Source organism: Pseudoalteromonas sp. 2CM41L, from assembly GCF_023161905.1.
Lineage (GTDB): Bacteria > Pseudomonadota > Gammaproteobacteria > Enterobacterales > Alteromonadaceae > Pseudoalteromonas > Pseudoalteromonas atlantica.
Genome location: NZ_JALNTN010000008.1, coordinates 1 through 115,343 on the forward strand (window position 1 = coordinate 1; position 115,343 = coordinate 115,343).

Sequence of the window (115,343 nt, forward strand, 5' to 3'; positions counted from 1 at the left end):
TAGCCGAACAAATGTATCTAAAGCGTTATGCTAAAAGTACCATTAAAGCGTATTTATACTGGATAGCTTCGTTTATTCGATTTAACTCTATGAGGCACCCAACAACAATGGGAAATAATGAGGCCGAACTTATTTTGAATCACTTAGTCAACCAAAAAAAGTGGCTCCTAACACTCAAACCAAGCCTTAAATGCGTTGAGCTTATTATTTAAAGAGGTGATTCAAAAGCCACTCTTATTAGGCATTTTTAAAACAAAAAAGCACAGCCCACAAGCGCCATACTTTTTAAATCAATCTTAACCTAGTTCGGTTTACAAACGAATACCGCCGTCTATTTCAACCACGCGACCGGTGAAAAAGTCGTTTTCGATTATGTACTGTGCAGTATGGGCAATTTCGTCGCTTTCGCCTAAACGCCCTACGGGTGTTACTGCAAGCATGCGCTGTTTGGCTTCGGGTTTCATGGCGTCGGTCATAGCGGTACTTATTACACCTGGTGCAATAGCGCCTACGCGTATACCAAAGCGGCCAAGCTCTTTAGCCCACGTGGTGGTAAGTGCCACTACGCCTGCTTTTGAAGCTGCGTAGTTTGTTTGCCCAATATTACCCGCGCGCGCTACGCTCGACATATTAACTATTACGCCGCCTTTGCCTGATTCAATCATGTGCCTTGCAGCTTCGCGCCCTGCTAAAAATACGCCAGTGAGATTTACATCAATTACTGATTGAAATTGCTCAAGTGACATTTTTTTAACCACTTTGCCGTCTTTTGCTTTTATAAACATGCCGTCGCGTAAAATGCCAGCGTTGTTTATAAGCACGCCAATGTGGCCAAAATCGCTATTAATGGTATTAAATACGTTTTCTACTTCGCTCTCAACAGTTACGTTTGCGGCGTAGCCTTTAATAGTGCCAGATACACCTTCCAGCTGTGTTAGTTTCTCGCACGCTGTGTTTAATAACTCTTGCGCCATATCTATAAGTGCGATGTTAGCGCCCATAAGGGCAAATTTTTGCGCCATTGCAAAGCCTAAGCCTTGTGCGCCACCGGTTATTACTACCGTGTTATTTTTAATTTCCACGCCTTGCTCCTACTTAGAAAACAGTTTAAAAATGGCGCTAAAATCATCACTGCCCGCACCTTGGTGCTGTAGCATAGTGTATAAATTTTTAGCCATTGAACCCATTGGGGTTGAAGAATTACTTTGCTGCGCGGCTTCCATGGCAAGCCCTAAATCTTTAGCCATTAAATCGACCATAAAGCCCGGTTTGTAATCGTTACTTGCAGGGGATGTATCCATTACGCCTGGGCATGGGTTGTAAAGTTCAAGGGTCCAGTTACGGCCAGAGCTTGCAGTCATAATGTCGCTGAGTACTTTTGCATCTAGCCCATTATTAATACCCATTTGCAGGGCTTCGCTCGTACCTGCCATTAAAATACTTAACAGCATGTTGTTGCATATTTTTGCAACTTGTCCTGCGCCAATATCGCCTGCATGAAATATGTTTTTACCCATATCATTAAGCACAGGTTGTGCGGTATTAAACGCGGCTTTACTACCACCAACAATAAACGTAAGCGTGCCTGCGGTTGCTCCAGCAACACCGCCCGATACCGGTGCATCTACAAAGCTAATACCCTGCTCGCCAAGTGCGCTGCCAACCACACGGGCCGACTCTGCATCTATTGTTGAGCAATCTATCACTAAGGTGTTGTTGCTAAGCACATTAATTAAGCCGCTATCGTCGTTATTGCCTAAATAAAGTGATTTAACATGTTTGCCCGCAGGTAACATACTAATAAGTATATCGGCATTGGTTGCACATGCATTTGCATTATCAGCTGCGTGTGCGCCTTTACTTGCAAGTTCATTTAAGACCGACTGGTTTAAATCAAATGCTGTAACATTATGGCCGGCTTTAATTAAGTTAGCCGCCATTGGGCCGCCCATATTACCTAAGCCGATAAAACCAATATTGAGTTTAGTCATCGTCTTTCCTTTATGTGTGTTGGGGTGTCTAAGCCATTGAGTGGGTGATTTTCGCCAAAACGGTTAGCAAAAAAGCTCTCTATTATGGCTTGTGGTAGATCACTCAGTGTTTTGTATTGCCAATTAGGCGCGCCGTCTTTATCTATTAATAGTGCTCTTACGCCTTCTTGAAATTCACCTACTTCGCCAGCGCGTACCGACATACCCAGCTCCATTTTAAAACACGCTAGTAAGCTTTTGCCTTTACTGGCTTTTAGCTGCTCACTTACTAGCGCGCAACTTAGTGGGCAACCATGCTTAAGTGATTTTTGGGCGCGTTGCAGCCATTTATCGTCAGTAGCTAGGCCTAAAATATAATCAACTTGTTCTTGTAGCGTATTAAGTTCAGCTAATTTTTGAATGGTTGCTAAGTTAGCTTTAATATTGCCTTTGGGCATACGCGCAGATTGGTTATCTAAATCGGTTAATAATTTAGTCAAACGCTCATGATTTAAACTTGCGGTTTTGCCCCACTTAGCCGCTAAAATTTGCGCTAGCATGGCATCATATTTAGTGCTGTCGATAAAGTGATCAGCAAGCGATACAAAGCGTGCATCTTCACAATTAATAGAGGCCGATGTTAGCCCTAAAAATAGCCCCACACCTTGTGGCATTTTATGTAAAAAGTAACTACCGCCTACATCTGGGTATAAGCCTATGGTTTGCTCTGGCATAGCAATGCGCGATGTTTCGGTTACTACGCGGTGGCTAGCACCGGCCATTAGGCCTAAACCGCCCCCCATTACTATGCCGTGCCCCCATACTAAAAGTGGTTTTTCGTAGCAATGAATAAGGTAATCAAGTTTGTACTCAAGGGTAAAAAAGTCTTCCACTAAGCTTGTTGGTTTTCCTTGCGCCATTGCATGATGAAGACTCACTACATCGCCACCAGCGCAAAATGCTTTATCGCCAGCGCCTTTTAAAATAACCATTGCGATTGCATCATCGCTTTGCCAAGCGCGCAATTGCGGCTCGAGTAATTTGATCATGTCAAAATTAAGGGCGTTTAATGCTTTAGGTACGTTGAGTGTAATAACCCCAATTAAGCTGCCGTTTTCTGCACTTGCCGTTTCAAATAGCACGGGGTCGTCGGCATTATTTAATAACGTTAAATTACTCATTAGCCATTTACCCAATTTGCGCGGCGTTTTTCTAAAAAGGCATTAACGCCCTCTTGTTGATCTTGTGTATCAAACAATCCAACAAACAATTCACGCTCAAGTGGTAATATACTTGCCATTGGTTGGTGGCGGCCTTTTTGTATAAGCGTTTTACATGCAGCTACCGAGCTTGGGCTTTGCTCGCTTACTTGATTGGCAAGTTTTAACGCCGCTGCAAAGCTTTCGCCTTGTGGTACAACTTCTTCTACTAAGCCAATTTGCAGGGCTTTATCGGCTTTTAAGCGCTCGCCGCATAAAATCATTCGTTTTGCCCAGCCTTCACCTACAAGCCATGCTAAATTTTGCGTGCCACCCGCGCACGGTAACAAACCCACTTTTGCCTCTGGCAGTGCCATTTGTGCTTGCTCTTCTGCTATGCGAATATCACACGCAAGCGCTACTTCTAACCCGCCGCCCATGGCATAACCGTTAATGGCCGCAACCGACACCCCTGTAAAATTAGTCAGTGCTTCAAAGGCTTCACCAAATACACGCGACATATCAGCGGCAACGCCTTTATCGCCACTAGCAAATACGTTTAAATCGGCCCCGGCGCTAAAAAACTTCTCGCCTTCGCCAGTAAGCACTAAGGCATAAATGTTTTTGTTGTTATTAAGCTCGTTAACTTTGTTTTTTAAATCAATTAAGGTGTCTTTTGTCCAGGTATTAGCTGGTGGGTTAGACATAGTTAAAATAGCAACATGGCCTTCGGTAGTCAGTTCAATACTCGGGTTAGATTGTGACATAACTTGCTCCTTATAAAACGTCGCTTGCAGACTCGGCTAAAATACGGCGCGCTATAATTACACGCATAATTTCGTTAGTGCCTTCTAAAATTTGATGAACGCGTACATCACGTACATGGCGCTCAAGCGGGTATTCTTTTATGTAACCGTAACCACCATGTACTTGCAGTGCCTCGTTACACACAGTAAAGCCAACGTCGGTGGCAAAGCGTTTAGCCATGGCGCAATAGGTGGTTTTTTCACTATCGCCGGTATCAAGTTTAAATGCCGCCAGCCTTACCATTTGGCGTGCAGCTACAAGCTCAGTGTTCATATCTGCAATTTTAAATTGCAAAGCCTGAAACGCAGCCAGAGGCTTACCAAATTGAGTACGCTCTTTTAAGTACTCTTTTGCCGTGTTTAGCGCAGCTTGTGCAGTACCAATTGAGCATGTGGCAATATTAATACGCCCGCCATCTAGGCCTTGCATAGCAAATTTAAAGCCTTCGCCCTCTTTACCTAATAAGTTATGCGCCGGAATACGCACATCTTCAAAACTAATTAAGCGTGTTGGTTGTGCGTTCCAACCCATTTTTTCTTCTGCTTTACCGTACTCAACGCCTTGTGCGTCACCAGGAACTACAAATGCCGAAATACCCGCAGCGCCTTCGCCACCGGTACGTGCCATTACTACTAATACTTCGGTTTCGCCCGCACCCGATATAAACATTTTTGAGCCGTTAATAACGTACTCATCACCTTCAAGCACAGCTTTTGTTTTTAGTGATGCTGCATCTGAGCCTGCCCCTGGCTCTGTTAAACAATAAGAGGCAAGTAGCCCGCCCATTACTAATTGTTCTACGTATGTGTCTTTAACTGCATCTGTACCAAAACTTGCTACCATCCAGGTGGCCATATTATGAATAGTTAGCATGGCCGTTGTAGCTGTACAGCCCATCGCAAGCTGCTCAAATATAATGCTTGAATCTAAGCGTGATAAACCAAGGCCGCCGGCTTCCTCTGGCGTGTATAAACCGCAAAAACCAAGCTCGCCCGCCGCTTTAATCGTATCTTTAGGAAAAATATGCTCGCGATCCCACTTTGCTGCATGTGGAGCAAGTTCTGATTCTGCAAATTGGCGTGCAGTTTCTGCAAAGGCTTGTTGATCTTCTGATAAGTTAAAGTCCATGGTAGACCTCTTTAATTGTGTTGTTAGTGTGTCCCATTAGGGTAAATGAGTGAAGAGCGGCAAAGGCTGATGTGTGTGTTCTAGTTGCTTGTCAGCGGATTTAGCCTTTGCGCCCTTCTTTATTATTATTTTTGAGTGTGTTTATTTTAAATTAATGCTCATGTTTGGACCTGAAGCGATGTCGTCTTCAAACCAACGTGAAGTAATGGTTTTAGTTTCTGTGTAAAAACGTATACCTTGCTTACCATAGGTGTGCGTATCGCCGTAAAACGAGCCTTTCCAACCCGTAAACGAGAAAAACGGCAGCGGTACCGGAATAGGCACATTAATACCCACTTGGCCCACTTCTATTTCGTGTTGAAATTTACGAGCCGCAGCGCCACTTGAGGTAAATAACGAGGTACCGTTGCCGTACGGGCTTTCGTTAATAAGAGCAATTGCCTCATCAAGCGTATCTACAAACATACAGGCAAGCACAGGGCCAAAGATTTCTTCTTTGTATAAGTCCATGTCTTTTGTCACATCGGTAAATAGTGTTGGGCCAACCCAGTTACCTTGATCAAAGCCCTCTACTGTGTAGTTTGAGCCATCAATTAAACAGGTGGCGCCTTGCTCTTTACCGCTTGCTATAAGCGATAAAATACGCTCTTTTGCTGCTTTTGATGTTTGTGGGCCGTAGGCTGCGTCTTTGTCATCCCATACGCCTGGGCGTACGTTTTCAAAGCCTGCTTTTATTTCATCTACCCACTCACTTGCTTGGCCTACAAACACAGCCACCGAAATACCCATACAACGCTGGCCTGCAGCACCAACCGATGCGCCAACTAGGTTATTTACCACGTGCGATTTACTCGCATCTGGCATAATAACCATGTGATTTTTAGCACCCACACACGCTTGTACGCGCTTAAGGTTTTGTGTGCCTTTAGAATAAATATATGCACCTACACCACACGAACCCACAAACGAAATTGCACGTACTGCTTTGTCTTCTAGTAGGCGGTCTACTTGCGGTTTTGTACCATGAACCACTTGTAATACGCCTTTTGGTGCGCCGGCTTCAATAAATAGCTCAGCTAAACGCATTGGAGTGAGCGGGTCTTGCTCAGAGGGTTTTAAAATAAAGGTGTTACCACATACAATAGCTAGCGGAAACATCCAAAGAGGGATCATCGCCGGAAAGTTAAACGGCGTAATGCCTGCACAAACGCCAAGGGGCTGCATGTAAGAATAGGTATCGATTTTACGGGCAACGTTTTCCATTGTTTCGCCCATCATTAATGACGGTGCGTTAGCTGCTTGTTCCACTACTTCAATACCGCGCCATACATCGCCTTTTGCATCTTCAAACGTTTTACCTAGTTCGTGGCAAATAATGGTCGCAAGCTCATCGTGGTGTTCTTTTAACAGCGCCGCGTATTTCATCATAATGCGGGCACGCTCGGTAATGGGCACATCTTTCCATGTTTTAAATGTTTCTGAGGCCGAGGCAATCGCTGCATCCATTTCTGAGTCGGTAGTGCATGGAACTTGCGCAAGTACTTCTTGGTTTGCTGGGTTAATTACATCAATAAGCTCGTTTGAAGCCGACTGAACAAATTCGCCATTTATAAGTAGTGGAACTTGGTGCATGGGTAAATCCTGTTGTTAGTGTGTTCTTTTAAAAAATGGCACCGTTTTGTTATTAGTATGAGTACGGTGCATTTTAGTTGCTGTTAGTTAATTAACTGTTTTGTTAGTAAGCCTCTACAGCCATGGCTACAGCTTCGCCGCCGCCAATACATAAAGACGCAATTCCTTTTTTAAGGCCACGGTTTTTAAGCGCGTGAATAAGCGTGACTAAAATTCTCGCGCCGCTGGCACCAATTGGGTGGCCAAGAGCACACGCCCCACCGTTTACGTTTACTTTGCTCTCATCAAGTTTTAATTCGTCAATAGCAAGCATGGTAACCATGGCAAAGGCTTCGTTAATTTCCCAAAGGTCAACATCAGCGGTTGTCCAGCCTGCTTTTTCAAGCACGCTGTTCATTGCGCCCACAGGTGCTACTGTAAATTCGCTTGGTTTTTGAGAGTGCGTGCTGTGCGCTACAATTTTACAAAGCGGTGTTAAGCCTTGCTCTTTTGCTTTTGATTCGCTCATTAATATAAGTGCTGCGCCACCATCAGAAATTGACGATGAATTAGCCGCAGTGATGGTGCCGTCTTTTTTAAAGGCAGCACGCAGGCTTGGTATTTTTTCTGGGCGGGCATTACCGGGTTGCTCATCAACCGATACGGTTACATCGCCCTTGCGGGTTTTTATGGTGTGCGGCGCAATTTCGTTTTCAAAGCTGCCGTTTTCAATTGCCGCATTGGCTTTACTTAACGAGCTAAGTGCAAACTCATCCATTTGCTCACGGCCAATGCCGTACTCATCGGCAGTATCTTGTGCAAAGCAGCCCATTGCTTTGTTATCGTAAGCATCTTCTAGGCCATCGCTCATCATATGATCTTTAATTTCGCCGTGGCCCATACGCATACCGCCACGTGCTTTAGGTATAAAATACGGTGCGTTACTCATGCTTTCCATGCCACCAGCAATTGCACTACTAATTGAGCCCGCTTTAATTAAGTCGTTTGCGAGCATAGCGGCTTTTAAACCAGAGCCACATACTTTATTAATGGTGGTAGCACCCGTGCCCAGAGCAAGGCCTGCTTTTAACATTGCTTGGCGTGCTGGCGCTTGGCCAAGGCCCGCCGGCAATACACAGCCCATAATTACTTCATCTATTGCATCATTTGCTAAACCAGTTTGTGCAAGCGCACTTGCAATGGCGGTTGCGCCAAGCTCGGTAGATTGTGCATCGGTCAATGCGCCCATAAACCCGCCCATTGGCGTACGCTTTGCTGCTACAATTACCACTGATTCTAAAGTCATAATTAACTCCGTTGTATTTATATGCAAATAGTTGTTAGAATATTTGCTCTATTAATTTAGTATTCATTTATTGTTTAACACCCTTACACAATACTAACGTTTACGCTAACGTCAACTAAAAAGCGTTTAATTTTTAGTTTTAAAAGTGTAAGCATTATTTTCCAGTAACGGCGAAGTGAACAATTAATAAAAATAAACTATTGAATATTAATAATATAATTTAACATTTCACATCAACACTCCTTTATAAATAGTTTCATACCACACCAAGCTTTACCTTTACGTAAACTTCACTTATATTGGAGTTATTCGAATGAGGTAAACACAACTATGAAACCAGATAACCAAACAAACTTTGCAAGTTCTGCAAAAGCGCCAAGCAGTAACGATCAAACCTTTAGTATTAGCGATTTAGCTAAAGAGTTTGATATTACCACCCGCTCTATTCGTTTTTACGAAGACCAAGGTTTAGTAAGCCCAGAGCGCAATGGCCAAACCCGTATTTATTCAAAACGCGACAAAGTTCGCTTAAAGCTAATACTGCGTGGCAAACGCTTAGGCTTTACGCTTGCAGAAACAGGCCGTTTGTTTGAACTGTACGACGCTGATAAATCAAGCGCTAAACAGCTGGTGACTATGCTCGATTTAATAGCAGAGAAAAAAGCCGACCTTTCTCAGCAAATGGACGACATAAAAGTTGTGCTTATGGAATTAGTGACAGCGGAGCGCCGCTGCAGAGAAACACTTAATAAAATAGACGAGTAGCCTATTTTAATAATAAAAACACACTGACAACACACACAGGAATGAATCATGAGCACTATTTCACTTTATAAAGAGATGAACTTTGGCCTTGGCGAAACCGCCGATATGATCCGCGACCACGTAAATAGCTTTGCAAGCCAAGAAATTGCGCCACTGGCTGAACAAACCGATATGGACAACGCGTTTCCTAATCAGCTTTGGCCGCAAATGGGCGAAATGGGTGTACTAGGCATGACCGTATCTGAAGACTTTGGCGGTGCAGGCTTAGGCTACTTAGAGCATGTAATTGCCATGGAAGAAATTAGCCGTGCGAGTGCATCAATTGGCTTAAGCTATGGTGCGCATTCAAACTTGTGTGTAAATCAAATTAACCGTAACGGTAATCAAGCACAAAAAGAAAAATACTTACCAAAGCTTATTAGTGGTGAACACATTGGTGCCCTTGCCATGAGCGAGCCAAACGCAGGCTCTGACGTGGTATCAATGAAACTTAAAGCTGAAAAAAAAGGCGATAAATACATTTTAAATGGCAATAAAATGTGGATCACCAACGGCCCCGATGCACACACATTTGTTATTTATGCAAAAACAGATTTAGAAGCCGGCGCTAAAGGCATTACCGCATTTATTGTTGAAAAAGACTTCCCTGGTTTTTCTACCGCGCAAAAGCTAGACAAGCTTGGTATGCGTGGCTCAAACACGTGTGAACTGGTGTTTGAAAACTGCGAAGTACCAGAAGAAAACATTTTAGGTAACCTAAACGAAGGCGTTAAGGTACTAATGAGCGGCCTAGATTACGAACGTGTAGTACTTGCTGCAGGCCCGCTTGGCATAATGCAAGCCTGTATGGATATTGTTGTACCGTACATTCATGAACGTAAACAGTTCGACACCCCTATTGGCCAATTTCAGTTAATTCAAGGCAAAGTAGCCGACATGTATACACAAATGAACGCAGCGCGCTCATACGTTTATACCGTTGCAAAAGCGTGTGACCGCGGCGAAACCACCCGTAAAGATGCCGCCGGCGCCATTTTATATGCAGCTGAGCTTGCCACTAAAATGGCGCTCGATGCCATTCAAATTTTAGGGGGTAACGGCTACATAAACGAATACGCCACAGGGCGCTTACTGCGTGATGCCAAACTATACGAAATTGGTGCTGGTACATCAGAAATACGCCGCATGCTTATTGGCCGCGAACTCTTTACCGAAAGCCGTTAAGGATTAAATTATGACGATATTAAAATCGAGCGTTAATCCTCACGATCCTACTTTTGTGCAAAATCACAAAAACATGGCAGCTTTGGTTGATGATTTACATAGTAAAGTAGCCACCATAAGCTTAGGCGGCGGCGCTGCGTTAAAAGAGCGTCACGAAGGCCGAGGTAAGTTATTTGTACGCGACCGTATTAGCACTTTATTAGATGAAGGCTCACCGTTTTTAGAAATTTCGCAATTTGCAGCCTTTGGTGTGTACGAACAAGAAATTGCCTGTGCGGGTGTAGTTGCTGGTATTGGCCGTGTTAAAGGTATTGAATGCATGATCATTGCAAATGATGCCACGGTAAAAGGCGGTACATACTTTCCGCTTACCGTTAAAAAGCATTTACGCGCACAAGATATAGCCGAGCGTTGCCACTTACCGTGTATTTATTTGGTTGATTCGGGCGGTGCTAACCTGCCTGAGCAAGACGATGTATTCCCTGATAAATTACATTTTGGCCGTATTTTTTATAACCAAGCCCGTATGTCGGGTAAAGGTATTCCTCAAATTGCCGTGGTAATGGGGTTATGTACCGCAGGCGGCGCATACGTACCCGCAATGGCCGATGAAAGCATAATTGTAAAAGAGCAAGGCACTATATTTTTAGCCGGCCCGCCACTTGTAAAAGCAGCGACTGGTGAAGTAGTCAGCGCCGAAGAATTAGGCGGCGCCGATGTACATTGTAAAACATCGGGGGTGGCTGACCACTTTGCAGAAAATGACGAGCATGCGCTGTCTATTGCCCGCCAATGTATTGAGCGTATTAATTACACGCGCCCTACAGCCCCTCTTTTAGAGGATGTAAAACCGCCACGTTACGATATAAACGAGCTTTACGGCATTGTAGGCACTGACCTTAAAAAGCCGTTTGATGTGCGTGAAGTTATTGCCCGTACGGTTGATGATTCATCGTTTGATGAATTTAAACGCTACTTTGGTGAAACGCTGGTAACAGGTTTTGCCAGTATTTACGGTAACCCTGTAGGCATAGTGGCTAATAACGGCATTTTATTTAGTGAGTCGGCGCAAAAAGGCGCGCACTTTATTCAACTATGTGCACAGCGCAATATTCCTTTAGTGTTTTTACAAAATATTACCGGCTTTATGGTGGGTAAAAAATACGAAGCTGAAGGCATAGCAAAGCACGGCGCTAAAATGGTAATGGCGGTTTCGTGTGCCGATGTGCCAAAATTTACGGTACTAATTGGTGGCTCTTACGGCGCGGGTAACTATGGTATGTGTGGCCGCGCATTTGAACCCACCATGATGTGGATGTGGCCCAATGCCCGTATTTCGGTAATGGGCGGCGAGCAAGCCGCCGGAGTAATGGCACAAGTTAAGCAAGATGGCTTAGCACGTAAAGGGCATAGCATGAGCGAGCAAGAAGTTAGCGATTTTAAAAAGCCAATTATTGATCAGTACGAAGAGCAAGGCCATCCGTATTACGCAAGCGCCCGCTTGTGGGACGACGGCATTATTGACCCTGCCGATACCCGTAACGTATTAGGCCTTGCCTTAAGTGCAGCTAAAAATGCACCACAGCAAGACTCTAAGTTTGGCGTATTTAGAATGTAACCGGAGCGCAAAAATGTCAGTAACACTACAAATAACAAAATCTAATGTGGCTGTACTTGTTTTAAGCCGAGTTGAAAAACGTAACGCATTTAATAGTGAAGTAATACACGAGCTAATTCAGTGCATAGAGCATGCAAATACACTCGATATTCGCGCTTTGGTTTTAAAAACTGAAGGCAAGCACTTTTCTGCCGGTGCCGATTTAGCTTGGATGAAATCAATGGCTGATAACAACTACGCCGATAACCTAGCTGATTCAATGCAGCTCGCTAAATTAATGCAGGTATTGGCAAGCTCGCCGCATCCAACAATTTGCGCTGTGCAAGGCGCTGCTTTTGGTGGTGCACTGGGCTTAATAGCCTGTTGCGACATAGCCCTTAGTAAAGACGATGCGCAGTTTTGTTTAAGCGAAGTAAAGCTAGGGCTTATTCCTGCGGTAATTAGCCCGTATGTAATTAAAGCCATTGGTGAGCGCGCTGCGCGCCGCTACTTTTTAACTGCCGAGGTGTTTGATGCACACACAGCAAAACAACTTGGTTTGGTTCATCAGGTGACCGGTAATTTAGACTGTGCCCTTGATAACATGCTGCAAACATTAATCGATAACGGCCCAGTCGCTGTAAAAGCCGCTAAATCATTAATTAACGATGTAGCAAATAAGCCTATTAATGATGAGCTTATTGAACTCACGGCCGAACGTATTGCAAATATTCGGGTTTCGGACGAAGGCCAAGAAGGACTAAGCGCCTTTTTTGATAAACGCCCTCCCGCTTGGCAACTGTAGGACTAATTATGAACACACACACATTAAAAAAGATACTCATTGCCAACCGTGGTGAAATTGCATGCCGTATAATGCGAAGTGCAAAACAAATGGGCCTAACAATGGTCGCTGTTTACTCTGACGCCGACAAACACGCACAACATGTAAAAATGGCTGATGAGGCCTACCACATTGGCCCTGCACCAAGTAAAGACTCATACCTTGTAACAGATAAAATTTTACAGGTTGCAAAAACAAGCGGTGCCGATTGTATACACCCTGGGTACGGTTTTTTATCTGAAAACAGCGAGTTTGCTAAAGCCTGTGAAGCTAACAACATTGCGTTTATTGGCCCTCTTGCAAGCAGCATAGAAGCCATGGGCTCTAAAACCCGCGCCAAAGAAATTATGGCCGCGGCAAATGTACCATTAGTGCCAGGCTATTACGGTGAAAACCAAGATCCTGCTTTTTTACAATCTGAGGCTGAAAAAATTGGCTACCCCGTGCTCATTAAAGCGGCCTTTGGTGGTGGCGGTAAAGGCATGCGCGTTGTTGAGCAAGCCAAAGACTTTATAAGTGCGCTTGAAGGCGCACAGCGTGAAGCAATTGCGGGCTTTGGTAATGACTTAGTACTGCTTGAGCGCTATGTTAACCAGCCTCGCCATGTTGAAGTACAAGTTTTTGCCGATAACCACGGTAACTGTGTTTATTTAGGGGATCGTGATTGCTCATTACAGCGCCGTCATCAAAAAGTAATTGAAGAAGCCCCAGCGCCTGGTTTGTCTGATGAACTGCGTAAAGAAATGGGGGAAGCCGCAGTACGCTGTGCCCTTGCAATAAACTACAGAGGTGCAGGTACGGTTGAGTTTTTACTGTGTGGCGATGATTTTTTCTTTATGGAAATGAACACGCGCCTGCAAGTAGAACACCCTGTGACAGAAATGGTAACTGGTGTAGATTTAGTTAATTGGCAAATTAATATTGCCGCTGGGCAAACGCTGCCACTAACGCAATCAGACATACAACTCCAAGGCCACAGCTTTGAAGCGCGTATTTACGCGGAAGATCCAAGTAACGATTTCATTCCCTGCTCGGGCACTATTGAATCGTTAAATACTCCGCTTAACAGTGAGTTTGTAAGAATAGATACAGGTATTGCACAAGGCGATGAAATAAGCCCGTATTACGACCCTATGATTGCAAAGCTTATAGTACATGATGATAACCGAGAGCAAGCATTATCGCGTTTACGCCAAGCTCTTGAGCAATTTCACTTAGCGGGTTTTAGCACTAATATTGGCTTTTTACACAACTTAGCAAGCCACCCTACATTTGTTCAAGGTGCGCCAAGCACCCACTTTATTGCCGAGCAAGGCGATGCATTGGTAAGTATTGATAGCGCCGCGCTTGAAAAAGCACAACTAATTGCAGCCTTTGCCTACCTTGAATCGCTTGGTGCTAAAAAGACAACTCAGCAAAGCGCAAGCCCGTGGCAACAACTCAGTGGTTTTACACTTAACGCACCACAAAAATTGGATGTACCATTTACAGACTTAGCTATTAGTGCGGTTAAAACTAAAACGGGTTATGTTGTAACGCATAATGATAAGTCGTTCGATATAGCGGGCTTTGTAAACCAAAACGTATGTAATTTGTTTATTAATGGGGAAAAATTTACCGCCCATGTTTGCCACGTTGATAACAGTATTAGCGTGATGTTTGCTGCGCTGCAAATTAAGCTTGCTTTAAACACTAAACATTACATTAGCAGCCATGAAAGTGACGCCCTGCCCCTTGCGGCGCCACTTAATGGCACTGTGGTTAAGCATTTAGTTGATGTAGGCAGCACCATTACCAAAGGCGATGCCGTAGTGATTATTGAAGCCATGAAAATGGAATACACGCTCAACGCCCCGCACGATGGTATTTTACAAAGCTACTGCTTTGATGAAGGCGAATTAGTTTCGCACGGCGCTTTATTAGCAATTGTAGAAGACACCACGGCGCAGGAGGCATCGTGATGGCTGCTTTTCCAACTGAAGTTAAAATTGTTGAAGTAGGCGCGCGTGATGGCCTACAAAACGAAAAATCAGTCACTGCAGCTGATAAAATTTCATTAATAAATGCACTTAGTGACGCGGGTTTAAAAAATATTGAAGCCGGTGCTTTTGTATCGCCTAAATGGGTGCCACAAATGGCCGATTCAGCCGAGGTGATAACAGCGCTTAATTTACTCCATGTAAATTTAAGTGCGCTTACACCCAATTTAAAAGGCGCCCAAGCAGCCCATGCCGTTGGCATAAAAGAATTTGCCATATTTACCGCGGCAAGCGAATCGTTCTGTCAAAAAAATATAAATTGCAGTATTGATGAGAGTATTGAGCGTTTTAGCGACGTTATGGCATTTGCAAAAGCCAATAACATACGTGTACGCGGTTATGTAAGTTGTGTACTCGGTTGTCCTTATGAGGGAGAAATAGACCCCCATAAAGTACTTAGCGTTTCGCAAAAGCTTTTAGATTTAGGCTGCTACGAAATAAGCCTTGGCGATACCATAGGTGTTGGCACTGCAAATAAAGTTACCCAGCTTTTAACACTTTTGCTTGAACATATTGATAAATCAAAACTGGCAGTGCATTTTCATGATACCTACGGGCAAGCGCTCACAAATATTTACGCAGCGTTAAGCTTAGGTATAGCAACGGTTGATGCCGCTGTTGCAGGCCTTGGCGGCTGCCCTTATGCCAAAGGCGCGTCAGGAAATGTTGCCACCGAAGATGTGGTTTACTTACTCAATGGGCTTGGCATAGAGCATGGAATTGATTTACAAAGGTTAAGTAGCGCTGGTTGGAAAATTACACAAGCACTTGGCAAAACGCCTGTAAGCAAAGTTTCAATTGCATTAGGCAACACACAAAAATAATAGCTTAACTTGCCAAATGGCAGTTAACACAATGAGGAGAGTCTCATGGCCGGTTTTGATAAAGTGGTTTCTAGTTACGAAGCTGCAATGGCAGGGTTAAAAGACGGCGATACCGTTATTGCTGGCGGCTTTGGCTTATGCGGTATTCCTGAGGGCTTAATTAAACAAATTAAGGCAATGAACACCAAAGAGCTAACCGTGGTTTCTAACAACTGTGGTGTAGATGACTTTGGATTAGGAATTTTACTTAAAGATAAACAAATTAAAAAAGTAATTGCCTCCTACGTGGGCGAAAACGCCCTATTTGAGCAGCAATTACTAAGCGGTGAAATAGATGTAGAGCTTACCCCGCAAGGCACCTTGGCTGAAAAAATGCGTGCAGGCGGCGCGGGTATTCCTGCATTTTATACCGCTACAGGTTACGGTACGCCCGTTGCCGAGGGCAAAGATGTAAAAGAATTTGACGGTCGCCCTTATATTTTAGAAGAGTCGATCACCGGTGAGTTTGCCATTGTAAAAGCGTGGAAAGCCGACCGATACGGTAATTTAGTATTTAGGCACACTGCCATGAATTTTAACCCAATGGCCGCAACAGCAGGTAAGATTACCGTTGCCGAAGTAGAAGAAATAGTAGAGCCCGGTGAACTTGAGCCAAGCCAAATTCATACCCCAGGCATTTTTGTAAATCGCGTTATTAAAGGCGACTTTGAAAAACGCATTGAACGTGTAACAACACGAGATTAAGCAGGAGCATAGGTTATGGCATTATCACGTGAACAAGTTGCAATGCGCGTTGCACAGGAACTACAAGACGGCTTTTACGTTAATTTGGGCATAGGAATTCCGACACTCGTCGCAAACTATGTACCTGATGGTATTGAAGTTATGTTACAGTCAGAAAATGGGCTTTTAGGTATGGGTCCCTACCCAACAAAAGCCGAGCTAGACGCAGATATGATAAACGCGGGTAAAGAAACCGTGACAGCTGCCACAGGTGCAGCCATATTTAATAGTGCAGATAGTTTTGCCATGATACGGGGTGGTCATGTAGACTTAACCGTTCTGGGTGCATTTGAAGTAGACCAAAGCGGCAACATTGCCTCGTGGATGATCCCCAAAAAGCTGATAAAAGGCATGGGGGGCGCAATGGATTTAGTCGCTGGGGCAAAGAATATTATTGTTACTATGACCCATGCCAGTAAGCATGGTGATTCTAAATTATTAGAGTCGTGCACATTACCGCTAACGGGCGTTAATTGCGTTAAAAAAATAGTAACAGATTTGGCCGTACTTGAAGTTAAAGACGGCGCATTTCATTTACTCGAGCGCGCTCCGGGCGTATCGGTTGATGAAATAATTAGTAAAACAGCAGGTAAATTACTTGTTGACGGTGAAGTACCAGAAATGGTTTTTTAACGCTTTACCATGTACCGACCTCATTCCCAGTGCCAATGGCGCTGAGTTACCCAAAATCCCTCGAAAGAGGGATTTTTTTTGCCTGCCATAAACTTTTTTTCAGTTTTAATACAGTTGTAGTAAATATTATCTATAATACAAATAGCTTTTAATGTAAGCGCTTAGATTATTTGCACTAATTTGTGGATTGTCTGCACCTTTTTTGTGAACTAGTGCTATATTTAAAATTAAACTATTGATATTATTATATTAAATTATTGGTTCGATTATTGCCTATTAAAGGCGTCTTAAATTAATTAAACAATTCTGGAAAACATGCAAACTCCTATTCGAGGCCTCCGCTCTTTTTGCTTTGCAGCAAAAAGCTTAAGTTTTAAACATGCAGCTAAAGAGCTGTACTTAACGCCCTCTGCGGTAAGCCATCAGATAAAACAACTTGAAGAACAACTGGGCATTGAACTCTTTCAACGCCAAACCCGATCCATTAGTTTAACGGCTGCGGGTAAAAACTTTTTTGATGCCATTTCGCCTATTATCTATACGCTTGAAAACACCATCAACGAGTTCAGTCAATTGCAGCAAAATACTAATATAACTATTACGCTGCCTGAATTTTTTGCCAGTGAACTACTTATGCCTAAATTAAGTGAGTGGACATCTGAGCACCCTAATATAAATTTACAAATGGATACGCTCAAAACCCGTAAAGAGCTAACCCGCCACAGTGATTTATCGATTGTTTTATCCTCAAGTAAACCCACTGAGGGCCTTACTACAGAGCTATTTAATCTTGAATATATACCGGCGTGTAACGAAAAACTGTTAAAACAGTGGAAAGACGATCACTGCCAAGCATTAAACCAAGTACCATTAATCCTTCACAAAGCAAGGCCGTGGGCATGGCACCAATGGGCTGAAAAAGCGGGTATAGATGACTTTTCGCCTACGCAAATTATACAAATTGATAGTATGTTTGGGGTCGCTCGTGCAGCGCAACAGGGCATTGGCATTTCACTTATACCGCTGCCTATTAGCCAAAGCTGGTTTGATGAAAAATGGCTTTATAAATTATTTCAACAGCCCCTTACCACCAAAGATAAATACTATTTAGTACAGCATGAAGCTAATTCGCCAAATCCCGCGCTAGATTTATTTGCTAAATGGGTTGTATCTACATTTAGCAACATTCAAGGTTAGTGTTGCCTTAGTAAATGCAATTTACATTTTGGTTTAATAACGGCAATTTTAATGTGTGCAGCACGTAGCAAGTGCCAAAGCTGCACGCATTAAACTGTAAAGCTCCTTCTTTTTTACTTTCCTGAAGCTTAACAACACCGTTTAGTGATTTATTATTAATTAAATATTTTTATTTAATCATTCGTTTTTGCCCTACAAGCTAACCTATAAAAATTTATCATTTAAAATCAATAAAATAACACAACACGTTAGACTAAAGTCTATAGCTTAATTTTTTTCACTTATTGGTTTTATTTTTATCGTTTGTCTGACTTTTACGATTATTTTAAAGTTAATCCATCGCAAGCAAACAGCTAAACGTTTTTACTAATTAGACATTATTTACTGTTTTGCACCAAATAAATGCAACCTTTTTAGATGTGATAGCTCTAACAAGGTAAGAAAAGAATCTTATATTGTGTGTGTAAGATGTTGTCAGTGTGAAAAGGCAGTTCAAGTCAGGTGGTGACTTGGTTTGGACTGTTTTTTATTCCACCAACAGTACGCAGCAATAACTAAATTAGCTACTTTGTAGCAAACCAAATCTTATATTGTGTGTGTAAGATGTTGTCAGTGTGAAAAAGCAGTTCAAGTTAGGTGGTGACTTGGTTTGAACTGTTTTTTATTCCACCAGCAACACGCAGCAATAACGTAATTAGCTACTATGTAGCAAACCAAATCTTATATTGTGTGTGTAAGATGTTGTCAGTGTGAAAAAGCAGTTCAAGTTAGGTGGTGACTTGGTTTGAACTGTTTTTTATTCCACCAGCAACACGCAACAATAACGTAATTAGCTACTATGTAGCAAACCAAATCTTATATTGTGTGTGTAAGATGTTGTCAGTGTGAAAAGCGGTTCATGTGAGGTGGTGACCTTATATGGGCCGTTTTTGTTTTATAAACACAATTACCTGCCCCACCGTTTTATACCAACTCGCTTAAATTAAGTATTATTCAACTATAAAGTTATGCTTTTGTTTAAGCTCTTCAATGGCATTTTCATTGTCTTTTAAAAATACATTAAACTTTTTAACGAGCTGTGGGTGTTTAATGCTCGATAACATAAACGCTTGGTGATCAACAGGCAACTGATGCTGAAAAAACACAGGGACGGGGGTATCAAAAAACTCTTCTATATTGTATTTAAGTACATCGTGTGAAATATATATACAATCAACTCGCTCTTTATGCAGCAAATAAATCATCTCTATAACGTTATCATTTTCGAGTACTTGCAAGCCTGGCATTGAGGTTAACTTTTCAAGCCCTTGCAATGTAAAGCCACGCACTTTTGCAAGTGATTTACAATCTTCAAGTTTAATATTGTCTTTTAAGCTCGCTATGCCTGTATGTGTAACTAATGAAGGCACAGAATAATTAATATTTTGTTGATGCTGATTTTTATAACTTACTTGCCAATTAGGGTTGTCGGGGTATTTAAAGTCAACATGGTGATGCTCTATAAATTCTTTATAAAGGCGCGGAATAGGCAAAGTGTAAAATTCAAATTTAATATTTTGTTGTTTTGCAAATAGTTCCAGTAACTCTTTACTAAAACCAAAATAATCACGCTTATTAGTGCCACTGCCATCGTAATAAGGCAGGTATTCTATATTCTCTACCCCTATTACATATTTTTCGGTTGGCTGTGCTAATACAGGGCTTATAGTTATAAGCCCTGATACAAGTGCTAACGTGTTAATCAATTTGATAGTAAAATGCCGTTTATATCGTTTGGATTATTAATTTATATATCATAATCACAGTTAATTAAAGTTTAGATTTATTAAATATAAAAGAGCGAATTAATCGCTCTTATAAATTAGCTTTTGTCACGAGGTATAAACTCTAACACAGTAGCATTAATACAGTATCTATCTGTGCCTCTTGGCCCCTCACCTTTAAATAAATGCCCTAAATGTATACCTGTGCTTTTTGATTTGAGCTCTATTCGAGTCATCCCCCAGCTGGTATCTTTATGCTTAGTAACACTATTTTTAACCGGATGTTTAAACGACAGCCACCCCGTGCCCGAATTAAATCTATCGCGGGTATCAAATAATGGCTCACCACTTAATTTATCAACAAATACGCCATCGGGAGTGTTTTTAAATTCTTTATACTCTTTACAGTAAGGTCTGTCGGTGCGCTCATTAAATGCAACTTCGTAAGCATCACTATCACCTAGCTTAAAGGCGCCAAGCGCTTTGTAAAATTCGGCGGGGCTTGCATAGCCTTGACGCGCGTACACCTCTTTTCCATTTTCTAAAAACAAAATGGTGGGGGTTGCCCAAGTTGCCGATTTTATAGTTAGGCCATTAAGTTCATCTGCATGGCGAAATGTCAGTGGGATTGAACCTTTGTAATTGTTAGCGACTGTTTTTTTAAATTTTTCACAGTAAGGGCAGTATTCGCGCGAATCAAGTACCACAATCTGCTTGCCCGTGAGTAAAACACTATTGTCTATATCTGCTTTTTTAGTTTTATTAAATACCACACCCGTGGCGTGATCTGGGCAATAGCCATTTGGATTCTTTTGTAAATAATTTTGATGGTACTCCTCAGCAGATACAAACCCCTCAAGCGGTTTTATTACTGTTTTAATTGCCCCATAACCGGCTTCACTTAATAACGGCTGATACTCGGCTTTAACTTGCTCTGCAAGCTGCGCTTGCTCTTTAGTGGTAGTAAGAATAATTGATCGATACTGCGTGCCAATATCATTCCCTTGGCGATTCGATTGTGTAGGATCGTGGCTTTCAAAGTAATTTTGTAATAGCGCTTTAGAAGAAATGATATTGCTGTTGTACATCACTTGCACTACTTCAGCATAGTTGTTTTCGTCAAACCGGCGAGATTGGTCGGTGATATTTTTATAGGTTGCTTTAAAGCCGTGCCCGTCTGCATAGCCTGACTCTGCATCAATAACCCCTTCTAGTGCTTCGTAGCGCTTTTCTGCTCCCCAAAAACAGCCAGAGCCTAACACAATGGTTTTTATATGCATTGTGGCCTCTACGTTGCTGTGCTCTATTTTTTCGGTTGATAAAGCAAAGCAGCCGGCGCTAAATGTAATAGCGGCGCCTAATAAATAAACTGAGCGAGAAAATGTCATAAATACCTCTTAATACCTGCGTGTTTTAATTAAGACCCAACATCCCTTGTTTTAATTTCAGTAAATAAATACGTGCTAAATTTGAATACAGTTTGAGTCTGCATTTCTTTTTCGTTTATTTTTCTTATGGCTAGGTACTGAATAAATTGACAAAACTATGTTAGCTTTGCTGCACGTTGTATAAAAAGATTAAATTATGACTGCATTTTTACAGGTATTTACTTTAACAAATAACAGTTTGCTATTAGATGCCACACAGCATAAACAAAACAATGTGTTAGACACTCAAAAAAAAATTTGGGCACTCACTAAGCAGCTAAAGCAAAGTAACGAATTTATCGATTTAGTCCCAGGCATGAACTCTTTAACGCTTTATTTAAAATCGGCAAGTAATTTAAAAAAATGGCAAAACGCCTTGCCTGATTTATGGGACAAAGTACAAGCAACAACATTTAAAGGCACTCACCATAAAATACACACTACTTATGAAGGAGAAGATTTAGATTTAGTTGCCAAACAAACTAATTTAACACCCCAGCAAATTATTCAAATACATAGCCAAGCCACTTACCACGTTTTATTTTTAGGGTTTCAGCCCGGGTTTGCTTACCTATATGGATTAGATTCACGCTTGCATATCCCACGCAGAGACACGCCGCGTACCAAAGTACCTAAAGGAGCCGTTGCTTTAGGCGCAGAGCAAACTGCCATTTACCCCGCAGAAACACCTGGCGGTTGGCATATCATTGGCCACACAAACACGCCCCTTTTTGATAGCACACACTCAGATCCTTGCTTATTTAAACCCGGCGACACGCTATCGTTCGTTTCAATAAACACAGTGCAAGGAGCATAAAGTGATAAAAGTTCTTAAACCCGGCGTACAACTTACAATTCAAGATGGCGGGCGCTGCGGTTATCGTCATTTAGGTGTAAGCCTAGCGGGTTGTTTAGACCCTTACGCACAAATAATTGCCAATAAATTAGTGGGTAACAAAGATAATGAAGCTGTGCTTGAAGTTACGTTAGGCCTATGCGAGTTACAGTTTAAAACCGATACTGTTATTGCCCTACAAGGTGCTGATTTAAACGCTGCGCTTGATGAAACGCCCTTGTACCCTGGCTGGAGTTACCAAGTAAGAGCTAAACAAACTTTAAGCTTTGATACAGGCCGCGCTGGTTTGCGTGCCTATGTAGCCGTACAAGGTGGTATTGATGTTAAAGATATCATGGGCTCAAAATCCACCGATTTAAACGCGCTCTTTGGTGGTTTAGCAGGTAAAGCTCTTAGCGAGGGCGACATTATTCCTATTAAAACATCGCCCGTGCCAATAACGCGCTTTATACAGCGCGGCGCTATTACTCCGCCTAAACTAAAGGTGATTAGGGTACATGCAAGCCCACATGCGCAACTATTAGGTGATACGCTACTTAAACAGTTTTTTTCAACGGCGTTTAAAGTAAGCCATAACAGCAACAGAATGGGCCTTAGGCTAACAAACGAAAGTCCCCTAACTCATAGTCACTCACTTGCCTCTCTTGGTACAGGCCCGGGCTCTATTCAATTACCGCCCAGTGGTGAGCCTATTGTATTACTTAACGACGCACAAACAACCGGTGGCTACCCATTACTTGGCACGGTAATAGAGGCTGATTTACATCAATTTGCGCAATTTAGATCCGGTGACTCAATTGAATTTAAGCAAGTAACCCATGAGCAGGCTAGCTTAGCAAAACAAAAGCTTAAAGGTCACTTACATCAGCTCAGCTTGGCGCTTAAATATAGTTAACTCTAAGGTGAGATATAAACCTATTACAAGGAGCTAATAAAAGTACAAGCGGCGCTCTACTTAACTTGCAATAGGTAGGCTTAGATTGGTTAATTAAGCGCATAAAATTAAAACACGCTAACGCAAAAAATTATAATAAGGCAATTTAAGCTCTGCTTTAATTTTCGCACACACTTGGTGCATTTGTGCAGTGTGCTTTTTTGCAAACACTGCACTGAATGCCTTACTAACGCCACTTTACACACCAAAAGTGTTGTGAATATAGCCGCACCTGCGCGCAGCGCACTACTTTGGTGCGCGAACTTTTCAGTTGGTGCATAAATTATTCTTAATTAATTGTAAAAGCAGTGTGACTTGAGTAATTATTTCTGATAAAACAAGGTTTCGCAGCACAGCAAAGTTGCCCTGCTGCACACATAATAGGAATGAGGAGTTACTATGTGTTCAATTTTTGGTGTATTAGATATTAAATCTAACGCCACTCAGTTGCGTACCCAAGCAATTGAAATGTCAAAACTACTAAGGCACCGTGGCCCAGATTGGTCTGGTGTGTATTCATCTGAAAAAGCGATTTTAGTGCATGAACGCTTAGCCATTGTTGGTGTATCAAGCGGCGCACAACCATTATACAACCCTGAAAAAACAAATATTTTAGCGGTTAACGGCGAAATTTATAACCACAAAGAGCTGGCAGCAGAGTTAGAGGTTGATTTTGAGTTTCAGACTCAATCAGACTGTGAAGTTATTTTAGCGTTATACAAACAAAAAGGGCCTGAGTTTTTAGATGACTTAAATGGTATTTTTGCATTTTGTTTATACGATGAAGAAAACGATGCGTACTTAATTGGCCGCGATCATATTGGTATTATTCCGCTTTATACTGGTCACGATGAGCATGGTAATTTTTATGTTGCCTCAGAGCTTAAAGCGCTTTCACCAATTTGTAAGCACATTGAAGAGTTTCCACCAGGGCACTACCTATACAGCAAAAATGGTGAACTAACGCCTTATTATAAGCGCGATTGGGAAACCTTTGATGCAGTTAAAGATAACAGCGCACAAGCGCAAGACGTAAAAGAAGCGCTAGAAAGCGCTGTAAAACGCCAGCTAATGTGTGATGTACCGTATGGTGTATTGCTATCGGGCGGTTTAGACTCGTCGGTTATTTCGGCTATTACGCAACGTTTTGCTGCTAAACGTATTGAAGATAACGATGAAAGCGACGCATGGTGGCCTAAGCTGCATTCATTTTCTGTTGGGCTTGAGGGTTCACCTGATTTAGCCGCTGCGCAAAAAGTAGCGGATATGATTGGCACAGTACATCACCCTATTCACTTTACCATTCAAGAAGGTATTGATGCGCTTCGTGAGGTTATTTACCACATTGAAACGTACGATGTAACCACCATCCGTGCCTCAACGCCAATGTATTTAATGGCGCGCCAAATTAAAGCTATGGGTATTAAAATGGTATTATCAGGCGAAGGCGCTGATGAACTATTTGGTGGCTATTTATACTTCCATAAAGCGCCAAACGCACAAGAGTTTCATGAAGAGCTAAACCGTAAAGTGTCAAAGCTGCATATGTTTGACTGTTTACGTGCCAATAAGTCAATGGCTGCATGGGGCGTAGAAGCGCGCGTACCGTTTCTTGATAAAGAGTTTGTTGATGTGGCTATGCGTATCAACCCTGAAGCAAAAATGTGTAAAGATGACAAAATTGAAAAGCACATTTTACGCGAAGGCTTCGATGGCTACCTTCCTGAAGAAGTACTGTGGCGTCAAAAAGAGCAATTCTCAGACGGTGTTGGCTACAGCTGGATAGACACGTTAAAAGAGTTTGTAAACGAGCAAGTAAGCGACCAAGAGCTTGCTAACGCTAAGTTTAAATACCCTATTAACACGCCAGATTCTAAAGAAGCGTATTACTATCGCTCTATTTTTGAATCACACTTCCCAGGTGATGCATCGGCTAAATGTGTACCACATGGTAAGTCGGTCGCGTGTTCAACCCCTGAAGCACTTGCATGGGATGCATCATTTCAAAATAATGCTGATCCTTCAGGCCGTGCAGCTGGCGTTCACAACGACGCGTATGCAAGCAAAGGCTAAACGCGCCATTTTATCGCAACGTAGGCTACAACAGCTTAGGTTGCGATATATAAAGCACCTTTATTCAGTTCCTGTATTTTCTAGTTCACAGCATAACTTGGCCGGTTCAAGTGCGTTAATTGTTATTTATACGCAAGGGTTAAGTACGCGTGTAATGCAAAAAATTGCATCAAATTCGCAGCACCCTGCTAGCGTTTTTTTAAATGAAAATGAAATTTCTCACCGTGTATGTAACATTCGCTGGTTTAACCAAACATCTGAAATTAAGCGCTGCGGCCATGGCACCCTTGCTGCTGCAAAATGTTTATTAGCACACTTTGGTTTTTGCCCTTCACACTTTATTTCAAACGATAAAGAACGGTTTAAAATCAAGCGAGCTACAGGCCGGGTACAACTTCAGCTAGCGGCTATTAATTTAAAAAAGAGTGATGAGGTTAACAGCCTTAGTGATGTGTTTTCGCACTCTATAAAAGCTATTTACTCAACAGCTTATAAAAATGGCTATACCGTTGTACTGTTTAAAAGCATGGCTGATTTAAAGCATTTAGAGGTTAATTTTACACATTTAGTAAATGTGCATAACAATGCGGTAATTGCATTGCAAACACATAGTATTAATAAAACCAGCGCAAGCGCGTATTTTAGGTATTTTGCGCCTCAATTTGGGGTAAATGAAGATACTGCTACAGGCTCTGCCGTGTCGGTTATTGCACCACTTATTTTTAGACTATATGGTTTAAATAAAGTAACCCTTATGCAGCAGTCACCAAAAGGGGCGCTGCTAAACTATACGTTTAGCAGCAATCAGGTAGTTGTAAGTTAAGCTATTACATTGGCCTTAGTAGGCAAAGTGCAAAGTAGCTTTTCTCGTCTTGCCATGTTTGTTCAAGAGATAAATTAGCTTGAGCAGCAAGATTTTTAAACGACTCAAGCGTATATTTGTGCGAGTTTTCAGTGTGAATGCTCTCTCCCGCTACAAAGTCTATTTGCTTATCGTTAATGACCACGCTTTGATTACACTTGCTCACTAAATGCATTTCAATGCGGCTGTGCACTTCGTTAAATCGCGATTCGTGTTTAAAATTATCTAAAATAAACGTGCCATTTAATTCGTTATTTATACGCTGGAGCAAGTTTTTATTAAAGGCGGCGGTAATGCCGGCTTTGTCATCGTAAGCATCAAGTAACACTTGTCGCTCTTTTACTAAATCAATACCTATTAATACATAGCCATCAACACCGCATAAACGGTGGAAATTATTCATTATTTCAATGGCTTTTACTGGCGCAAAGTTACCCAGTGTAGAGCCTGGAAAATAAACTAAATTTGCTTGGCTGTCTAAGGCGGTGTCTTTTGTTAACTGCTTAACCATTTGGCTATGGGTAAAATCACCTAGCAATGGCGTAATGGCCAGCTCCGGAAATAACGGTGATAAATGCGCTAACGAGTAATTAAGCATCTCTGATGATATTTCAAAAGGAATAAAGGTTTTTACATTGCTCATATGGGCGAGTAAATACGCGACCTTTTTACCCGAGCCACAGCCAGGCTCAATAATTGATAGGTTCTCAGGCAGTTTATTAGCGATAGCTTTTGAGTAATCTTCTAATATGGCAAGTTCAGTGCGGGTAACATAGTACTCTTGCAATGAGGTTATTTGCTCGAATAAAGCCGCCCCTTTATCATCGTAAAAATACTTACACGGCAGCGACTTTTGCTGTTGAGCAAGTCCATGTAATACATCATTTAAAAAGTCTAGATCGGTTATTGATTGCTGATTAATTGCTGTTACTTGGCTCATAGTATGTCCTTTGCTAGTCTAATGCCGCTGCACATCCACGCTTGGTGCGGATAAAAAAAGTTACGGTAGGTCTGTCTTAAATGATCTTTTGGGGTAAACACGCATCCGCCACGCAAAACCATTTGGTTATTCATAAATTTACCATTGTATTCCCCTGCGGCTCCGCTAAAGGGTTTAAAGCCTGGGTAAGGTAAATAGGCGCTATTAGTCCACTGCCAACATGTATCGCTTAACTGCGAGATATCATCTGGGTTTTTACATACACTTGGCGTAAGCAAATCGTTGTGCTGTTGCTTAAGTGCTTGCTGCTGCGCTACATACTCCCATTCAAACTCAGTAGGTAGGCGCGCATTTACAAAATTAGCATAGGCTGCCGCTTCAAAATAACTTACATGGCTCACTGGCGCATCTAAATTTAAAGGCTGCAGTCCGTAGAGAGTAAATTCAAACCACTGCCCGTCAATATACTGCCAGTATAAAGGGTGACTAAGTTGCTCGGTGTTTATATTAGCCCAGCCATCACTTAACCAAAATGAAGGGTTTTTATACCCGCCCGCCTCTATAAATTGTAAGTACTCTCTATTAGTCACTAATCGATTAGCAAAACTAAACGCATGGATAAGGGCCTGATGTTTAGGTTGTTCGTTATCGTACGAAAAGCCGTTTTTAGCATCAGCCCCTATATTGGTTATGCTTTGGCTAAATTCGGTATATTTTAAAGTGCCTAACGAATCACTCACCTTTATTAAGTTATTTGGGGTTTGGCTGTAGGCAGGAAAGCTTGGATTAACCGAAAAATTATATTTAATATCCATTAGCATGAGCTCTTGATGTTGCTGCTCATGATTCAGCCCAAGTTCTATAATATTGCACAGTGTTTGGTTAATGCCTAATTGAAGCAGCTCGTTTAGCGCATTATCAACATAGGCTCTGTAGCGCAACACCACCTCTAAACTGGGGCGAGATAAACATCCTCTATTAGCACGCTTAAACTGCTCACCTATGCCGTTATAGTAGGAGTTAAAAAGCACCTTAAATTGTTCATCAAAGAGCGTGTAGTTAGGCAGATACTTAGCAAGTAAAAATGTTTCAAAAAACCACGTGGTGTGAGCTAAGTGCCATTTCATTGGGCTTGCATCATCCATTGCTTGTAGTTGGCAATCTTCTGCGCTGAGGTTTTTTATAAGTGTAAGACTATGTTGGCGAATTGACTGAAATTGAGCGTGTATTTTTTCAGTACTGTGCGCTTCATTCGTTTTCGTGTTTAGCATATTAAAGTTAGTCCTTTTCACTCTTTGCGATTAAATAAAGCCTACCCCAGATTTTACCTTTATGCATGTTACATAATGATTAAATCGAACCCTCTACCCATTTAAAACGTAGACTAATGTATTAACGACTAAACGAGTTTGGTGGCGCTGCTTTAATTTTAGTTTAATAACAAACTAATTTTTAACACTCACTGAATTAACAATAGCTTATCTTTTTAGTGATAAATAGCTTTTAGCGCTAAGTAATCAGGCATATATAACCAAATAGTTTTACATTTACGATTTAACTCATACACTATTAAGGGTATGATCAGCGATTAATTTAGTTAGTCCTCAAATAAGTTTTATTGTAAATAATGCAACTTACTGTGTGGCTAATTAACTTAGTGTTATGCCGGAACTCTCTGGCTTGTTAGGACAACATAAGAGGTATTCATGAGCGAAAATCATGACAAGTATAGTATTGATAATACGGACTACACCGTAGGTCAAGATAACGTGCAAAAATGGGGATTTGATATACATAATCCTGTTTTTGGTATTAGTGCCGGTTTGATTGTCATCTTTTTAGTCGCCATTCTCGTTTCGGATGCGCAAACAGCCAAAGCAACGCTTGATGGTATTAAGCTCGATATAATAAATAACTTTGATGCGTTTTTTATGTGGGCAGCAAACTTCTTTGTTATATTTTGTTTGGCATTAATTGTATCGCCCTATGGTAATATTCGTTTAGGTGGAGAAGGTGCTAAACCAACGCACTCGCGTATGTCATGGCTTGCTATGTTATTTGCCGCAGGTATGGGTATTGGGTTAATGTTTTGGGGTGTTGCTGAGCCTGTAGCTTACTTTACCGGCTGGTACGAAACCCCACTTAATGTAACCGCAAATACGCCAGAGGCTGCAAAAGTGGCAATGGGTGCAACCATGTTTCACTGGGGTCTTCACCCGTGGGCTATTTATGCCGTTGTAGCGCTCTCACTTGCGTTTTTTACTTATAATAAAGGTCTTCCTTTATCAATCCGTTCAATTTTTTATCCACTATTAGGCGACAGAGCTTGGGGCTGGCCTGGTCATATTATTGATATTCTTGCCGTACTTGCCACTTTGTTTGGCCTTGCAACCTCGTTAGGTTTAGGCGCACAGCAGGCTTCTGCAGGTATTAATCATGTATTTGGTACTGATGGCGGCGTAGGCGCACAATTATTGGTTATTATTGGCGTTACCTTACTAGCTATTATCTCAGTAGTACGCGGCATTGATGGCGGCGTAAAGGTTCTTAGTAATATAAACATGCTCATTGCATTTGCCTTACTCCTGTTTGTTGGTTTAGTTGGCTTTGCTGTGGCAATCGGTAACGTACCAAATACGGTTATGGGTTATGTTGAAAATATTATTCCACTGAGCAACCCACATGGCCGAGAAGACGAAACATGGATGCACGGTTGGACTGTATTTTACTGGGCATGGTGGATTTCGTGGTCACCGTTTGTAGGTATGTTTATTGCGCGTGTTTCTCGTGGTCGTACAATTAGAGAGTTTTTAATCGCTGTATTATTAATTCCTACTGCGGTTACTATTTTATGGATGTCTATTTACGGCGGCATTGCAATAGACCAAGTTGTTCAAGGTGTAGGTAGCTTAGGCGTAAACGGTTTAACCGATGTACCTATGGCGATGTTCCAAATGCTAGACGAACTGCCTATGTCGAGCGTGCTTTCGTTCCTAGCTGTGGTTTTAGTATTAGTGTTTTTCATTACCTCTTCTGACTCGGGTTCATTAGTTATCGACTCAATTACAGCAGGCGGTAAAGTGGATGCGCCAGTACCACAACGGATCTTTTGGGCTACGGTTGAAGGCTCTATTGCTGCTGCTCTATTATGGATTGGCGGTACAGAGGCGATTCAAGCATTACAAGCGGGTGCTGTTTCAACAGGTCTTCCGTTTACTTTAGTGTTACTACTAATGTGTGTAAGCCTATTATTAGGATTACGTACTGAGCCTCGCGCTGTTAAATAATTAGTCACTTGCCAGTAAACTAAAAAACGCCGCATAATATGCGGCGTTTTTATTGGCTAAGCTAAACTTTGGTTAATAAGTTTAAACCTGTATTGCATTCGCTAAAATTTAAAAATAAATTTAACTTAGTAATTCAGCCAGTGGCGTATCATCGCGGTAATGGTATTGCAGCTGCGCAATCAACAGCTCTGCTGTGGCTAATGCATCAGTTAGCGCATTGTGATTATGATAGGCAGGTAAAGAGTATCGACTGCGACAATCTGTGAGTCTAAGTGAGCCTACCTTTTGATTAAACAAACGCCCTATTAAGCCTTGGCGGGCGCGCAACGCTCGTTGCTCAATTTCCATGGTATCGACTAATGCAAACTGGATCCCTTCGTTAATTCTCGCAAGTAATGCATTGTTTAAAAAGTGCCGCTCTATCGCTGCATAATGCACCACCACGACTTTACCACTAAGTGCATTAAGTAGCGGCCCTAGTCGAGAGGTTAAATCGGGAGCATCATCCACTTCTGAATGCGTAATACCATGAATAACAATCGAATCCTCACTTAAGCTTTTACGAGGCTGTACTACCCAATGCTTAGCATGTGTGCAATATACTCTTTGCATTGTAAAAGGGACTAAGCCAATACTGACTATATCGTCCACCTCACTATTTAGACCGGTTGTCTCAAAATCAAGAGCCACAAACGAAATGTCTTTTATGGGCGTGTGCGTATCACCATAAGCGTGCTGATAAAACGCCTTTAAATGCTCATTTTTAGCGTTTTTAGCCAGTGTTTTATAATGAGCCTGCCAGTCAAAATACGATTGCTTAGCCATTCGTTACTTAACACCTGCATTGGCTGAGTAACTAAACTTTAAGTAGCTTTGTGCTTTTTCGAGTATGGCAAACGCCTCTTTTAAATTGCGTTGCTCAAACGGCGAAAGCAAATGCGGGTCTATGTCGTTATCGGGCTCTTCTTCTTGCTCTATTTGCCATGCTTGATGGCGAATTCGCATCATGGCAATGTATTCTAACGCGTCACGTAAATCCTGTGCTTTACCTTCAGGTAACAGTCGCGACTCAATAATATCTTCAAGGCGTTCAAACGAATTTTGCTTACGAGAGCCTATCGCCAGTGCATGCACTCTTATCACATCAGAAAGCGGTGCGGTGCCTCTGCGTTTTAAGTTCATTGAGCGCTTATGCTGGCCGTTATGTTCAAGCACAAAGCCTTTAAAAAACCCAAGTGGCGGTGTGCGGTTTCGGGCATTGGCAGCCATATTTGCTAAAAACACACGGTTTTGTTTACTTTGCTTAGCAATAAAAATTTTAAGCTCGTCGGCCCATTTTGTTTTACCCCACACCCCATCTAAATCAAAAAATATTGAGCTGTTAAGTAGGGCTTGTGGTTTAGGTAAGGCTATCCACTGTGAGAATTGATCAAACCATTGCGAGCGTGTTTTACGCCATTTTTTGAACGAGGCCATAATTTCGCCGCTGCAATAGGTATAACCACATTGCGCTAAGCCATCACACACAAAATCAGAAATATTTTGAAAGTACTCGTTGTGTTTTTCATCATCGTAATTGTCATCCAAAATAAGCGCGTTATCTTGATCTGTTACAATAAGTTGTTCATCTCGCGCCATAGAGCCTAACGCTATAAAACAGTAAGGTACTGGCGGCGGGCCATATTTTTCTTCAGCCAGTACTAATAAGCGCTGTTTAAAAGTACGCCCTATTACCGCCATTGCCGTACCAATCATATGTGAATTAGCATCTTCGTTTACCATACGTACAAATACATTGGGCAGCTGGCGCGCGTAATGTGCTAAATCTTCAATGGTTTGCTGCGCTAAAATACCGCGTACCAAGAGTAAACTACTTTGCGACTCGTACCTTAAAATATCGGATAGTGAAATAACCCCAATAGGTCGGCGCTTTTGTACCACAGGTAAGTGGTGCAAGTTGTCGCGCAGCATAGCAAGAACGGCTTCAAATACATAAGCATTTGAATCAAGCAGTACAAGATTAGTCGACATAATTTTATCTGCGGTAACATCAAGCCCTAGGCCTTCGGCTACCACTTTTGTGCGTATATCGCGGTCGGTAATAATGCCTACAATTTGCCCATCGTCTTCTTCTGGGTCGTCGCTTATTGGTTTGTCTAAATCGGTAACTAACACAGAAGAAACCGCTTCTTCTGTCATTACTTTAGCAACATCTTGTATGGTGGTTTGCGTACTTAGCGTTACCACATCGCGGTGAATGAGCGACTTAACTTTGGCGGTTGTTAAATCGTTGCTGTCGGCTTGCTCAACTAACGCTTGGCGAAGGCGTACATTGCCATCGGCTTCAAAATAATCAGCAAAGCCGTCAAACTCGTCACAAAAACGGTTAAACAGGGTAAAGTTAATACAATACACTAGGGTGTCTTCGAGTGCCTTTGCAGGAAAGCGCACTTTACGATTCATCAACAAGCCCATTTGGCCAAAAATACCGCCCACATCTAAGCGGTTATAAAGCTCGTTATTACGACGATAAATTTCTACAGAGCCACTGCGAATTATAAATAAATCAGCGATGTCTTGGCCTAACGTTAAAATATCAGTTTGCGAGCGGTAGTAAGCTACCTCAACTTGTTGCGCAAGCTCGTTTAAAGCGTTTGTCGGTAAGTCATCAAATGGCGGGTGCTGCGCTAAAAACTGCGCAATTTCAACTTGTTCGGCTTGCATTGGGGATTCCTTGTGGCCACACAAAAAGGCATGTATATGCTTAAGTGGCTATCTTAACAAACAAGTAGTGCCAATCAAGCCATAACCATGCCCAGTACACTTTTAATTTAAAAACGTTGCTGGGCATGGCTTTAAGGTTAGATTTTTTCAAGCTCTTGTGCGAGCTGCTTAGATTCATCCCCCCTTGGCGTGGTAAAGCGTGCTAAGCCTAAGTAAATTACCGGAGTAAGATAAAGCGTAAACAACACCGCAAGTGCTAATCCGCCAAACACCACCCAGCCAATTGCATTTCGGGCCTCAGCCCCTGCGCCTGTAGAGAGAATTAACGGCAATGCTCCAAGTAGAGTAGATATAAGGGTCATCGTAATTGGGCGTAAACGTACCAGCGCAGCTTGCTCGACGGCTTTTCTGACCGTTAAACCTTGATCGCGTAATTGGTCTGCAAATTCAACAAGCAAAATTGCGTTTTTAGCGATTAAGCCTATCAGCATCACTAAACCAATTTGAGAGTAAATATTTAACGACGTGCCGGTTAAATAAAGCGCTAATATGGCCGAGGTAATACCAAAGGGAACGGTTATCATAACCACAATGGCACTATTTACATTTTCAAATTGAGCAGCCAATACTAAAAATACAATTAAAAAAGCAAGTACATAAGTTACAAGTACTTCGCTAGATGTTTCTTCATACGTAAGCGCTTCGCCTTTAAACGCTAGTGCAATACCTGGCTCTAACGATTGCTCAGACACCGTTTTTATTTGCTCTACTAAAGCAGCAATGGTTAACGATTCTGGCAACTCCATACTGAGCTCTATTGAGCGGCGCTGGGCATGACGTTCAAGCTCTGCAGCCACCCCCTCTTCAGAAATATAGGCCACACTACTTAATGGTACTAAACTGCCATTACCCGCTCTGATATATAAATTAGCCAAATCACTTGGACTGTTTATGGTTTGGTTTTGCGCTTGGAGCATAATTGGCACAGACTGATCGCCAATGTTTAAATCTTCTACGTCGTCGCCATTTATTGCTGCGCGCAAGGTTATGGCAATGTCGTCTAGCGATACACCGAGCTCTTGTGCACGGCGTCTGTCTATATTTACTCTTAGTTGTGGTTGCGATGGCTGATAAGAAATACGCACAGGTGCCACCTCAGGAACGGCTTTTTCTAATGCCGCAGAAAACTGCTGAGCCGCTTTAAATATTTGCAAATAATCTTGCCCAAGCAGCGCGATTTCAACGCCTCCCCCTTGACCACGTAGATTTAAACTATTAGCCCCACCTGGGTAAGCTGGTGCTCCTGGAATATCGCCAAGTGGCTGGCGTATCTTATTAATAATTTCTTGTTGGCTAAAATGGCGCTCATCCCAATGCTTTAATGGCACAGTAATAAACACAATATTAGGGTCCCATTGGCCTACCACAGTATAAATTGACTCAATTTCGCCGCTATCGACAAACGGAAGTAAAATATCTTCCATTTTTATCGCTTGCCTATCCATAAAGTTTAGTCCTACACCATCTGGGCCACGTGCAAATATACGAATTTTTCCTCGGTCTTCTGTGGGCAAAAGCTCGCTGTCTAAACTGGCGTACAACGCCCCTGAGCCTGCTGCAACCAATAAACAGAGCGCAAATGTAAGCCATGCATGGTTAAGCACTTTATGAATTGTTTTTGTATAAATACCACCCAACCAATGGCCTAGTTTAGCAAATGGGTGAAAACCGCCCTGCTTTAACTTTAATTTGGAGGTAAGAGCAGGCACTAATGAAAGTGCCACAAAGCTTGATATAATTACCGCACCGGCAAGTACTCCACCAAACTCTCTAAATAAGCGACCGGCAGTAGAGGGTAAAAACGCAATAGGTATAAATACAGCAGCAAGTACAGCCGTGGTTGCTACAACAGCAAAAAATACCTCGCGCGTGCCTATTACAGCAGCTGCCCGACGCCCTAAACCTAGCCCCCGCTGGCGCTGAATATTTTCACTTACTACTATGGCATCATCAACAATTAAGCCTGTGGCTAATACAAGCGCCAACAAGGTTAAAATATTTATTGAAAAACCCAGTGCCCATATAAGTGCTAAAGACCCTATTAAGGCAACAGGAATAGCAAAAGCAGGCACTAAAGTGGCGCGCCAAGAGCCAATAAATACCCACAAAGTGACAACCACTAACAATACTGTAAGTAATAAAGAGTAAATTACTTCATCTACTGAGCTTCTTATAAATTGTGCGTCATCGGAGGTAAGTGTAAATTCCATTTCTGGAAAGCGTGTTTGCATACTTGTAATAAGCTTTAGCACTTCATCTGATATTTCAATTGTATTTGATTGTGCTTGTCGAATAATTTCCATACCAATAACGGGCTTACCGTTTAGCCTTACCATAGAGCGCGGATCGGCAGGGCCAAAATACACAGCTGCAATATCACTAATTCGGGTATCGCCTTGTATTATAATATCGCCAACTTGTTCTGGAGTAATAGAGGTTGCATCGGCACGTACAATAATTTGCTGATCGTTTGACTTTAAACTCCCTGCTGGCACATCAAACGGTGCTTGGCTAAGCACTTGTGCTACATCGGGCACTGTTAAATTAAAGCTACTTAGTTTTAGCGGGTCAATTCGTACTCTTAATACGCGTTCTCTATCACCGTTTAAGCGTACATCTGCGACACCCGGAATAGTTAAAAATTGCGGCGCTAAGTCAACATTTACGCGCTCGGTAAGTGCTTCAAGCGATAAATTTTCACTTGAAACAGTCAGAGATACAACTGCTTCGGCGTCGTTGTCGGCTTTAATAATAGAAACACGCTCGACTTCCTCTGGAAGGTCTCGCTCTACACGTGCAACAGACTCACGCGTTTCATTCGCGGCGTCATCTAAATTTATGCCTGGTCTAAATTCGACCACAATACGTGCATTTCCCTCTTCACTTTGTGCACGTATTGATTTAACGCCACTTACACGCGCTACTGCGCCTTCTAATTTGCTGGTTACTTCGGTATCAACGGTCTCAGGCGAGCCACCAGGAAATGGCGCCGAAACCGTAATACGTGGTCTATCTACATCAGGAAGCTCTCTTACTTCAACACCCGCAATAGCGGCAATACCTGCAATAATAATTAATAAGTTAAGCACCACAATAAGTACTGGGCGGCGAATCGCCATTGAGGGTAAGTCTTGCATCATAGGTTGCTGTTTCATACCTACTCCTGCGTATCTTGCGCGGGTAAATTAAAGCTTAGCTCTTGGCCTGCACGTAAGCGTTGTACCCCTTCAATTACTAAAGTATCGCCTTTATTTAACGGCCCAGAAACCAATAATCGCCCCGCCAAGCGCTGCTCTATTTTTACATCAACACGTGTGGCTTTTTTATCAACGCTGATCCATACATACGGGCCTGTTGCCCCCCACAGTAATGCAGCCTCAGGAACTGCAGCAAAACGCTCGCCTAACACTTCAATATGTACTCTAAAGCTCATACCAGGTAAAAATTGTTGTTTTTCATTATTTAGCCTGGCTTTAACACGTAAAGTACGAGTTTGTGGGTCTACGCGTGAGTCTAAATAGGCAATATCAGCGTTAATGGCAGTGTCTGATTTCCAAGGAAACACCGTTAAGCTGCTTTTATTACGCAGCATACTGATAGCCGACTCCGGTGCGTTAAAATTTATGTACAGGCTTGTTGTGTCATCTATTGTGGCAATGGGCGTTTGCTCGGTTATTCTATCGCCTACCTCAACATCTGTTAAACCCATAATGCCATTTATCGGCGCAATTACTTTTCTGTCTTCAAGCTCAGTTTGGGCCTGTATGAGGGTGACTTTGGCAAGTTCTACAACGGTTTTAGCATCATCAACATCGCTTTTAGGCACTGCGCCTTTGGCCTGACTTTGTTCTAATCGTTTTAGTATTCGCTGGGTGTCGGCAAGTTTAATTTTAGCCTCACCAAGCGCTGCTTTTTGCCTACGAGAATCAAGTTCGAGTAAAGTATCGCCTTTTTTTACTTTATCACCTGGCTTAAAAAAAACGCCGGTTACTCTATCGCCTACTGCGGGGTACATTACAACCGAATGAATTGCCTCTGTATTTCCTACCGCTTGCACTTGTTGTTTTGCACTTTCTAGGGCAATTTTTTGTACAACAACGTTCGCGCTCATTGCAGGAACGCTGAAAAACAGCAGCGAACTAAGCACACCGATTAAAAAGTTTTGCGATTTCAAAGTAACACCTTAATTAATTATTATTTCCATTACCTTACGAAGTCTAACAGCTGATTGATCAATAGGTAGGATAGAACGATAAATTAGCAAAACTATAAGATGAAATTAAATTGGTAATACCAATTAATTTTTGAAAAAGGCGCCTAATGACTAAGCATTTATCCAAATGCAGGCAGGGTTAAACTAAAAAGTGGCTATATAAATAAAAAAGCCCAATATAAACTGGGCTATGTAGATAATAGGTAGTTAAAGATTATTTACCGCGCTGGGCTTCTTTTTGTGCTTTTTTAGCTTCTTTACGTTGTTGTAAAACCGCTTGCGCTTCATTACCAATGTGCCCTTCACCACGTGCTTGTGCTAATTCTATTTGCTTTTGACGCTCAGCAAAACGAGCACGTTGCTCATCGGTTACATTGTCGATACAGTGATGACACGAAACACCTTCCATGTATTCTGGCTTTTGCTTTTCTTCTTCTGTAATCGGCATACGACACGCATGACATTGATCGTAAGAGCCTTTTTGTAAATCATGATTTACTGCTACACGATTATCAAAAACAAAACACTCGCCTTCCCACATTGTTTCTTCTTTTGGCACTTCTTCTAGGTATTTTAAAATACCGCCTTCAAGGTGGTAAACTTCATCAAACCCTTGCTCTTTCATGTAAGCCGTTGATTTTTCGCAGCGAATACCACCGGTACAAAACATGGCAACTTTTTTGTGTTTTTCTGGGTCTAAATTCTCTTTAGCCCACTGAGGGAACTCTCGGAAAGTTTTGGTATTAGGATCGACTGCATTTTGAAAAGTGCCAATTTCAATTTCGTAATCGTTACGTGTATCAATCAAAATCACTTCAGGGTCTGATATTAATGCATTCCACTCTTTAGGCTTAACATAGCTTCCCACTACTTTTAGTGGGTCAACCCCTTCAACGCCCATAGTAACGATTTCGTTTTTTAGCTTTACTTTAGTGCGGTAAAACGGGCATTCATCATCGAATGATTCTTTAGTCACTATGTCTTTTAGGTTTTCTTGTGTGTCTAACCACGCAAGTAAGTTATCTATTCCTTCGCGCTTAGCCGATACAGTACCGTTAATACCTTCAGCAGCAAGCAATAAAGTACCGCGTACTTCGTTTGCTTCCATCACATCTAAAAGAGGTTTACGTAGCGCTTCAAAATTTGGCAAACCTACAAATTTGTACATTGCACACACTACAAAGTGCTCGTTTGTTACATCATCTTTATGAACAGCAGTCATTTTACTTCCTATTTTGCTTTGATAGCCTTAAGTGGCGTTTACCGAATCGTAAATCCGGCGCATATGGGGCGCGTATTTTACGCTTTTTATAATTAATTGCAAAAAATAGCGCGTTAGAATGGTTTTTACTGTCGGCATAACCCTTGTGTAAGCTATAATGCGGCCATTAATTTAAGTTGCACATTGGAGAACACGACTTTGCACTTTACTGATCTTGGGATTGATACTCGCCTTGAAACACAATTAGCACATCAAGGGATCACCCAGCCCACAGATATTCAAGCACATGCAGTGCCTACCGCACTTGCAGGGCATGACATTTTTGCTCAGTCTAAAACTGGGTCGGGCAAAACATTAGCGTTTTTATTACCTGCTGTTCAGCGAGTTATGAAACAAAAAGCGCTCAGTAAACGCGATCCACGTGTCCTCATTGTTGCACCAACCCGTGAGCTTGCAACGCAAGTATTTACGCAATTGCGTTTATTAATTGCGGGCACAAACATTAAAGCTGTAAAAATACTCGGTGGCGAGAACTTTAACGATCAAATTAAAGCCCTTCGTAACGACCCGCACTTTGTTGTGGCAACCCCAGGGCGTTTGGCCGATCACATCACAAAACGCTCATTACAATTAAGTGGGTTAGAGCTATTAATTTTTGATGAAGCCGACCGTATTTTAGACTTAGGTTTTACTGAACAGCTGAAAATGATTAACGAGCAAGCTAATCACCGCTTGCGCCAAACATTGTTGTTTTCAGCGACACTAGATCACGCTCAAGTAGATGCCCTATCGCGTAATTTATTAAAAAAGCCAAAACAAATTACACTGAGCGCCGCTAACGAGCAACACAGTGATATTAAACAAACACTCTATTTAGCCGATCACCTTGATCATAAAGAAGCGTTACTTGAGCATTTTTTAAAACAAGATGATGTTGGCCAATGTATTATATTTACAGCAACCCGTGCCGATACCAGCCGTTTAAGTGAAGCATTAAATGCAAAAGGTTTTAAATCGGTGGCTTTAGCTGGCGATTTAACACAGAGCAAACGCCTTGAGATCATGGACTCGTTTAGCCGCGAAAACTTTAAAATTTTGATCACCACTGATGTCGCTTCGCGAGGATTGGACTTATTAAGTGTAACGCACGTAATCAATTTTGATTTACCAAAACACGCTGAAGAGTATGTACACCGTATAGGTCGTACAGGCCGCGCCGGATTTAAAGGTAATGCATTATCGCTAGTAGGCCCTAAAGACTGGGCAAGCTACTTAGCAATTAAGTCGTTTTTGAACGACGAGCTGGCTTTTGCAAGCGTTGATGGCCTTAAAGCTAAATTTAAAGGTATAAAAGAGAAAAAGCCAGCAACAGCCGCTGTAAAAACTAAAAAAGTTGCACAGGTCAAAAAGCCGCAAGTTAAACGCAAGGCAAAACCTAAAAAACCAGCTGCACCTATAAAAGCCCCAATGAACATTGATGGCAATTCACCAATGCGCCGTAAAAAAAAGCCTGAGCAGGAATAATTATGAGTTACCTAGGAACAACACAAACCTTATTTGTAAAAGAAGTGAGCAATGAAGGTGCTTACCTTGATGGCCACGATTTAGGGGAAGTGTTTTTACCAAAACACGAAATTAAAGATGCACTTGAAGCTGGCGATAGCATAAGCGTTTTTATCTTTTTAGATAACGCCAATTTACCTACAGCAACAGTAAAAAAACCCCATGCCCAAGTAGGTGAATACGCACTGCTTCGTGTTAAAGAAATAAATAGCATTGGCGCTTTTTTAGATTGGGGACTAGAGAAAGATGTTTTAGCTCCATTTAACGAGCAAAAACCACGTATGCAAGAAGGTCATTCTTACTTAGTTCGCTTATATTTAGATAATGCGAGCCAACGTATTTGTGCATCAAGCAACTTTAATCGCTTTTTATCAAAAGATGAGCCTAAGTACACTCATCTTCAAGAAGTTGATTTAATTGTTGCTGGTAAAACAGATATTGGCTACAAAGTGCTTATTGAAGAGTCTCACTTTGGTGTTGTGTTTTACAACATGGTATTTAAAAACTTATTTGTAGGGCAAAAGCTTAAAGGGTTTGTTCAAAAAGTACGAGAAGACGGAAAAATCGACGTTATACTTGAAAAGCCAGGCATGGGTAAAGTAAGTGAACTTGGCGATAAAATAATGGAAAAGCTTAAAAACGAAGGCGGCATACTAGCCATTGGTGATAAATCTGAGCCTGAGCTTATCAAAAAAGTATTTTCAACCAGTAAAGCTAACTACAAAAAAGCTATTGGTGGTTTATTTAAGCAAGGCTTGATAGACATAGAAGCCAAATCTATCCGCTTAAAATAGTTGTACACTTTTTATAAGCGCTAACATTATGTTGGCGCTTATAGTTAAATCTTTTCTAAATAGTTTAATTAAATGATTGTTCAAAGGTCATATAACGTTTTGATGAATAAAAAACGTTATTTAGCTATTATCGCTAATGGTACTTATATTGCCCTATTCTCTGCCCTCACCTTCGCGTAAATGAAATTTTTAAACAAAGCTAACACTAGGTTTACCCCTGAAAAATAATTAGGGAATTACTAATAGGCATTAGCCCATAATACGCTTATACGGCAACGTACATTCTGTATATTGCTTTGAATAATCAAGTATCTCAGCTTTGGTTTCCAAGCTTAGTGGCGCCAACCTAAATACTTTATTTTCACATTCACTTTGTTTGTCGTCGTGATTTGAAATGCAATCTGACGTAGTTACGTTTTGGCGCGTTAAGCGGTCTTCATTTTTATAGCATAAGTGGTGTGCGTAGCCATGCATGGTTTGCTTAAATTCAAATAAATCGACAGGGTAATTTGCGACTAAGTCAGTAATCGTCGCTACTCCATCATAAGCTTTACTAGAAAAAACATATTTATTTACTGAAAAACCTGCAACAACAATTAAAATAGATCCAAAAATTAACTTCAAAATAAACCCCTTACTGCATTCTTAGTACTAATGTAGCATAAAAATGTATTCATAAAAGGGCTTTAGCACTAAATAATTGCTTTTTGTTAACTTAAACTAGTGATTTATTAACATCAGTTAAAGTTTGTACCGGATCTGACGATTGTGTGATTGGTCTTCCAATCACTAAGTAATCGCTACCCGCTTCAATAGCTTGCTTAGGTGTCATAATGCGTTTTTGGTCACCCACATCACTACCAGCAGGGCGAATGCCTGGAGTAACTAGCTTAAACTCGCTACCTAATTGTGCTTTTAGCGCTTTCGCTTCTTGGGCAGAACATACTACGCCATCAAGCCCTGCTTCTTTTGTTAATTTAGCTAAATGAATAACTTGTTCTTGCGCTGATTTTTCAACACCCAAACGCTTTAGTTCAGCTTCGTCCATGCTGGTTAGCACTGTCACTGCTATTAATAAAGGTGCTTTATCACCAAACTTTTCAAGTGCCTGCTTTGCCTTATTCATCATTTCAAACCCACCTGATGCATGAACGTTTACCATCCAAACGCCCATATTAGCCGCTGCGGTGACCGCTTTTGCCACTGTATTAGGGATATCATGAAATTTTAAATCTAAAAATACGTCAAAGCCTAAATCGATTAACTGTTTAACGAATGCAGGGCCAAAATAAGTAAACATTTCTTTACCTACTTTTAAGCGACACGTATCTGGTGAGAGTTTTTTTACAAAATTAAGAGCCGCGTCTTGTGAATCGTAATCTAGGGCAATAAGAACTTTTTTTGTATCTTCTAAAGACATAACTATCCTAATGAATGGCAGTAAAGTTATAAATAGTTGGGGGTTATTAAAATCCGTCTAGGCCTCTACTTGGCACAATGGTTTCCCAATGTTTACAAGATGGGCAGTTCCAATAAATAGTGTGGCTTGTAAAACCACAATGTTGGCATTGAAAGTCTGGTTTTGTAGCTATATACGACGTAACTAGCTTATCAATTTCATCAAGTACTTCTTTGGTATTTGGATTTTTATCACCCATTAGCTGTAGTAAAAAGCTAAAACCTCGAATTGTAGGCTGACGTTTTAAGCTGTCGGTTAAAAAATCAAATGCCTGTTTAGTATTTCCTTGCTCTAACAGTGCTTGGCAATGTTTTATTTTTATTAGCACCCCACCTTTATCGAGCAAGTCACATAATAAATCATGAAACTGATGTGTTAAATTTAACTGCTTATAACTATGTGCAAGCTGATCAATAAACAAAGGCGCAAATAACGTAAATTGGCAAACGAGTTCACGCCAATAGTAAATTGCTTTTACGTAGTCTTCACTTGTGTACGCCGATAACCCTAATTCGTATAAAGGGCGAACCGCTTTGTAATTTAAGCTAATGGCTTTGTTCATTAATTGCGGTTTATTTTCGCTTAGAGCAGCTTCGCTGTAAAAATTAGCAATTGCTTTAAAATGCTGCTCTTTAACAAATAACTCACTGTGGGCTTCGAACATATTAATGCCCTTTTCCCACTCTCGAGTTTGCGAGTATAAAGTAATAATTGGGTCAAGTGCTTGTTCATGCCCAGCTTTAACAAGCCACACTAAATGCTCTTCTGCACCGTCTAATAAGCCGGCCATAATATAATCTTCGGCTAATTCTAGACGGCTAGCTGCGGCTTGTTGTTCATTTAAACTTGGGTGTTTTAAAAGGAGTTCATGAATTTTTATTGCGCGGTCAAGCTCACCTCTTCGGCGAAACATAGTAGCAAGGGTTGAGTAGTGGTCAACAGAGTCAGCAGCCACTTCTAATAGGTTTATTAGATGCTCTAAGCCCTGATCTTCTTCTCTGTCTAGTAAAAACTTTAAGCCTTTACTGTATTCTGAAGTGATTTGGCGATTGAGTTGATGAGCTTGGTTTTTTGCACTATTTTTGCCCATAATCCAGCCATAACCGGCAGCAACAGGCAGTAGTAAAAACAAAAGCTCAATCATGATTAGGTGTCTTTATTAGCAATAAGCTTACTATTATTTTTTTCTGGCGCTAATTGTTTTTTTAAGCGGTAATTTTGCCACTTTAATTTAGAAAACAATTTAAAGCTAATAAAACACCCTATTATTACACCCAGTATAAAGCAGATACTTATTATTACAGCGAGTGGCAAGGTATTACTGGCAATAATATAATTGATTTGTACTAATTGTGGATTTTGAGAACCCAATAAAAATGCGCAAAATAGGCATAGTACAACCAGAATAATTTTTAATACCTTAAACAAGTAACTACTCCAACTGGTTAACTAGGCAATACTCTCGTTTACGCGGTCGCGTAATTCTTTGCCTGGTTTAAAATGAGGTACATGCTTACCATCAAGCTCTACTGTATCGCCAGTCTTAGGATTACGACCTGTGCGAGGAGCGCGGTAATGCAAAGAGAAACTACCAAAACCTCTGATCTCAATACGATCTGAAGTAGATAATGAGCCGGCCATTTGTTCAAGAATTTCTTTTACTGCATTTTCAACATCTTTCACTGGAACGTGTGCGTGCTGTTCGGCAAGTGTTTCTATCAGTTCTGACTTAGTCATAGCGTTTCCTTAAAGAGAATAGTGGAAGGGCAAAACTGCCCTTCCAATTAAAAACTAATTAGTAATTAGTCTTTTTGTGCATTTGCGAAAGCAGCTGCCATTGCGTTTTCAAACACTGGCTCTTCTTTCTTAAGCTTCTCTAGTACTTCTTTCTCTTCTGCTTCGAAAAGAGCTTTAACAGATAAGCTTAAAGTGCGGTTCTTACGATCAACGCCAACGTATTTAGCTTCGATTTCGTCGCCTACAGAAGCAACAGTTGTTGCATCTTCAACGCGCTCTTGAGCGATATCAGCTACACGGATGTAACCTTCAACGCCTTCGATAAGCTCTACAGTTGCGCCTTTCGCATCAACTTCAGTCACTTTACCTTTAACAATAGCACCTTTTTTGTTTGCATCAAGGTAGTTATTGAACGGGTCAGCTTCGATTTGCTTAACACCTAGAGAGATACGTTCACGCTCTGGGTCAACTTGCAATACGATAGCAGTGATTTCGTCGCCTTTCTTGAATTCACGTACAGCTTCTTCGCCAGGCGTGTTCCAGGAAATGTCTGAAAGGTGTACAAGACCATCAATACCACCGTCAAGACCGATAAAGATACCGAAGTCAGTGATTGATTTGATCTTACCAGTAACTTGGTCGCCTTTGTTTTGTAGACGAGCAAATTCCTGCCAAGGATTAGCAATACATTGCTTAAGACCAAGAGAAATACGACGACGTTCTTCGTCGATTTCAAGAACCATAACTTCAACAGTGTCACCTAGTGAAACAACTTTTGAAGGGTGGATGTTCTTGTTAGTCCAATCCATTTCAGAAACGTGAACTAGACCTTCAACGCCTTCTTCGATTTCTACGAAGCAACCGTAATCAGTAAGGTTAGTTACACGACCAGAAAGCTTAGAACCTTCTGGGTAACGACCAGCGATAGCTGCCCATGGATCTTCGCCAAGCTGTTTAAGGCCTAGAGATACACGAGTTTTATCTTTGTCGAATTTAAGAACTTTAACTGCGATTTCGTCGCCAACATTAACGATTTCTGAAGGGTGCTTAACACGCTTCCACGCCATATCAGTGATGTGTAGTAGACCATCAACACCACCAAGGTCAACGAATGCACCGTAGTCAGTAAGGTTCTTAACGATACCTTTAACTTCTTGACCTTCAACAAGGTTAGCAAGAAGCTCTTCACGTTCTTGTGAGTTTTCAGATTCGATAACTGCACGACGTGAAACAACAACGTTGTTACGTTTTTGGTCAAGCTTGATTACTTTAAATTCAAGCTCTTTACCTTCAAGGTGAGTTGTGTCACGTACTGGACGAACATCAACAAGTGAACCAGGTAGGAAAGCACGGATTGAATCAACTTCAACTGTGAAACCGCCTTTAACTTTACCGTTGATAACACCAGTAACAGTCTCTTGCTCTTCACATGCTTTCTCAAGACGGATCCACGCTTCGTGACGCTTCGCTTTCTCACGAGAAAGGATAGTTTCACCGAAACCGTCTTCGATTGCATCTAGTGCAACATCTACTTCGTCGCCTACAGCAACTTCTAGTTCACCAGCAGCATTTTTGAACTGCTCTGCAGGGATAGCACTTTCTGATTTAAGACCAGCATCTACAAGTACAATGTTATTCTCGATAGAGATTACTGTACCTTTAACAATAGAGCCTTGCTCTGCTTCAAAACCCTTTAAGCTTTCTTCAAATAACTGCGCAAAATTTTCTGACATACGAATATACGTCTCATATATTAATACCAATAAGCAACCATGCTGCATGGGGTTGTTAAAATAGCACTGGCGTCCTGCTGGTGCATAAAATGTGTTTAGCTTCGTTTAGGAAGCTTGCCTTGTGAGATAGCAATATCTACTAAAGTTATAACTTTATCAAACACTTGCTGAGCGTTAAGCTCGCTTGTGTCTATTTCAATTGCATCATCAGCAGGAACAAGCGGCGCAACGGTGCGATTCATATCGCGCTCATCACGAGCTTGAATGTCCTGTAATAGACCACTTAGTGTAACATCAAGGCCGCGCTCATTCAACTCAACATAACGTCTGCGCGCGCGTTCTTGTGCACTAGCGGTTAAATATATTTTTAATGGTGCGTCTTGAAAAACCACGGTGCCCATATCTCGGCCATCAGCAATTAAGCCCCGTTCGGTTTTAAACGCACGCTGGCGTCGAAGTAACGCTTCACGTACACGCGGTAATGCAGCCACTTTTGAAGCAGCTGCCCCAACCTCTTCATTACGAATTGTCGAGGTTACATCTTCGCCTTCTAAAATAACTTTTCCAGCATTAGTTTGGCTATCAACCAAAAACTGCACATCTAAGTTTGCAGCAAGCGGGACAAGCGCTTCTTCGTTGTCTAATGCTATTTGGTGATGAAGTGCGGCAAGGGATAATACACGGTAAATTGCGCCGCTATCCAATACATCCCACCCCAATTTGTCGGCTAACAAGCGACAAACAGTTCCTTTACCTGAACCACTTGGGCCATCAACGGTGATTACGGGCATTAATAACGCCTGCATTTAAAACCTCCTGCAATGCACACCTAAATAAAACCGCGATATTATACGTCACTTCTGCAAATAGATCCGCTTTAGTGTGTAACTTTTTATAATTATTTATAAAAAACCTACTCACTCACTGATGCTAAAACCTTGAAAAAGGTTGGAAAAGTTTTATATGTACACTTAGGATCGTTGATTGTAATAGGCTTTCCGCCTACGGCAACCATTGCAAAACACATCGCTATACGGTGATCGTCATACGTATCTATAGCCACATCATTGAATGCACTCGGTGGTGTAATTTCGATAAAATCTTCACCCTCTACAACCTCGGCACCCACTTTACGAAGTTCAGTTGCCATAGCATATAAACGGTCGGTTTCTTTTACACGCCAGTTATAAATATTGCGAATAGCCGTAGGCCCTTTAGCAAATAAAGCAACCGTAGCAAGTGTCATTGCCGCATCAGGGATAGCGTTAGCGTCAATATCTACACCTTTTAATTCACCTTTGCGAACAACTAAACGCTCGTCATACCATTTTATTTCAGCGCCAACTTGTTCCATCACTTTAGCAAAACCAATATCACCTTGAACTGATTTAGCGCCCACGCCTTTAATTTCAATTTCGCCACCGGCAATGGCCGCTGCCGCAACAAAGTAAGACGCTGATGATGCATCCCCCTCCACCATAATACGCTCTAGTGATTGGTATTGTTGGCCGCCTTTAACTTTAAATGTTGTATAGTCGCTGTGCTCAACAGTCACCCCAAAACGCGCCATTACATCTAACGTTATATCAATGTAAGGCTTAGAGACCAAAGTACCCTTAATGGTAATTTGCGTATCACCACTAAATAAAGGGGCAGCCATTAGCAATGCTGTTAAAAATTGGCTAGAAATACTGCCATCAATTTCAACAGTACCGCCTTTAATTTGCCCACCAATTATTTTTAGTGGTGGGTAGTCTTTATGTTTTGTGTAGGTAATATCGCCGCCAAGTGCTTGTAGTGCATCGACTAAGTGCCCTATTGGGCGCTCTTCCATGCGCGGCTCACCTATAAGCTCATACTCCCCAGCTACAGCTGCGAGTACCGCGGTTAAAGGACGATAAGCAGTACCTGCATTGCCTAAAAATAAAGGTTCACTTGGGGTTTTAAATACACCGCCAACCCCTTCTACGGTTGCCACAGTGCGATCATCATTAAGCGTTACGTTAACACCTAGTAGTTTTAATGCACCCAACATATGGCGAATATCATCGCTATCTAGCAGGTTTTCTACAACAGTAGTCCCTTGAGCCAGCGCTGCTAATAATAAAATACGGTTTGATAGGCTTTTAGACCCTGGTAAGGTCACACTGCCATTTACACGAGAAATAGGCTCTAAACGAAGTTGTTCCATTAGCTGTGCTCCTTTGCAAATGCCGCCATAAAGTCAACCAAGGCTTGCACACCTGCAAGTGGCATTGCGTTATAGATACTTGCGCGCATACCGCCTACAATTCGGTGCCCTTCTAGTGCAAGTAAGCCGGCTTCTTTAGATTGCGTTACAAACTTTTCGTTTAAGCTTTCATCGTTTAACCAAAACGGTACATTCATACGCGAACGACAATGCGTCGCTACTTTATTAGTATAAAAAGGCGATTCATCAATAAAGTCATAAAGCAGCTTAGCTTTAGCAATATTTTGTGCTTCCATTGCCTTAACGCCACCGTTTTGCTCTAGCCATTCAAATACTTCAGCTGCTAAATACCATGCAAAAGTAGGCGGTGTATTAAACATACTGCCTTGTTTTGCTTCAAGTGCGTAATCTAAAATGCCAGGTTTAGCTAAACCTTCACGCTCAAGTAATGTTTTGCGAACAATAACAATAGCTATACCTGATGGACCTATATTTTTTTGTGCACCGGCATAAATTAAATCAAATTTATTTACGTCAATTTCGCGCGACAAAATAGTCGACGACATATCAGCAATAATAGGTGCCGTTGGGTGACTAGGCACATCAAAAATCTCTAAGCCGTCTACCGTTTCATTTGGGCAGTAGTGAATGTAAGATGCATCTGCAGGTAAGTCCCACTGCGCCACTTCTTTTATAGAAAACAGCCCGTTTGCGTCATTTCTAACGTTGATTGAATGGGTTTGAGTAAATTTATTAGCTTCGTCAGTGGCACTTTTTGACCAAACGCCGTTCTCGCAGTAAACCGCCGTTTTACCATTTTGATGTAAATTTAAAGGCACAGCACTAAATTGACCGCGGCCACCACCGTGCATAAATAACACTTCAAATTCATCGCTAATGTTCATTAAACGACGAAGGCTGGCTTCGCATTTTTCTGTAAGCGCTAAAAAATCTTTACTACGATGGCTAATTTCCATCACAGATACACCTAAGTCTTGCCAGTCTAAAAATTCTTTTTGTGCTTTTTGCATAACAGCTTGTGGAAGCATAGCTGGCCCCGCACAAAAATTATATTTACTCATTACCTTTGCCTCATTCCAGTAATTTAAACTCTTTTGATAAACAAAAAAGGATTATTAATTTTTTTCAACATGATTAAAAAAAGCGGCCTTAGCCGCTTTTTCAATTTCAGTTATTCAGAAGGTGGATTATCATCCGTTGCTTCTTCATTTACTGTATCAACCGTTTCAACGTCTTCAATATCAACTAAGTCACTGTCTGTAACTTCAATCTCTTCGATACGTTGTAAACCAACTACTTGCTCTTCGTCAATAGTTCTGATTAAAATAACACCTTGGGTGTTACGTCCAACCGTCGATACTTCATTAACGCGGGTACGTACTAGCGTACCACGGTTTGAAATAATCATTATTTCGTCGTTGTCGTCAACTTGTACAGCGCCAACTACTGCGCCATTACGCTCACTCACCTTAATAGATACAACACCTTGTGTTGCACGGCTCTTAGATGGGTAATCTTCAAGTTGAGTACGTTTACCGTAACCATTTTCAGTCACAGTTAAAATAGCACCATCAGACTTAGGCACAATTAACGACACTACGCGTTGGTCGTCGGCCATCTTAATACCACGAACACCGGTAGCAGTACGACCCATAGGGCGAACACCTTTGAAACGAATTTCAGGGTTGCCTTCTTCGTCGAGTACCGGGTTGCCGTTTTCATCAACAACAGCAGACTCTTCCGCTTCTTTAAAGCGTACCACTTTACCTGCATCAGTAAACAACATAATTTCGTTACTACCGTCGGTAATATCAACCCCAATTAGGCTATCGCCTTCGTTAAGGTTTACCGCAATAATACCGCTTGCACGTTGACGGCTGTATGCCGTTAGTGGTGTTTTCTTCACAGTACCAAATGCTGTTGCCATGAAAATGTATTTATCTTCTTCGTACTCGCGTACAGGTAAGATAGCAGTAATGCGCTCATCATCTTCAAGTGGCAGTAAGTTAACAATTGGCTTACCGCGAGCGGCGCGACTAGCCAGTGGTAACTGGTATACTTTAAGCCAGTACAAACGACCCGCAGTAGAGAAACATAAAATGGTATCGTGGGTATTAGCCACTAAAAGACGCTCAATGAAATCTTCATCTTTCATCTTCGTTGCTGACTTACCTTTACCACCACGGCGCTGCGCTTCGTAATCAGACAATGCCTGATACTTAACGTAACCTTCGTGCGACAGGGTCACAACAACATCTTCTTCGTTAATTAAATCTTCAAGGCTAATATCGTGCGCTGCAGCGTTAATTTCTGTACGACGCTCATCACCATATTGCTCTTTAATTTCAACTAACTCATCACGAATAACTTCCATTAAACGCTCAGGGCTACCTAAAATGTGTAGTAGCTCAGCAATTAAATCTAACAGCGATTGGTACTCTGCTAAGATTTTTTCATGCTCAAGGCCGGTTAGTTTGTGTAAACGTAAATCAAGAATTGCTTGTGCTTGCTGCTCAGAAATATAGTACTGACCATCGCGAATACCCAGCTCACTTGCCAGCCAATCTGGGCGTGCTACATTGTCTTCGCCTGCTTTTTCAAGCATAGCTTGTACGTTACCTAAATCCCATGGGCGAGCTGTTAAGGCTACTTTAGCCTCAGCTGGGGTTGGCGATTTACGAATTAACTCAATAATTGGGTCGATGTTGGCAAGCGCAATTGCTAAACCTTCAAGGGTATGAGCACGGTCGCGCGCTTTACGTAAATCAAATACGGTACGGCGTGTAACCACTTCACGGCGGTGAATAACAAACTCTTCGAGCATTTCTTTTAAGTTGAAACACTTAGGTTGGTTGTTAATTAATGCAACCATATTCATACCAAACACAGTTTGTAACTGAGTTTGTGAATATAAGTTGTTTAGAATAACTTCACCTACATCACCACGTTTGATCTCAATAACGATACGCATACCGTCTTTATCTGATTCATCACGTAGTGCGCTGATGCCTTCAATTTTTTTATCTTTAACAAGCTCAGCAATTTTTTCAATTAAGCGTGCTTTGTTAACCTGATAAGGAATTTCGTGCACGACAATGGTTTCGCGGCCTGTTTTTTCATCGGTTTCGATGTCGGCGCGTGCACGCATGTACACTTTACCACGGCCGGTTAAATAAGCATCTTCAATGCCTTTTTTACCATTAATAATAGCAGCCGTTGGGAAATCAGGACCCGGAATGTAATCCATTAATTCATGAATCGTTAAATCAGGGTTTTGAATAAGCGCTAAACAACCATTAACCACTTCAGTTAAGTTATGAGGTGGAATGTTTGTTGCCATACCTACCGCAATACCCGATGAACCGTTAACAAGTAAGTTAGGCACTTTGGTTGGTAAAACGTCAGGAATTTGTTCGGTACCGTCGTAGTTAGGAACGAAATCAACCGTTTCTTTTTCAAGATCGGCTAATAACTCATGCGACATTTTTGCCATACGTACTTCTGTATAACGCATTGCCGCTGCTGAATCACCATCAACCGAACCGAAGTTACCTTGGCCATCTACCAGCATATAACGTAGTGAGAATGGCTGTGCCATACGCACGATGGTGTCATAAACTGCACTGTCGCCGTGTGGGTGGTATTTACCGATTACGTCACCGACCACACGGGCCGATTTTTTGTAAGGCTTATTCCAGTCATTACTAAGCTCGTTCATTGCAAACAAAACGCGGCGGTGAACAGGTTTTAAACCATCACGTACGTCTGGTAATGCACGTCCTACAATTACGCTCATTGCGTAATCAAGGTAGGAGTTTTTTAACTCGTCTTCAATATTGACTGGCAGAATTTCATTGGCGAGATCAGTCATTTGATATCACATTCCTTCAGTATCAGCTCTTAGCAACCCGGTATTAGGCGCCAAGAGTATTTGTTATTATTTCTAAGCGACCATGCTATCACAATTAATTTAAATTTACAGGCGCAAAACTTTGCGATTTATCAATTTAGCCCTATATAATGGCCTCAGATTGACGAGGAAGTATTTTATGACCGAACATCAAAATGTAGATAACGCAGAAATAGCAAAATTTGAAGCCATTGCAGAGCGATGGTGGGACCAAGACGGAGAGTTTAAACCTCTTCACGAAATTAACCCATTACGATTAGACTTTGTGGCTAACAAAACCCAAGGCTTATTTGATAAAGAAACACTCGATGTAGGCTGTGGTGGCGGCATTCTTAGCGAAAGCATGGCACGCATGGGTGCACACGTAACCGGTATAGACATGGGGCAAGAGCCACTCACCGTAGCAAAGCTTCATAGCCTAGAAACCGGTGTAAATGTTGACTATATAAAAGTACCTGCAGAAGAATTTGCAACCCAGCACCCTGCTCGCTTTGATGTAATAACCTGTATGGAAATGCTAGAGCATGTACCTGACCCTGCTTCTATTATTCATGCAGTCGCAGAGCTTGCCAAGCCAGGGGCTGATGTGTTTTTCTCAACCCTAAATAAAACGCCTAAAGCTTACTTGTTTGCTATTGTAGGTGCTGAAAAGCTGTTAAAAATGGTGCCTGAGGGCACACACGATCACAACAAATTTATCAAACCTGCACAACTTATTGCATGGGCTGAACAAGTCGGTTTAAAAGTACGTGCCAGTGCTGGCCTGGGCTACAACCCGCTTTCTAAGCAGTATTCATTAAATACAGATGTGAGTGTTAATTACATTCTTCACTTTGAGAAGTTAGCATAATGGCTAGCTCTCATACCCCCTTAACTCCTTTTGAGTACGACGCTTTCTTATTTGATTTAGATGGCACCTTGCTTGATACAGCAGACGATTTAGGTGCTGCTTTAAATGCCGTACTTAAAAGTGAAGGTGTTGCGCAAGTTACGCCTGAGGCGTATAGAAAAGTAGCGTCTAATGGCGCCGGCGCACTACTTGAACTTGGCTTTAAAGCGCAATGGGCATCGCAACCACAAACTGAACGTATAAAACAGTTAGTCAGCCACTACAGCCAAAACCTAGCGACACACACCCGCTGCTTTGAAGGTATAGAATCATTACTCATAGCCCTTGAGAACCAAGGTATAAAATGGGGAATAATGACTAATAAACCCGGGTTTTTAACCGATCCATTAGTGGCTGCTATACCCGCTTTAAAAAATGCACACGTTGTGATCAGTGGCGATACCCTCACCGAGACTAAACCATCACCTTTACCCTTACTACACTGTACAAAACTGATGAACGTAGATCCTAAGCGTTGTTTATACATAGGTGATGCTCAACGTGATATAGAAGCAGGTAAAGCCGCAGGTATGCACACAGCAACAGCGCTTTGGGGCTATATACCAAGTATTGATGAGGCCAAGGGCTGGGAAGCCGATTTTAACTGGCACAGCCCCATTGATGCTTTTAACCATATATAGTGCTATGTAAATTTTTAAACACTATATATTGTGATTGTGTTAGTTTTTATGCAAAGCTTGATGATAAAAAAAGCAGTCGAAATTTATTTTCAAAATGCGTAAATTTAGCAGATCATTAGTTGATTTTTAGCTATTTCAACTTAAATGATTGTTCGAAGGTGAGTGACTACTAACACAAATACGTTATCCCAAAGTTATCCACAAATAGGGGCAATTATGTCCCTTGCAAATCAGCTCAGACCACACTATCTTGTGATCTCTAAATTGAACAACACCAGATATTGTGGCCAAATGTTATTCAATTAAATTCGCCAATACGGTGAAACTTATAATAAATGAATACGTACCTTGCTTTAGCGAGGTATAAAGCATTGGTCAAAATACACAATTCCCAAGGAATACAGGCAAAGCTATGAACCAACAGTTATCTGTAAGCAAGCGTGACGGGCGTAAAGAGCCTTTAGATCTTGATAAGATCCATCGCGTTATTGAATGGGCCGCCGAAGGTTTAAACAACGTATCGGTTTCACAGGTTGAATTAAAGTCACACATTCAATTTTACGACGGTATTCGTACAAAAGACATTCACGAAACCATCATTAAAGCAGCAGCCGATCAAATTTCAAAAGAGTCGCCTGACTACCAGTACTTAGCTGCCCGCTTAGCTGTATTCCACTTACGCAAAAAAGCGTATGGCCAGTTTGAGCCTCCACGTTTATTTGACCATGTTACAAAAATGGTTGAAGACAAACGCTACGACGCTCACTTACTTGTTGATTACACAGAGCAAGAGCTTGATGAGCTAGATGCTTATCTTGATCATTCGCGCGATCTTAACTTTAGCTACGCAGCAGTTAAGCAGCTTGAAGGTAAATACCTAGTACAAAATCGCGTAACGGGTGAGATTTACGAAAGCGCCCAATTTTTATATATCTTAGTGGCTGCGAGTTTATTCTCTGACTACCCGCGCGAAACACGTATTGACTACATCAAACGTTTTTACGATGCAGTATCAACGTTTAAAATCTCTTTACCTACGCCAATTATGTCGGGTGTGCGTACGCCTACGCGTCAGTTTAGCTCGTGTGTACTTATTGAATGTGGCGACAGCCTTGATTCAATTAACGCCACATCATCTGCCATTGTTAAGTACGTTTCACAACGTGCAGGTATTGGTATTAACGCCGGTCGTATTCGTGCATTAGGTAGCCATATCCGTAATGGCGAGGCGTACCACACAGGTTGTATTCCTTTTTATAAGCACTTTCAAACAGCGGTTAAAAGCTGCTCGCAAGGTGGCGTACGTGGCGGTGCTGCAACGTTATTCTACCCGCTTTGGCATTTAGAAGTAGAAAACCTACTAGTACTTAAAAATAACCGTGGTGTTGATGATAACCGTGTTCGTCATTTAGATTACGGCGTACAGTTTAATAAACTAATGTATTCTCGTTTAATTAAAGACGACTACATTACGTTATTTAGCCCATCAGATGTGCCTGGCCTTTACGATGCATTCTTTGAAGACCAAGACGAGTTTGACGCGTTATACGTAAAATACGAGCAAGACGAGTCTATTCGTAAAAAGCGCATTAAAGCGATTGAGCTTTTCTCAATGTTCGCACAAGAGCGTGCCAGCACAGGTCGTATTTATTTACAAAACGTGGATCACTGTAATACGCACAGCCCGTTTATTTCTAAAGTGGCGCCAATTCGCCAATCTAACTTATGTTTAGAAATCGCATTGCCAACTAAGCCGTTAAATAACGTAAACGATGAAGAAGGCGAAATTGCACTTTGTACGCTATCTGCATTTAACCTAGGCGCTATTGAGTCACTTGATGAACTTGAAGAGCTTGCTGAGCTTGCAGTACGTGCACTTGATAACCTACTTGATTTCCAAGACTACCCAGTACCGGCTGCACGTAATGCCACTATGGGCCGTCGTACGTTAGGAATAGGCGTAATTAACTACGCTTACTACCTCGCTAAAAATGGTAAGCGTTACTCAGATGGCAGTGCTAATGCATTGACTCACAAAACGTTTGAAGCAATTCAATACTACCTAATGAAGGCATCAAACGAGCTTGCTAAAGAGCGTGGCGCGTGTCCTAAGTTTAACGAAACAACGTACTCTCAAGGTATTATGCCAACTGATACGTACAAACGTGACTTAGATAAAATTTGTGATGAGCCACTGCACTTAGATTGGGATTCGTTACGTGCCAGCATTAAAGAGCACGGCATGCGTAACTCAACACTTAGCGCATTAATGCCTTCAGAAACTTCGTCGCAAATCTCTAACGCAACTAACGGTATTGAGCCACCACGTGGTCACATTAGCGTTAAAGCAAGTAAAGACGGTATTTTAAAACAAGTAGTTCCTGAGTACGAACGCTTAAAAGATAACTACGAGCTACTGTGGGATATTCCATCAAACGATGGTTACTTACAGTTAGTGGGCATAATGCAAAAGTTTATTGACCAAACTATTTCGGCCAATACTAATTATGATCCAAACAAATACGAAGGCGGTAAAGTACCTATGAAAGTCTTATTAAAAGACTTACTAGGTGCATACAAGCTTGGTGTTAAAACACTTTACTACCATAACACCCGCGATGGCGCATCAGATGCACAAGACGACACTCCAGAAGTGGAAGATGATGATTGTGCAGGCGGCGCGTGTAAAATTTAATAGTTAAACTTAAAGCGGGCTCTTTGCCCGCTTTGTCCTGATAGTTTTAGTGATAGTTTTTTGAGTGATAGACATGTCTTATACTACTTTTAGTCGTAACCACAATGATCAAATGCAAGAGCCAATGTTTTTTGGCCAAACCGTTAACGTTTCGCGTTACGATCAACAAAAATACCCTATTTTTGAAAAATTGATTGAAAAGCAACTTTCGTTTTTTTGGCGTCCAGAAGAAGTAGACGTAAGTAAAGACCGTTTAGACTTTCAAGCATTGCCAGAGCACGAAAAGCACATATTTTTAAGTAACTTAAAATATCAAACGCTGCTTGATAGTGTACAAGGCCGCTCGCCAAACGTTGCCCTACTCCCTATTGTGTCTATTCCTGAGCTAGAAACATGGATAGAAACATGGGCATTTAGTGAAACTATTCACAGTCGCTCTTACACCCACATTATTCGTAACGTTACACAGTCACCAGAACTTATTTTTGATGACATAGTAAGTAACGAAAAAATTAGCGAACGTGCTGATGCGGTAACCACCTACTACGATGATTTAATCAATGGCGTGTCGCTTTATAACCTGTATGGCGAAGGCAAGCACGAAATTAACGGTCAAACCGTTGTGATTAGCTTATTTGATCTTAAAAAGAAACTTTACCTTGCCATGATGTCGGTAAATATTCTTGAAGCCATTCGTTTTTATGTCAGCTTTGCGTGTTCGTTTGCCTTTGCTGAGCGTGAATTAATGGAAGGTAACGCTAAAATCATCAAGCTAATCGCACGTGATGAAGCGCTTCACCTATCGGGTACGCAGCATATTTTAAACATTATGCAAGATGGTAAAGATGACCCTGAAATGGCGATTGTTGCCGCGCAGTGCCGTGAAGAAGCCATTAGAATGTTTGTTGAAGCCGCAGAGCAAGAAAAAGAATGGGCAGAGTACTTATTCAAAGATGGCTCTATGATTGGTTTAAACAAACACATTTTATGTCAGTATGTTGAATACATCACCAACGCACGTATGACCGCCATTGGCCTACCTGCGCAATTTGAAAACAACAGTAACCCAATTCCATGGATCAACTCATGGCTTGTCTCTGACAACGTGCAAGTTGCACCGCAAGAAGCTGAAATTAGCTCATACCTTGTAGGTCAAATTGACTCACAAGTAGATGCCTCAGAATTTGGTGACTTTGATTTATAATGAGTGACAAACCCACTGCAAGTATAACGCTTGCAGATAACAGCCAGTGTATAGAATTTAGCACTGGCTGCCCTTCTGTTTTACATTGCTTAGAAAACCAAAAAATAGACGTAGCGTATCAATGCCGCGAAGGCTATTGTGGCGCGTGCAGAGCCACGTTAGTCTCAGGCCAAGTTCTCTATAACGAAGAGCCTTTAGCGTTTGTACGCGAGGGAGAAATACTGCTGTGTTGCTGTAAGCCAAACGGTAATATAAGTATTAATTTAAAATAAATTTACTGCGTTTTATTCAAATGCTGTGGTTCAAACCGGTAGTGCCCTGTGATTTTATAATCAAAAAGCATATCGGTTTTTTCTGCCCCACGCCCAATGTTATGTACAATTAATGGATTGCCAGTTTGTACTGAACGCTCATTAACTACCATACCTATATGTGGCAGGTTACCCGGTAACATCCAAGTCACTATATCACCTGTTTTATAATCTTCAGGGCTATCAGATAACACTAACGCACGACCCTGTCTTTTAAAGTAGGTTTGTAAGTTAGGCACTCTTCGGTGGTCTATATTTTTATCAGGCTTATTTAAACCCCAAATACGTTTAGATGGATACAGTGTAAAGTTATTTTGCATGTCTTCATGCACGAGTTTCTGTAAATCGATGCCTAACTTTCTGTAACTTCTAATTATTACATCGGTGCACACACCTACATTCTCAGGTACATCACCACCAGGATAGCCAATAGAGCGATAAGACCCATCGTAGGTAACGTTATGTGTTGTTCTTTCAAGTAATGCAGCCACAATATCGTCATCAAACGATTCCGCATAGGCATTTACACTAAGTAAGCTCAGTAAAAAAACAGTAAAGCGTGTCATATGCAATCCTTTGAAAATGTTAATTAACTACAACGCTTGAACCACGTGTTCAGGCACGTTTATTTTATTGCCATTATTTGTAAAGTGCTTATCAAGACCATACGCCATTACTTCAAGTGGCGCAGCTGCATAACCAACCTGCTGAATTTCGGTTAAGTAACGTAACATAAAAGCCTCGGCGCCAAGTTCACTCCATTGGGCTACGTGAACAAGTTCATGAAAATGTACAGCTAAATTATCAGCTACGTAAGGAAGCATGTAATAAGTGTTTTTGTATGTAGTACCTGCGGCATCCATGTCAATAAAATCGTCTAATCCCATTTCACGCAAAAAAGGAAAGTTAGGTTTGGGTATTTCATCGACAATAACGTAAAAGGCATTTTTTAAAAATTCGACAGGATAAAACCCTGCAAACTCACTAGCAAATTTCTCACAACTAATTCTTTGGGTTTTATATTTAATATTTGTTGCATCAATCCATTGTTCTATTTGTTCGAGCACGTCCTTTCTCCAAAATATTAACTTAACATTGTATAAGTGTTGTAAGCCAACAACTCAATTGTAACAAAAGTAAATTAACGAATCTCTTTTTTAAAATTTAAAAATGTTAATCACTCTTCGGTTTAATTTAAAGACAGCGCGTATTTGCCATGTACAGGAAGTAAGCACATAAAATAGACGTGATTTACCTTAAAACCAAACTCTATGCTAATAATTTCAACATAGAAAAATAAACAGTTCCTAGATAGTTAGACGTCTTCTTTATACTTAAAAAACTGTTATTATTTGTAACTAAAATCGTAGCTAAAACACTTATGTATAAATTTAACCTTACATACGTGAATTTGAGTATTAACACAATGCGTTTATGTGCAAGCCTTTTACTAATTTTACTTTCTGGTACAGCTAATGCTGAAAATATAAAACCCTTTACATCAGATGGGTGTAGCTCATTCCCTGATGGGACCATACAGCATAAAAAGCTCTGGTTAGCGTGCTGCACAGCGCATGACTATGCCTATTGGCAAGGTGGTACGTACGAGGAACGATTAAAAGCAGATAAAGTATTACAGCAGTGTGTTGCTGATGTAGGCGAGATACATATAGCTAATCTCATGCTTGCTGGGGTACGTATTGGTGGAAGCCCTTTTATACCAACCACGTTTAGGTGGGGCTATGGCTGGTCTTATCCTAGGTTATATCAAGCATTAACAGCAGATGAGGTTGAGCAAATCACTGCTTTAAAAACTGAGTTAACTAAATCTGACTAAGGTCTTGTTGTAAAAAACTGACTATAAAAATAATATCAAAAGGAATTGAATCACTGTGCTTATACTACTGAACGTCGTTTTAATTTTATTTCCAACAGTAATATCTTACTTTATTGCGCGTAATTACGCTAAAACCGCGAAATCAACAAATAAAGGAGCCTATATTAGAGCAGTGCTTTGGCCTAGTGTTTTTTCGTGGACAATTTTTGCTGCTTTTGGGCACGGTGCAATCATCTTTCCCCTACCCTCAATACTCGCCGCAGTATTATATTTTTGTTTTTATGGCGAACGAGACGTCTATTATAACCCCCATGTTTTACTAAGCCCAACTATTCCAATAGCGGTTTATTTAATAAGTTATTTCAAGTGCAAAAAAACTGCCAATAAAGAGCTGACGCCCTAACCTACTGCATACTTGATAGTACGTTCTAAAATCACACATACTATTACTGTATTCCTATTAGTTATAATAACGTGAACACTATTAACTGAATATAATTGTGTAAATAACAGGTCTGGTAAATTAATAAAGCGTCATTACCAAAAATAACGAGTTTACTTATGCACCCAGATATACAAAAAAACTTTAAAATAAAACCTGCTCACATCATTTCATTCATTGTGTTGTTACTAGTTTCTATGTCTACACTAACCGCCAAAGTGTATGCCGCTGATGCTGTATGGCCTTCAAAAACCACTTACAAATATGCAAATGTAAATGGTAAAAAAAATCGTCTATCGAGAAGCTGGTACACAACATAAACAAACTATTATTTTATTACATGGTTATCCATCATCGTCACATAGCTACCGTGAACTAATTCCTCTTTGTCTGGGCGCTACCACGTAATAGCGCCTGATTATTTAGGTTCTGGTTATAACGCACGCTCAAACCCAGAAACTCAAAAATATACTTTTGATTTTCTGGCTCAATACTTGAAGAGTTACTAACAACGCTTAAAGTAAGGCGCTACGGCCTATATATACAAGACTTTGGAGCACCTGTGGGCTTTAGCATGTTGTTAAGTAACCCAATTAGACTTGATGCACTTATTGTACAAAATGGCAATGCGTATTTAGAAGGGCTAACCCTACCGAGGCAAGCGTTTTTTAAAACCGCGAATGAGCAGAAAACACAAGCTCAGAGGGATAAATTTATTCATTCACGTCTAATAAAGCCATTATAAATAAGCAATATTTATGATACGTACAAAGTAACCCAGAAGTGACGAGCCCAGATAGCTGGACTCACGTTCTTCACTTTTTACAAACCAAATCCGATAGAGTAATTCAAGTACAATTGCTACAAGATTACTACAACAACCTTCTCGACTATCCAAAATGGCAAGCTTATTTACGCAATTACCAACCCCCAACGTTAATTGTATGAGGTAAAAACGACCCTGCGTTTATAGCCGCAGGCGCTAAAGCATACTTAAAAGATGTACCGAACGCTGAACTACATTTACTCGATTCAGGACACTTTAGTGTTAAAGAAAAACCAGTAGAAATTGCAAAGTACATTGTCGATTTTATGAATAAGCTAGCTCAATAGTAAGCCTTTTCTTTTGGTTTAGTATTTATAGCGAACATAAAAAAGCACTGAGGGTATAAACCATCAGCGCTTTATTAAGCTTAAGCCAAATCCACAAGAATCACATTTAATATGGATAAGTTATGTATTTAGCCTTCTTCTTCAATAAGTGACTCTAGTAGGTCGTGTATTTCGGCTTTAAGCGCTTTATCTTCAATTTTATTAGCGCTTACCTTGGCATTTTTTAGGCTTTTAATCGCTTCGTTTGTTTGTCCAAGCTCTATTTGTAGAGTGGCCATTGAATAAGCAACCGACGACATATGATCTTTATTATTGATTGCAACCGACTTCTGTAGCGCTTTTTCATATGTGGTAATTGCCTCTTCAAGTTCTTCGGTAAAGTCAGCTAAGGTTTCCCACTGTACAGGGTGATCTTTTGAAGTATTCTCGTTTTCTTCACAAATAGCTTTGAGCCTAGAAAATAATAATTCAAACCTTTTACGGTCGTTTCTATTTGCAGCTTCCATCAGTTGCTCTGCTAAATCATGTACTGCTTTATATACTTTGGTGTTCATCATCAGGAACTATCCTTAACTGGTCACTAAACTAACTATTTAGAGGCGTCCTAATCTTATTAGAACGGCTAATTATTTAGGTGTAATAATACATTATTAATAGATAGCGGGTTGGAATTAAAAGTGTGGTTTTAAAATTATATATAAAAAAGTAATCCACGTTAGTTACAGTGATACACTGAGAAACAAATGGACACCTAATATACTGGCTAAAAATGAAAGAGTGCAACCAATGCGGTAAATGCTGTATTAAATACGGTGGGGGCGATTTAAGTGCAACCGTACAAGAAATTGAAATGTGGGCACTTTTTAACCCAGAGATTTATCAATATGTTAAAGATGATGAAATTTGGTTTGATCCAAAAACGCAATTGCGACTCTCCATTTGCCCCTTTTTAGAAATAGCGCCCAAAAAAGAGCCCTCTCATAAAACAATGTATACCTGTAGCATTTACCTAGATAGGCCAGAAGATTGCCGCCATTATCCAAGCCTAGTGTCAGAAATGATACGTGATGAATGCGAAATGATAGAACCTATCGATGTAAAAAACCAAACTAGAGCACAACATAAGCTTAATATAATTATGCTTGATAGCCGCTCTTAAACAACTTATCTTATTTGCGTGTTTATTCATCGAAAAACATTAAGCTATAGTATAACATTGTTGATAAGTCAAAAACGCAGTGTTATATTATATCACAACATAGTAACCGCGAACCTTTAAGATAATGACAAAGTTAACATTAATTTCCTCTGCAGTTTTTTCTGTTTTATGTTCTCATTCAGCACTTGCTGCTACCGTTACCGGTAAAATAACAGACGATAAAAACCAACCTATTGAAAACGCAGCTGTACACGTACATGGTAAAGACCAAGGTGTAAAAACCAACGCACAGGGCGAGTTTTCTATTGATGTAGACTCTCAAAGTCAATTGCATGTAAGTAAAGACAACTTTATAGACTCTCGTATTGCGGTAAATGAAAACTCAAACAATGTGACGGTGTCGCTTACCCCTACCTCGGTAGAAACCGTTGTTGTATATGCCTCTGCACTGCATAAAAATAGCTTAGAAATGATTTCGCCGGTGAGCGTTTTATCAGGTGATGAGCTTAAAAACAAATCAAAAGCGACCCTTGGCGAAACACTAAAGGGCTTACCAGGTGTTAATGCCAGTTACTTTGGTCCGGTATCATCAAGCCCTATTATCCGTGGTTTAGATGGCCCTCGCGTTAAAATTACCCAAAACGGTTTAGATGCCAGCGATGCATCACGCATTGGCCCTGACCATGCAACCTCAAGCGACAGCTTAGCAGCGGAACAAATTGAAGTATTGCGCGGTCCAAGCACCCTACTTTATGGCTCAGGTGCAATAGGTGGTGTGGTAAATGTGGTTGATAACCGTATTCCAACGAGCAATTTAGATGATTTAACCGGTGCTGCTGAATACAGCCATGACACGGTTTCTAACTCAAATACCGTGGCTGCAAAACTAGAAACAGGAAATGACGGATTTAACTTTCATTTTGATGGGACTAAACGCAGCGGCGATGACTATGAAACGCCTACATTTAACATTACAGATGAAGATGGTGATGTTGAAACTCATAACTCTGTAGAAAACACTTTTATTGATAGCGACACATTTAATGTGGGTACGAGTTATGTGGGCGATCATTTAACGGTTGGCTTTTCTTACGGTAGCATTGAAACCGATTACGGTATTCCTGGGCATGAGCATCATGATCATGACCATGAAGGTGAAACCGAAGAAGAACACGATGAGCACGCAGATGAAGAGGAAGAAGAGTCTGTTTATGCACATCTAGAGCAAGATCGTTGGCAAGGCCTTATAAGCTATGCGCTCGATAACAACTGGATTGAAAATATTAATCTTCGTGTTGGCTACACTGATTACAAACACAGTGAAATTGAAGACGGTGAAATTGGCACCACCTTTAAAAATGAAACAACCGAAGCACGCTTAAATGTAGAGCACAAGTTAGCGCAGTGGCACGGTATGATGGGCTATCATTATAGCGAATCGGACTACGACGCAATTGGCGAAGAAGCATTTACTCCTGCAAGTGTGACCACTACACATGCGTTATATCTACTTGAAGAACGTGAATTTGGTGATGTTACACTAGAGCTTGGTGCGCGTATTGAAGATTATGAAATAACAAGCACAATTACCGACAGCGAGCACGCACATGATCACGATGAAGAAGAAGATCATGACGAAGGCGAAGAAGAAAGCATTGCATACAGCGAAAGCTTTACTAATGTAAGCGCCTCTGCCGGTGCTATTTGGCAATACACACCAGGGCAAAGCGTAGCACTTAGCTTATCTCACTCTGAGCGTGCGCCCCTTTCTGCTGAGCTTTTATCAAACGGATTACACATTGCTACAGGTACTTACGAGCTAGGCCTTGGCTATCATATTGAAGATAACGAGGTTCACTTTGAGCCAGAAGACATTAAACAAGAAAAATCGACCAATTTAGATTTTAGCTTTAGACGTTTTAGCGGTGACTTTGGTTACACAGTTAACTTTTTCTATAACGATATTAAAAACTTTTATTATCAACAAAACACTGGATTAGTTTATGACGAAGAAGATGGTTTAGAGTCTGCAATTGGCGCTCACGATGATGCGGTTGCCGTATATCAGTTTGCCAGTAAAGATGCTGAACTCTATGGTGTAGAATTTGATGTACACTATCAAATTGACCCTAATGCCATGGTTAAAGTATTTGGTGATTCAACACGCGCTAAGCTAAAAGACGACGAAGGTAACTTGCCGCGCATACCAGCAAATAAATTAGGATCTGAATTACAATACAATGTAGGCGATTTACAACTAACACTCACAGGTACGCACTACTTTGAGCAAGATAATATTAGCGCCTATGAAACTAAAACCGATGGCTACACAATTGTTGATGCTCAAGCTAATTATCAGTTAAGTTTAGGCGCTATAGATACGCAGTTATACTTAAATATAGATAACATTACAGACGAACTTGGCTTTGTTCACAGCTCGTTTATAAAAGATAAAGCCCCACTACCAGGTAGAAACTTCCGCTTTGGTATTAGAGGTTATTTTTAATAACGCTTTGGCATTTATTTAGTTACTTTTAAAGCCGCATTTTATATGCGGTTTTTTTATGCCTACTCATTTAATTAACTAGGTTATTTACTTGTTGTAATAGGCCTTTGTAGCGCAGGTAGCAACACGTTTATCTATCCCTAAAATAACTCACTTAATTATGCGGATTGGCCTAAATTCTTAACGTTTTATAGCTTGGTATAAAACCACAAGACACAAAAAAGCCGCGGTCAAGACCACGGCTTTTTAAATACTGACTTAATAACTAAATTAAGAAAGGATTTCGTGTAGCTCAACGTCAAATACAAGCGTTGAGAAAGGTGCAATTGCAGCACCTGCACCACGTTCACCATAAGCAAGCTCATGAGGAACGTAAATACGCCATTTAGTGCCAACTGGCATCATTTGTAAAGCTTCAGTCCAACCTTTGATCACGCCACCTACTGGGAATTCAGCTGGTTGACCGCGCTCGTAAGAGCTATCAAATACTGTACCGTTAATTAATGTACCGTGGTAATCAACACGTACTGTAGACTCAGCAGTTGGCTTTTCGCCTTCGCCTGTTGCTAGTACTTCGTATTGTAAACCAGACTCGGTAACAGTGATTTCAGGACGCTTAGCGTTTTCTTCTAAGAATGCAATACCTTCAGCAGAAAGTACTTTTGCTTCTTCTTCACGACGCGCTTGGATCTCTTCGTTAATTTTTTCAAATGCAGCTTGGATCTCAGGGATCTCAACTTGAAAAGCGCTACCAGCGTACGCATCTTTCATGCCTTCAAATACTGAATTTAGGTTTAAGCCTTCAAAAGGGTTAGACTTAAGTTGCTCACCCATTTGTAAGCCAATACCGTAACTTGCTTTTTCAGCATCTGTAGTAAAATTATCTGACATAATGTGTTTTTCACGTTTTGTTAGTTAAAAGACGCGTACATGCTAACATAAAATAAAACCGGTTTGGGGCTAGTTTTTACTGTGTTTTACCTTAATTTTGCCAACTATGTAGCTACAAAGGGGTAAACTGAATAAAAATCCAACAAGCAATGGCCACGCTAGTAAACCGCCACTGCCAAACAGCACCAATGGCACTAATACTAAACCAACTAAAGCAATAAAAGCTGCGCCAATGACAGGCCAATGTGTATCGTACTTAGTAATAAGATGCGCAGTTAATACGTTAAAGCCAATGCCATACACAAAGGCGGTGATAAGCGTTGCGTCTGGTTGTGCATCTGCTGCCATTTTTATTAATAAATTAATCGCGCTTTGATAACAGTAGCCAAATACAATCCACAGTAGTACATGCTTTACTAAGCGTTGCGATGTTGTAAGGTTTGCTTCTTTTGACATTTATTAAACTCCACAAAGCAAAAAACCGCCTATAAGGCGGTTTTTTTAAATAATGGTGGAGAGATAGGGATTTGAACCCTAGATAGGCTACAAACCTATGCCGGTTTTCAAGACCGGTGCATTCGACCACTCTGCCATCTCTCCGTACGGCGCGAATAATAGGGGGTATTGAGCAACTTGTAAAGACCTAAATGTAAATAATTAGCTAAAAACAGCATTTGGTTCAAAAAACCACCACAAATAGCTAAAAACCTACATTGCTCATTGCCCTATTAATAATATTGCTTTGGCCTACGTGCAATCCACGAACAAATTAAGCACAGTAATAAACTAAGTGCTAAAAATGTAACGCTTTGAAATATTAAATCAAAACGGTTTAAATCATCACTTGGTACAACCACAAATAAAAATGCAGGTAATACACTAAGCAATAACACATAAAAACAAATTTTAAAGGCCCGACCAAAATCAAACCTTTTAGACTGCTGCATCCACCAGGTTAATAAAACAAGCATTCCCATAGCAGAGCCAGCTATAAAATGTGCAGTATTCGTGCTCATTGCCACATAAAGTGTAATAAAAGCACCCACTATTCCCCAAATTGACCATGCCAGCCAATTCTCTTTTTCTTGTAAAAATAAATTTCCCATCGTTTTCGTCTTCTTTATCGTTATTTTTATTAAGACTTTCCATACTTTAACAAAAAACAACCGATTAAAAAACAAACTGAAGAAGAAAAAGTTAACCTATATTGCTTCCGTGCGCTTCTCACAGCTAAATCAAAAAAGGACGAGCCTAACAGCAGCAACCTTAATGCTATATGACTGCGCAGAACTGCAATAGTTCATTATTTATTATAAATAAGTGAAGTAATCATCTGGTTTATGCTTAGCTGCCTTTTTGCACTCAATCTCTGGGGTGCCTAAATATAAATACCCAACAATTTCATCTTGTTCGTCTAAATTAAGGGCATTTTTGACTGCTGTGCTTTGTGCAAAATACCCTGTACGCCATACACCACCTAAACCTTGTGCAAATGCGGCTTGTTGCATGGCAAGTACACTGCAACCGGCGCTTTGTACTTGCTCAATACGCGGCACTTTTGGATGGGCTTGATATTTAGCAATAGCAATAATGATCATCGGTGCGCGCAGCACAAGCTCTTTTGCGCGTTTAATCACTTTTTCTTCTTGCTGCTCAGCAACGGCGCTTTGATGGTATATCTCACCTAATTTATGGCGGGCATCACCTTGAACGACAATAAACTGCCAAGGCGCAATGCATCCGTGATCAGGCACCCGTAACGCGGCTTGCTTTATTATATCGAGCTGCTCTGAATTTGGCCCTGGGGCGGTTAATTTAGCGTCAGATTGGCGGGTTAGTAAAAGCTCAATAGCATCCATAGCGTACTCTCATAATTCAAAACGTTAGAGTACCATTTATGCCTTTAAAAAATAAACTCTGCGTAATTATCAATTTTATTAAAACCCTCATTATTCTCTCGTATTAAAGCGCCCTTACTGCGTAAACAATATTCATATACCACTGTATAAATCCGAGAGAGGCGCTATGCGTTTAACACACGTTACAAACAAAAAGGGCGTATAAAAAATATTTATACGCCCTTTTTAAACCAATTTGTTTGCTACTCTTTTACTACTGCACGCCTTAACCAATAATCAACACTAACATAGCGACCGCCACCTACAAAAAACAAGCTAAGTAACATGGCAAAATAAAAAGCAGAAAATTCAATACCGTTATTTATTATGGAAGGTTTACCTTTTTCATATAAGTAATCAGTAAATCCGTGCTCTTCAACTATGCCCCTAATTTTACCTATACGTTCTTGTACTTCTAGTGAGTTTTCTAGGCTTTCTTTAGCCCCTGGAATTGATAACCAATCAAGTACTTGAGCTGAACTGGTTGTAGGGTTTGATGGCGCTATAGCAAACCAACCATTATGCCAATGCACAGTTGTTGCTGCCACCACCATTGTAAACATCAGCGGAATGCTTACTAAGCGGGTAAATAGCCCAAAGAGTAAAAACCACCCACCTAAAAATTCACTCCAGCCTGCTAAAAAGGCAAGTAAGTCTGGAAATGGTAAACCTAAACCCCATTCACTATTGCCAAACCATTGCACAACGCTTGCATCAGCAAGAAAATAGCTAAAAAAGCCGTCGGTTTCTCCACTTAGGGCTAATTTATTAAAGCCCGCAATAATCATTACGGGGGCTAAAATTAAGCGAAAAAGTAACGCAGGTAATCCGTCGGCATACGATAGATTACCCATGATTTTATTATACAAACGAAATAATTTACTCATGTGTGGCCTGCTTTGTCAGTGTTTTAAGTTATGGACTCTATACACACAAGACCTGAGGGCACTGTAAATTATTTCATTTTATTAACACTGTTAAATGGCTCTGGCCACTTGAAGCGCTTCAAAAATTGCACGCTTTGCATCAATTGCTGCTGCTAATTTAGCACCACCAATAACATGTACCTTTGCATTTTCGCGGTGTTGCTCAAGCACTTCATTATTAGAAACCTGCCCTATACACGCAATAACCGTATCAACCGGCAGTACTTGTTTTTCTCCGGCAACAGTAACTGTAAGGCCATTTTTATCAAAACTGTGGTACTGGCAATCAGCAATTTGTTTAACACCATGTTGCTTAGCAACTTGACGATGTATCCAGCCTGTGGTTTTTCCAAGCCCGCTACCAAAGCGCCCTGCACTGCGTTTTAGCATGTATAATTGTCGCTCATCTTTGTGCGGCTCTGCCTCGCACTCAATACCCCACTGCTTTTTAAACTCAGGAATAGATTGCGATTTATGCTCACTTAAAAAAGCAACCATATCAAAGCCAATACCGCCGGCACCTAAAATGGCTATTGATTTGCCCAGTTCGACCTCACCGCGTATAACTTCATCATAAGCAAATACACGCTTAGAGTCTGCGCATTCAATTGCAGCTTCACGCGGGCGTACACCTGTGGCAAATACGATGTCATCGTATTTTTGTAACATTGCATCATCGTAGGCTTTACCAAGTTCTACATTTACGTTGAGCCTTTCAAGTTCATTAGTAAAGTAGCTAAGCGTATGATTAAAGTCTTCTTTACCTGGAATTTGCATAGCTAGATTAAATTGGCCACCCATTTGTGTTTTTCGATCGATAAGCGTTACTGTATGCCCTTTTTCAGCCAAATAACAACTTGCCGAAAGCCCAGCAGGGCCCGCGCCAACAACTAATACATTTTTAGCTTTAGAAGCTTTATCTAACGGGTAATCAAGTTCAAAGGCGGCTTGTGGATTAACTAAACAGGTTGCACGTTTATTTTTAAAAACGTGGTCTAAACAGCCTTGGTTACAGCCAATACAAATATTTATTTGTTTAGTTTGCTGATTTTGATATTTGTTAAAAAACTCCGGATCGGCCAATAAAGGGCGCGCCATTGAAATTAAATCGGCTTCATTATCATTAAGGATTTGGTTGGCTATATCCGGCGTGTTAATACGGTTTACAGCTATAACAGGTACATTCACCACTGACTTTAATCGTTTTGAAGCTTCTTTAAATGCTCCAGGAGGCACCATACTGGCAATTGTCGGCACGCGTGCTTCATGCCACCCAATGCCAGTATTAAAAATATCCACACCGGCCTGCTCAAGTGCTTTTGCCTGAATAGTGACTTCATCAGGGGTTGAGCCATTCGGGATTAGGTCCATAACAGATAATCTAAAAATAATTAAAAACGTATCTGATACTTTAGCCCTAACGGCTTTAACTATTTCAAGCGCTAATCGCATTCTATTTTCTAGGCTACCACCAAATTCGTCATCGCGCTTATTGGTGTGTGGCGCCATAAATTCATTAATTAAGTAACCTTCAGAGCCCATTACTTCAACACCATCGTAACCTGCTTTTTCTGCCATATAGGCAGAGTGCGCAAAGTCTTTAATGGTTTTTTTAATCGAGCCTAGCGACATTTGTTTAGGTTTGTATGGATTTATAGGCGCTTGAATAGCGCTCGGGGCTTGGTTAAACGGATGATAAGCGTATCGACCAGCATGTAAAAGCTGCAAACATATTTTTCCGCCATGTTTATGAACGGCGCCTGTGTATGCACGGTGTTTAAATACATCATAATAGCTGTTAAATGATGAAGAAATAGGCGTTAATTTACCGCGCAAGTTAGGGCTGTAGCCCCCGGTAATGATCATGGCCGTGCCGCCTTTAGCACGCGCCTCGTAAAAAGCGCTTAACCTTTTGCGGTTGTGCCAGCCCTCTTCAAGGCCTGTATGCATTGAGCCCATTACCAAGCGGTTTCGTAATTGTGTGTGTTTTAATTGTAATTGTTGTTCTAACATCCTGTGCCCCGTTAACTGGTCTAACCTGTATACATTAGCTAATTCTGCTTTAATGGCAAGTAATAAGCAATATGTGCCTGCATTTAATTAAAAATACTATTAAAAACGTATATTTATGTTACCTCATAAACACTTCGTTACGATTTAGCAGTTAAAATTATTTTTATTCTAGGCTAAGATGGAACTAATGTATTAGCTGTACCAAATTAAGGAGCTATTTTGATAGCAAAGGTATTTAGAGGTATTTGGGCTGGAATAAACTTTTCTCGTCGTTTAATACTCAACATTTTGTTTTTATTACTGGTTGTTGTATTTTTTATGTCGCTATCAAGCGATGACGATACAATAATAATAGAAGATGGCTCTGTACTTAGGCTTAATCTTAATGGGCCTATTGTGGAAGAAAAAACATATATAGACCCTGTCGAAGCAGCTATTAACGATGCTACGTCTAATTCAGAAGCACCTAGTGAAATTTTACTTGATGATGTAGTCAAAGTGATTGATGAAGCCACTAATGACGAGCGCATCAGCGTTATCTTACTAGATTTGCAAGAAATGCCGAAAGCCCACCTAAATAAGCTAAAGCGTATTACTAAATCGTTAGATGCCTTTAAGCAAGCGGGTAAAAAAGTGATTGCATCGGGCTACTATTACACTCAATCGCAATATTATATTGCATCCCATGCCGATGAAATTGCAATGCATCCTTATGGTTCGGTAGCCATCGAAGGCTATGGAATGTATCCACTGTACTTTAAAGAAGCACTAGAAAAACTTAAAGTAACGCAGCATATTTTCCGTGTCGGTACGTTTAAGTCGGCGGTAGAGCCGTTTATTCGTAACGATATGTCTGATGCTGCTAAAGAAGCAAACCGTGTTTGGCTTGGTGCATTATGGAGCGAATATAAGCAAGATGTTGCTGCGGTACGCCCATTTGATGAATCTAACTTTGACGAAACCATGGATGCTTACCTTGCTAAAATGAAGGCGGCAAATGGCGATGCAGGTAAATATGCACTTGACCATCAATGGGTCGACTCGCTTAAAACAACTCAGCAAATTCGCCAACAACTCATTGATTTAGTTGGCGCACAAGAAGACGGTAAAACATTTAAGCAAGTGTCTTTTCGTGAATACTTAAGCTTAGTTAAGCCCCCTATCGAATTTGAGAACCCAATTACAGAAAAAGTTGCTGTAGTTGTTGCTAAAGGTACGATTGTTGATGGTGAGCGCAAAGCAGGTGAAATTGGCGGCGACTCTACCGCAGCATTACTTCGCAAAGCACGCCTTGATGATAAAGTAAAAGCGGTTGTTTTACGTATTGATTCGGGTGGCGGAAGCATGTTTGCTTCTGAGGTTATTCGTGCTGAAGTATTAGCACTTAAAGCCGCAGGCAAACCTGTAATCGCATCAATGAGCTCAGTTGCCGCATCTGGCGGTTATTGGATTGCCTCAGCAGCTAACGAAATTTGGGCAGCACCAAGTACCATCACCGGCTCTATTGGTGTGTTTGGTACATTTATGACTTTTGAAGATACTTTATCTGAAATTGGTGTGTACTCAGATGGTGTTGCAACGTCAGAAATGGCTGGATTTTCTATTACTCGCCCGCTTAATGAAAAAATGGCGCAAGTTATTCAAATGAGTGTTGAAGAAGCTTATAGCCGCTTTATAGATGTGGTTGCTGATGCGCGCAATATGACACCAGAGCAAGTTGATAAAATTGCACAAGGGCGTGTGTGGATTGCTTCACAAGCACAAGAGCTTGGCCTAGTTGATAAGCTTGGTGATAAACAAGATGCGATTGATGCCGCAGCGGCGCTTGCAAAACTTAATCACTACGAAGTGAAAACAATTAAGCAAGACCTAAGCCCGCAAGAAAAAATGCTACAAGATATTTTTGGCAGTGCATCCGTTAAATCTATGCTTGGCTTAAATACAGATACAGCCTCTGTTTTAGCCACTCAAGCTAATATTAATACGGTGATAAAGCGCCTAAGTAGTGAAGTAGCTGATCTAAAAGATTATAACGATCCGCAAGGTGTATACGCACGTTGTTTAGAGTGTAGCGTTGCACAATAAAAGTGCACGTATTTACTCAAGCAGCTGTATTTAAAACAACTTAACGTTATACTAAGCCCAGTTTTTTTACTGGGCTTTTTTTATGAAACGTAAACGCATTTATATCGCATACACTGGCGGTACCATAGGTATGAAAAAATCGAGCCGTGGCTACATTCCGGCTGAAGGTTTTTTAACAGAAACAGTGGTTAATAACGCAGAATTTAACCGTGAAGAAATGCCCCTTTTTGATATTCACGAGTACTGCCCTTTAATCGATTCATCAGATATGTCGCCAGCGCATTGGCAACTAATAGCTGATGACATTAAAAGCAAATACCACGATTACGATGGTTTTGTGGTCCTTCATGGCACCGATACAATGGCTTACACAGCCTCTGCCCTGTCGTTCATGTTCGAAAACTTAACTAAACCCGTTATTGTTACTGGCTCGCAAATTCCTTTATCGCAATTACGCTCTGACGGCCAAGTTAACTTATTAAACGCCATGTTTTTAGCGGCTAATTACCCTATTGCTGAAGTGAGCTTATTTTTTAATAACCAATTATTTAGAGGTAACCGAGCCACGAAAGCACATGCCGATGGTTTTAATGCTTTTGCATCTCCTAACCTAGAGCCTTTAGCGTTATCTGGAATTAATATTCAGCTAATTAAAGGTCAGCTAAGCCCTTATGTAGAAAACGAACTACAGGTAACCACCATTACACCTCAGCCAATTGGTGTACTTTATTTATACCCAGGCATTAGTAAAGACGTGGTTAAAAGTTTGGTGAATGACAATATAAAAGCACTAGTATTGCTTAGCTTTGGCGTAGGTAATGCCCCACAAGACCCCGACTTTTTAGACGTGCTAAGTGAGGCAAGTAAACGCGGCATGGTTATTGTTAATTTAACGCAGTGTTTAAAAGGCCATGTAAATATGGGCGGTTACGCTACGGGTAACGCGTTATTAAATATTGGTGTAATAAGTGGCTACGATATGACACTAGAGGCGTGTTTAACAAAGCTGCATTATTTGTTTAGCCAAAACCTAGAAATTGAAACGATTCGCCATTTAATGCAAGACAACTTACGTGGTGAATTAAGCCGCTAATTTTAGTGACCAAAACGCAAAAGGCACGCTAAATAGCGTGCCTTTATTATTTTATAAACGCGTTAATTATCTTACTTTCGCGTCTATACCCACTAAATCAGTTAAGTGGCATACTTCACCTGAGTGAGTTTTAATACCATGCTCACCAAAGTAATCACGCTGAGCTTGTACTAAATGCCCATTACTTGGTGTGGTTAATGTTGCTAAATACGTTTGTGTTGATGCAAGTACAGGGAACGCTAAGCCAGTCATTACAGCTTGCCCAGTTACTTTGCGAAGCGCATTAGATTCATTTTCAAGCGTATCAATGTATTCTACGCCTTGCGCTACGCTATCTAGGTAGTCAGCACGAATAATACAACCGGCACGCCATGTTTGCAGCGTTTTAGACAAGTCTACTTTCCACTGATGGGTACGAGATGCCCCTTTAATTAACGCTAAACCTTGGCGATACGCTAATAAACTCGCCAATGTAAATGCATCTTTTAGCTCTTCAAGGTCAATATCAACCTTGTTTGTAGCTTTAGCAGCATACGTCATTTCTTGTGCAGCGGTGGTGTCACATACATTGGTTAAGTGGCGAGCTTGCACCGCGGCAACCAGTGAAGGAACAGCAATACCCAGTTCAAGTGCATTTTGCGCAGTCCACAGGCCTGTGCCTTTTGCGCCTACTTTATTATCAATTAAATCAACAAGCGGCTCTTGCTTGGTGTTTTCAAGAGATAAAATATGGCTAGAAATAGCAAGTAAGTAGCTATTTAAGTGACCGGTAGACCAGTCATCAAAAATTTCAGCCACTTCTTTTGGTGAGCGACCTGTGCCAATACGAAGTAGTTGATACACTTCAGCAATAAGCTGCATAATTGCGTATTCAATGCCGTTGTGAACCATTTTTACAAAATGGCCACTGGCCGATTGACCAACGCGTGCAAAACACGACTCGCCATTGTAGCTAGCGGCTACTTTTTCAAACCACGGTTCGATACGCTCCCAACCGCCTTCTGAGCCACTTGCCATCATTGCGGGACCATGACGAGCGCCTTCGGCACCGCCAGAAATACCCATGGTGGCAAATTCAAATTTGTTTTGATACTTAAGTTTACGATTAATGCCGTCTTTGTAGTTACTGTTACCACAATCTACAATCATATCGTTACACTGTACGCCAGCTTCAACAAGCTCATTACACACAGCATCAACCAGTTCGCCTGCAGGCACTAATAATAAAATAGAGCGAGGTGCTTCTAAACGCCTTACCATGTCTCCTAAATCAGAAACAATATGAAGTCTATCGGCCATGCCTTGCGATTTAGCACAACTTAATAACTCTTCACCCGCATGTGGATTTTTGTCATATGCGACTAACGTTATGCCTTTTTCAATCATGTTTAAGGCAATATTTTTGCCCATAACGCCTAACCCGACTAATGCAACTTGCATTTAGTGTCCTCCTCGGTAACAACTATTTGGTTAGTAAACTAAGTAATTCATTAAATAATACCGCGTGCATTATACTCATACCGTCATAAAATGCGAACGTTGAGCTAATACAGCATGCTTTTTTATTACGCTATTAAAAAGCACTGCAATTGTATCAAATATAAGGGCTGTGCGGTTACAAATACTCTGCGTATTTTGAATTTAAGATCATTGACGGATTTTGACACCGGTGTCATAATGATGACATATTCGTTTTGTATAAAATAGTGGCAATACTAACTAGTTTGCCTATAACTAAAAATGTTTATACATAAGTTATAAGTATTTTGAAGTCACAAAATAACCGTCAACCTGCTTACACATCTAAGCACACAGGAGAATTTGATGCTAAGACGCACAAAAATAGTCGCTACACTTGGGCCTGCAACAGATCGAGATAACAATCTAGAAAAAATTATTCGCGCTGGCGCTAATGTAGTACGTTTAAACTTCTCACATGGTGTTGCACAAGATCATAAAGACCGTGCACAAGCTGTACGCGAGATAGCCACAAAATTAGGTAAACATGTTGCTATCCTTGCAGACCTTCAAGGTCCTAAAATTCGTGTTTCAACGTTTAAAGAAGGTAAAGTAAACCTTGAAGTAGGCGCTAAATTCACCCTAGATGCAAAAATGGAAAAAGGTGAAGGCGACGTAAACGCGGTAGGTATTGATTACAAAGAACTACCACAAGATGTAAGCCCTGGCGATTTATTACTATTAAACGATGGCCTTATTCAACTAACCGTTGAGCAAGTAGAAGGTCACTTAGTGCACTGCTCGGTTACGGTAGGTGGTGTATTATCAAATAATAAAGGCATTAACCGTTTAGGCGGTGGTTTAACAGCCCCTGCGTTTACAGAAAAAGACAAAGAAGATTTAATCACTGCCGCTGAAATAGATGTTGATTACATTGCAGTATCATTCCCACGCAGTGGCGATGATATGCGTTATGTACGCTCTTTAGCAGAAGCTGCTGGCTCTAAAGCACAACTACTTGCAAAAATTGAACGTGCAGAAGCCGTAGAAACACAAGAAGCCGTAGATGACATTGTTTTAGCATCAGACGCTGTAATGGTTGCTCGTGGCGATTTAGGTGTTGAAATTGGTGATGCTGCGCTAATGGGTAAACAAAAACTCATTATTCGTCGCGCTCGTTCATTAAACCGTACTGTTGTAACCGCAACACAAATGATGGAATCGATGATCGATAACCCAATGCCAACACGCGCAGAAGTTATGGATGTGGCAAATGCAGTACTTGATGGTACTGACGCAGTTATGCTTTCAGCAGAAACCGCTGCCGGTGATTACCCTGAAGAAACAGTCGCTACAATGGCACGTGTTTGTTTAGGTGCAGAATCGCAAAAAGAAACCCATGTATCTAAGCACCGTTTAGACAGCCGTTTTTCTAACAATGCAGAATCTATCGCGCTTTCAGCTATGTACGCTGCTAACCACTTAGATTCGGTTAAAGCCATTGTTACCTTAACTGAGTCAGGTAGCACCGCTAAACTTATGTCGCGTATCAGCTCTGGTTTACCTATTTACTCGCTTTCACGCCATGCAAGCACGCTAGGCCAAACAGCGCTTTATCGTGGTGTTTACCCTGTGTTTTTTGATTCTACAAAAACTGAAAAAGACGGAATGGTTAAAGCCGCACTTGATACCCTTGTAGCACAAGGTTCATTACACTCTGGCGATACAGTAATTATTACTCACGGTGACTCAATGGAAACTGTGGGCGCAACTAACACAATGAAAATTGTAACTGTTGCGTAATTTCCGCCTTATATAAAAAATGCGAGCTAAGCTCGCATTTTTTATGCCTGCAAAATACCAAACTAGCTGGCTAGCGCTGCTTTTACTTTATCGCGGTAGCTTCGGCTTACTTTAAGCTCTTGTCCGTTTTCAAGCACTAATAAATACTCACCGCTGACTTGTGTAACCAGCTTGCTTATTTGTTTTGTATTTACAATTGCACTGCGGTGAACGCGCACAAACAAATGTGGGTCGAGCTCTTGCTCAAGCTCTTTCATTGTTTTGCGCAAAATATGTGTTTGCCCATCTTGGCAATGTAAACACATATAATCGCCGGCGGCATCAACCCACTGAATTGTCGCAACCGGGACACGAATAATTTCACCCTGCTCTTTTACCGCCAGTGATTCTGGGTAACGTTTGTCGGTTAGGGTATCGCCTGTGGCTAATTTTTTAAGTATTTCTTCACAGTTATTACCTGTAATACCGGCAACAAAACTCGCTAGTTTTTTCTTATGGGCGTTGTCTTGCTGTGTTTTTAAGTAACTATGCACTTTTTCTACCGCCTGTTTTAGTCTGTTATCGTCAACGGGTTTTAAAATGTAATCCAAAGCATGTATTTCAAATGCCTTTACTGCAAATTGATCAAATGCAGTAACAAACACAATCGCGGGTAACGCTTTAGTGCTTTCGCTTAAGGCACGGGCAACTTCAAAGCCATTCATTCCTGGCATTTGTATATCTAAAAAAACTAAGTCTATTGGGTGCTCTTTACATGCTTCTATTGCATCAGAGCCTGAACTACACAGTTTAATTACTTCTATATCAGTATATTCTTCAAGTCTTACTGCTAAGCCCTTTCTTGCTAATGGTTCATCATCAACAATGATGGTTTTAATTTTAGTCATTTCTTCACAGCCTTCTCAAACGGTACTCGCAGATTAACTTTCAATCCACTTGGCGTATTATGTGATAATACAAACGAATAATTATTTTCATAGAGCGTTTTTAATCTGTCTTTGGTATTTGCCACCCCTACCCCTTGTGCATTTACAAGTTGTCCGTCTATTAGTTCGGTACCGGGGCCATTATCACCTACTTCAAGTAGTAGCTCGTTGGCAAAAACCTGTGCTTTTATGTCTATCACACCGCCTTGTGACATATGCGCAATGGCGTATTTAATTGCGTTCTCAATTATCGGTTGCAAAATTAAGCTTGGCACAAGTGCCTCTTTTGCTTGCTCGCTTACATCTACATTTACTTTTAAGCGCTCATCAAATCTAACCCGCTCTATTTCTAAATACAGCATTAATGCGTGTAGCTCTTGCTCTAAAGGCACTTTTTTAATGGGATCGGTATTTAGTGTATAACGCAAAAAGTCGCTTAACCTTGCCACCATTAAGTTAGCATCTTTGTTTTCTTTTACCAAAACTAATGTAGAAATAGCATTGAGCGTATTAAATAAAAAATGCGGGTTAAGTTGATATCTGAGCATTTTTAATTGCGCTTCATGGGCCATTGTAGTTGCTTTAAGCGCTTTTTGTCGCTCACTTTGTAATAGCTGATAATACTTTATGCCAAAGTATAAGCCACTCCAACATAAAATTATGTAAACAGAGTCTAAGCCATGCTGTAAATAGTAAAACCAATCTTCTGGACGATAACCATGGCGGTATATTTCCCATAAATTAAATTTTTGTACAATTGCCCACAACGTACCTGTAATGTACGAGGCACCAAATACAACCACCATTAATATCCACGGCGAAGCATTCCAGGTTTTTCTGTAAATATAACGAAGTGGGACTGTCATTAAACAGCCCGCATAGGCATTTAATAATATAACGAACACGTAAATATCACGCATTTCAAATACTTTAGAGCCGATATAATTTACAAGCGCATAACCAATCCAGCCTGCAATTTGCAATAGCCAAAAAAAGCGTTGCCTGTTATCAACTAAAGATTGCCAATTCAAAATAAAATACAACTCCGTATAAGTTAGCCAATAAGTTAAAATTACGTTAGCTAATTTAACCACTGGTTTTGTTATTATATCGATTATTACAAAGTGTTAGCAGTACCAACTGTCTTAATTTTTAAGAGCCTTACCGCAAAGTTAAGCCAATAAAAAAGCGAAAGGCTTTAACCTTTCGCTTTTAAAATGCCGATTCAATCAGCTCGTATGGGCAAAGCCACCTTATAAACTAGGCAAGTTTATCTGAAGCCACTTTATAAGTTGGGTCTTCAATTACGTTTACCTCAACTAAGTCACGCGCTTTGTGTAACAGCTGCTTACAGTCTTTACTTAAATGACGTAAGTGAAGCTGTTTACCTGCTTTAGTGTACTTATCAGCTAAGCTGTCGATGGCTTCTATGGCACTGTGATCCGCAACACGGCTGTGTTCAAATTCAATAATTACATCTTTAGGGTCGTTTTTAACATCGAATAACTCAGAAAAGTTTTTAACTGAGCCAAAAAATAGCGGACCGTGAAGCTCGTAAACTTTAGCACCTTGCTCATCAATGTAATTAGTTGTGTAGATATGTTTTGCATGATTCCAAGCAAATACCAAGGCAGAAACAATAACACCAACACACACAGCAATCGCTAAATCGGTTACTACGGTTACGCCAGATACCAATACAATTACAAAGGCATCAGACAGTGGTACGCGCTTCATCATTTTAAAGCTTGCCCATTCAAACGTACCAAGTACAACCATAAACATAACACCTACAAGCGCAGCCAGTGGGATCATTTCAATTAAACTTGAAGCAAATATAATAAATGCAAGCAGCATTAGTGCAGCACTTATACCCGACAAGCGCGAGCGCCCGCCCGAATTAATGTTGATCATTGATTGCCCAATCATGGCACAGCCACCCATTGCGCCAAAAAAGCCACAGGTTACATTAGCAGCACCTTGGCCAATACACTCTTTATTTGAGTGACCACGGGTTTCTGTAATTTCATCAATCAAGCTAAGCGTTAATAACGACTCAATTAAACCAATAGCCGCTAAAATTAATGCATACGGAAAAATTATATAAAAAGTTTCCAGGGTAAATGGAACCATAGGGATGTGAAATTCAGGAAAGCCGCCAGCAATGGTAGCCGCTTCATTATCTGTCATCCCTTTTAGGAAATCAAGTACAGTGCGCGAGTCTAAATCAAGGCCTATTACTAACGCGGTTACCGTTACAATAGCCACTAAAGAAGAAGGCACTGCAGTGGTGAGCTTAGGTAAAAAGTGAATGATAGCCATGGTTAATGCAACTAAACCTAACATGATGTAAAGCGGGTTACCCGTCATCCATTGCTGGCCACCTGCGCCATCTGGCACTTTAAACTGCCCTAGTTGCGCTAAAAATATTACTATCGCTAATCCATTAACAAAGCCGAGCATAACAGGATGGGGGACCATGCGAATAAACTTACCGAGCTTAAATATACCCGCGAGTATTTGCAGTATCCCCATCAGCAACACCGTGGCAAATAAATACTCAACACCATGATCAAGTACCAAACTTACCATTACAACAGCTAATGCACCGGTTGCGCCCGAAATCATACCAGGGCGGCCACCAAAAATAGCCGTAATTAAACCAACGATAAACGCGGCGTAGAGACCAACTAAAGGTTCGACATTTGCTACAAAAGCAAACGCAACAGCTTCTGGAACTAAAGCAAGTGCTACAGTTAAGCCAGATAAAATATCGTTTTTAGCAGAGCTAGGCGCTTTGCTGAGTAAGTTAAACATTGAGTTCCTCAGGGGGTTATTAGGTTAGGATCGAAAAAGCGCTAAATGTTACCAAATTAGCGCTCATTTAACAATTCCCACACACCGTTATTAGCTTTCTTAGTATAGCTTAACTTTGTGTCGTTTATTTTATAGAGGAAGAGATGTACTGCGTTTTACACATGTCATGGTTACGTTAGAGTGTACCTCTTGAACGTATTCTAAGCTGAGTAAATTGTCACGTACAAAGTGCTCATAGCCTTCTATACCTTGTGAGATTATACGCAGCATAAAGTCCATGGTGCCGGCCATTGTGTAACATTCTGTCACTTCGTCATAGCTCATAATTAGCTTTTCAAATTCAGCTAAGTTTTTCTTGCCATGATTTGATAAGCGCACATGTGCGTATACAAGCATGTCAAAACCAAGCTTTTTCTCATCTAAAAGCGCAACTTTACTTTTGATATAGCCATCTTGTTCAAGCTTTGCAATGCGTCGCCAACAAGGTGATTGAGATAAGCCTACTTTGTCTGCAATTTCAGCAGTTGAAAGACTTGCGTCCTGTTGTAAAAGTGCCAAAATTTGGCGATCTACGTGATTTAGAGACATTTTATTTCTTATTTATCTAATAAACTGGTTAAATTATACAGCCAATTTAAAATTCCGTCTGCAATAATTTTGCATTTTCATGGATTTTAATTAACCAAATTGGCCACTTACAAATGGATTAGTGCGTTTTTCGTGGCCTACAGTGGTATCTTCACCATGGCCAGCTAAAATACGCGTGTTGTCATCAAGTGTTAAAATATGGCTTTTAATAGACTCAATGAGCTGCTCAGTGTTGCCTTTAGGGAAATCTGTACGCCCTACAGCACCTTTAAAAATAACATCACCAACAATAACGCATTGCTGATTAGGCTCATAAAACACAATATGACCCGGTGTGTGCCCAGGGCAATGCTTAACACTAAAGCTAAGTTTACCAAGCGTTAATACATCATTATGATTAAGCCAAATGTCAGGGTAAAAAGCATCAATAGCTGAAAAACCAAACATTTGTGCTTGCATAGGCAGGTTATCAAACCAAAATGACTCATCTTTTTGCGGGCCAATAACTTGCACATTGTAGTGTGAGCGTAATTCATCGGCCGCACCTACGTGGTCTAAATGCCCGTGTGTAAGCCAAATAGCGCTCAGTACTAATTTGTGCTCACTAAGCGTGGCTATAATTTTTTGTGTATCACCACCTGGGTCTATCACCACAGCTTGCTTTGTTTCTGTACAGCTAATAATTCTGCAATTTTGAGAAAAAGCAGTCACGGGTATCGTAATAACGTGCATATTAAATTTCTTTATCTTTTTGATCGGGAATAACGGCTACTTGCTCATACGACATTAAAATTGGGTATTTCAAATACGCTTCGTCATAAAATGGCGTGTGTGAATATAACCAGTGCAAACGTGCATTGGCATCTTGCGCAAATGCTTTATCTTGAAGTTTTTTATCAAACTCGAGAGCAAGTTTTGGGTTGTCTTTAAGCATTTTCCTTGCGTAAGGGATTAACGCGTAGTTTTCCATGTACTCTGTTCGTTGAAAAATTGTATTAAACTCACCCCACGCAAAAAATGAATCAGGAGCCTCTGGGTGTAATAAATGAACCGCTAACTCCCCTGCTTTTTGCTGCGTATTTACTTGATACCATCCGTCTAAATCAACATTTATTGCTGGTACATAATCAAAACTTGCAGAGACTCTAAAGCGCCCTTCAAATGGGGCTTTATCGAACGAGTAATCAAGTACTTTGGCAAGCTTTAAAGGTTGCGTATTCGCGCCTTTAAGTTTGTTTACTGACACCCCATGTAACTTAAGCTTTTCTATTATATCGCTATATGCAGGCGGAACAAAAAACGCTTCAGGCACATCAACAACTCGTTCAACCTCTTTTTGCCAATAAATCGGTAAGTCAGTGTAGGTATAGGCTTTACCTAAATATTTAACCTCAGTTTGCCCCGAAAGCGCACTTACACTTGATGTGTATTCTACCCCTTTAAACTCACTAATCGTGTCTGCTTGTTTAGCATAACCTCGTTTAACAATTAGTTTCTCAGGTACAAATTCTTGCTCTTTTTTAACGGCGTTCGAAAGCTCATGACTGTACTGAGAAAGCGCGTTTATTGCCCCATCTAAAAATACATAGGTGCCTAATACGCGTTGTTGATAAGGTTTTAAAGAATGGTTTTCGACTAAAATTGTTGGTAATGATTTTAAATCGCCCCACCCGTTTGAAAAACGCGGTGTAGCCACCCAACCTGCAAGGCCTTTTTTAAAGTCGCGTTTATCCATAACAAATACCAATGGCCCAGGTATATGCCCTTGCTTTTGTAATGTTTCGTCAATAACCGGCTTTATATACTGATCTAATGCATCAGATATAGCAGGCGATTCGCTTGCAAATACAGGGTTATAACCATAGGTCACATCGTACTGATAATCGGCGCCATCGGTAACATGCACATCAATGTATAAGTTTGGGTTGTAATCGTTAATAACCTTTAAAACACTTCTCACCTCTGGTGTATCTAACTTAGTGAAATCGCGATTAAGGTTTAGATTATTTGCATTGGTTCTAAAGCCCATTTTTTCAGGGCCGCGCTGATTTATGCGATTAAATGCGCTGCTGCGTTCATGCCCATCTACGTTTAAAATAGGAATAAAAAGTATGTTTACCTTTTTTAAAATATCCCGGCGCTTACCTGTCGCAATATCGCGCAGCAACATAAACATGGCGTCTTTACCATCTATCTCACCTGCATGAATACCGGCTTGGATAAAAACGGTTGGCTTAGTGCTGTTGGCCATTTGCCCAGCTTCAAAAAAACCTTGCTCACTGGCAACCAACATTTTAATAGCGCGATTACTATTACTGTAGCCTATTATTTGAGACTGAAACTGCGTGGGATTTGCCGCTACAAGCCTATCTACAAACGCCATAGTATCGGCATAGTTTGGCGAGGCTTTGCCCTGTGATAACTCAAAATCAGTGGTTAACGGGCCTTGCTGTTGTAATAACGAAACGCTATCACCTTGCCAAGGAATAAGTGGCGGTAAATGACTGTTATCTGCCACAATTGCAGATAGAAATAACAGGCTTGCAAACATAGTTTTCTCTAACAAACGCTTTAATAAAATAAATTATACCAAGTAAACATAGCGATATTATAAAAGTGCGGTGATTCAACAAAAAAGAAAGCTCGTTTATACCCATGGACTCAATAAAGTGATTATTAAAGTAGTTAATTTTAAGGCTGGGGAAAAGTGTCAATAGCTTAGCAAGCAATTCGTTGTTTATACCAATCCGCTTAATTAAGTGATCTATTTTGAGAATGGATAAACGTGTTAATAGCTAGGGAAAACTTCGCTATTTAGTAGTTCTTAATGAGAGTTTTTTAACGCAGATAACGACACATTTAGCCATCAAAATAATAAAGTATTATTGCGGGGGTATATTATTAAGCGAGTCTTAAATTACAGGCACAAAAAAAGGAGCCTAGGGCTCCTCTTTATTACTTATTTAAAAAAGCTTAAGCTGCCGCTAGGCCTTCTTTTGCTTTTTCAACAAGCGCTGCAAATGCAACTTGGTCGTAAACAGCGATATCTGCAAGGATCTTACGATCGATTTCTACAGAAGTCTTTTTAAGACCATTGATAAAACGGCTGTAAGACAGACCATTTTGACGTGAAGCTGCATTGATACGTGCAATCCATAATTGACGGAAAGTACGTTTCTTAGCACGACGGTCACGGTAAGCGTATTGACCCGCTTTAGTAACTGCCTGGAAAGCTACGCGGTAAACACGTGAACGTGCTCCGTAGTAACCTTTAGCTTGCTTTAAAACTTTTTTGTGACGTGCACGTGCGACAACGCCGCGTTTAACTCTTGCCATTTCTAAAAACCCCTATTAAGCGAATGGTAACATACGTGAAACTAGACCATGGTCATTTTTATGAACCATCATCTTAGGACGTAGGTGTAACTTACGCTTAGAAGTTTTCTTAGTCAGAATGTGACGAAGATGCGCTTGTTTACGCTTGAAACCGCCAGAAGCAGTTTTCTTGAAACGCTTAGCAGCGCCTCTGTGACTTTTTAGCTTATAAGCCATTGCAATAACTCCAAATGTATTGCTTAAAAATTAGTAAGCAGGCGTGAGATATATTTCTATAGCTCCACTTTTAGGCCTAACTTACTGCCATATTCCGGTGAAAACCCAGCAAAAATGCCGCAATTTTACTTTAAAACCGGTTAGCACAGGTGAATATTTGCATATTACTTGGGTACCTGAGCTAAATTCGGTGCGTATTATCGCTTAAAAATTATTTTTTAGCAACAGGCGCCATCATCATAACCATTTGGCGGCCTTCAACACGATTTGGGAAAGACTCGACTACTGCAAGTTCTTCTAAATCAGCCTTAACACGGTTTAATAATTCGATACCAATTTCTTGGTGAGCCATTTCGCGGCCACGGAAGCGGATAGTAATCTTAGCTTTATCGCCAGCTTCTAAGAACTTACGTAAGTTGCGCAGCTTAACCTGATAGTCACCTTCATCCGTGCCAGGACGGAATTTGATTTCTTTAATCTGGATTTGCTTTTGCTTCTTCTTCTGCTCTTTTAGTTCTTTGCTTTTTTCAAAGATGAACTTACCGTAGTCCATAACCTTACAAACAGGCGGCTCAGCGTTTGGGCTAATCTCTACAAGATCAACACCCGCTGCATCAGCCATAGCTTGTGCGTCTTTTAATGACTGAATTCCAGCTTGTTCGCCTTCGATGTCGATTAAACGAACTTCTTGAGCTGTAATTTCTTCGTTAATACGATTTTTTTGAGCTGTTTGTTGCCCTTTCTTGCCGCCTCTAATGGTACGTTCCTCCAAGAATATCAATAATATAAGCGCGTAGTTGGCTGTTTGTGATTGCCCTACACGCTCGATTTTTACTGTCGATTTTTAATTTCTTCGCTAATTTTAGCTACAAAATCATCAACATTAAATTTGCCTAGGTCTTCACCTGTGCGGGTACGTACTGCTACTTCCTGTTGTTCAACTTCTTTATCGCCAACAACGAGTAAGTAAGGAATACGCTTAAGTGTATGTTCTCGGATTTTAAAGCCAATCTTCTCATTTCTCAAGTCAGCAGCGGCTCTAATTCCAAGTTTATTTAATTTTTGTACAATTTCGTGCACGTAATCTGCTTGTTTATCGGTAATGTTCATAATTACCACTTGCTTTGGAGCAAGCCACGTTGGGAATAAACCAGCGTACTCTTCAGTTAAAATACCGATAAAGCGCTCAATTGAGCCTAAAATAGCACGGTGTATCATAACTGGAGTGCGTCGTTCGTTATTTTCTGCTACATAAGTAGCGCCTAAACGACCCGGTAATGCAAAGTCGAGTTGCACTGTACCACATTGCCACGCTCTGTCTAAACAATCGTACAAAGTAAATTCAATTTTAGGTCCGTAAAAGGCACCTTCACCTGGTAGGTAATCAAATTCAATGTCGTTTGCTTTAAGTGCATCGGCTAATGCAACCTCTGCTTTGTCCCAAATTTCATCGTCGCCGATGCGTTTTTCAGGACGCGTAGAAAGCTTAACTACAATTTTGTCAAAACCGAATGTCTCATATGTATCATAAACCATCTTAATACACGCTGAAACTTCGTCCATTACTTGCTCTTCTGTACAGAACACGTGAGCATCATCTTGTGTAAAGCCACGTACACGCATTAAGCCGTGTAAAGCGCCTGATGGTTCGTTACGGTGACAACAACCAAACTCAGCCATACGCAGTGGTAAATCACGGTACGATTTTAAACCTTGGTTAAAAATTTGCACGTGACCTGGGCAGTTCATTGGTTTTATAGCGTATTCACGTTTTTCTGACTCTGTGGTAAACATGGCGTCTGAGTATTTTTCCCAGTGACCTGATTTTTCCCACAAAGAGCGGTCCATCATCATTGGACCTTTAACTTCTTCGTAGCTGTACTCACGCAGTTTTTCACGAACAAATTCTTCAAGCTCGCGGTAAATGCTCCAACCATCGTTGTGCCAAAATACCATACCTGGCGCTTCTTCTTGCCAGTGCCATAAATCAAGCGCTTTACCAATACGACGGTGATCGCGTTTTTCAGCCTCTTCTAAGCGTTTAAGGTACGCTTTAAGTTGCTTTTTATCGCCCCACGCTGTGCCGTAAATACGCTGTAGCATTTTGTTTTCAGAGTCGCCACGCCAATAAGCGCCAGCTACTTTCATTATTTTGAAGTTTTGGCAAAATTTCATGTTTGGTACGTGCGGGCCACGACACATGTCTACGTATTCTTCGTGGTGGTATAATCCTGGGCGATCATCTTTTGCGATGTTTTCGTCCAAAATTTCCATTTTGTATGTTTCGCCACGCGCTTCAAACGTATCGCGTGCTTCTTGCCAGCTTACATTTTTTTTCACTACGTCGTAGTTTGTTTTTGCAAGTTGCAACATACGCTTTTCAATGGCGTCTAAGTCTTCTTGAGACAAAGAATGTTCCATATCAATATCGTAGTAAAAACCGTTATCAATAGTTGGACCAATAGCCATTTTAGCGTCTGGGAAAAGCTGCTTCACTGCGTGACCGATTAAGTGAGCACACGAGTGACGAATAATCTCTAGGCCGTCGTCATCTTTTGCGGTGATGATCTCAAGGCGCGAATCTTCGTTGATCATATCGCACGCATCAACACGCTCGCCATTAACACGACCAGCAATGGTTGCTTTAGCAAGGCCTGGGCCAATGTCGTTAGCTACATCAAGAGTACTTACAGGGTTTTCAAAACTACGCTGACTGCCGTCAGGAAGAGTAATAACTGGCATTATAAATCCTTACATACAGTGGTGACACCTACAATGTATCACGTGTATTTTTAAATAAATTAAATGAGAATGACTCGACAACGCTTTTACGAATAAGCATTGACTATTTTTCGCCATAAATGACTAATGTAGATGCTGAGTCTGCTCAACTACAAAAAAGATATTGTCGCGTGATAGAGTATCAATTACAAGTTTAAAGCGCGCTCATTACTTGAAATTTTACCTAAAATTGTCATTTTTTTGTTTTTCGCTCGCTAATTTAAATTAAGCATGTGACAACTTGAGTTTATTGATTATTAAAATGCACCTGCGCCGCCTTGCTCTCGCAATTTGTTAGATGTTGGGTATAATACCAAGCAATTAAGTTATATTAGAGAACAGCAATGAGAACATGTGGTGTAGAAATTACCGGTAGTGATGTACTACTTTGTATTTTAAGTAAAGATAACGACGTATTTGATATTCGCGATGTGCGCCAAACACGCTTTACCTTAGGTAACGGTAACGACACTGAAATAATGCGTAAGTTTCAATTTGATTTTGCAAAACTAATGCAAGATTACCAAATTGATTCTGTTGCCATTCGTGAGCGCCAACCTAAAGGTAAATTTGCAGGCAGTGCAAAGGGCTTTAAAATGGAAACAGCGATTCAATTAATTGAAGAGTTAGACGTTCGCGTGTTCTCAACGACCGAAATTAAAGAGCAGCTTAAACGCAACCCTATACCTATTGCGTTTGAAGACACAGGCCTTAAAAAGTACCAAGAAAACGCTTTTGTTAATGCCTATGTATACATTATGAAAAAAACCTACCGCAGTGACGAGCTATAAGTCACAAAGCGATTAAAACAAACTATAAAAACGCCATTTAGTGGCGTTTTTTTATGTCTTTATTAAAGTTAGTTTTTATTGCCCATCTGTAAAACGTTTGATTTAACTTTTCTTTATGCTTAGTACATTAGTCTAACCACTCTTTCTTTGTCGACAACTTGTGTTTATTTTAACTACAGCCTATAACAATTCGCTTAACTATTTTTTATTTTGCTACACAGCTATTCGTGGCTAAGCAAATGAATACTGACTTATCAGCACGGATTGATAAAAATAACTGACACACATTAATACGGAGAAGCACATGCACACACCATCGCGCTCGGTAAAAGAAGTAGAACAAATAAACACATTACCGCTTACAAAAAGCTATTTTAAAGGTGCGCAAAGCACGCCGCTAACGGATAAAACGATTGGCGAGTACTTTGACTTTATTGTCGACAAACACCCTGATTCGCTCGCTGTCGTTGTTAGCCATCAAAATGTACGCTTAACGTATAAAGCATTTCAAAATAAAGTTAATCAACTCGCTATGGGGCTACTAGCAATAGGCGTTAAACCAGGAGATAGAGTAGGAATATGGTCACCTAATAACATTGAGTGGTGTTTAACCCAATTTGCGAGCGCCAAAATAGGTGCCATTATGGTGTGCATTAACCCTGCCTACAGGCCAAACGAGTTAGCCTATGCTTTGAACTCGGTAGAATGCAGCACATTAATTACCGCGTCACATTTTAAAGGCAGCAATTATATAGACATGCTTAACAGCTTAGCGCCTGAACTTACCCAATGTGAACCCGGTGAGCTAAATGCACATGCCCTACCTAGCCTTAAAAATGTAATACGCATTGGCAATGAAAAAAGCCCTGGTATGTTTACGTTTGCTGATGTGATGAATTTTGCCACCCCAGCCCACAAGCTTGAATTAAATGCGATTGCAGCAAATTTAAACGCGGATCAAGACATAAATATACAGTTTACCTCTGGCACCACGGGCAACCCTAAAGGCGCTACACTCACCCATAAAAACATACTAAATAATGCGCTATTTGTTGCAGAGGCTATGCATTTTACAGCACAAGACAAGCTGTGCATACCTGTGCCTCTGTATCATTGTTTTGCGATGGTGCTTGGCAGCCTGCTATGTGTAAGTAAAGGTGCCGCAGCTATATACCCAAGCGATGCGTTTGATGCAAAAACCACGCTTGATGTTGTGCAGCAAGAGGGGTGCACCGCGCTGCATGGTGTGCCTACTATGTTTATTAGCCAACTAGAGCTGCCTAATTTTACCAATTATAACCTCAGCACTTTACGCACTGGTGTAATGGCTGGCTCAACGTGCCCTGAGCAAGTCATGCGTAAAGTACAAACACAAATGAACATGCATCAGGTATTAATTGCGTACGGGCAAACTGAGTGCAGCCCAATCAACAATATAACCGAAACCGACTCATCAATAGAGCGCCAAGTAACAACCGTTGGGCGTGCCCTTGCTCACACTGAGGTTAAAATTATTGACGAACTGGGTAACATTCAAAAAATAGGTGTACCTGGTGAAGTATGCAGTAAGGGCGCCGGTATAATGCGCTGCTATTGGAATGACGAAGAAAAAACAAAAGCCACTATAGATGACGAAGGCTGGTTACACTCTGGTGATTTAGGGGTAATGGACAGCGAAGGGTTTGTGAGTATTGTTGGCCGCATTAAAGACATGATCATTCGAGGTGGCGAAAACATTTACCCACGCGAAATTGAAGAGGTTCTTTACACTTACCCAGGTATTCAAGATGCCGCTATATTTGGTATTAGTGATGAGAAGTACGGCGAAGAAGTGTGTGCGTGGATCCAGCCAAAAGAAGATGCAGTACTTGATGAGCAAGCAATACGTGCATTTTTAAAAGACAAACTCGCCTATTTTAAAATGCCCCGTTATATTCGCTTTGTAGAGAGTTACCCAATGACAGTAACAGGCAAACTGCAAAAGTTTAAAATGCGAGAGCAAATGCAGCAATCTCTTACTGATAAGGCCTTTTCTTAACCGCAAACATTAACTACAAAAAAGCTCAGCAATTGCTGAGCTTTTAGCGTTAAATAATTTATCTACTCTGCAGGGCGATACTGCTGCTGAACACCTGTTAAAAACAAACGCAAAACTTGGTCGTTACACACACGGTAATGTTTATTTTCTACTTTGCGAGAAAACGCACTGAGCTCATGTTTACTTAATTCAAAGTCAACCTGTGCAAGTGTTGCTATTACATCTTCTGCTTTCATGTTTAGAGCAATACGTAGCTTCATAAAAATAATATTATTATTTAACTTAGCCTCTGGCACTGGCTGTGGGCCTTCGCGCTTGCCACGCTTAGTATTAATAAAGCCATTTAAAAACGTAGCAAACTCAGTGTCTGACATTTTAACAAACCCTTGCTCACCCTCTTTTGTTAACCATGCAACGACTTGCTCAGTGGTAACTGTAGCCTCTGCGGCAGCAAAAATACCGACCATGGCAGTATCGGTTAAATTAAAGGTATAGCGAACACGGCGTAAAATATCGTTATTTGTCAAAGTAATTTCCTGAGTAGAGAGCGAGACTAAATTAGAGCGCCCACGTTAAATGAGCGCGCAGTTTAGCAGCTTAAGGCACGCTGCCCTATTGATATTTACACTATAAAGAGTTGTTAATTACCCAGCACCTTGGCAGGGTCGACTCGAGTTGCTTGCCACGCCGGGTAAATAGTAGCAAGTACAGCTAAAACAAAGGTAACAATAACTGTTATTCCAATATCACTGAGTACTAATTTACTGGGTAAAAACTCAATAAAATAAACACCTTCAAGCGGATTAGCTGCAAATAACTGGCTAACCCATGTAAACAGCTCACTAATGTTAAGCGCTAATATAACCCCAACTAGTGTACCAAGTAACACGCCAACAAAGGCTTGCGTTAAACCTTGCATGACAAAGGTAGCTAAAATGGTACTGTCTTTAGCACCCATAGTTTTTAGAATAGCTATGTTGCCTTGTTTTTCGCGCACTTCCATTACAAGCGACGATACAATGTTAAAACTAGCTACCGCTATAATTAAAAACACCACAATGTACACAATTGTGCGTACCATTTGAATATCTTGATACAGGCTACCTTGCGTTCTAAACCAGCTAGAGACATACACATAATCACTAATAGTTTGCCCTACTCGCAGTGCAATTTGATGCGCAGCAAACACATCATCTACGCTCAATCGTAAACCTGTCACTTGGCTGGCGTCGTAACCTAAAACTGACTGTGCTTTATTTAAGTGAATAAATGCAGCGCTACTGTCAATTGGCCCACCCATTTCTATAATGCCCGCAAGTGTTAACGTTACGCGTTTAGGGGCTAATAGAGACTTGCCTTGCTCGCTAATTTTAGGAATGAGTAAAGTAATATTATCGCCTTTATTAGCGCCTAATTGCTTTACAATTTGCTTGCCTAAAATAACGTCATTCGTGCGCAGCTGACTAACCAGTGTGCCTTTGGTAAATTGATTTATGGCCGATACATTCCCTTCATAGCTAGGTTCAACGCCGCGTATTTCTACCGCTTTAAGCTGGCTTTTAAATTGCGCCATACCATTTACTGCTATAAATGGCGCAGCACCTGTAACATGGGGCTCTGCTTTAAGTTTTTCTACTTTGTTAGGCCAATCAGCAATCGGTCGGCTAGGCGCTACGTATTCAACTTGTGGTACCACACTTAATAAACGATGCACTAATTGCTGCTCAAAGCCATTAATAACCGAAAGCGCAACAATTAACACCGCCACCCCTAATAAAATACCAACGGTAGAGGCTTTGGCAATAAAGCTTACAAATGCGTTTTTTTCGTCTTTATGACCAGAATACGCTCTAAAGCGTTCACTTAAAAATAAACTAAGCAACATGGTGCGACTCTTTAATGGCAAGTTTCCCATCATCTAAATACGCAATTTTACCTAGCTTGTCTGCAAGCTCTAAGTCGTGAGTAACCACCACAAAACTAGTATTTAAGCTTTTATTTAGCTCATTAATTAAATCGTAAATTTTAATCGCGTTTTGCTTATCAAGGTTACCGGTAGGTTCGTCGGCTAACACTAATGCGGGTTTAGTCACCAGCGCTCGAGCAATAGCAACACGCTGGCGCTCTCCGCCAGACAATGCCGAAGGCTTATGCTCACAGCGATGCGCTAAGCCTACTTTATCTAGCATTTGCAGGGCTTGCTCTTTAGCCTCTTTTGCGTTGAGCCCTTTAATTAGCAGCGGCATAGCCACGTTTTCAACCGCACTAAATTCCATTAATAAATGGTGAAACTGATAAATAAAGCCCAAGTTTTTATTTCTAAACGCCGCCTGCTCTGTTCGCGATAATTTAGCAACGTCTTGATTTTTTATTTTCGCGCTACCCGATGTAGCCGTATCAAGGGTTCCTAAAATATGTAATAAGGTACTTTTCCCTGAGCCTGAGCTGCCCACTATAGCCAGCATATCCCCTTGGTTAAGAGATAAGTCCACCCCCTTTAATACTTCTACTTGGTTTTGGCCATCTTGATAAACTTTACTTAAGTTTTGACAGCTAATAACTAAATCATTCATAACGCAATACCTCTGCTGGTTTTACTTTTGCGGCTTTGCGCGCAGGATATAAAGTGGCTAAAAAGCTCATTGCAATACTGCTAAGCGCAATAATAACGAGGCTTAACACATCAAATTTTACCGGAAGCTCTACACCTGCTAGTAGGTTTAGCCCCACAGCAGCGAGTAGTTCATTAATATATAAGCTAAACAACACACCTAAAAGTGCCCCTATCGCGGTGCCAATCACCCCGTTATACAAGCCTTGCACCATAAACACTTTTTGTACTTGTGAAGGCGTTAAACCTAAGGTTTGTAATATCGCCACTTCGCCTTGTTTTTCACTCACCATCATAGTCAGTGCCGAAACAATATTAAATACAGCCACTAATACAATCAGCCCTAACAACATAGACATAATACGTTTTTCCATGGCAACCGCGGCAAATAAAGTACCTTGGCTACTGCGCCAGTCACTTACTTGGTAATCGCGTAAAATGCGCTGGCTGTCCTTTGTAAATTGCGCTAATTCAAAGGGTTCATGTAACGACACACTTAAGTTAGGCGCGGTATTTTTGTTAAGCTTTAATACCCGCTGTAAAGATGCGCCGCTGGTAAATGCAAGGCTCATATCTATCTCTGAGCCGGTTTCGTATATTGCGGCTATTTTAAATAAACGCTGACTAGGTACGCGCCCAAGCGGCGTGTAAGTTGAGGCATTAGGCATAATTACGCGCAGTTTTTCTCCCATACCAACGCCAAGTTTACGGCTTAAATAACGGCTAATAGCTATGTTGTAGCTATTATTTAAAACGTTTTGCCAATTGCCCTGCACAACTTTATCGGTAATTTTATATAGCGATCCGTTATTGCCATACAAGCCTTGCAGTAATACGCCGTGTAAATCTTTATTGGTTTGTAAGATGGCTTCGCCGTGGCGGTAAAGGCTTACGTGATCTACATAATCTGAGCGCTCTAAATCGGCTTTTAACGCTGTCATTTGTGCGCTGGTGTGTTTATTGGCTTGTACTTCTACGTGAGGAATGAGCCCTAACATATTTGTTTTTAAACTGTTTTCAAAGCCATTCATTACACTGCTTACAGTGAACAAGGCCATTAGCCCTATGGCTATTCCGGCAATAGAAAAAAACGAGATAAACGATATAAACGCATTTCCTTTGGAGGAGCGGCTATATCTGAGCCCTATAAATAAGCTAACCGGTTGAAACATATTATTTAAAACATTTATGCTAAAAGTGTGCGGCTATAGTAGCACGAACTAAGATGAATTGAATATGACCATAAATGTAAGAAATAATTTATAAATCTTATACTTGGCTATATTTTAAACGCGCTTTATTCAAGCCCGGCCACTAAATAATCAAGTAATACTCTTACGTTGGTGGCAACAAACTGACGCGGTGGGTAAATTCCCCACACGCCTTCTTGATCCGGCTGATAAGAAGTTAATACTGGCACAAGCTCGCCCGTTCTTAGCTCATTTTCAATGTAATAATTTGGCAGCTGCACTATTCCTAAGCCTTTTTTTGCACCATCAACCAATGCCCAACCACTATTACAGCGCAAGCGTCCTGCAATTTTAATGTGTTTATCGCGGCCGTTTTCGTTTACTCGCCAGTAACTGCTATTACCAATTAAACATTGATGTTGGTTTAGCTCGCCTAGGGTATGAGGCTCACCTACTCGGGATAAATAATCTGGGGAGGCACACATTATAAAGCGCCTAGCACTTAAACGCCGTGCTCTGTGGCTTGAATCTTTTAAATGCCCTAACCGAATGGCTAAATCAAACCCGCCTTCGAGTAAATTTTCTTGCTCGTTAGAAAGCGTAGCAATTACTTCGACCTCAGGATGAGCATGCATAAAATTGTGCACAATGGGCATAATAAAAGTTTCACCATACATAACCGGTGCTGTTAATTTAATTTTACCTTTAGGCGTTGTTTGCTGCGTTGCTAAGCTTTGCGTGGCATCGTCCATAGCATGTTGTAATTGCTTAGTTTGATGTAAAAAGGCTTCACCTTCTTTAGTTAATACCACTTTGCGGGTGGTACGGGTGAGTAACTGGGTGTTTAAACGCTGCTCCAGCGCCGTTACATGGCGACTTATATGAGCAACCGACAACCCCAGTACATTAGCCGCTGCTGTAAAACTACCCTCTTCACCCACTGCTATAAATTCGTCTATGCCATCCCAACGCGCCATTATTACCATACTGTAAAAGTGTTTTAATAAATCGGAGATTATCATTATTTGAGAAACAAATACAATAGCGTCATCACCCAAACAAATTGGGTCTACAATTGTTATTTAAAACCACTACAAAGGATAAACACATGTCTGAATTTATAAAATCAAAAGCAGCTATTGCGTGGGGTCCAAACCAACCGTTAAGCGTTGAAGAAGTTGATGTAATGATGCCTAAAAAAGGCGAAGTAATGGTAAAAATTACCGCTACTGGTGTTTGTCACACTGATGCATTTACTTTATCAGGTGAAGATCCTGAAGGTATTTTCCCAGCAATTTTAGGCCACGAAGGTGCAGGCGTTGTGTATGCAGTGGGCGAAGGCGTAACCAGTGTTGAAGTAGGCGATCACGTTATTCCACTTTACACCGCTGAATGTGGCGTATGTAAAATGTGTACTTCAGGCAAAACTAACCTGTGCTCAGCAGTGCGCGAAACACAAGGTAAAGGCCTAATGCCAGATGGCACTACACGCTTTTTTAAAGACGGCCAACCAATTTATCACTACATGGGGACGTCTACTTTTTCTGAGTACTCAGTACTTCCAGAAATTTCACTCGCAAAAGTAAACAAAGAAGCGTCGCTTGAAGAAATTTGTTTATTAGGCTGTGGCGTAACCACAGGTATGGGCGCGGTAACAAACACTGCAAACGTAAAACCTGGCGATACCGTGGCTATTTTTGGCTTAGGTGGCATTGGTTTATCGGCTATTATTGGTGCAAAAATGGCAGGCGCGGGTCGCATTATTGGTGTTGATATTAATACCAGCAAATTTGACCTTGCAACAAAACTTGGCGCAACCGATTTAGTAAACCCTAAAGACTTCGACAAGCCTATCCAAGAAGTGATTGTTGATATGACCGATGGCGGTGTTGATTACTCGTTTGAGTGTATTGGTAACGTTGATGTAATGCGCTCAGCACTTGAGTGTTGTCATAAAGGTTGGGGTGAGTCGGTAATTATTGGTGTAGCCGGTGCTGGCCAAGAAATTTCAACCCGTCCTTTCCAACTAGTAACTGGCCGTGTATGGCGTGGTAGCGCATTTGGTGGCGTTAAAGGCCGTTCGCAATTACCTGAAATTGTTGAGCGTTACATGGCAGGCGAATTTGCTCTTAACGACTTTATTACGCATACCATGAGCCTTGAAGAAATTAACGATGCGTTTGATTTAATGCACGAAGGTAAAAGTATTCGTACAGTAATTCACTACTAATACGCTATTGGTAACCTATGTATTAAAAAGCCGTAATACTTAATTGTTTGCGGCTTTTAAGGATTTTTATGTTAGAAAATATCTCAAGTACAAAAGTAGCAGGTGGATGGCACAAACAGTACACCCACACTGCAACAAGTACCCATTGCACAATGCGTTTTGCGGTATTTTTACCCCCTGGCGCAAGCGAAACAAATAAAGTGCCAGTGCTTTATTGGCTATCGGGTTTAACCTGTACAGACGAAAACTTTATGCAAAAAGCCGGCGCATTTAAAAAAGCGGCTGAGCTGGGTATTGCAATTGTAGCGCCTGATACAAGCCCACGTGGTGATAATGTCCCTGATGACGATAACTACGACTTTGGCCAAGGCGCAGGCTTCTACGTAAACGCAACACAAGCACCGTTCAATACACATTTTAATATGTATGACTATGTAGTTGATGAACTACCTATGCTTATTGAACAACACTTCCCAGTAACCAGTACTAAAGCAATTAGTGGTCACTCTATGGGCGGGCACGGCGCTTTAATGGTGGCACTTAAAAACCCTAAAGCGTTTGTTAGCGCTTCGGCCTTTAGCCCTATTGTTAACCCAATTGACTGCCCATGGGGCGTGAAAGCATTTACGGGTTACTTAGGCACTGACAAAGAGCTCTGGGCTCAATACGATTCGTGCGAGTTGATGAAAAAAGCGCAGCAGGCTGATTTTCTCCCTATGCTTGTTACGCAGGGCGATGCCGATGGGTTTTTAGAGGAGCAACTTAAGCCACAAAATTTAGCGGCTGTTGCTAAAAATAAAGGTTACCCGCTTAGCATTGAAATGCAAGCTGGCTACGATCATAGTTACTTTTTTATAAGCAGCTTTATTGACCAACACTTATCATTTCATAGTCAGTTTTTAACTGCGTAATCTCATTAGTGTGTAGATCAGATTTATCTACTTCTACACACTCTTTCAATACTTTACTCACTTGCCTACACACTTGTACCGTATCGCCCTCACCTTTTACTAAATTGATCAGCAATGAATCTATTTTTAACCCTATATCGGTAAAACTAAACCCGTTTTTGTCTTTCGGTAGAGATTCGAGTGGATTTTTATAAGGCTCAGAGCGAGCTGGGCTATTACTATATTTATTGGCGCGTGCATTTGACTGTGCCTGCCCATCAATTATAACACCAGCGACTGTGCAGCCACTTAGGTAAATAACACATAAACATAAAGTTAGCGCTCTCATGACTCATCCTGATCAAAAACATTACCTAAATTATAAACATCTTTAAAAATAGTATTGTAAAAATATGTATACCTGTTCTATAAACTTAATTTTGCACGGCCTAAGGGCCTAAGCGTACAATTTAATACAGTGCGTCATCCTTTTATTAATAAAATGGGTTTAAGCCCTAATACTTAAATTCACTTATACACTCTTTTATAAAACCCACCAGCTGCAAAATAAAAATAACTAAAAACGGTAAAGCGCCAATAATAGCAATGGTTCTGTTTAGTGGCTCATTATTTTGTACCAGTAATATAAAGGCACAAAGCCCAAGCGCGAGTGACCAACCATAAATACTCCATGCTTTTGCCTTTTTGCTATTTGTTAAATCACGTATTACTAATATGGCCGAATCGGCTGAGGTAACCACAAAAATAAGTAACAGTAACAAGCTTGACCAAATAAGTACGGCGCCTTGCCAGCCTAGTTGCTGAAAAAATATAAATAGCCCTTGGGTATAGTCGGCTTTAATGGCATCTAAAATACCGGCATGGTAGGTTTTATCCCATGCGATAGCCGAGCCTGAAAACACACTAAACCACACAATAGTCACAAGCGTAGGTAGCAAAACTACGCCCATTATATATTGCCACACTGGCCGGCCTTGGCTAATTTTAGCTAAAAACACGCCAACAAAAGGTCCCCACGCTAACCACCAAAAATAATAATTGTAGGTCCAGCCATTTGCCCACTCGGGGTTATTAAGTTGGCTTTGTAATTGCCATGCCCCTGTAAAAATAAGCCGTAGGTAATCCCTTGTGCCATCAATGGCAATAGCCATTATAGGCTGTATGGGCATTAACAAAAGCAGCCACAATAAAAGTAAAAAAGCCAACCAAACATTAAACTTACTCAATGTTTGAATACCTTTTTTAAGCCCAAGCTTAGCCGATATTGTATACAGCAATACAATTAAGCTGATTATGATAAAACCAGATACAAGCGCGGACTCTATCCCTAGGTTTATTTCAATTCCCTTGCGTAGCAATAACGTAGAGTTTGCAATTGTCCCAACCACACCAAAAAAAATGGCGAGCACGGCCACTAATTTAACAATAAAGGTAAGCCTGTTTTGGTATTTTATATTTATTGCGCCTTTTAATGCACTGATTACCGGTTCGCTAATATCACCACTGCAATGACTGTTTTTTGTTAAGCCACCTAACACAAGCCCAAATACTGCATAAAGAGCCCACGCATGCGCCCCCCAGTTAACCAACGTCAGCGCTAAAGCACTACTTACTTTGTCAGGGTAAAGTGTATGTTTTAAAGGAGAATTGACTACATTCAACGCAGGCTCTGCAACTCCCCAAAAAATTAAGCCCGACCCCATCCCTGCGGCAAAAAGCATAGAAAGCCAGCCAAATAAGCCAAATTCAATACGGGCATTGTCACCTCCTACTTTTCGCCTCCCAAGCGGGCTTATGGCAATAACGATGACTGCAAGTAATAAAAAATTTACTAACAAAAAAAACGGCGCCCCTAAAAAACTTAAGGCGTTATTTATAAGCGGTTGCAAATGATTGGTGAGTAATTGAGGCGCCAAAAATGCAATAGCACAAAGAGTAAGGCAAAGTAATAACGCTGTTTTTTCAAGCTTGGTTGTATGTAAAGGCAAGTGAAATACTGTTTATTAATGTTTAATAATAAAATAATACGCACTTTGCATAATTAATTAAACGCATAGGCAGGGTTTATCTGTAAAAGCGTAAATTAACTATGTAAATGTTACCAATTAATCAATTAACGCCTCTCACATTTAAATTTAACACATTGATTTTAAGCAATAAAATAAGCTGGCCTGTAGGTTGCTATTAGTTTACACCCTTAACTAATAGAGAACATTATGGAAATTGATTTACAGTGGAACGAAATCATCGATAATTTAGTACACCTTGGCATTGCCTACATACTCGCACTGCCTATGGCTTACGACAGGGAGCGAAGCCACCATGGCGCAGGGTTAAGGACTTTTCCGCTTGTGGCAGTTGCCTCATGTGGCTATGCGGTAATTGCTATGTCAGTGCTAGAAGGTGCAGAAGCGCAATCTAAAATGCTACAAGGGATTATTACCGGCATAGGCTTTATTGGCGGTGGTGCAATTTTAAAAAATAATAAATCTACATCGGGTACCGCAACAGCAGCAAGCATATGGAATATGGGTTTAATTGGTATAGCGGTTGCCTACAGCCGTTACGAAATTGCTATTTTATTAGCTATCATTAATTTTATAACACTGAGGTACATTAAAAAGTTTAAGTAATGCTAAGGTGTACCATTATGTAATTACTAAAAAGAAGATAAATTGTGAGTAACTACTGCAACCTAAATTAATGTAATAAATCAAGGCGCTTAAAAGCGCTCAAGCTCGCATGACGATACTATATAACATATAATATCGGCAAATTTATACAACGTATTTGAGCTTAATGATGTCGTCTCACTCTACAGCCCCTCGGTTACATCATATTGATTTATTGCGTGGCATTATCATTATATTTATGGTGATTGACCATGGTATGTATTATTGTCTTAATTACTCAGTAACCGATCCTATGGCGGTTCCGGGTACCAGCCCTGTTACTTTTTTCACCCGCTTTATTTCGCACTTTTGTGCCCCTTTATTTGTTTTTTTAGCAGGCGTTTCAGCAGCTGTTACTGAGCATAAATACGCTTCAACTAAGGCATTTTCTTACAATTTAATTGTCCGTGGATTGGTGCTAATCATTTTTGAATTCACCATTGTTTCGTGGTCATGGAGCTTTAACCCCGCTTTTCCAATGTTGTACGCACAGGTCATTTGGGCAATAGGCTGGGGATTTGTCATATTAGGCTTATTACGTTTATTAGGCACTTATGCAGTGCTAATAAGTGCTTTATTGTTGGTGTTTGGCCATAATCTATTTGATGGCGTAGGCTTTGAGCCAAATACGTTCGCACATACACTTTGGTCTATTGCACATCAAAAAAATGTACTTGAACTACCTTTGGGCTTAAAAATGAGAACAACTTACCCAGTTGCGCCCATTGTAGGTTTAATGGCTTTAGCTTACTGCGCGGGAGTATATTATAAAAAACACCAGTACAAAGCCCAGGTCATGAATTATGCAGCTATATTAGGTGCAAGCTGCCTTGCTTTATACACTGTGCTGCGCGGTTTTAATTTATACGGCGACACTTCAGTATTTACTATTCATACCCATACTATTAATACTGTTATGTCGTTTTTAAACCCGACTAAATACCCACTGTCATTACAATTTATGTTGCTAACCGTAGGCCTTGGGCTAATTGCGCTTAAACTTTTAAGCCATGTTAAAGCCGACTTTTCTCGTAACTTTTTACAAGTGCTTGGTAAAACCAGTATGTTCTCATACCTTGCACATTTGTATTTATTGCACGCTGTCGCTTGGTTGCTTATCCCTGTTTTAGGACTTAGTTTTAGCGATATGACATACGGCGACACATTAGTAGGCCTTCCACCGGGGTACGGTATGAGTTATGGCGCAACTTTGTTATTTATAGCTGTGGTTATAGGCTTAACCACTTTGCTTGCAAAACGCTATTTAGGCTGGAAGCGCAACAATAAGCACACTCTAATTGCTAAATATATATAACAAAAACCCCACAATAATATTGTGGGGTTTTTATTTAAGTGTTTATTACCAATAAAATACTTTATAAAAAGCTTTCACCAGTTTGTTTTAAAGTAACCGTTTGCGCCTGTGCACTTTTAATTAATAGCCCACAACGAATATCATTTTTTGAAATTAATATTTTATCAATCTCGTTGGTATTATAATTAACGACTTTGTTTTCACAGCGAAGTTGTACTTTAGATAACGGTTTACTCGCACTAAGTTCAACCGTACCTTTAGAAAGTAAAGGTAAAACCGCTTTTTCAGACTCAAGCGTTATTTGTTGATTTATAGCGCCAGAGTTTTTATAAATGTCATTCACTTGTGCAAGTAATTGCGCTCTATTTTCCTCGCTAAACGTTATTGATTCAATATCACCTAATGCATCAATTGCATCGTAAGCACGTACGTAGTCTTGTTTTGAAATAAACCATTGTAAGGCATTTTTAATAACGCGTTTTTTTATTTGATCCGGTAAGTTATCTCTAAACAAAAAGGCTTCATAAATTGACTTATCAAAGCTTTTCCAATCTTGCACAAAGTAGCTATGTTGGCTTTTAAGCCAAGCCAGTAAAACTATTTCGACTGTGTTTTTAGTGTGTTCGTTTTCAAGCTCAGTAATATACGTTTTAGCTTCATCGTACTTTTTATCATCAATAAGCTGGCTGGCTTTCTCATAATCGTCAAAAAACGCCGGGGATGCCTGATCGTTAGAAAAACTAGCATGTACATTTTGCGAGCTTACCGTAATAGTTTTCGCCGTTGGCACGGCACTGCCATTTATCTGTGCACTTTTATAATTAAGCTTAGAAACATAATCGAGAGCTTCTCGTTGATATTTTTTTTGACCAAGCGAAGCCACAATTTCGATATCACTCACCTGGCCGTTTTCATCAACCACGTAGCTACTTAAATTAATCCCTTCTAACCTCGATGCACGCGGCGAGGTATTAGTAAGCTGGTCGTAGTTTTTATTAATAATTTCAGCAGCTACAAAATCATCTGCTGATACTGATAAGTGAGTAAAGGTTGAAGCGAGAGAAAGTGCTAGTAAAAGTTTTTTCATCGATATATCCATCCTAGATTATGTTTCTATTATAAAAACAAAGGTACTCCATAAATGCAAGTTAATCCATAAAAAACACGTCATTTTTTAATCAACTTTATACCAATCTGCTTTATTAAGTGAGCTATTATGAGGCTGGAAAAACGTGTTTGTAGCTAGGTAAAAAATTCGCTATTTAATTAATCTAATTGAGAATTTTAACGCTTGTAGCGACATGTTTAGCCGCGCAAAATGATTGAGTATTACGGATTGGTATTATTATGGCTTTTATAAAAAACACAGGCATAAAAAAAGGCGCCTTAAACAGCGCCTTTGCTACACGTTGCTAAGTAAATAGTTTAAATCAGTATTCATTTTTATGTAGCCGGTTACCCTAAATTTTAATACTAATTTTACTCTTGGTTTTTCCATACTTTGACATAATCAACAAGCATTGTGGCCACAAAATCATCATCAATATTACGAGTATTACCGTCCCATCCACCGACTTGTAATGATAAGATCACATATGAGGGTAAGCTGCCAATCCGCTCGCTTTCATGTTCCCATACTTTTTCACCATCGATATACATTCCAACGTAATTAGGGGCCCAATGCATACCAAATAGATGAAAGTCATCTTCTGTTTCATTAAGGTAAAGTTTATCTGACTCTACTGATGCATGTTTACTACCGTATCCATCCCAATGTAGAGCAGCCCAACTGACACCGCCGCCCCACACGCCTAAATACTCCATAATATCGAACTCCATACCCCTACCAAAAGTGGTTGATGTATCGCCCCACACATCTTTAACCAATAAAATAGGCTCCTCGCCATAGTTTTTTTTAGCATACTCACCACCACGAACTGTTGCATCATCAGTTATTCCTATATTTGTGTCATTAACAACAAGTACAGGCCTATCAGCTGAGTTTTCTGCTTCATTACTGAATATTTCTAAAAGCTGTTTTCTCATATAGTTATCGACTAAGGCAAAGCTGGCATCACTTCCCGCATTTTTCTGCTTTTGAATATAATCAGTAACATCAACCTCAATAATATCACCAGATGAAGCACCATAACGGTGAGTAAACCAAATGGGGTCAATCTTCGGCTTTGTATCCCACGTTAATGTACTCTGAGACCAATCACTCGAAAGTGTTTTATGTACTGCAACACTGCTTTTATTTGTTGCTTTAGAGACCTTGAGCTTTAGAAGTGCTGAGTCAACCGTATCTGATATATCATCAAGACTAAATTTTAATAAAGCTTGGCGCCTATAAGTATCACTCCCATAAATTCCTTTATCAGCTAACAGCCAAAAAGCAGGCCACGTACCATGTATTGAGTCATACTTAATCTTGGCTTCGAAGTATCCATATTGCTGCCTAAACTGACCAAAAGTACTGATCTCAGCCCCTTTATAATGATGCGTTTTATCTCCTTGACTAAAGAGTTCTCGCTCGGCTTTGAACATCAGCATACCGTTTTCAACACTAATATTTTCACTTCCTGCATTAGCAGCAATGCCACTCATACCTAAGTATTGCTTGCCAACTTTCCACTTATCAGGGTTGAGGGTGTTTTGGTTAAAGTCATCTTCAAAAGTAAGTACCCAATTCCCTGGCGCCGGAGGGTTAGTAGTTACAATCGATTTATTCTCTTTAAAGTAGACTGAATCCATATAAAATATACCTGTACCGTAAGGGCCCTGAATACCTACTGCGAGTACATTCTCTCCTTCGTTTAAGTTAAAGTGTTTAAGGTGTATTTGAATTGTATGCCAAGTGTCATCTGAGTAGTCATTATGTCCTGGCTCGCCATTAATGGTCCAAAACTCGCTATTAGAATCATCTAGATTTATCTTTAAAGAGTTTTCCCCCCTACGAAACATAAGGGTCCCTTTACTACCTGACTTTCGGTATATTTTTGCTTCGAGGATAGTATCTTCGTATGGCGGTACTTGTGCAATGCGCAAACCCGATTGGGTCCAATGATGGGCTGACATTACGATTGCTTTATCGCCATCAGCTACTGGTTCATCTATCTGCGTTAAGCTTGATTCACTGGATGAAGTAGACCACAAAGAGGTGCCATTTTGGGGGTAATCATCAAATAAAACGGTTTCAGCAATACTAATGTGCGGTAGAACCAACAAAATATAAAAGCTAAGTAAAAACTTACCTTTTATCCGACGAATTTTTAAGGTTAATTTCATTGCTATTCCTAAACTAATTAATAATTTGAATATTTACCTAAGCAGAAATTAATCATTAACTGTTCAGGCGTACGTTAAATTTACAAAGGGTTGTAAATAAAGTTCATAGCCAAATTAGTAATTATTTAATTGTAGGAGTAGTTTTGATATGGCTTATCTATTAAAAATAGTATGGAACATCGCTAGTGTTTTTCAATTATTTTTATTGTTTAATACTAATCATAAGTTATTAATTTTATCTTTTTTAAACTTGATATCATAGAGTTAAAAATATAATTAAATTTTTATTAAAGTGTGTTTTTACTGCAAGAAAATACTTACTATTTATTCATCAATCTAATCGTTGCTTTAACGGTTATGAGCTATAAAGCACCTCTTAAACTCATATAAATGATCACATCTGTTAGTAAGTAGAAAAAACTAAACCAGCGTGATTCGCTATTATTTACAATAAACATTGTCAACATCTAGGTAAAAATTCACAGCAGTATATTTTAATTGCAAAACAGAACACACCGTAGGTTTAGCTGATTGAAAAGATGAAAAAAAGGCGCTTTAAACAGCGCCTTTGGATTCAAGTATGTGTGCTTAAAACATATCTTGATAGGAGTTGGTTGTATTAAACGAAATTGCTTTATCAAAACCGGGAAGCTCTATGCTGTCCTCGCCAATTACAATGTCGTTATCGTCAATGGCGCCATCACCAAAACGATATACTAATTCGTACTTACCAAGGTCAGCTTGCGCTTTATAGGTATTTTGCGAAGCAACAACGGATGTGTTTTTATCAGCGTAATCACTCATCGCTTTTTCACCATGGCGCTTAGCAAGCATTTGTAGTGTTACTTTAGCGCTAAGTACAGTAGCAGTAGCGTTATTACCGCCAAAACCTTTTGAGTTTATAAAGGCTATGTCCATGTCGCCACAATCGTAATGACTGTTACGTATATCTAAGTGATCAGCATAAACATCGTCGGCAACTTTATCTATGGTAGTAATACCCGGCATAATATTATGACTAAATACACCCAGCGCTATAGCGAGCTGATCGCCACTGGCGGGGGCAATTGTATGCCCTACATAAGCTTTTGGCGCCGTCACTTTCCAGCTATCAATGGCAAACGTTTGTGCCACTTTATGATAAATAAGTGACTCTGTTACTCTATTTTGCGGCGTGCTAGAACCATGCGCTAAAATAAAGCTGCGCTTTTGTAACGCCTCTTTACCTAATAAACTTGTTGCAAGCGCTGCTGATTTTGCCATTGTAATGTAGTTACCAGGGCCCGGTGAGGTGATTGATTTTTTAATACCATCGGCATTTACAAATACATCAGGTACTGAGCCCATAATGTCTGCACCTAGTTCAAGTGCTAACGCATCGTCCATTAAAATGGCCACTTGTGCACCTTCACCTAATGTAAAGCCACAGTTTTCACCGAATGGACGGCTGCTTTTACGGTAATTTGGCTCTTGCTCACTGCTTAAATTATCTAAACGGCGCAGGCCTTCAACATTAGCAAGGGCGCTCATATTACCAAAGCCTTCTACTACTTCAGGCGTAATAGCGCATTCAACACTTGCTACCACCGCAACACGGGTGCGCCCTGCTTGAATATCGTTTACTGCAGCGCGTAAGTTATATAAAAACGTGGCACATGCACCCGAGGTAGAAAACGTAGTACCTACATTTCCTGTAACGTAGGCGTTTATAAAATCAGTCGACATCGTGTTTAGACCAAGTGCTAATTGCTTTGTACTAACACGATCGCCCTGCTGGCGTGCTTTAACTAAACCGCCTAATCCTTTGTCGTCCATTTGGCCAATAACCGAGGCTGAATAAGTACCAATTTTATCTGGCTCTACGCTATTCATTATGCGTTGCCAATCAAGACCAGTTGACTTAATAGCATCGTTTGCTGCAAATATAGTGGCTTGCAAACCACGTGGCTGGTAACGGCTGTTATACATTATTGACGGATCAAACCCGGTAGGAAACTGACCTGCCGATTTAATTGGGTTATCACGGGTAGAATCTAATTTTACATCTAGCTCTGCCGCTATAGTCACTTTTACTTTTTTGCCTTCAAGCTCTTGTACTTTCCAACTGGCAGGCACTGGGGTTGGTAAATCGCGTGCGCGCGTTTCAAACACAATTGCGTTTTCATCAGAGGACTTTAACGTCATTTTTTGCTGCCAAGGCGTGGCATCTGCGTCAAAATGTTCTTTTTCAATTTTACGAATAAGTGTGCCAGCAATAATTTGCTCACCAAAGCGTGCTTCTATGTCGCTTTGCTCAACATTATTACCGTTTGTGTCTTGTAATTGACCATCAACAACGCGTACTAAGTTCATTAATGTGGCGAGGCCTAAAAATGTTTCACTACGAGCTTGTGCGTTTAATGCGTCTAACACGATACGGCGGTAACCTTGATGAAAAGAAGTACGGCCAGCGGCGTTAATACCACCCATGCCTACTATTACGGGTAATGCTGTCATAATTAACCTTTAAAACGTGTTATAGGAGAAGCAAACAGTTTAATTGGATTAACCACAGCACTTTGTGCTTTAATAGCCAAATATTCAGCATTAAAGGCCAAAAAGTACTGGTCGGAGCATTCAGATGCATAAAAAATCAGTAAACCCAGCGTTAAATATTGCCATAGCAGTGTACCCGCATTTACTTATTACCAGTTTAACACTGCCTATTGAAATGCTAAGAGCCGGTGAGGCTTATGCAAAAGGCCATTTAAGCCACACGGATTTTAGACCGCTTAGTATAAATTTAATTGCTAAAAATAATGAGCCAATACAAAACCGTACTGGGCTTGCCATAGTCCCCGACTGCACCACACACAACGCGCCCTACAACGACTTAATTATTGTGCCCGGTATATGGCGAAACCCTCGCCCTGTAGTACGTACTAATAAAGAAGTGGTTGAATGGCTACAAGAAAGCTTTGAAACCGGCAGTCATATAATTGGTGTAGGCACGGGTAATTGCCTAGTTGCAGAAGCGGGCTTACTTGATGGGCACCCTGCAACAACCCATTGGCATTACGCTAAACAATTTAGCAACGACTACCCGTTAGTGCGCCTAAAGCCCGACTTTTTTATCACCCAGTCTGAGCGCATGTATACGGTGGCAAGTTTAAATGCCCTTGCCGATGTGATCGTACATATCATTAGCCAATACTATGGCAAAGCCGCTGCGCAACATGTAGAGCGTAACTTTTCGCACGAAGTACGTAAACCATACGAAGATCAGCGCTACCTTGAAGGCGCAGTTGACCGCCATCCAGATGAACTCATAGCGCAAATTCAGTTTTGGCTTAAAACTAATTTAGCCAGCGAGTTAAACTTACAAGAAGTAGCTGCCCAATTTAGTTTGAGCTATCGTACATTTACCCGCCGTTTTAAGCTTGCGACTAATCAAAGCCCTATAGAATATTGGCAACAATTACGGGTAGAAGGCGCTAAAGAATTATTAGCTTCATCTAATTTAACGATTCAAGAGGTGGCACTTGAGGTCGGCTATAACGACCAAGGCCATTTAACCCGCGTGTTTAAAAAAGTGCTTAGCCAAACGCCAAGCGAGTACAGAAAAGTAGTACGAAGAAAACTATTTGGCTAATACAAAGCTGCAATTGAGTGGCTTTTTTCCTTATATAAATTACACTATTAGCTAAAATCCTAGCTAGGTTATTGTATGAGCGATGAAATAAAACAGCACCTTTTTGAACAACAAAATAATGGCTCAGTGGACGAAAAGTTATTAAGGTTACTTTCGCTTGTTCGCAAACATCTTAAAATGGATGTGGCGTTTATATCAGAATTTACACAAACAGATCGGGTTTTTAAGGTGGTTGATAATCATACCGATAACCACTGCGTATCAGTAGGTAATTCAGATCCTATTTGTGAGACTTACTGTAAAAAAATTTCAGACAACGACCTTGAACCAATAATTCCTAACACACATAAACACCCTATTACTAAGGCTATGCCGGTCACCAAAAAATTAAATATAGGCGCTTACATAGGTGTACCGATTGTTTTAGCATCAGGCAAAACGTATGGTACCTTTTGCTGTTATAAAACCACATTTGATGACGATTTAAATGATAGAGATCTGGCTTTTTTAAAACTAATTTCAGAGCTTGCTACCGAGCTCATTGAACAAAGATCACAATCAGACACCATAAGTAATGAGACAAAAATACTGATTGAAAATATTATAAAAACAAATGCCATCACTATTTATTTTCAGCCCATTTTTAACCTAGCGACGAATCGGCTATCGGGTTATGAATCGCTTTCACGCTTTTTTACTCAACCTTACAAAACCCCCGATGTATGGTTTAAAGATGCCGACAACTTAGGGCTAGGTGAAGCACTGGAAATTCTTGCTATACAAAACACCCTACATTGTATGGATGAACTTGCCCCACATGCCTACGTGACTATAAATACATCTCCTGCACATATATTATCGGGCTCAATTAATAATGTATTACAAAATGTTGATTGCACCCGCATTATATTAGAAGTCACAGAGCACTCGCCTATTTTAGATTACCAAGCTATGCGCGCGGCACTTGAGCCATTGAGAAATAAAGGCGTAAAACTAGCAATTGACGATGTAGGCGCTGGGTTTTCGTCTTTTCAGCACATATTGGAGTTAGAAGCCGATATTATAAAACTTGATATAAGCCTGACTGAAAATATAAATAACGACCAAAGAAAGTTTTTACTCGCAAAAGCATTATGTGGTTTTGCAAAAGCAATTAATTGTACGATTGTAGCTGAAGGTATCGAAAATAAAGAAGAGCTTCTCACATTGAGGCAGCTAAAAGTAGATAACGTCCAAGGCTACTTTATTGGTCGCCCTGCGCCTATTAACGAGGCAATAGAGTACCAAGCAGTCACGCTTTAGTTAATACACTCATATAAAAACGCCACTAAATTAGTGGCGTTAAATCAGTGGCGTTCTGTGTCGTTAAAGTCTTTTCGGTAGTAACGTTTTTGATAATTTTTTACTTTAGTGTGTACGCCTTTGCTTAGGCTTTTAAATTTTGCCTCCAGTACATCTACACCGTATAAAATACCAACCACCAGCACCGAAAGTTTAATGGCAGCGCCTAAATTGTCGGTGGCTATCATTACGCCAATTGAGGCAAGCACCCAAATGGTTGCAGCAGAGGTTACCCCTACTACAGCGCCGTCTTTTGCAAGCATGACCCCTGCACCTAAAAAGCCAATACCTGTAATTATTTGCCCTACTACACGCGAATGATCAATCACATCGCCTTGTAAGTTAAACGCGGTTGATAAAAACAAATACGTGCCCAGCGTTATGAGCGCAGAGGTACGAATACCCACAGGTTTACCGCGCAATTGCCGTTCTAAGCCAATTATGGCACCGCAAAAAGCGGCGGTACCAATGGCCGCCCACGAATAAGGGGCTACATCAATTAAATCTAAAAAAGTCACTCTTTACTTAAAACCTATTAATTATTAGCAATGGCCACCGCGGTTCTTAAACGTTGGCTACCAAATACTGACATTTTACTAAAATCACTGCGCGCTATAGGCACGTACTGGCAATCTATTGCGAGTTGTTTATCGCTTCCTGGCTCACAAAATGGGTCGTGAACATACACGCAGTGCTCATCAAGGTGGGTAACACACACCCAATGAGGTGATTTCTTACCATCTAACCGGTATGTGCTAATTAGTAACAGCACACTAAAGCCTTGGCTTAACCACTGCTCAATATGCTCAAGCTCTACATCTTTATAGCTAAGCGGTATATTTGTCTGTGCAATACCCTCTACAAATTGTTGGTGTACTGTTGAAAGCACCACTTTTTTATTTTCATTACGTACGCCATCTAAAAACAAAGGCTCGGTGGTGTTAACCATTACTTCGCTTTTAAAGCCGCGCTTATTAGCCGCAAGTGCTAAACCAAACGGATGGCAACCACCATGGCCCGAGGTCATAAAAATGGTGGTGCTTTCGCGCCAAAGAGCCAGCTCATGTGATTGGCTAAGCTCCGTTGTTGGCTCAAGTGCCCCCATTGCCATTAATAACGCCGCAGGCCCACAAGTAAACTCGGTAGTTTGCTGATACCACGGCGTTAACCGCTCTACTTTTAGCTCACGCGTTTGGCGAATATTTTTTTGCATTCGCAGTGCATCACTGTGATCGTCATAATAATCGCTATATTGGCCAAACACTCTGTAACCCAAACTTTTATAAAGCCCTATCGCACTTTCGTTATTTACGGCCACTTCTAAACGTAAATAAAGCCGCCCACGCTCGTTGGTTTGTTTTTCAAGCTCAGCTAATAGCATTTTGGCAATGCCTTTACCTTGCATTGTGGGTATTACAGCAAGCGAATATAAACGCGCTAAACGTGTGCCTTTATGACACCACACCAGCCCATAGCCGCATACTTGCTCGCCGTTATCTGCAACGAGCAAAATACCGTGCTTAGCACTTTGCCAACGCTTTAAACTGCGTGGGCTCAATTTGTCGTTATTAAAGCAGGCGTTTTCAACGTCAATCAGTGCATTTAAATCACTACCAATAGCTTTTCGAATAACAAGCTTGCTCATGTTATTAACCACGGCCTCGTGCTTCTAAACGTTGTTTAAATTCATCCATAATGATCATGTATAGCTCGTCGCCTAAATAGCCGTCTTCTACTTTGTGATCAATACTTGGATTATCATTTACTTCAAGCACATATGCTTTGCCTTGATGCTCTTTAACATCTACGCCATATAAGCCTTTGCCCACAGTTTTACATGCTTTTAAAGCGGCATCTAACACGGCTTTTGGTAACTCAAAGGTAGGTAGCGTTTCAAAGCCACCAGAGAAAAACCGTTTAGCATCGTGATTATAAATTTGCCAATGGTTGCGCGCCATTAAGTAGCGGCACGCATAAATAGCGCGGCCATTTAATATACCTACTCGCCAATCGTATTCTGTGTACATGTATTCTTGTGCAAGTACCAATGCGCTATATTCAAACAGCTCGGTTAATTTAGCTTCAAGCTCACTGCGGTTTGCAACTTTAAACACCCCTTTAGAAAACGACCCTTCAGGCATTTTTAAAACCAGCGGATAGGTAAACGCCTCTTCTAATTGCTCAAGCGTTTGCGCTGATTGATCAGCCACTACCACCGTTTTTAAGCTCGGCACCTTTTGATAATTAAACGCATCGTGTAAATACACTTTATTACAACAGCGTAAAATAGACTCAGCATCGTCAATAACCACTAAACCAAGGCTTTGCGCTTTACTTGCAAGGCGATACGTTGGGTGGTCAATTGCTGTAGTTTGGCGAATAAATAACGCATCAAACTGGGCTATGTTGTCTATTTCTTCAAAGCTTAATGCTTGAGCATTAATACCATGTTTAGCCGCTGCTTTTATAAAACGGGCAATGGCGTCTTTATCGCTCGGTGGTACTTTTTCGTTATGATCAACAAGGATTGCCATGTCCCATCTAAAACGGCGCTGCACAGTACCAATACGCCATTGGGTTTGGGTAAACGTATTTAGTTTTACTACAAAATTGCTGTATTGCTCATCTTTTAAAGTGCTAAGCGAACCTTGCTGTAACAAGCCTTGTTCATCTACATATAAAATAGGCGCTGGGTATTGCTTAAATACCGATTTAGCCGCTTTGCTTTGTAGCTCGTTTAAGGCATTACCAAAGTAAATTTCGCCATCAATAGAGCCAATATTTAACATAGGAGCTTGACCGCTTCGAAGCGCGTTTATTGTTTTAACACTGGGTAATACTTGGTGTTTACGGGCCTCTGCAAGTAATGAGCAATAGTAACCTTTACTCAAGTATTGGCTTGAGTCGCATAAATTAATAATGCGGGTTTTAGGTTCATTATGTTTTGGGTAATCACGTAAGTAACTATTAAACGTAATTACATTTTCGAACGATTGAGCAAGTGTTTGCTCGTTGTTATCAACCACTATTAAGGTTTTAAACACGACTTTTCCTAGTTAAGTCAGAAATATAAAAAGCATGCCTAATAAAATACTCAGCACTATAAATAGAAACACCCATCGTACTAAGTGGGCATTGCGCGTATCACTTAATACGATGGGTGCTTTAACAAATACCTACTGTAAGTGTTAGCGCTTAAATTGCTTAAGCGACATCTGCTTTATATGCTCTTTTTAAAAACCACACAAACGAGATATTTTTAGCGTGAAGATAAAAAATATTGATTAACTATATTTTCCTATTAATGCAGATTAAAATACGCAAAATTAATATTTTATGAGCGTTATAAATGTCACACCCTACCTGCCCACAGTGCCAATCTGAATATGTTTACGAAGACCAGCAACTGCTTATATGCCCTGAATGCGCCTATGAATGGAACCCAAATAGTACAAACGATGAAGACGCAATTTCAGTTAAAGATGCCAACGGCACCTTACTTACTGATGGCGATAAAGTAACCGTAGCCAAAGATTTAAAAATTAAAGGCAGCTCACAAGTTATTAAAATTGGCACAAAAGCGGTCGTAAGGCGTGTGCTTGATAAAAAAGATCACGAGCTAGATTGCAAAGTAGATGGTATTGGCGAAATGATGGTAACAGCGAAGTTTGTGAAAAAGGCTAACTAGTTGGGTAGGTCGGATAAATGGCGAAGGCATGCCATCCGAAGCGTAATAAAGGCCGAAATTATTTCATTTAACAAAAACTTTTGTACAAAACTAAAGTGTATTATGAAGCTATAGCTTTGTCGGATGGCGCTTCGCTTATCCGACCTACGAAATATTTATATTTTTCATCCGCACCAATTATTTGCATAAATACCTTGTTTCACGGCTCTATGAAAACTTGAATAAGGCCAATCAGCTACTTGACTAACTAGGCCATGTTTTAACGGATTAAAATGAACATAGTTAACATGATGCCAATAATCATTATCATCCCTAATAGTATGTTCCCAAAAACGGCGCTGCCAAATTCCACGTTCATTTTTACGTTTCCGTGTTTGAGTTAAAAACTCTGTCTTTGGGAGTGATTTTGAAAATCGCTTTTTAATTTCTCGCCAGCGACTCGAATAATCCACATCATCATCTGGTAAAGTTAAAACTGCATGAAGGTGATCGGGCAGCACAACCCATGCATCTATATAAAATGGCCTTTGAGATTTAACAAAACGGATAGACTCTCTTAATAAATCGATATGCTCAACCAACAACGATTTATTCCTATCGAGCAAATTAACTGTAAAAAAGTACGTCCCACCTTTTACATAATTACGACGATATTGCATTGCATATCCATTGTATTATTTGTTACGCATTAGACAAATAAAGCGCAAATTTAGGATATATACAACATTGACGTAGGTCGGATAAATGGCGAAGCCATGCCATCCGACAATTAATTTATAAGTATAAGCGTTTATTGTATTGATATGGTTTTGTCGGATGGCGCTTCGCTTATCCGACCTACATAAAAACCAATGTTTTATAAAATTTCTACCACTTCATATTCATGGTTTTTGCCTGCAATGGTTAGGCTTACTTCATCGTCAAGCTGCTTGCCTAAAAGTTGTTTACCCAGGGGGGCTTCGGGGGTAACAACTTGAATAGTCAGCCCTTTTACTTCAACCGTTAAACCGCCTGCGGCTGGGCCTAAATAAAACCATTTTTGTAAGGCGTTTTCATCTTCTAAACAAACGAGAGAGCTTATAATCACTTTTTTGTGAGTGGGCTCTTTAAAAATGGCTTCAAATTGTTTAATGCTTTTGTAGCAATCGTTTACACGCTCGGCTTGGCCTTGTGCTAAATAAGCGGCTTCGAGCCCTAGGGTATCGTACTGCGTTTCTGCAACGCTTTCTTCGTGAGTAGCGGCGTCGTGCGCGGCTTTGGCAGCTTGTTTTGCGCTGTTTAATTGTGCTTCGAGTGCAAATTTAAGGTGTTCTATTACGTGGGATTTATTCATGAAAGGCGCTAATAACCAATACGGTAAACTATGTGATTAATTTTACCGTTATAAGGCGCTTAAAACCATTATTTTAAGCGCCTGTGTTTTAATGCAGATTTTTAAAAGCATTTATTGCTAGGGCATATCGAGCAACGCTTGCGTTTCTGCATCTTGTTTTTCTTCGTAATTTTTAGCACTTAACCCTAAAAGCTCGGGTAACGTGGCGGCAATACAAATAGATGAGAACGTGCCTACTACAATGCCGGTAAATAGCGCGATGGCAAAGCCTTGTAATGGCGCGCCCGCTAGGAGCCAAACACTTGCAACTGTAGCAAGCGTGGTGCCCGATGTAATAAGTGTGCGCGTTAAGGTACTTTTTATGGCGTTGTTAATAATACTTGCGGGGCTAAGCGCATTATTAGATTTAACACGTAAAAGCTCGCGTACTCTATCGCCTACTATTATAGAGTCGTTAAGTGAGTAACCTATAATGGCCAGCAAACTGGCAAGTACCGTTAAATTAAATTCGATACTTAATAGCGAAAATAGCCCCAGTACCAGTAATAAATCATGCACTAGCGCAACCACAGAGCCTACGGCTAAACGCCATTCAAACCGCACCGCTAAATAAAGCATTACTGCAACCATGGCTGAAAATAGCGCTAAACAACCTTGTTCAAACAGTTCATCACCCACTTGCGAGCCAATATACGCTGATGATAAAACCTCGGCGTTAATATCTGCATTTTGTGTAATGGCGCTTTGCCAATCACTACTATTTGCTGTTGAACCGCTGGGCGCTTCGCGTAGTTGAAAGTGATTATTACCTTGTGCGGTTAGTTCAAACTCGCCATTGTGATTTTTAGTAATAAATTGCTCAAGTTGTTTTAGCTCAACACCTTGGCTGGTGGTAAATTCTGTTAGGTAACCACCGGTAAAGTCGAGCCCAAAATTAAGCCCTTTTTGACTAAGCGTAAATACCGATAGCAGTACAAGTA

99 protein-coding genes and 1 tRNA gene (1 of these 100 running past the window's edge) are annotated in these 115,343 nt (G+C 40.7%); 37 read left to right on the forward strand and 63 right to left on the reverse strand.

Features of this window, described 5'->3' with window-relative positions; all coding sequences use genetic code 11:
- The first annotated feature begins 11 nt into the window (after window positions 1-11).
- Window positions 12-212 carry a phage integrase N-terminal SAM-like domain-containing protein gene (locus tag MTF64_RS11115; protein WP_039972249.1) on the forward strand — a complete coding sequence of 67 codons (201 nt, stop codon included), beginning with the start codon at window positions 12-14 and terminating at the stop codon, window positions 210-212.
- 99 nt (window positions 213-311) lie between these two features.
- On the opposite strand, the gene MTF64_RS11120 is transcribed toward MTF64_RS11115, so the two are convergent.
- The 7 genes from MTF64_RS11120 to MTF64_RS11150 form a co-directional block, all read right to left on the reverse strand.
- Window positions 312-1,082 (reverse strand): SDR family oxidoreductase, encoded by a 771-nt coding sequence (locus MTF64_RS11120; RefSeq protein WP_248451392.1) that lies wholly within the window; start codon window positions 1,080-1,082, stop codon window positions 312-314.
- Between the two features lie 9 nt (window positions 1,083-1,091).
- Entirely contained in the window at window positions 1,092-1,991 is a 900-nt protein-coding gene (mmsB, locus tag MTF64_RS11125; protein ID WP_248451393.1) for a 3-hydroxyisobutyrate dehydrogenase, read from the reverse strand.
- The gene (locus tag MTF64_RS11130) at window positions 1,988-3,151 is read right to left on the reverse strand and encodes an enoyl-CoA hydratase/isomerase family protein (protein WP_248451395.1); all 1,164 of its coding nucleotides are present in this window, start codon (window positions 3,149-3,151) and stop codon (window positions 1,988-1,990) included. The genes mmsB and MTF64_RS11130 overlap by 4 nt, the downstream gene beginning before the upstream one ends.
- Window positions 3,151-3,936, reverse strand: a complete 786-nt coding sequence (locus MTF64_RS11135) for an enoyl-CoA hydratase (protein ID WP_248451397.1) — start codon at window positions 3,934-3,936, stop codon at window positions 3,151-3,153. Before MTF64_RS11135 ends, MTF64_RS11130 begins: the two co-directional genes overlap by 1 nt.
- Window positions 3,937-3,946: 10 nt before the next feature.
- Window positions 3,947-5,104, reverse strand: coding sequence for an acyl-CoA dehydrogenase family protein (locus MTF64_RS11140; protein WP_248451400.1), 1,158 nt, complete (start codon window positions 5,102-5,104; stop codon window positions 3,947-3,949).
- A gap of 141 nt (window positions 5,105-5,245) precedes the next feature.
- Complete coding sequence (locus tag MTF64_RS11145) at window positions 5,246-6,736, reverse strand: CoA-acylating methylmalonate-semialdehyde dehydrogenase (protein ID WP_248451401.1); 1,491 nt, start codon at window positions 6,734-6,736, stop codon at window positions 5,246-5,248.
- Window positions 6,737-6,839: 103 nt separating this feature from the next.
- Window positions 6,840-8,021: an acetyl-CoA C-acyltransferase gene (locus tag MTF64_RS11150; RefSeq protein WP_248451403.1), complete on the reverse strand. Its 1,182-nt coding sequence runs from the start codon at window positions 8,019-8,021 to the stop codon at window positions 6,840-6,842.
- A gap of 330 nt (window positions 8,022-8,351) precedes the next feature.
- Between MTF64_RS11150 and MTF64_RS11155 the strand changes: the two genes are divergently transcribed.
- The 9 genes from MTF64_RS11155 to MTF64_RS11195 all read left to right on the forward strand — a co-directional run bounded on the left by MTF64_RS11155 (window position 8,352) and on the right by MTF64_RS11195 (window position 17,927).
- Complete coding sequence (locus MTF64_RS11155; RefSeq protein ID WP_055253512.1) at window positions 8,352-8,786, forward strand: MerR family DNA-binding transcriptional regulator; 435 nt, start codon at window positions 8,352-8,354, stop codon at window positions 8,784-8,786.
- A 48-nt stretch (window positions 8,787-8,834) separates the two neighbouring features.
- Window positions 8,835-10,010, forward strand: coding sequence for an isovaleryl-CoA dehydrogenase (locus tag MTF64_RS11160; RefSeq protein WP_024034119.1), 1,176 nt, complete (start codon window positions 8,835-8,837; stop codon window positions 10,008-10,010).
- A 10-nt stretch (window positions 10,011-10,020) separates the two neighbouring features.
- Window positions 10,021-11,628: a carboxyl transferase domain-containing protein gene (locus MTF64_RS11165; RefSeq protein ID WP_024034118.1), complete on the forward strand. Its 1,608-nt coding sequence runs from the start codon at window positions 10,021-10,023 to the stop codon at window positions 11,626-11,628.
- Between the two features lie 13 nt (window positions 11,629-11,641).
- Window positions 11,642-12,412, forward strand: coding sequence for an enoyl-CoA hydratase/isomerase family protein (locus MTF64_RS11170; RefSeq protein ID WP_248451404.1), 771 nt, complete (start codon window positions 11,642-11,644; stop codon window positions 12,410-12,412).
- Between the two features lie 8 nt (window positions 12,413-12,420).
- Window positions 12,421-14,412 carry an acetyl/propionyl/methylcrotonyl-CoA carboxylase subunit alpha gene (locus MTF64_RS11175; protein ID WP_248451405.1) on the forward strand — a complete coding sequence of 664 codons (1,992 nt, stop codon included), beginning with the start codon at window positions 12,421-12,423 and terminating at the stop codon, window positions 14,410-14,412.
- Window positions 14,412-15,314 carry a hydroxymethylglutaryl-CoA lyase gene (locus tag MTF64_RS11180; RefSeq protein ID WP_248451408.1) on the forward strand — a complete coding sequence of 301 codons (903 nt, stop codon included), beginning with the start codon at window positions 14,412-14,414 and terminating at the stop codon, window positions 15,312-15,314. Before MTF64_RS11175 ends, MTF64_RS11180 begins: the two co-directional genes overlap by 1 nt.
- A gap of 45 nt (window positions 15,315-15,359) precedes the next feature.
- Window positions 15,360-16,058 (forward strand): CoA transferase subunit A, encoded by a 699-nt coding sequence (locus MTF64_RS11185; protein ID WP_004587895.1) that lies wholly within the window; start codon window positions 15,360-15,362, stop codon window positions 16,056-16,058.
- 15 nt (window positions 16,059-16,073) lie between these two features.
- Window positions 16,074-16,730: a 3-oxoacid CoA-transferase subunit B gene (locus tag MTF64_RS11190; protein ID WP_004587894.1), complete on the forward strand. Its 657-nt coding sequence runs from the start codon at window positions 16,074-16,076 to the stop codon at window positions 16,728-16,730.
- Window positions 16,731-17,045: 315 nt separating this feature from the next.
- A complete protein-coding gene (locus tag MTF64_RS11195) occupies window positions 17,046-17,927 on the forward strand; it encodes a LysR family transcriptional regulator (protein WP_004587893.1) in 882 nt (293 codons plus the stop codon).
- Window positions 17,928-18,916: 989 nt separating this feature from the next.
- On the opposite strand, the gene MTF64_RS11200 is transcribed toward MTF64_RS11195, so the two are convergent.
- Window positions 18,917-19,672, reverse strand: a complete 756-nt coding sequence (locus MTF64_RS11200) for a transporter substrate-binding domain-containing protein (RefSeq protein WP_029772318.1) — start codon at window positions 19,670-19,672, stop codon at window positions 18,917-18,919.
- A gap of 116 nt (window positions 19,673-19,788) precedes the next feature.
- Window positions 19,789-21,078: a peptide-methionine (S)-S-oxide reductase MsrA gene (msrA, locus tag MTF64_RS11205; RefSeq protein ID WP_248451411.1), complete on the reverse strand. Its 1,290-nt coding sequence runs from the start codon at window positions 21,076-21,078 to the stop codon at window positions 19,789-19,791.
- Window positions 21,079-21,274: 196 nt separating this feature from the next.
- Between msrA and pxpB the strand changes: the two genes are divergently transcribed.
- The 4 genes from pxpB to MTF64_RS11225 all read left to right on the forward strand — a co-directional run bounded on the left by pxpB (window position 21,275) and on the right by MTF64_RS11225 (window position 25,803).
- Complete coding sequence (pxpB, locus tag MTF64_RS11210) at window positions 21,275-21,934, forward strand: 5-oxoprolinase subunit PxpB (RefSeq protein WP_248451412.1); 660 nt, start codon at window positions 21,275-21,277, stop codon at window positions 21,932-21,934.
- A gap of 1 nt (window position 21,935) precedes the next feature.
- Window positions 21,936-22,868: a biotin-dependent carboxyltransferase family protein gene (locus MTF64_RS11215; RefSeq protein ID WP_248451413.1), complete on the forward strand. Its 933-nt coding sequence runs from the start codon at window positions 21,936-21,938 to the stop codon at window positions 22,866-22,868.
- A gap of 438 nt (window positions 22,869-23,306) precedes the next feature.
- Window positions 23,307-24,980: an asparagine synthase B gene (gene asnB, locus MTF64_RS11220; RefSeq protein ID WP_064385433.1), complete on the forward strand. Its 1,674-nt coding sequence runs from the start codon at window positions 23,307-23,309 to the stop codon at window positions 24,978-24,980.
- On the forward strand, window positions 24,964-25,803 hold the full coding sequence (locus tag MTF64_RS11225) for a PhzF family phenazine biosynthesis protein (RefSeq protein WP_248451415.1): 840 nt from the start codon (window positions 24,964-24,966) through the stop codon (window positions 25,801-25,803). The genes asnB and MTF64_RS11225 overlap by 17 nt, the downstream gene beginning before the upstream one ends.
- Window positions 25,804-25,807: 4 nt before the next feature.
- Here the strand turns inward: MTF64_RS11225 and egtD are convergent, their stop codons facing one another.
- The gene (gene egtD / locus MTF64_RS11230; RefSeq protein ID WP_248451417.1) at window positions 25,808-26,782 is read right to left on the reverse strand and encodes an L-histidine N(alpha)-methyltransferase; all 975 of its coding nucleotides are present in this window, start codon (window positions 26,780-26,782) and stop codon (window positions 25,808-25,810) included.
- Window positions 26,779-28,053: an ergothioneine biosynthesis protein EgtB gene (gene egtB / locus MTF64_RS11235; RefSeq protein ID WP_248451419.1), complete on the reverse strand. Its 1,275-nt coding sequence runs from the start codon at window positions 28,051-28,053 to the stop codon at window positions 26,779-26,781. Before egtB ends, egtD begins: the two co-directional genes overlap by 4 nt.
- A gap of 435 nt (window positions 28,054-28,488) precedes the next feature.
- Here egtB and MTF64_RS11240 point away from each other — a divergent pair, with 435 nt between their 5' ends.
- Complete coding sequence (locus MTF64_RS11240; protein ID WP_004587884.1) at window positions 28,489-30,069, forward strand: BCCT family transporter; 1,581 nt, start codon at window positions 28,489-28,491, stop codon at window positions 30,067-30,069.
- A 120-nt stretch (window positions 30,070-30,189) separates the two neighbouring features.
- Here the strand turns inward: MTF64_RS11240 and MTF64_RS11245 are convergent, their stop codons facing one another.
- From MTF64_RS11245 to MTF64_RS11265, 5 genes are all read right to left on the reverse strand, one after another.
- Window positions 30,190-30,894, reverse strand: coding sequence for a 3'-5' exonuclease (locus MTF64_RS11245; RefSeq protein ID WP_248451420.1), 705 nt, complete (start codon window positions 30,892-30,894; stop codon window positions 30,190-30,192).
- A 3-nt stretch (window positions 30,895-30,897) separates the two neighbouring features.
- The gene (locus tag MTF64_RS11250; protein ID WP_004587882.1) at window positions 30,898-32,793 is read right to left on the reverse strand and encodes a DUF294 nucleotidyltransferase-like domain-containing protein; all 1,896 of its coding nucleotides are present in this window, start codon (window positions 32,791-32,793) and stop codon (window positions 30,898-30,900) included.
- A 137-nt stretch (window positions 32,794-32,930) separates the two neighbouring features.
- Window positions 32,931-36,008, reverse strand: a complete 3,078-nt coding sequence (locus MTF64_RS11255; RefSeq protein WP_248451421.1) for an efflux RND transporter permease subunit — start codon at window positions 36,006-36,008, stop codon at window positions 32,931-32,933.
- Between the two features lie 2 nt (window positions 36,009-36,010).
- Window positions 36,011-37,027, reverse strand: coding sequence for an efflux RND transporter periplasmic adaptor subunit (locus MTF64_RS11260; RefSeq protein ID WP_248451424.1), 1,017 nt, complete (start codon window positions 37,025-37,027; stop codon window positions 36,011-36,013).
- A 253-nt stretch (window positions 37,028-37,280) separates the two neighbouring features.
- Window positions 37,281-38,288 carry a rhodanese-related sulfurtransferase gene (locus tag MTF64_RS11265; RefSeq protein ID WP_138685112.1) on the reverse strand — a complete coding sequence of 336 codons (1,008 nt, stop codon included), beginning with the start codon at window positions 38,286-38,288 and terminating at the stop codon, window positions 37,281-37,283.
- 198 nt (window positions 38,289-38,486) lie between these two features.
- Here MTF64_RS11265 and MTF64_RS11270 point away from each other — a divergent pair, with 198 nt between their 5' ends.
- Together MTF64_RS11270 and MTF64_RS11275 are read left to right on the forward strand one after the other, a co-directional pair.
- Complete coding sequence (locus tag MTF64_RS11270) at window positions 38,487-39,812, forward strand: DEAD/DEAH box helicase (RefSeq protein ID WP_248442449.1); 1,326 nt, start codon at window positions 38,487-38,489, stop codon at window positions 39,810-39,812.
- A gap of 2 nt (window positions 39,813-39,814) precedes the next feature.
- Complete coding sequence (locus MTF64_RS11275; RefSeq protein ID WP_248451426.1) at window positions 39,815-40,645, forward strand: S1-like domain-containing RNA-binding protein; 831 nt, start codon at window positions 39,815-39,817, stop codon at window positions 40,643-40,645.
- Between the two features lie 249 nt (window positions 40,646-40,894).
- On the opposite strand, the gene MTF64_RS11280 is transcribed toward MTF64_RS11275, so the two are convergent.
- The 10 genes from MTF64_RS11280 to gyrA all read right to left on the reverse strand — a co-directional run bounded on the left by MTF64_RS11280 (window position 40,895) and on the right by gyrA (window position 51,657).
- Window positions 40,895-41,269 carry a hypothetical protein gene (locus MTF64_RS11280; RefSeq protein ID WP_248451429.1) on the reverse strand — a complete coding sequence of 125 codons (375 nt, stop codon included), beginning with the start codon at window positions 41,267-41,269 and terminating at the stop codon, window positions 40,895-40,897.
- 91 nt (window positions 41,270-41,360) lie between these two features.
- A complete protein-coding gene (gene pyrF / locus MTF64_RS11285) occupies window positions 41,361-42,065 on the reverse strand; it encodes an orotidine-5'-phosphate decarboxylase (RefSeq protein ID WP_024034097.1) in 705 nt (234 codons plus the stop codon).
- Window positions 42,066-42,111: 46 nt separating this feature from the next.
- Complete coding sequence (gene lapB, locus MTF64_RS11290) at window positions 42,112-43,248, reverse strand: lipopolysaccharide assembly protein LapB (protein WP_054982456.1); 1,137 nt, start codon at window positions 43,246-43,248, stop codon at window positions 42,112-42,114.
- Window positions 43,249-43,250: 2 nt separating this feature from the next.
- On the reverse strand, window positions 43,251-43,532 hold the full coding sequence (locus MTF64_RS11295; protein ID WP_004587873.1) for a LapA family protein: 282 nt from the start codon (window positions 43,530-43,532) through the stop codon (window positions 43,251-43,253).
- A 21-nt stretch (window positions 43,533-43,553) separates the two neighbouring features.
- The gene (ihfB, locus tag MTF64_RS11300; protein ID WP_004587872.1) at window positions 43,554-43,841 is read right to left on the reverse strand and encodes an integration host factor subunit beta; all 288 of its coding nucleotides are present in this window, start codon (window positions 43,839-43,841) and stop codon (window positions 43,554-43,556) included.
- 65 nt (window positions 43,842-43,906) lie between these two features.
- The gene (rpsA, locus tag MTF64_RS11305) at window positions 43,907-45,574 is read right to left on the reverse strand and encodes a 30S ribosomal protein S1 (RefSeq protein ID WP_004587871.1); all 1,668 of its coding nucleotides are present in this window, start codon (window positions 45,572-45,574) and stop codon (window positions 43,907-43,909) included.
- 95 nt (window positions 45,575-45,669) lie between these two features.
- Window positions 45,670-46,380, reverse strand: a complete 711-nt coding sequence (cmk, locus tag MTF64_RS11310; protein WP_004587870.1) for a (d)CMP kinase — start codon at window positions 46,378-46,380, stop codon at window positions 45,670-45,672.
- Between the two features lie 107 nt (window positions 46,381-46,487).
- Complete coding sequence (aroA, locus tag MTF64_RS11315) at window positions 46,488-47,765, reverse strand: 3-phosphoshikimate 1-carboxyvinyltransferase (RefSeq protein ID WP_004587869.1); 1,278 nt, start codon at window positions 47,763-47,765, stop codon at window positions 46,488-46,490.
- Window positions 47,765-48,847 (reverse strand): 3-phosphoserine/phosphohydroxythreonine transaminase, encoded by a 1,083-nt coding sequence (gene serC, locus MTF64_RS11320; protein ID WP_248451431.1) that lies wholly within the window; start codon window positions 48,845-48,847, stop codon window positions 47,765-47,767. Before serC ends, aroA begins: the two co-directional genes overlap by 1 nt.
- 110 nt (window positions 48,848-48,957) lie before the next feature.
- Complete coding sequence (gene gyrA, locus MTF64_RS11325) at window positions 48,958-51,657, reverse strand: DNA gyrase subunit A (RefSeq protein WP_248451432.1); 2,700 nt, start codon at window positions 51,655-51,657, stop codon at window positions 48,958-48,960.
- Window positions 51,658-51,835: 178 nt separating this feature from the next.
- Here gyrA and ubiG point away from each other — a divergent pair, with 178 nt between their 5' ends.
- The 5 genes from ubiG (at window position 51,836) to yfaE (ending at window position 57,397) form a co-directional block, all read left to right on the forward strand.
- A complete protein-coding gene (ubiG, locus tag MTF64_RS11330) occupies window positions 51,836-52,546 on the forward strand; it encodes a bifunctional 2-polyprenyl-6-hydroxyphenol methylase/3-demethylubiquinol 3-O-methyltransferase UbiG (protein WP_248451434.1) in 711 nt (236 codons plus the stop codon).
- Window positions 52,546-53,226 (forward strand): HAD-IA family hydrolase, encoded by a 681-nt coding sequence (locus tag MTF64_RS11335; RefSeq protein WP_248451436.1) that lies wholly within the window; start codon window positions 52,546-52,548, stop codon window positions 53,224-53,226. Before ubiG ends, MTF64_RS11335 begins: the two co-directional genes overlap by 1 nt.
- 412 nt (window positions 53,227-53,638) lie before the next feature.
- Complete coding sequence (gene nrdA, locus MTF64_RS11340; protein ID WP_024034091.1) at window positions 53,639-55,921, forward strand: class 1a ribonucleoside-diphosphate reductase subunit alpha; 2,283 nt, start codon at window positions 53,639-53,641, stop codon at window positions 55,919-55,921.
- A gap of 73 nt (window positions 55,922-55,994) precedes the next feature.
- Window positions 55,995-57,125 (forward strand): class Ia ribonucleoside-diphosphate reductase subunit beta, encoded by a 1,131-nt coding sequence (gene nrdB / locus MTF64_RS11345; protein ID WP_248451438.1) that lies wholly within the window; start codon window positions 55,995-55,997, stop codon window positions 57,123-57,125.
- Entirely contained in the window at window positions 57,125-57,397 is a 273-nt protein-coding gene (gene yfaE / locus MTF64_RS11350) for a class I ribonucleotide reductase maintenance protein YfaE (protein WP_248451440.1), read from the forward strand. The genes nrdB and yfaE overlap by 1 nt, the downstream gene beginning before the upstream one ends.
- Window positions 57,398-57,399: 2 nt before the next feature.
- Here yfaE and MTF64_RS11355 read toward each other — a convergent pair whose 3' ends face one another.
- Both MTF64_RS11355 and MTF64_RS11360 read right to left on the reverse strand, forming a co-directional pair.
- Window positions 57,400-58,002, reverse strand: a complete 603-nt coding sequence (locus MTF64_RS11355; protein WP_248451442.1) for a DUF1287 domain-containing protein — start codon at window positions 58,000-58,002, stop codon at window positions 57,400-57,402.
- A 27-nt stretch (window positions 58,003-58,029) separates the two neighbouring features.
- Entirely contained in the window at window positions 58,030-58,503 is a 474-nt protein-coding gene (locus tag MTF64_RS11360) for a hypothetical protein (RefSeq protein WP_096041805.1), read from the reverse strand.
- Window positions 58,504-58,862: 359 nt separating this feature from the next.
- On the opposite strand from MTF64_RS11360, the gene MTF64_RS11365 reads away from it, so the two are divergent.
- Window positions 58,863-59,273 (forward strand): hypothetical protein, encoded by a 411-nt coding sequence (locus MTF64_RS11365; RefSeq protein ID WP_096042564.1) that lies wholly within the window; start codon window positions 58,863-58,865, stop codon window positions 59,271-59,273.
- A 1,683-nt stretch (window positions 59,274-60,956) separates the two neighbouring features.
- Here MTF64_RS11365 and MTF64_RS11370 read toward each other — a convergent pair.
- Window positions 60,957-61,385: a tetratricopeptide repeat protein gene (locus MTF64_RS11370; protein WP_248451443.1), complete on the reverse strand. Its 429-nt coding sequence runs from the start codon at window positions 61,383-61,385 to the stop codon at window positions 60,957-60,959.
- 212 nt (window positions 61,386-61,597) lie between these two features.
- Between MTF64_RS11370 and MTF64_RS11375 the strand changes: the two genes are divergently transcribed.
- Together MTF64_RS11375 and MTF64_RS11380 are read left to right on the forward strand one after the other, a co-directional pair.
- Window positions 61,598-61,987: a YkgJ family cysteine cluster protein gene (locus MTF64_RS11375; protein ID WP_248451446.1), complete on the forward strand. Its 390-nt coding sequence runs from the start codon at window positions 61,598-61,600 to the stop codon at window positions 61,985-61,987.
- A 124-nt stretch (window positions 61,988-62,111) separates the two neighbouring features.
- Window positions 62,112-64,493, forward strand: a complete 2,382-nt coding sequence (locus tag MTF64_RS11380) for a TonB-dependent receptor (protein WP_248451447.1) — start codon at window positions 62,112-62,114, stop codon at window positions 64,491-64,493.
- A gap of 270 nt (window positions 64,494-64,763) precedes the next feature.
- On the opposite strand, the gene MTF64_RS11385 is transcribed toward MTF64_RS11380, so the two are convergent.
- The 7 genes from MTF64_RS11385 to MTF64_RS11415 all read right to left on the reverse strand — a co-directional run bounded on the left by MTF64_RS11385 (window position 64,764) and on the right by MTF64_RS11415 (window position 70,221).
- On the reverse strand, window positions 64,764-65,384 hold the full coding sequence (locus MTF64_RS11385) for an FKBP-type peptidyl-prolyl cis-trans isomerase (protein ID WP_004587856.1): 621 nt from the start codon (window positions 65,382-65,384) through the stop codon (window positions 64,764-64,766).
- 69 nt (window positions 65,385-65,453) lie between these two features.
- Window positions 65,454-65,840: a hypothetical protein gene (locus MTF64_RS11390; RefSeq protein WP_029772511.1), complete on the reverse strand. Its 387-nt coding sequence runs from the start codon at window positions 65,838-65,840 to the stop codon at window positions 65,454-65,456.
- A gap of 53 nt (window positions 65,841-65,893) precedes the next feature.
- A tRNA-Ser gene (locus MTF64_RS11395) sits at window positions 65,894-65,984 on the reverse strand.
- Between the two features lie 128 nt (window positions 65,985-66,112).
- A complete protein-coding gene (locus MTF64_RS11400) occupies window positions 66,113-66,490 on the reverse strand; it encodes a hypothetical protein (protein WP_024034084.1) in 378 nt (125 codons plus the stop codon).
- A gap of 204 nt (window positions 66,491-66,694) precedes the next feature.
- Entirely contained in the window at window positions 66,695-67,243 is a 549-nt protein-coding gene (locus MTF64_RS11405) for an NAD(P)H nitroreductase (protein ID WP_004587853.1), read from the reverse strand.
- A 242-nt stretch (window positions 67,244-67,485) separates the two neighbouring features.
- Window positions 67,486-68,169 (reverse strand): DoxX family protein, encoded by a 684-nt coding sequence (locus tag MTF64_RS11410; RefSeq protein ID WP_248451449.1) that lies wholly within the window; start codon window positions 68,167-68,169, stop codon window positions 67,486-67,488.
- 90 nt (window positions 68,170-68,259) lie between these two features.
- Window positions 68,260-70,221 carry an NADPH-dependent 2,4-dienoyl-CoA reductase gene (locus MTF64_RS11415; RefSeq protein WP_248451451.1) on the reverse strand — a complete coding sequence of 654 codons (1,962 nt, stop codon included), beginning with the start codon at window positions 70,219-70,221 and terminating at the stop codon, window positions 68,260-68,262.
- 219 nt (window positions 70,222-70,440) lie between these two features.
- On the opposite strand from MTF64_RS11415, the gene sppA reads away from it, so the two are divergent.
- Together sppA and ansA are read left to right on the forward strand one after the other, a co-directional pair.
- Window positions 70,441-72,306 (forward strand): signal peptide peptidase SppA, encoded by a 1,866-nt coding sequence (gene sppA, locus MTF64_RS11420; protein WP_248451453.1) that lies wholly within the window; start codon window positions 70,441-70,443, stop codon window positions 72,304-72,306.
- Between the two features lie 82 nt (window positions 72,307-72,388).
- Window positions 72,389-73,399, forward strand: coding sequence for an asparaginase (ansA, locus tag MTF64_RS11425; RefSeq protein WP_024034079.1), 1,011 nt, complete (start codon window positions 72,389-72,391; stop codon window positions 73,397-73,399).
- 66 nt (window positions 73,400-73,465) lie between these two features.
- Here the strand turns inward: ansA and gndA are convergent, their stop codons facing one another.
- The gene (gndA, locus tag MTF64_RS11430) at window positions 73,466-74,839 is read right to left on the reverse strand and encodes an NADP-dependent phosphogluconate dehydrogenase (protein WP_024034078.1); all 1,374 of its coding nucleotides are present in this window, start codon (window positions 74,837-74,839) and stop codon (window positions 73,466-73,468) included.
- 384 nt (window positions 74,840-75,223) lie between these two features.
- Here gndA and pyk point away from each other — a divergent pair, with 384 nt between their 5' ends.
- On the forward strand, window positions 75,224-76,660 hold the full coding sequence (gene pyk, locus MTF64_RS11435) for a pyruvate kinase (protein ID WP_004587847.1): 1,437 nt from the start codon (window positions 75,224-75,226) through the stop codon (window positions 76,658-76,660).
- A 62-nt stretch (window positions 76,661-76,722) separates the two neighbouring features.
- On the opposite strand, the gene MTF64_RS11440 is transcribed toward pyk, so the two are convergent.
- From MTF64_RS11440 to thrS, 10 genes are all read right to left on the reverse strand, one after another.
- A complete protein-coding gene (locus MTF64_RS11440; protein ID WP_024034076.1) occupies window positions 76,723-77,547 on the reverse strand; it encodes a LytTR family DNA-binding domain-containing protein in 825 nt (274 codons plus the stop codon).
- Entirely contained in the window at window positions 77,544-78,617 is a 1,074-nt protein-coding gene (locus MTF64_RS11445) for a histidine kinase (RefSeq protein WP_024034075.1), read from the reverse strand. Before MTF64_RS11445 ends, MTF64_RS11440 begins: the two co-directional genes overlap by 4 nt.
- Before the next feature lie 229 nt (window positions 78,618-78,846).
- Window positions 78,847-80,403 carry a SulP family inorganic anion transporter gene (locus MTF64_RS11450; RefSeq protein ID WP_248451454.1) on the reverse strand — a complete coding sequence of 519 codons (1,557 nt, stop codon included), beginning with the start codon at window positions 80,401-80,403 and terminating at the stop codon, window positions 78,847-78,849.
- 129 nt (window positions 80,404-80,532) lie between these two features.
- Complete coding sequence (locus MTF64_RS11455) at window positions 80,533-80,991, reverse strand: Lrp/AsnC family transcriptional regulator (RefSeq protein WP_002960703.1); 459 nt, start codon at window positions 80,989-80,991, stop codon at window positions 80,533-80,535.
- Window positions 80,992-81,081: 90 nt separating this feature from the next.
- Window positions 81,082-81,723: an MBL fold metallo-hydrolase gene (locus MTF64_RS11460; protein WP_248451456.1), complete on the reverse strand. Its 642-nt coding sequence runs from the start codon at window positions 81,721-81,723 to the stop codon at window positions 81,082-81,084.
- Window position 81,724: 1 nt separating this feature from the next.
- Window positions 81,725-83,542 (reverse strand): M14 family metallopeptidase, encoded by a 1,818-nt coding sequence (locus MTF64_RS11465; protein WP_248451458.1) that lies wholly within the window; start codon window positions 83,540-83,542, stop codon window positions 81,725-81,727.
- Window positions 83,543-83,964: 422 nt separating this feature from the next.
- Window positions 83,965-84,327 carry a 50S ribosomal protein L20 gene (gene rplT, locus MTF64_RS11470; RefSeq protein WP_004587841.1) on the reverse strand — a complete coding sequence of 121 codons (363 nt, stop codon included), beginning with the start codon at window positions 84,325-84,327 and terminating at the stop codon, window positions 83,965-83,967.
- Window positions 84,328-84,342: 15 nt separating this feature from the next.
- Window positions 84,343-84,543, reverse strand: coding sequence for a 50S ribosomal protein L35 (rpmI, locus tag MTF64_RS11475; protein ID WP_004587840.1), 201 nt, complete (start codon window positions 84,541-84,543; stop codon window positions 84,343-84,345).
- Between the two features lie 211 nt (window positions 84,544-84,754).
- The gene (gene infC, locus MTF64_RS11480) at window positions 84,755-85,315 is read right to left on the reverse strand and encodes a translation initiation factor IF-3 (protein ID WP_024034072.1); all 561 of its coding nucleotides are present in this window, start codon (window positions 85,313-85,315) and stop codon (window positions 84,755-84,757) included.
- A gap of 59 nt (window positions 85,316-85,374) precedes the next feature.
- The gene (gene thrS, locus MTF64_RS11485; protein ID WP_004587838.1) at window positions 85,375-87,285 is read right to left on the reverse strand and encodes a threonine--tRNA ligase; all 1,911 of its coding nucleotides are present in this window, start codon (window positions 87,283-87,285) and stop codon (window positions 85,375-85,377) included.
- A 383-nt stretch (window positions 87,286-87,668) separates the two neighbouring features.
- Here thrS and MTF64_RS11490 point away from each other — a divergent pair, with 383 nt between their 5' ends.
- Both MTF64_RS11490 and MTF64_RS11495 read left to right on the forward strand, forming a co-directional pair.
- A complete protein-coding gene (locus tag MTF64_RS11490; protein ID WP_004587837.1) occupies window positions 87,669-88,115 on the forward strand; it encodes a DUF3010 family protein in 447 nt (148 codons plus the stop codon).
- A 304-nt stretch (window positions 88,116-88,419) separates the two neighbouring features.
- Window positions 88,420-90,153 carry an AMP-binding protein gene (locus MTF64_RS11495; RefSeq protein WP_248451459.1) on the forward strand — a complete coding sequence of 578 codons (1,734 nt, stop codon included), beginning with the start codon at window positions 88,420-88,422 and terminating at the stop codon, window positions 90,151-90,153.
- Window positions 90,154-90,215: 62 nt separating this feature from the next.
- Here the strand turns inward: MTF64_RS11495 and MTF64_RS11500 are convergent, their stop codons facing one another.
- The 5 genes from MTF64_RS11500 to MTF64_RS11520 form a co-directional block, all read right to left on the reverse strand.
- Entirely contained in the window at window positions 90,216-90,680 is a 465-nt protein-coding gene (locus tag MTF64_RS11500) for a DUF1456 family protein (protein WP_054982440.1), read from the reverse strand.
- A 113-nt stretch (window positions 90,681-90,793) separates the two neighbouring features.
- Window positions 90,794-92,038 (reverse strand): lipoprotein-releasing ABC transporter permease subunit, encoded by a 1,245-nt coding sequence (locus MTF64_RS11505; protein WP_248451461.1) that lies wholly within the window; start codon window positions 92,036-92,038, stop codon window positions 90,794-90,796.
- Window positions 92,028-92,726 (reverse strand): lipoprotein-releasing ABC transporter ATP-binding protein LolD, encoded by a 699-nt coding sequence (gene lolD, locus MTF64_RS11510; RefSeq protein WP_248451462.1) that lies wholly within the window; start codon window positions 92,724-92,726, stop codon window positions 92,028-92,030. The genes MTF64_RS11505 and lolD overlap by 11 nt, the downstream gene beginning before the upstream one ends.
- A complete protein-coding gene (locus MTF64_RS11515) occupies window positions 92,719-93,936 on the reverse strand; it encodes a lipoprotein-releasing ABC transporter permease subunit (protein WP_248451464.1) in 1,218 nt (405 codons plus the stop codon). The genes lolD and MTF64_RS11515 overlap by 8 nt, the downstream gene beginning before the upstream one ends.
- 125 nt (window positions 93,937-94,061) lie before the next feature.
- Window positions 94,062-94,931, reverse strand: a complete 870-nt coding sequence (locus tag MTF64_RS11520) for a LysR family transcriptional regulator (RefSeq protein WP_029774426.1) — start codon at window positions 94,929-94,931, stop codon at window positions 94,062-94,064.
- A gap of 131 nt (window positions 94,932-95,062) precedes the next feature.
- Between MTF64_RS11520 and MTF64_RS11525 the strand changes: the two genes are divergently transcribed.
- Both MTF64_RS11525 and fghA read left to right on the forward strand, forming a co-directional pair.
- Window positions 95,063-96,184 (forward strand): S-(hydroxymethyl)glutathione dehydrogenase/class III alcohol dehydrogenase, encoded by a 1,122-nt coding sequence (locus tag MTF64_RS11525; RefSeq protein WP_248451466.1) that lies wholly within the window; start codon window positions 95,063-95,065, stop codon window positions 96,182-96,184.
- A gap of 68 nt (window positions 96,185-96,252) precedes the next feature.
- Window positions 96,253-97,095 carry an S-formylglutathione hydrolase gene (gene fghA, locus MTF64_RS11530; RefSeq protein ID WP_004587829.1) on the forward strand — a complete coding sequence of 281 codons (843 nt, stop codon included), beginning with the start codon at window positions 96,253-96,255 and terminating at the stop codon, window positions 97,093-97,095.
- Here the strand turns inward: fghA and MTF64_RS11535 are convergent.
- Together MTF64_RS11535 and MTF64_RS11540 are read right to left on the reverse strand one after the other, a co-directional pair.
- A complete protein-coding gene (locus MTF64_RS11535) occupies window positions 97,049-97,423 on the reverse strand; it encodes a hypothetical protein (protein ID WP_248451468.1) in 375 nt (124 codons plus the stop codon). The two genes, fghA and MTF64_RS11535, sit on opposite strands and share 47 nt — an antisense overlap.
- 166 nt (window positions 97,424-97,589) lie before the next feature.
- Window positions 97,590-99,083 carry a BCCT family transporter gene (locus tag MTF64_RS11540; RefSeq protein ID WP_248451470.1) on the reverse strand — a complete coding sequence of 498 codons (1,494 nt, stop codon included), beginning with the start codon at window positions 99,081-99,083 and terminating at the stop codon, window positions 97,590-97,592.
- 228 nt (window positions 99,084-99,311) lie between these two features.
- Here MTF64_RS11540 and MTF64_RS11545 point away from each other — a divergent pair, with 228 nt between their 5' ends.
- Window positions 99,312-99,728, forward strand: coding sequence for an MgtC/SapB family protein (locus tag MTF64_RS11545; protein ID WP_004587826.1), 417 nt, complete (start codon window positions 99,312-99,314; stop codon window positions 99,726-99,728).
- Window positions 99,729-99,897: 169 nt separating this feature from the next.
- Window positions 99,898-101,082: an acyltransferase family protein gene (locus MTF64_RS11550; RefSeq protein WP_248451504.1), complete on the forward strand. Its 1,185-nt coding sequence runs from the start codon at window positions 99,898-99,900 to the stop codon at window positions 101,080-101,082.
- 61 nt (window positions 101,083-101,143) lie between these two features.
- Here the strand turns inward: MTF64_RS11550 and MTF64_RS11555 are convergent, their stop codons facing one another.
- The 3 genes from MTF64_RS11555 to MTF64_RS11565 form a co-directional block, all read right to left on the reverse strand.
- Window positions 101,144-102,169 (reverse strand): energy transducer TonB, encoded by a 1,026-nt coding sequence (locus MTF64_RS11555; RefSeq protein WP_138578158.1) that lies wholly within the window; start codon window positions 102,167-102,169, stop codon window positions 101,144-101,146.
- 392 nt (window positions 102,170-102,561) lie between these two features.
- Entirely contained in the window at window positions 102,562-104,370 is a 1,809-nt protein-coding gene (locus MTF64_RS11560) for a DNRLRE domain-containing protein (RefSeq protein ID WP_154944389.1), read from the reverse strand.
- Between the two features lie 588 nt (window positions 104,371-104,958).
- Window positions 104,959-106,866: a beta-ketoacyl synthase gene (locus MTF64_RS11565; protein ID WP_096739677.1), complete on the reverse strand. Its 1,908-nt coding sequence runs from the start codon at window positions 106,864-106,866 to the stop codon at window positions 104,959-104,961.
- A gap of 124 nt (window positions 106,867-106,990) precedes the next feature.
- Between MTF64_RS11565 and MTF64_RS11570 the strand changes: the two genes are divergently transcribed.
- Together MTF64_RS11570 and MTF64_RS11575 are read left to right on the forward strand one after the other, a co-directional pair.
- The gene (locus tag MTF64_RS11570) at window positions 106,991-108,001 is read left to right on the forward strand and encodes a helix-turn-helix domain-containing protein (protein ID WP_008131596.1); all 1,011 of its coding nucleotides are present in this window, start codon (window positions 106,991-106,993) and stop codon (window positions 107,999-108,001) included.
- Window positions 108,002-108,076: 75 nt separating this feature from the next.
- Entirely contained in the window at window positions 108,077-109,303 is a 1,227-nt protein-coding gene (locus MTF64_RS11575) for an EAL domain-containing protein (protein ID WP_248451472.1), read from the forward strand.
- Window positions 109,304-109,347: 44 nt separating this feature from the next.
- Here the strand turns inward: MTF64_RS11575 and MTF64_RS11580 are convergent, their stop codons facing one another.
- Genes MTF64_RS11580 through MTF64_RS11590 form a run of 3 tightly spaced genes read right to left on the reverse strand, consistent with a single transcriptional unit; the run spans window position 109,348 to window position 112,386 of the window.
- Entirely contained in the window at window positions 109,348-109,860 is a 513-nt protein-coding gene (locus tag MTF64_RS11580; protein WP_024034059.1) for an MgtC/SapB family protein, read from the reverse strand.
- 17 nt (window positions 109,861-109,877) lie between these two features.
- Entirely contained in the window at window positions 109,878-110,987 is a 1,110-nt protein-coding gene (locus MTF64_RS11585; RefSeq protein WP_248451474.1) for a GNAT family N-acetyltransferase/peptidase C39 family protein, read from the reverse strand.
- 4 nt (window positions 110,988-110,991) lie between these two features.
- Window positions 110,992-112,386 (reverse strand): RimK family protein, encoded by a 1,395-nt coding sequence (locus MTF64_RS11590; RefSeq protein WP_096739681.1) that lies wholly within the window; start codon window positions 112,384-112,386, stop codon window positions 110,992-110,994.
- Between the two features lie 305 nt (window positions 112,387-112,691).
- On the opposite strand from MTF64_RS11590, the gene MTF64_RS11595 reads away from it, so the two are divergent.
- Window positions 112,692-113,030, forward strand: coding sequence for a zinc ribbon domain-containing protein YjdM (locus tag MTF64_RS11595; RefSeq protein ID WP_096041827.1), 339 nt, complete (start codon window positions 112,692-112,694; stop codon window positions 113,028-113,030).
- 164 nt (window positions 113,031-113,194) lie between these two features.
- Here MTF64_RS11595 and MTF64_RS11600 read toward each other — a convergent pair whose 3' ends face one another.
- The 3 genes from MTF64_RS11600 to secF form a co-directional block, all read right to left on the reverse strand.
- Window positions 113,195-113,689 (reverse strand): transposase, encoded by a 495-nt coding sequence (locus tag MTF64_RS11600; protein ID WP_004587815.1) that lies wholly within the window; start codon window positions 113,687-113,689, stop codon window positions 113,195-113,197.
- A gap of 197 nt (window positions 113,690-113,886) precedes the next feature.
- On the reverse strand, window positions 113,887-114,363 hold the full coding sequence (locus MTF64_RS11605) for a GreA/GreB family elongation factor (protein ID WP_096739682.1): 477 nt from the start codon (window positions 114,361-114,363) through the stop codon (window positions 113,887-113,889).
- A gap of 117 nt (window positions 114,364-114,480) precedes the next feature.
- Window positions 114,481-115,343 carry the 3' portion of a protein translocase subunit SecF gene (gene secF, locus MTF64_RS11610; protein ID WP_096740390.1) on the reverse strand. 70 nt of this gene lie beyond the right edge of the window, so 863 of the gene's 933 nt are visible here — the last part of the coding sequence; its start codon lies beyond the right edge, outside the window; the stop codon is at window positions 114,481-114,483.

Bases quoted from the DNA above. Each gene is read 5' to 3' on its own strand.
- MTF64_RS11115 (WP_039972249.1), top strand. From the start codon at position 12: ATGTATCTAAAGCGTTATGCTAAAAGTACCATTAAAGCGTATTTATAC.
- mmsB (WP_248451393.1), bottom strand. From the start codon at position 1,991: ATGACTAAACTCAATATTGGTTTTATCGGCTTAGGTAATATGGGCGGC.
- MTF64_RS11130 (WP_248451395.1), bottom strand. From the start codon at position 3,151: ATGAGTAATTTAACGTTATTAAATAATGCCGACGACCCCGTGCTATTT.
- MTF64_RS11135 (WP_248451397.1), bottom strand. From the start codon at position 3,936: ATGTCACAATCTAACCCGAGTATTGAACTGACTACCGAAGGCCATGTT.
- MTF64_RS11140 (WP_248451400.1), bottom strand. From the start codon at position 5,104: ATGGACTTTAACTTATCAGAAGATCAACAAGCCTTTGCAGAAACTGCA.
- MTF64_RS11145 (WP_248451401.1), bottom strand. From the start codon at position 6,736: ATGCACCAAGTTCCACTACTTATAAATGGCGAATTTGTTCAGTCGGCT.
- MTF64_RS11150 (WP_248451403.1), bottom strand. From the start codon at position 8,021: ATGACTTTAGAATCAGTGGTAATTGTAGCAGCAAAGCGTACGCCAATG.
- MTF64_RS11155 (WP_055253512.1), top strand. From the start codon at position 8,352: ATGAAACCAGATAACCAAACAAACTTTGCAAGTTCTGCAAAAGCGCCA.
- MTF64_RS11160 (WP_024034119.1), top strand. From the start codon at position 8,835: ATGAGCACTATTTCACTTTATAAAGAGATGAACTTTGGCCTTGGCGAA.
- MTF64_RS11165 (WP_024034118.1), top strand. From the start codon at position 10,021: ATGACGATATTAAAATCGAGCGTTAATCCTCACGATCCTACTTTTGTG.
- MTF64_RS11170 (WP_248451404.1), top strand. From the start codon at position 11,642: ATGTCAGTAACACTACAAATAACAAAATCTAATGTGGCTGTACTTGTT.
- MTF64_RS11175 (WP_248451405.1), top strand. From the start codon at position 12,421: ATGAACACACACACATTAAAAAAGATACTCATTGCCAACCGTGGTGAA.
- MTF64_RS11180 (WP_248451408.1), top strand. From the start codon at position 14,412: ATGGCTGCTTTTCCAACTGAAGTTAAAATTGTTGAAGTAGGCGCGCGT.
- MTF64_RS11185 (WP_004587895.1), top strand. From the start codon at position 15,360: ATGGCCGGTTTTGATAAAGTGGTTTCTAGTTACGAAGCTGCAATGGCA.
- MTF64_RS11190 (WP_004587894.1), top strand. From the start codon at position 16,074: ATGGCATTATCACGTGAACAAGTTGCAATGCGCGTTGCACAGGAACTA.
- MTF64_RS11195 (WP_004587893.1), top strand. From the start codon at position 17,046: ATGCAAACTCCTATTCGAGGCCTCCGCTCTTTTTGCTTTGCAGCAAAA.
- msrA (WP_248451411.1), bottom strand. From the start codon at position 21,078: ATGACATTTTCTCGCTCAGTTTATTTATTAGGCGCCGCTATTACATTT.
- pxpB (WP_248451412.1), top strand. From the start codon at position 21,275: ATGACTGCATTTTTACAGGTATTTACTTTAACAAATAACAGTTTGCTA.
- asnB (WP_064385433.1), top strand. From the start codon at position 23,307: ATGTGTTCAATTTTTGGTGTATTAGATATTAAATCTAACGCCACTCAG.
- MTF64_RS11225 (WP_248451415.1), top strand. From the start codon at position 24,964: ATGCAAGCAAAGGCTAAACGCGCCATTTTATCGCAACGTAGGCTACAA.
- egtD (WP_248451417.1), bottom strand. From the start codon at position 26,782: ATGAGCCAAGTAACAGCAATTAATCAGCAATCAATAACCGATCTAGAC.
- egtB (WP_248451419.1), bottom strand. From the start codon at position 28,053: ATGCTAAACACGAAAACGAATGAAGCGCACAGTACTGAAAAAATACAC.
- MTF64_RS11240 (WP_004587884.1), top strand. From the start codon at position 28,489: ATGAGCGAAAATCATGACAAGTATAGTATTGATAATACGGACTACACC.
- MTF64_RS11245 (WP_248451420.1), bottom strand. From the start codon at position 30,894: ATGGCTAAGCAATCGTATTTTGACTGGCAGGCTCATTATAAAACACTG.
- MTF64_RS11250 (WP_004587882.1), bottom strand. From the start codon at position 32,793: ATGCAAGCCGAACAAGTTGAAATTGCGCAGTTTTTAGCGCAGCACCCG.
- MTF64_RS11255 (WP_248451421.1), bottom strand. From the start codon at position 36,008: ATGAAACAGCAACCTATGATGCAAGACTTACCCTCAATGGCGATTCGC.
- MTF64_RS11265 (WP_138685112.1), bottom strand. From the start codon at position 38,288: ATGACTGCTGTTCATAAAGATGATGTAACAAACGAGCACTTTGTAGTG.
- MTF64_RS11275 (WP_248451426.1), top strand. From the start codon at position 39,815: ATGAGTTACCTAGGAACAACACAAACCTTATTTGTAAAAGAAGTGAGC.
- pyrF (WP_024034097.1), bottom strand. From the start codon at position 42,065: ATGTCTTTAGAAGATACAAAAAAAGTTCTTATTGCCCTAGATTACGAT.
- lapB (WP_054982456.1), bottom strand. From the start codon at position 43,248: ATGATTGAGCTTTTGTTTTTACTACTGCCTGTTGCTGCCGGTTATGGC.
- ihfB (WP_004587872.1), bottom strand. From the start codon at position 43,841: ATGACTAAGTCAGAACTGATAGAAACACTTGCCGAACAGCACGCACAC.
- rpsA (WP_004587871.1), bottom strand. From the start codon at position 45,574: ATGTCAGAAAATTTTGCGCAGTTATTTGAAGAAAGCTTAAAGGGTTTT.
- cmk (WP_004587870.1), bottom strand. From the start codon at position 46,380: ATGCAGGCGTTATTAATGCCCGTAATCACCGTTGATGGCCCAAGTGGT.
- aroA (WP_004587869.1), bottom strand. From the start codon at position 47,765: ATGGAACAACTTCGTTTAGAGCCTATTTCTCGTGTAAATGGCAGTGTG.
- serC (WP_248451431.1), bottom strand. From the start codon at position 48,847: ATGAGTAAATATAATTTTTGTGCGGGGCCAGCTATGCTTCCACAAGCT.
- gyrA (WP_248451432.1), bottom strand. From the start codon at position 51,657: ATGACTGATCTCGCCAATGAAATTCTGCCAGTCAATATTGAAGACGAG.
- ubiG (WP_248451434.1), top strand. From the start codon at position 51,836: ATGACCGAACATCAAAATGTAGATAACGCAGAAATAGCAAAATTTGAA.
- MTF64_RS11335 (WP_248451436.1), top strand. From the start codon at position 52,546: ATGGCTAGCTCTCATACCCCCTTAACTCCTTTTGAGTACGACGCTTTC.
- nrdA (WP_024034091.1), top strand. From the start codon at position 53,639: ATGAACCAACAGTTATCTGTAAGCAAGCGTGACGGGCGTAAAGAGCCT.
- nrdB (WP_248451438.1), top strand. From the start codon at position 55,995: ATGTCTTATACTACTTTTAGTCGTAACCACAATGATCAAATGCAAGAG.
- yfaE (WP_248451440.1), top strand. From the start codon at position 57,125: ATGAGTGACAAACCCACTGCAAGTATAACGCTTGCAGATAACAGCCAG.
- MTF64_RS11355 (WP_248451442.1), bottom strand. From the start codon at position 58,002: ATGACACGCTTTACTGTTTTTTTACTGAGCTTACTTAGTGTAAATGCC.
- MTF64_RS11365 (WP_096042564.1), top strand. From the start codon at position 58,863: ATGCGTTTATGTGCAAGCCTTTTACTAATTTTACTTTCTGGTACAGCT.
- MTF64_RS11370 (WP_248451443.1), bottom strand. From the start codon at position 61,385: ATGATGAACACCAAAGTATATAAAGCAGTACATGATTTAGCAGAGCAA.
- MTF64_RS11375 (WP_248451446.1), top strand. From the start codon at position 61,598: ATGAAAGAGTGCAACCAATGCGGTAAATGCTGTATTAAATACGGTGGG.
- MTF64_RS11380 (WP_248451447.1), top strand. From the start codon at position 62,112: ATGACAAAGTTAACATTAATTTCCTCTGCAGTTTTTTCTGTTTTATGT.
- MTF64_RS11385 (WP_004587856.1), bottom strand. From the start codon at position 65,384: ATGTCAGATAATTTTACTACAGATGCTGAAAAAGCAAGTTACGGTATT.
- MTF64_RS11390 (WP_029772511.1), bottom strand. From the start codon at position 65,840: ATGTCAAAAGAAGCAAACCTTACAACATCGCAACGCTTAGTAAAGCAT.
- MTF64_RS11400 (WP_024034084.1), bottom strand. From the start codon at position 66,490: ATGGGAAATTTATTTTTACAAGAAAAAGAGAATTGGCTGGCATGGTCA.
- MTF64_RS11405 (WP_004587853.1), bottom strand. From the start codon at position 67,243: ATGGATGCTATTGAGCTTTTACTAACCCGCCAATCTGACGCTAAATTA.
- MTF64_RS11410 (WP_248451449.1), bottom strand. From the start codon at position 68,169: ATGAGTAAATTATTTCGTTTGTATAATAAAATCATGGGTAATCTATCG.
- MTF64_RS11415 (WP_248451451.1), bottom strand. From the start codon at position 70,221: ATGTTAGAACAACAATTACAATTAAAACACACACAATTACGAAACCGC.
- ansA (WP_024034079.1), top strand. From the start codon at position 72,389: ATGAAACGTAAACGCATTTATATCGCATACACTGGCGGTACCATAGGT.
- gndA (WP_024034078.1), bottom strand. From the start codon at position 74,839: ATGCAAGTTGCATTAGTCGGGTTAGGCGTTATGGGCAAAAATATTGCC.
- pyk (WP_004587847.1), top strand. From the start codon at position 75,224: ATGCTAAGACGCACAAAAATAGTCGCTACACTTGGGCCTGCAACAGAT.
- MTF64_RS11440 (WP_024034076.1), bottom strand. From the start codon at position 77,547: ATGACTAAAATTAAAACCATCATTGTTGATGATGAACCATTAGCAAGA.
- MTF64_RS11450 (WP_248451454.1), bottom strand. From the start codon at position 80,403: ATGTTTAACTTACTCAGCAAAGCGCCTAGCTCTGCTAAAAACGATATT.
- MTF64_RS11455 (WP_002960703.1), bottom strand. From the start codon at position 80,991: ATGTCTCTAAATCACGTAGATCGCCAAATTTTGGCACTTTTACAACAG.
- MTF64_RS11460 (WP_248451456.1), bottom strand. From the start codon at position 81,723: ATGCACGTTATTACGATACCCGTGACTGCTTTTTCTCAAAATTGCAGA.
- MTF64_RS11465 (WP_248451458.1), bottom strand. From the start codon at position 83,542: ATGTTTGCAAGCCTGTTATTTCTATCTGCAATTGTGGCAGATAACAGT.
- rplT (WP_004587841.1), bottom strand. From the start codon at position 84,327: ATGGCAAGAGTTAAACGCGGCGTTGTCGCACGTGCACGTCACAAAAAA.
- rpmI (WP_004587840.1), bottom strand. From the start codon at position 84,543: ATGGCTTATAAGCTAAAAAGTCACAGAGGCGCTGCTAAGCGTTTCAAG.
- thrS (WP_004587838.1), bottom strand. From the start codon at position 87,285: ATGCCAGTTATTACTCTTCCTGACGGCAGTCAGCGTAGTTTTGAAAAC.
- MTF64_RS11490 (WP_004587837.1), top strand. From the start codon at position 87,669: ATGAGAACATGTGGTGTAGAAATTACCGGTAGTGATGTACTACTTTGT.
- MTF64_RS11495 (WP_248451459.1), top strand. From the start codon at position 88,420: ATGCACACACCATCGCGCTCGGTAAAAGAAGTAGAACAAATAAACACA.
- MTF64_RS11505 (WP_248451461.1), bottom strand. From the start codon at position 92,038: ATGTTGCTTAGTTTATTTTTAAGTGAACGCTTTAGAGCGTATTCTGGT.
- lolD (WP_248451462.1), bottom strand. From the start codon at position 92,726: ATGAATGATTTAGTTATTAGCTGTCAAAACTTAAGTAAAGTTTATCAA.
- MTF64_RS11515 (WP_248451464.1), bottom strand. From the start codon at position 93,936: ATGTTTCAACCGGTTAGCTTATTTATAGGGCTCAGATATAGCCGCTCC.
- MTF64_RS11520 (WP_029774426.1), bottom strand. From the start codon at position 94,931: ATGGCGCGTTGGGATGGCATAGACGAATTTATAGCAGTGGGTGAAGAG.
- MTF64_RS11525 (WP_248451466.1), top strand. From the start codon at position 95,063: ATGTCTGAATTTATAAAATCAAAAGCAGCTATTGCGTGGGGTCCAAAC.
- fghA (WP_004587829.1), top strand. From the start codon at position 96,253: ATGTTAGAAAATATCTCAAGTACAAAAGTAGCAGGTGGATGGCACAAA.
- MTF64_RS11535 (WP_248451468.1), bottom strand. From the start codon at position 97,423: ATGAGAGCGCTAACTTTATGTTTATGTGTTATTTACCTAAGTGGCTGC.
- MTF64_RS11545 (WP_004587826.1), top strand. From the start codon at position 99,312: ATGGAAATTGATTTACAGTGGAACGAAATCATCGATAATTTAGTACAC.
- MTF64_RS11550 (WP_248451504.1), top strand. From the start codon at position 99,898: ATGTCGTCTCACTCTACAGCCCCTCGGTTACATCATATTGATTTATTG.
- MTF64_RS11555 (WP_138578158.1), bottom strand. From the start codon at position 102,169: ATGAAAAAACTTTTACTAGCACTTTCTCTCGCTTCAACCTTTACTCAC.
- MTF64_RS11560 (WP_154944389.1), bottom strand. From the start codon at position 104,370: ATGAAATTAACCTTAAAAATTCGTCGGATAAAAGGTAAGTTTTTACTT.
- MTF64_RS11565 (WP_096739677.1), bottom strand. From the start codon at position 106,866: ATGACAGCATTACCCGTAATAGTAGGCATGGGTGGTATTAACGCCGCT.
- MTF64_RS11570 (WP_008131596.1), top strand. From the start codon at position 106,991: ATGCATAAAAAATCAGTAAACCCAGCGTTAAATATTGCCATAGCAGTG.
- MTF64_RS11575 (WP_248451472.1), top strand. From the start codon at position 108,077: ATGAGCGATGAAATAAAACAGCACCTTTTTGAACAACAAAATAATGGC.
- MTF64_RS11585 (WP_248451474.1), bottom strand. From the start codon at position 110,987: ATGAGCAAGCTTGTTATTCGAAAAGCTATTGGTAGTGATTTAAATGCA.
- MTF64_RS11595 (WP_096041827.1), top strand. From the start codon at position 112,692: ATGTCACACCCTACCTGCCCACAGTGCCAATCTGAATATGTTTACGAA.
- MTF64_RS11600 (WP_004587815.1), bottom strand. From the start codon at position 113,689: ATGCAATATCGTCGTAATTATGTAAAAGGTGGGACGTACTTTTTTACA.
- MTF64_RS11605 (WP_096739682.1), bottom strand. From the start codon at position 114,363: ATGAATAAATCCCACGTAATAGAACACCTTAAATTTGCACTCGAAGCA.